At 74.1% G+C, this 113,726-nt stretch carries 111 protein-coding genes, 3 tRNA genes and 1 pseudogene (2 of these 115 cut by a window edge); 66 read left to right on the top strand and 49 right to left on the bottom strand.

The genetic code is table 11. The features are described 5' to 3' along the window. Window positions 1-802, bottom strand: the 5' portion of a protein-coding gene (locus ASG36_RS09630; RefSeq protein WP_055763196.1) for an NAD(+)/NADH kinase. It extends 80 nt beyond the left edge of the window; only the first 802 of its 882 coding nucleotides appear in the window; it begins with the start codon at window positions 800-802; its stop codon lies off the left edge, out of view. After that, window positions 799-1,806, bottom strand: a complete 1,008-nt coding sequence (locus ASG36_RS09625) for an SPFH domain-containing protein (protein ID WP_055763193.1) — start codon at window positions 1,804-1,806, stop codon at window positions 799-801. The genes ASG36_RS09630 and ASG36_RS09625 overlap by 4 nt, the downstream gene beginning before the upstream one ends. A gap of 87 nt (window positions 1,807-1,893) precedes the next feature. On the opposite strand from ASG36_RS09625, the gene ASG36_RS09620 reads away from it, so the two are divergent. Then, window positions 1,894-2,565 (top strand): NUDIX domain-containing protein, encoded by a 672-nt coding sequence (locus ASG36_RS09620; protein ID WP_055763190.1) that lies wholly within the window; start codon window positions 1,894-1,896, stop codon window positions 2,563-2,565. Between the two features lie 6 nt (window positions 2,566-2,571). On the opposite strand, the gene ASG36_RS09615 is transcribed toward ASG36_RS09620, so the two are convergent. Both ASG36_RS09615 and ASG36_RS09610 read right to left on the bottom strand, forming a co-directional pair. Continuing rightward, on the bottom strand, window positions 2,572-2,955 hold the full coding sequence (locus tag ASG36_RS09615; protein WP_055763187.1) for an MmcQ/YjbR family DNA-binding protein: 384 nt from the start codon (window positions 2,953-2,955) through the stop codon (window positions 2,572-2,574). 19 nt (window positions 2,956-2,974) lie between these two features. Beyond that, window positions 2,975-3,820, bottom strand: coding sequence for an alpha/beta hydrolase fold domain-containing protein (locus ASG36_RS09610; RefSeq protein WP_200944422.1), 846 nt, complete (start codon window positions 3,818-3,820; stop codon window positions 2,975-2,977). Between the two features lie 54 nt (window positions 3,821-3,874). Between ASG36_RS09610 and ASG36_RS09605 the strand changes: the two genes are divergently transcribed. After that, window positions 3,875-4,333: a cupin domain-containing protein gene (locus ASG36_RS09605; protein WP_055763184.1), complete on the top strand. Its 459-nt coding sequence runs from the start codon at window positions 3,875-3,877 to the stop codon at window positions 4,331-4,333. On the opposite strand, the gene ASG36_RS09600 is transcribed toward ASG36_RS09605, so the two are convergent. From ASG36_RS09600 to ASG36_RS09565, 8 genes are all read right to left on the bottom strand, one after another. After that, the gene (locus tag ASG36_RS09600) at window positions 4,317-5,024 is read right to left on the bottom strand and encodes a VOC family protein (protein WP_055764881.1); all 708 of its coding nucleotides are present in this window, start codon (window positions 5,022-5,024) and stop codon (window positions 4,317-4,319) included. The two genes, ASG36_RS09605 and ASG36_RS09600, sit on opposite strands and share 17 nt — an antisense overlap. 30 nt (window positions 5,025-5,054) lie before the next feature. Further along, entirely contained in the window at window positions 5,055-5,792 is a 738-nt protein-coding gene (locus tag ASG36_RS09595; RefSeq protein WP_082522982.1) for an aminoglycoside 3'-phosphotransferase, read from the bottom strand. Between the two features lie 43 nt (window positions 5,793-5,835). After that, window positions 5,836-7,206 (bottom strand): replicative DNA helicase, encoded by a 1,371-nt coding sequence (gene dnaB / locus ASG36_RS09590; protein ID WP_055763181.1) that lies wholly within the window; start codon window positions 7,204-7,206, stop codon window positions 5,836-5,838. A 488-nt stretch (window positions 7,207-7,694) separates the two neighbouring features. Then, window positions 7,695-8,150 (bottom strand): 50S ribosomal protein L9, encoded by a 456-nt coding sequence (gene rplI, locus ASG36_RS09585; RefSeq protein ID WP_055763179.1) that lies wholly within the window; start codon window positions 8,148-8,150, stop codon window positions 7,695-7,697. Window positions 8,151-8,152: 2 nt separating this feature from the next. Next, window positions 8,153-8,389, bottom strand: coding sequence for a 30S ribosomal protein S18 (gene rpsR, locus ASG36_RS09580; RefSeq protein ID WP_055763176.1), 237 nt, complete (start codon window positions 8,387-8,389; stop codon window positions 8,153-8,155). Window positions 8,390-8,415: 26 nt separating this feature from the next. Continuing rightward, the gene (locus ASG36_RS09575; RefSeq protein WP_055763174.1) at window positions 8,416-8,931 is read right to left on the bottom strand and encodes a single-stranded DNA-binding protein; all 516 of its coding nucleotides are present in this window, start codon (window positions 8,929-8,931) and stop codon (window positions 8,416-8,418) included. A 2-nt stretch (window positions 8,932-8,933) separates the two neighbouring features. Then, a complete protein-coding gene (rpsF, locus tag ASG36_RS09570; RefSeq protein WP_055764877.1) occupies window positions 8,934-9,221 on the bottom strand; it encodes a 30S ribosomal protein S6 in 288 nt (95 codons plus the stop codon). A 161-nt stretch (window positions 9,222-9,382) separates the two neighbouring features. Continuing rightward, a complete protein-coding gene (locus ASG36_RS09565; protein WP_162245186.1) occupies window positions 9,383-10,420 on the bottom strand; it encodes a hypothetical protein in 1,038 nt (345 codons plus the stop codon). 130 nt (window positions 10,421-10,550) lie between these two features. Between ASG36_RS09565 and ASG36_RS09560 the strand changes: the two genes are divergently transcribed. After that, window positions 10,551-11,363 (top strand): deoxyribonuclease IV, encoded by an 813-nt coding sequence (locus ASG36_RS09560; protein ID WP_082522981.1) that lies wholly within the window; start codon window positions 10,551-10,553, stop codon window positions 11,361-11,363. Between the two features lies 1 nt (window position 11,364). Here ASG36_RS09560 and ASG36_RS09555 read toward each other — a convergent pair whose 3' ends face one another. The 3 genes from ASG36_RS09555 to ASG36_RS09545 all read right to left on the bottom strand — a co-directional run bounded on the left by ASG36_RS09555 (window position 11,365) and on the right by ASG36_RS09545 (window position 15,884). Continuing rightward, complete coding sequence (locus tag ASG36_RS09555; protein ID WP_157498748.1) at window positions 11,365-12,858, bottom strand: glycosyltransferase family 87 protein; 1,494 nt, start codon at window positions 12,856-12,858, stop codon at window positions 11,365-11,367. Between the two features lie 109 nt (window positions 12,859-12,967). Next, window positions 12,968-15,343, bottom strand: coding sequence for a transglycosylase domain-containing protein (locus ASG36_RS09550; protein ID WP_055763168.1), 2,376 nt, complete (start codon window positions 15,341-15,343; stop codon window positions 12,968-12,970). A gap of 115 nt (window positions 15,344-15,458) precedes the next feature. Continuing rightward, window positions 15,459-15,884 (bottom strand): DUF5318 family protein, encoded by a 426-nt coding sequence (locus ASG36_RS09545; RefSeq protein ID WP_235494811.1) that lies wholly within the window; start codon window positions 15,882-15,884, stop codon window positions 15,459-15,461. A gap of 158 nt (window positions 15,885-16,042) precedes the next feature. Between ASG36_RS09545 and ASG36_RS09540 the strand changes: the two genes are divergently transcribed. The 3 genes from ASG36_RS09540 (at window position 16,043) to ASG36_RS09530 (ending at window position 18,616) form a co-directional block, all read left to right on the top strand. Further along, complete coding sequence (locus ASG36_RS09540; RefSeq protein ID WP_055763161.1) at window positions 16,043-16,630, top strand: PadR family transcriptional regulator; 588 nt, start codon at window positions 16,043-16,045, stop codon at window positions 16,628-16,630. A 56-nt stretch (window positions 16,631-16,686) separates the two neighbouring features. Beyond that, window positions 16,687-17,766, top strand: a complete 1,080-nt coding sequence (locus tag ASG36_RS09535; RefSeq protein WP_055763159.1) for an inositol-3-phosphate synthase — start codon at window positions 16,687-16,689, stop codon at window positions 17,764-17,766. A 70-nt stretch (window positions 17,767-17,836) separates the two neighbouring features. Further along, entirely contained in the window at window positions 17,837-18,616 is a 780-nt protein-coding gene (locus tag ASG36_RS09530) for a hypothetical protein (RefSeq protein WP_055763156.1), read from the top strand. A gap of 99 nt (window positions 18,617-18,715) precedes the next feature. Here ASG36_RS09530 and ASG36_RS09525 read toward each other — a convergent pair whose 3' ends face one another. Then, window positions 18,716-19,372: a YqgE/AlgH family protein gene (locus ASG36_RS09525; RefSeq protein ID WP_082522980.1), complete on the bottom strand. Its 657-nt coding sequence runs from the start codon at window positions 19,370-19,372 to the stop codon at window positions 18,716-18,718. Window positions 19,373-19,479: 107 nt separating this feature from the next. Here ASG36_RS09525 and ASG36_RS09520 point away from each other — a divergent pair, with 107 nt between their 5' ends. Beyond that, window positions 19,480-20,775 carry an MFS transporter gene (locus ASG36_RS09520; RefSeq protein ID WP_235494809.1) on the top strand — a complete coding sequence of 432 codons (1,296 nt, stop codon included), beginning with the start codon at window positions 19,480-19,482 and terminating at the stop codon, window positions 20,773-20,775. 61 nt (window positions 20,776-20,836) lie between these two features. Here ASG36_RS09520 and ASG36_RS09515 read toward each other — a convergent pair whose 3' ends face one another. Then, window positions 20,837-22,336, bottom strand: coding sequence for a CCA tRNA nucleotidyltransferase (locus ASG36_RS09515; protein WP_055763150.1), 1,500 nt, complete (start codon window positions 22,334-22,336; stop codon window positions 20,837-20,839). Between the two features lie 42 nt (window positions 22,337-22,378). Between ASG36_RS09515 and ASG36_RS09510 the strand changes: the two genes are divergently transcribed. The 9 genes from ASG36_RS09510 (at window position 22,379) to ASG36_RS09470 (ending at window position 34,370) form a co-directional block, all read left to right on the top strand. Then, entirely contained in the window at window positions 22,379-22,855 is a 477-nt protein-coding gene (locus tag ASG36_RS09510; protein ID WP_055763149.1) for an NUDIX hydrolase, read from the top strand. Further along, window positions 22,852-25,221: a DUF6049 family protein gene (locus tag ASG36_RS21905; RefSeq protein WP_055763146.1), complete on the top strand. Its 2,370-nt coding sequence runs from the start codon at window positions 22,852-22,854 to the stop codon at window positions 25,219-25,221. Before ASG36_RS09510 ends, ASG36_RS21905 begins: the two co-directional genes overlap by 4 nt. Continuing rightward, window positions 25,218-27,488 (top strand): murein biosynthesis integral membrane protein MurJ, encoded by a 2,271-nt coding sequence (gene murJ / locus ASG36_RS09500; RefSeq protein ID WP_235494807.1) that lies wholly within the window; start codon window positions 25,218-25,220, stop codon window positions 27,486-27,488. The genes ASG36_RS21905 and murJ overlap by 4 nt, the downstream gene beginning before the upstream one ends. A gap of 66 nt (window positions 27,489-27,554) precedes the next feature. Continuing rightward, entirely contained in the window at window positions 27,555-29,162 is a 1,608-nt protein-coding gene (locus ASG36_RS09495) for a protein kinase family protein (protein WP_055763143.1), read from the top strand. Window positions 29,163-29,212: 50 nt separating this feature from the next. Beyond that, complete coding sequence (gene trxB / locus ASG36_RS09490; protein ID WP_235494805.1) at window positions 29,213-30,229, top strand: thioredoxin-disulfide reductase; 1,017 nt, start codon at window positions 29,213-29,215, stop codon at window positions 30,227-30,229. A gap of 67 nt (window positions 30,230-30,296) precedes the next feature. Further along, a complete protein-coding gene (gene trxA, locus ASG36_RS09485; RefSeq protein ID WP_055763140.1) occupies window positions 30,297-30,623 on the top strand; it encodes a thioredoxin in 327 nt (108 codons plus the stop codon). 221 nt (window positions 30,624-30,844) lie between these two features. Further along, window positions 30,845-31,978 carry an N-acetylmuramoyl-L-alanine amidase gene (locus tag ASG36_RS09480; RefSeq protein ID WP_055764863.1) on the top strand — a complete coding sequence of 378 codons (1,134 nt, stop codon included), beginning with the start codon at window positions 30,845-30,847 and terminating at the stop codon, window positions 31,976-31,978. A 26-nt stretch (window positions 31,979-32,004) separates the two neighbouring features. Then, window positions 32,005-33,408, top strand: a complete 1,404-nt coding sequence (locus ASG36_RS09475) for a PLP-dependent aminotransferase family protein (protein ID WP_055763138.1) — start codon at window positions 32,005-32,007, stop codon at window positions 33,406-33,408. Further along, entirely contained in the window at window positions 33,405-34,370 is a 966-nt protein-coding gene (locus tag ASG36_RS09470; RefSeq protein ID WP_055763133.1) for a D-alanine--D-alanine ligase, read from the top strand. Before ASG36_RS09475 ends, ASG36_RS09470 begins: the two co-directional genes overlap by 4 nt. A gap of 46 nt (window positions 34,371-34,416) precedes the next feature. On the opposite strand, the gene ASG36_RS09465 is transcribed toward ASG36_RS09470, so the two are convergent. The 8 genes from ASG36_RS09465 to rpmH form a co-directional block, all read right to left on the bottom strand. After that, window positions 34,417-35,442 (bottom strand): ParB/RepB/Spo0J family partition protein, encoded by a 1,026-nt coding sequence (locus ASG36_RS09465; protein ID WP_055763131.1) that lies wholly within the window; start codon window positions 35,440-35,442, stop codon window positions 34,417-34,419. After that, window positions 35,439-36,503, bottom strand: a complete 1,065-nt coding sequence (locus tag ASG36_RS09460; protein WP_055763128.1) for a ParA family protein — start codon at window positions 36,501-36,503, stop codon at window positions 35,439-35,441. Before ASG36_RS09460 ends, ASG36_RS09465 begins: the two co-directional genes overlap by 4 nt. Window positions 36,504-36,661: 158 nt before the next feature. After that, on the bottom strand, window positions 36,662-37,318 hold the full coding sequence (rsmG, locus tag ASG36_RS09455) for a 16S rRNA (guanine(527)-N(7))-methyltransferase RsmG (protein ID WP_055763125.1): 657 nt from the start codon (window positions 37,316-37,318) through the stop codon (window positions 36,662-36,664). Further along, window positions 37,315-37,974 (bottom strand): R3H domain-containing nucleic acid-binding protein, encoded by a 660-nt coding sequence (locus ASG36_RS09450; RefSeq protein WP_055763122.1) that lies wholly within the window; start codon window positions 37,972-37,974, stop codon window positions 37,315-37,317. The genes rsmG and ASG36_RS09450 overlap by 4 nt, the downstream gene beginning before the upstream one ends. Window positions 37,975-38,056: 82 nt before the next feature. Further along, on the bottom strand, window positions 38,057-39,145 hold the full coding sequence (gene yidC, locus ASG36_RS09445) for a membrane protein insertase YidC (RefSeq protein ID WP_055763119.1): 1,089 nt from the start codon (window positions 39,143-39,145) through the stop codon (window positions 38,057-38,059). After that, window positions 39,138-39,512 carry a membrane protein insertion efficiency factor YidD gene (gene yidD, locus ASG36_RS21500; protein WP_082522978.1) on the bottom strand — a complete coding sequence of 125 codons (375 nt, stop codon included), beginning with the start codon at window positions 39,510-39,512 and terminating at the stop codon, window positions 39,138-39,140. The genes yidC and yidD overlap by 8 nt, the downstream gene beginning before the upstream one ends. Continuing rightward, window positions 39,509-39,880 carry a ribonuclease P protein component gene (rnpA, locus tag ASG36_RS09435; protein ID WP_055763115.1) on the bottom strand — a complete coding sequence of 124 codons (372 nt, stop codon included), beginning with the start codon at window positions 39,878-39,880 and terminating at the stop codon, window positions 39,509-39,511. Before rnpA ends, yidD begins: the two co-directional genes overlap by 4 nt. A 1-nt stretch (window position 39,881) precedes the next feature. Further along, window positions 39,882-40,019: a 50S ribosomal protein L34 gene (rpmH, locus tag ASG36_RS09430; RefSeq protein WP_040338882.1), complete on the bottom strand. Its 138-nt coding sequence runs from the start codon at window positions 40,017-40,019 to the stop codon at window positions 39,882-39,884. A gap of 705 nt (window positions 40,020-40,724) precedes the next feature. On the opposite strand from rpmH, the gene dnaA reads away from it, so the two are divergent. From dnaA to ASG36_RS09395, 7 genes and pseudogenes are all read left to right on the top strand, one after another. After that, window positions 40,725-42,581 (top strand): chromosomal replication initiator protein DnaA, encoded by a 1,857-nt coding sequence (gene dnaA / locus ASG36_RS09425; protein WP_055763113.1) that lies wholly within the window; start codon window positions 40,725-40,727, stop codon window positions 42,579-42,581. A gap of 917 nt (window positions 42,582-43,498) precedes the next feature. Further along, window positions 43,499-44,641, top strand: coding sequence for a DNA polymerase III subunit beta (gene dnaN / locus ASG36_RS09420; protein WP_055763111.1), 1,143 nt, complete (start codon window positions 43,499-43,501; stop codon window positions 44,639-44,641). Window positions 44,642-44,741: 100 nt separating this feature from the next. Then, window positions 44,742-45,671 (top strand): annotated as a pseudogene (gene gnd / locus ASG36_RS09415) (phosphogluconate dehydrogenase (NAD(+)-dependent, decarboxylating)); the annotation flags it as partial. Between the two features lie 87 nt (window positions 45,672-45,758). Continuing rightward, window positions 45,759-46,931, top strand: coding sequence for a DNA replication/repair protein RecF (gene recF, locus ASG36_RS09410; RefSeq protein ID WP_055763105.1), 1,173 nt, complete (start codon window positions 45,759-45,761; stop codon window positions 46,929-46,931). Further along, on the top strand, window positions 46,924-47,439 hold the full coding sequence (locus ASG36_RS09405; protein ID WP_235494803.1) for a DciA family protein: 516 nt from the start codon (window positions 46,924-46,926) through the stop codon (window positions 47,437-47,439). Before recF ends, ASG36_RS09405 begins: the two co-directional genes overlap by 8 nt. 49 nt (window positions 47,440-47,488) lie before the next feature. After that, the gene (locus ASG36_RS22320; protein WP_055763097.1) at window positions 47,489-48,445 is read left to right on the top strand and encodes a hypothetical protein; all 957 of its coding nucleotides are present in this window, start codon (window positions 47,489-47,491) and stop codon (window positions 48,443-48,445) included. Window positions 48,446-48,452: 7 nt separating this feature from the next. After that, window positions 48,453-50,222 carry an ABC transporter ATP-binding protein gene (locus ASG36_RS09395; protein ID WP_200944473.1) on the top strand — a complete coding sequence of 590 codons (1,770 nt, stop codon included), beginning with the start codon at window positions 48,453-48,455 and terminating at the stop codon, window positions 50,220-50,222. Here ASG36_RS09395 and ASG36_RS09390 read toward each other — a convergent pair. After that, window positions 50,207-51,127 carry an NAD(P)H-binding protein gene (locus ASG36_RS09390; protein ID WP_235494799.1) on the bottom strand — a complete coding sequence of 307 codons (921 nt, stop codon included), beginning with the start codon at window positions 51,125-51,127 and terminating at the stop codon, window positions 50,207-50,209. The two genes, ASG36_RS09395 and ASG36_RS09390, sit on opposite strands and share 16 nt — an antisense overlap. A gap of 273 nt (window positions 51,128-51,400) precedes the next feature. Here ASG36_RS09390 and gyrB point away from each other — a divergent pair, with 273 nt between their 5' ends. The 9 genes from gyrB to ASG36_RS09350 all read left to right on the top strand — a co-directional run bounded on the left by gyrB (window position 51,401) and on the right by ASG36_RS09350 (window position 59,680). Then, entirely contained in the window at window positions 51,401-53,449 is a 2,049-nt protein-coding gene (gyrB, locus tag ASG36_RS09385) for a DNA topoisomerase (ATP-hydrolyzing) subunit B (RefSeq protein WP_055763092.1), read from the top strand. Between the two features lie 47 nt (window positions 53,450-53,496). Continuing rightward, the gene (gyrA, locus tag ASG36_RS09380; RefSeq protein ID WP_055763089.1) at window positions 53,497-55,965 is read left to right on the top strand and encodes a DNA gyrase subunit A; all 2,469 of its coding nucleotides are present in this window, start codon (window positions 53,497-53,499) and stop codon (window positions 55,963-55,965) included. A 157-nt stretch (window positions 55,966-56,122) separates the two neighbouring features. After that, the gene (locus tag ASG36_RS22995; RefSeq protein WP_082522977.1) at window positions 56,123-57,094 is read left to right on the top strand and encodes a DUF3566 domain-containing protein; all 972 of its coding nucleotides are present in this window, start codon (window positions 56,123-56,125) and stop codon (window positions 57,092-57,094) included. A gap of 106 nt (window positions 57,095-57,200) precedes the next feature. Continuing rightward, window positions 57,201-57,274, top strand: a tRNA-Ile gene (locus tag ASG36_RS09370). A 92-nt stretch (window positions 57,275-57,366) separates the two neighbouring features. Further along, window positions 57,367-57,507, top strand: a complete 141-nt coding sequence (locus ASG36_RS22315; RefSeq protein WP_200944421.1) for a DLW-39 family protein — start codon at window positions 57,367-57,369, stop codon at window positions 57,505-57,507. A gap of 29 nt (window positions 57,508-57,536) precedes the next feature. Then, a tRNA-Ala gene (locus tag ASG36_RS09365) sits at window positions 57,537-57,609 on the top strand. A 52-nt stretch (window positions 57,610-57,661) separates the two neighbouring features. Further along, the gene (locus ASG36_RS09360; RefSeq protein ID WP_055763086.1) at window positions 57,662-58,228 is read left to right on the top strand and encodes a DUF2020 domain-containing protein; all 567 of its coding nucleotides are present in this window, start codon (window positions 57,662-57,664) and stop codon (window positions 58,226-58,228) included. Window positions 58,229-58,268: 40 nt separating this feature from the next. After that, window positions 58,269-58,802 (top strand): peptidylprolyl isomerase, encoded by a 534-nt coding sequence (locus ASG36_RS09355; protein ID WP_055763083.1) that lies wholly within the window; start codon window positions 58,269-58,271, stop codon window positions 58,800-58,802. Window positions 58,803-58,819: 17 nt separating this feature from the next. Further along, window positions 58,820-59,680: a rhomboid family intramembrane serine protease gene (locus tag ASG36_RS09350; protein ID WP_235494797.1), complete on the top strand. Its 861-nt coding sequence runs from the start codon at window positions 58,820-58,822 to the stop codon at window positions 59,678-59,680. Here ASG36_RS09350 and ASG36_RS09345 read toward each other — a convergent pair. Continuing rightward, window positions 59,677-60,081, bottom strand: coding sequence for a PH domain-containing protein (locus ASG36_RS09345; protein ID WP_055763080.1), 405 nt, complete (start codon window positions 60,079-60,081; stop codon window positions 59,677-59,679). The two genes, ASG36_RS09350 and ASG36_RS09345, sit on opposite strands and share 4 nt — an antisense overlap. Before the next feature lie 465 nt (window positions 60,082-60,546). On the opposite strand from ASG36_RS09345, the gene ASG36_RS09340 reads away from it, so the two are divergent. Together ASG36_RS09340 and ASG36_RS09335 are read left to right on the top strand one after the other, a co-directional pair. After that, window positions 60,547-61,491, top strand: a complete 945-nt coding sequence (locus tag ASG36_RS09340) for an NAD(P)H-binding protein (protein ID WP_055763078.1) — start codon at window positions 60,547-60,549, stop codon at window positions 61,489-61,491. Beyond that, window positions 61,488-62,279, top strand: coding sequence for a CPBP family intramembrane glutamic endopeptidase (locus ASG36_RS09335; protein WP_235494795.1), 792 nt, complete (start codon window positions 61,488-61,490; stop codon window positions 62,277-62,279). Before ASG36_RS09340 ends, ASG36_RS09335 begins: the two co-directional genes overlap by 4 nt. Window positions 62,280-62,336: 57 nt before the next feature. Here ASG36_RS09335 and crgA read toward each other — a convergent pair whose 3' ends face one another. Beyond that, the gene (crgA, locus tag ASG36_RS09330; RefSeq protein WP_055763075.1) at window positions 62,337-62,609 is read right to left on the bottom strand and encodes a cell division protein CrgA; all 273 of its coding nucleotides are present in this window, start codon (window positions 62,607-62,609) and stop codon (window positions 62,337-62,339) included. 150 nt (window positions 62,610-62,759) lie between these two features. On the opposite strand from crgA, the gene ASG36_RS09325 reads away from it, so the two are divergent. The 4 genes from ASG36_RS09325 to ASG36_RS09315 all read left to right on the top strand — a co-directional run bounded on the left by ASG36_RS09325 (window position 62,760) and on the right by ASG36_RS09315 (window position 65,386). After that, a complete protein-coding gene (locus ASG36_RS09325; protein ID WP_055763070.1) occupies window positions 62,760-63,521 on the top strand; it encodes a DUF881 domain-containing protein in 762 nt (253 codons plus the stop codon). 132 nt (window positions 63,522-63,653) lie between these two features. Next, window positions 63,654-64,565: a class E sortase gene (locus ASG36_RS09320; RefSeq protein ID WP_235494793.1), complete on the top strand. Its 912-nt coding sequence runs from the start codon at window positions 63,654-63,656 to the stop codon at window positions 64,563-64,565. Between the two features lie 3 nt (window positions 64,566-64,568). Then, entirely contained in the window at window positions 64,569-64,727 is a 159-nt protein-coding gene (locus ASG36_RS22310; RefSeq protein ID WP_200944420.1) for a hypothetical protein, read from the top strand. Then, a complete protein-coding gene (locus ASG36_RS09315) occupies window positions 64,724-65,386 on the top strand; it encodes an aminodeoxychorismate/anthranilate synthase component II (RefSeq protein ID WP_055763067.1) in 663 nt (220 codons plus the stop codon). The genes ASG36_RS22310 and ASG36_RS09315 overlap by 4 nt, the downstream gene beginning before the upstream one ends. An 18-nt stretch (window positions 65,387-65,404) precedes the next feature. On the opposite strand, the gene pknB is transcribed toward ASG36_RS09315, so the two are convergent. The 7 genes from pknB to ASG36_RS09280 all read right to left on the bottom strand — a co-directional run bounded on the left by pknB (window position 65,405) and on the right by ASG36_RS09280 (window position 74,427). Beyond that, window positions 65,405-67,180: a Stk1 family PASTA domain-containing Ser/Thr kinase gene (pknB, locus tag ASG36_RS09310; protein ID WP_055763064.1), complete on the bottom strand. Its 1,776-nt coding sequence runs from the start codon at window positions 67,178-67,180 to the stop codon at window positions 65,405-65,407. A 109-nt stretch (window positions 67,181-67,289) separates the two neighbouring features. Next, a complete protein-coding gene (locus ASG36_RS22895; RefSeq protein ID WP_055763061.1) occupies window positions 67,290-68,792 on the bottom strand; it encodes a serine/threonine-protein kinase in 1,503 nt (500 codons plus the stop codon). Then, window positions 68,792-70,243 (bottom strand): penicillin-binding protein 2, encoded by a 1,452-nt coding sequence (locus ASG36_RS09300; protein WP_055763058.1) that lies wholly within the window; start codon window positions 70,241-70,243, stop codon window positions 68,792-68,794. Before ASG36_RS09300 ends, ASG36_RS22895 begins: the two co-directional genes overlap by 1 nt. Next, the gene (locus ASG36_RS09295) at window positions 70,240-71,688 is read right to left on the bottom strand and encodes an FtsW/RodA/SpoVE family cell cycle protein (RefSeq protein ID WP_055763055.1); all 1,449 of its coding nucleotides are present in this window, start codon (window positions 71,686-71,688) and stop codon (window positions 70,240-70,242) included. Before ASG36_RS09295 ends, ASG36_RS09300 begins: the two co-directional genes overlap by 4 nt. Then, window positions 71,688-73,082: a PP2C family serine/threonine-protein phosphatase gene (locus ASG36_RS09290; protein ID WP_055763051.1), complete on the bottom strand. Its 1,395-nt coding sequence runs from the start codon at window positions 73,080-73,082 to the stop codon at window positions 71,688-71,690. The genes ASG36_RS09295 and ASG36_RS09290 overlap by 1 nt, the downstream gene beginning before the upstream one ends. Continuing rightward, a complete protein-coding gene (locus ASG36_RS09285) occupies window positions 73,079-73,543 on the bottom strand; it encodes an FHA domain-containing protein (protein WP_055763048.1) in 465 nt (154 codons plus the stop codon). The genes ASG36_RS09290 and ASG36_RS09285 overlap by 4 nt, the downstream gene beginning before the upstream one ends. Then, a complete protein-coding gene (locus tag ASG36_RS09280; protein ID WP_055763045.1) occupies window positions 73,540-74,427 on the bottom strand; it encodes a DUF3662 and FHA domain-containing protein in 888 nt (295 codons plus the stop codon). The genes ASG36_RS09285 and ASG36_RS09280 overlap by 4 nt, the downstream gene beginning before the upstream one ends. Before the next feature lie 175 nt (window positions 74,428-74,602). Here ASG36_RS09280 and ASG36_RS09275 point away from each other — a divergent pair. Then, window positions 74,603-74,688 (top strand) — tRNA-Leu (locus ASG36_RS09275). Window positions 74,689-74,740: 52 nt separating this feature from the next. Here ASG36_RS09275 and ASG36_RS09270 read toward each other — a convergent pair. Beyond that, window positions 74,741-75,145 carry a DUF1707 domain-containing protein gene (locus tag ASG36_RS09270; RefSeq protein ID WP_055764854.1) on the bottom strand — a complete coding sequence of 135 codons (405 nt, stop codon included), beginning with the start codon at window positions 75,143-75,145 and terminating at the stop codon, window positions 74,741-74,743. Window positions 75,146-75,256: 111 nt separating this feature from the next. Here ASG36_RS09270 and ASG36_RS09265 point away from each other — a divergent pair, with 111 nt between their 5' ends. The 4 genes from ASG36_RS09265 (at window position 75,257) to ASG36_RS09245 (ending at window position 78,741) form a co-directional block, all read left to right on the top strand. Next, window positions 75,257-75,889, top strand: a complete 633-nt coding sequence (locus ASG36_RS09265; protein ID WP_055763042.1) for a hypothetical protein — start codon at window positions 75,257-75,259, stop codon at window positions 75,887-75,889. Between the two features lie 67 nt (window positions 75,890-75,956). Beyond that, window positions 75,957-77,819 (top strand): alpha/beta hydrolase fold domain-containing protein, encoded by a 1,863-nt coding sequence (locus ASG36_RS22305; RefSeq protein ID WP_200944419.1) that lies wholly within the window; start codon window positions 75,957-75,959, stop codon window positions 77,817-77,819. Beyond that, window positions 77,816-78,520: an MOSC domain-containing protein gene (locus ASG36_RS09250; RefSeq protein ID WP_055764850.1), complete on the top strand. Its 705-nt coding sequence runs from the start codon at window positions 77,816-77,818 to the stop codon at window positions 78,518-78,520. The genes ASG36_RS22305 and ASG36_RS09250 overlap by 4 nt, the downstream gene beginning before the upstream one ends. A gap of 5 nt (window positions 78,521-78,525) precedes the next feature. Beyond that, window positions 78,526-78,741, top strand: a complete 216-nt coding sequence (locus ASG36_RS09245) for an RNA-binding S4 domain-containing protein (protein ID WP_055763039.1) — start codon at window positions 78,526-78,528, stop codon at window positions 78,739-78,741. A 12-nt stretch (window positions 78,742-78,753) separates the two neighbouring features. Here ASG36_RS09245 and ASG36_RS09240 read toward each other — a convergent pair whose 3' ends face one another. After that, entirely contained in the window at window positions 78,754-79,599 is an 846-nt protein-coding gene (locus ASG36_RS09240; protein WP_055763036.1) for an Fpg/Nei family DNA glycosylase, read from the bottom strand. 64 nt (window positions 79,600-79,663) lie between these two features. Here ASG36_RS09240 and ASG36_RS09235 point away from each other — a divergent pair, with 64 nt between their 5' ends. From ASG36_RS09235 to ASG36_RS09220, 4 genes are read left to right on the top strand one after another with little or no spacing between them, the layout of a single operon-like run. Then, the gene (locus ASG36_RS09235) at window positions 79,664-81,070 is read left to right on the top strand and encodes an RNB domain-containing ribonuclease (protein WP_055763033.1); all 1,407 of its coding nucleotides are present in this window, start codon (window positions 79,664-79,666) and stop codon (window positions 81,068-81,070) included. Continuing rightward, window positions 81,067-81,342 (top strand): hypothetical protein, encoded by a 276-nt coding sequence (locus ASG36_RS21895; protein ID WP_157498746.1) that lies wholly within the window; start codon window positions 81,067-81,069, stop codon window positions 81,340-81,342. The genes ASG36_RS09235 and ASG36_RS21895 overlap by 4 nt, the downstream gene beginning before the upstream one ends. After that, window positions 81,339-82,514, top strand: coding sequence for a pyridoxal phosphate-dependent aminotransferase (locus ASG36_RS09225; RefSeq protein ID WP_055763027.1), 1,176 nt, complete (start codon window positions 81,339-81,341; stop codon window positions 82,512-82,514). Before ASG36_RS21895 ends, ASG36_RS09225 begins: the two co-directional genes overlap by 4 nt. Then, a complete protein-coding gene (locus ASG36_RS09220) occupies window positions 82,511-83,320 on the top strand; it encodes a carbon-nitrogen family hydrolase (RefSeq protein WP_055763024.1) in 810 nt (269 codons plus the stop codon). The genes ASG36_RS09225 and ASG36_RS09220 overlap by 4 nt, the downstream gene beginning before the upstream one ends. Here the strand turns inward: ASG36_RS09220 and ASG36_RS09215 are convergent. Together ASG36_RS09215 and ASG36_RS09210 are read right to left on the bottom strand one after the other, a co-directional pair. Then, window positions 83,269-84,888, bottom strand: coding sequence for a Na+/H+ antiporter (locus tag ASG36_RS09215; RefSeq protein WP_055763021.1), 1,620 nt, complete (start codon window positions 84,886-84,888; stop codon window positions 83,269-83,271). The genes ASG36_RS09220 and ASG36_RS09215 overlap by 52 nt on opposite strands. 143 nt (window positions 84,889-85,031) lie before the next feature. After that, complete coding sequence (locus ASG36_RS09210; protein ID WP_055763018.1) at window positions 85,032-85,988, bottom strand: endonuclease/exonuclease/phosphatase family protein; 957 nt, start codon at window positions 85,986-85,988, stop codon at window positions 85,032-85,034. A gap of 129 nt (window positions 85,989-86,117) precedes the next feature. Between ASG36_RS09210 and ASG36_RS09205 the strand changes: the two genes are divergently transcribed. Genes ASG36_RS09205 through ASG36_RS09195 form a run of 3 tightly spaced genes read left to right on the top strand, consistent with a single transcriptional unit; the run spans window position 86,118 to window position 90,114 of the window. Then, window positions 86,118-87,992 (top strand): CYTH and CHAD domain-containing protein, encoded by a 1,875-nt coding sequence (locus ASG36_RS09205; protein WP_055763015.1) that lies wholly within the window; start codon window positions 86,118-86,120, stop codon window positions 87,990-87,992. A gap of 12 nt (window positions 87,993-88,004) precedes the next feature. Further along, window positions 88,005-88,853, top strand: a complete 849-nt coding sequence (locus ASG36_RS09200; RefSeq protein WP_055763012.1) for an amidohydrolase family protein — start codon at window positions 88,005-88,007, stop codon at window positions 88,851-88,853. Window positions 88,854-88,884: 31 nt separating this feature from the next. Further along, on the top strand, window positions 88,885-90,114 hold the full coding sequence (locus ASG36_RS09195) for a metallophosphoesterase (protein ID WP_235494791.1): 1,230 nt from the start codon (window positions 88,885-88,887) through the stop codon (window positions 90,112-90,114). Here ASG36_RS09195 and ASG36_RS09190 read toward each other — a convergent pair. Further along, window positions 90,111-90,686: a TetR/AcrR family transcriptional regulator gene (locus tag ASG36_RS09190; RefSeq protein WP_055763010.1), complete on the bottom strand. Its 576-nt coding sequence runs from the start codon at window positions 90,684-90,686 to the stop codon at window positions 90,111-90,113. The genes ASG36_RS09195 and ASG36_RS09190 overlap by 4 nt on opposite strands. Window positions 90,687-90,781: 95 nt before the next feature. Beyond that, complete coding sequence (locus ASG36_RS09185; protein WP_055763008.1) at window positions 90,782-91,372, bottom strand: TetR/AcrR family transcriptional regulator; 591 nt, start codon at window positions 91,370-91,372, stop codon at window positions 90,782-90,784. A 204-nt stretch (window positions 91,373-91,576) separates the two neighbouring features. Between ASG36_RS09185 and ASG36_RS09180 the strand changes: the two genes are divergently transcribed. From ASG36_RS09180 to ASG36_RS09165, 4 genes are all read left to right on the top strand, one after another. Continuing rightward, window positions 91,577-92,317 carry a GntR family transcriptional regulator gene (locus tag ASG36_RS09180; protein WP_055763005.1) on the top strand — a complete coding sequence of 247 codons (741 nt, stop codon included), beginning with the start codon at window positions 91,577-91,579 and terminating at the stop codon, window positions 92,315-92,317. A 121-nt stretch (window positions 92,318-92,438) separates the two neighbouring features. Next, entirely contained in the window at window positions 92,439-94,025 is a 1,587-nt protein-coding gene (locus ASG36_RS09175; protein WP_157498745.1) for an HNH endonuclease signature motif containing protein, read from the top strand. 101 nt (window positions 94,026-94,126) lie between these two features. Beyond that, window positions 94,127-94,612 carry an SRPBCC domain-containing protein gene (locus tag ASG36_RS09170; RefSeq protein ID WP_055762999.1) on the top strand — a complete coding sequence of 162 codons (486 nt, stop codon included), beginning with the start codon at window positions 94,127-94,129 and terminating at the stop codon, window positions 94,610-94,612. A gap of 77 nt (window positions 94,613-94,689) precedes the next feature. Then, the gene (locus tag ASG36_RS09165; protein WP_055762996.1) at window positions 94,690-95,799 is read left to right on the top strand and encodes a S9 family peptidase; all 1,110 of its coding nucleotides are present in this window, start codon (window positions 94,690-94,692) and stop codon (window positions 95,797-95,799) included. Window positions 95,800-95,832: 33 nt separating this feature from the next. On the opposite strand, the gene ASG36_RS09160 is transcribed toward ASG36_RS09165, so the two are convergent. Together ASG36_RS09160 and ASG36_RS09155 are read right to left on the bottom strand one after the other, a co-directional pair. Beyond that, window positions 95,833-96,105 (bottom strand): hypothetical protein, encoded by a 273-nt coding sequence (locus ASG36_RS09160; protein ID WP_055762994.1) that lies wholly within the window; start codon window positions 96,103-96,105, stop codon window positions 95,833-95,835. A 47-nt stretch (window positions 96,106-96,152) separates the two neighbouring features. Continuing rightward, window positions 96,153-96,788: an MBL fold metallo-hydrolase gene (locus ASG36_RS09155; RefSeq protein WP_055762991.1), complete on the bottom strand. Its 636-nt coding sequence runs from the start codon at window positions 96,786-96,788 to the stop codon at window positions 96,153-96,155. Between the two features lie 74 nt (window positions 96,789-96,862). Between ASG36_RS09155 and ASG36_RS09150 the strand changes: the two genes are divergently transcribed. Both ASG36_RS09150 and ASG36_RS09145 read left to right on the top strand, forming a co-directional pair. Beyond that, complete coding sequence (locus ASG36_RS09150; protein WP_055762988.1) at window positions 96,863-97,693, top strand: aldo/keto reductase; 831 nt, start codon at window positions 96,863-96,865, stop codon at window positions 97,691-97,693. 117 nt (window positions 97,694-97,810) lie between these two features. Further along, the gene (locus ASG36_RS09145) at window positions 97,811-98,020 is read left to right on the top strand and encodes a hypothetical protein (protein ID WP_055762984.1); all 210 of its coding nucleotides are present in this window, start codon (window positions 97,811-97,813) and stop codon (window positions 98,018-98,020) included. A gap of 18 nt (window positions 98,021-98,038) precedes the next feature. Here the strand turns inward: ASG36_RS09145 and ASG36_RS09140 are convergent, their stop codons facing one another. The 4 genes from ASG36_RS09140 to ASG36_RS09125 are packed head-to-tail and all read right to left on the bottom strand — an operon-like array spanning window position 98,039 to window position 101,565. Then, a complete protein-coding gene (locus ASG36_RS09140) occupies window positions 98,039-98,698 on the bottom strand; it encodes a histidine phosphatase family protein (protein ID WP_055762980.1) in 660 nt (219 codons plus the stop codon). Beyond that, window positions 98,695-99,471: an enoyl-CoA hydratase/isomerase family protein gene (locus ASG36_RS09135; RefSeq protein ID WP_055762977.1), complete on the bottom strand. Its 777-nt coding sequence runs from the start codon at window positions 99,469-99,471 to the stop codon at window positions 98,695-98,697. The genes ASG36_RS09140 and ASG36_RS09135 overlap by 4 nt, the downstream gene beginning before the upstream one ends. Window positions 99,472-99,481: 10 nt before the next feature. Further along, window positions 99,482-100,327: a 3-hydroxyacyl-CoA dehydrogenase family protein gene (locus tag ASG36_RS09130; RefSeq protein ID WP_055762975.1), complete on the bottom strand. Its 846-nt coding sequence runs from the start codon at window positions 100,325-100,327 to the stop codon at window positions 99,482-99,484. Further along, window positions 100,327-101,565: a thiolase family protein gene (locus ASG36_RS09125; protein ID WP_055762971.1), complete on the bottom strand. Its 1,239-nt coding sequence runs from the start codon at window positions 101,563-101,565 to the stop codon at window positions 100,327-100,329. Before ASG36_RS09125 ends, ASG36_RS09130 begins: the two co-directional genes overlap by 1 nt. Window positions 101,566-101,844: 279 nt before the next feature. On the opposite strand from ASG36_RS09125, the gene ASG36_RS09120 reads away from it, so the two are divergent. The 7 genes from ASG36_RS09120 (at window position 101,845) to ASG36_RS09090 (ending at window position 110,533) form a co-directional block, all read left to right on the top strand. Next, a complete protein-coding gene (locus ASG36_RS09120) occupies window positions 101,845-102,318 on the top strand; it encodes a Fur family transcriptional regulator (protein ID WP_055762968.1) in 474 nt (157 codons plus the stop codon). Window positions 102,319-102,340: 22 nt separating this feature from the next. Then, on the top strand, window positions 102,341-104,578 hold the full coding sequence (gene katG / locus ASG36_RS09115) for a catalase/peroxidase HPI (RefSeq protein ID WP_235494789.1): 2,238 nt from the start codon (window positions 102,341-102,343) through the stop codon (window positions 104,576-104,578). 157 nt (window positions 104,579-104,735) lie between these two features. After that, window positions 104,736-105,605 carry an iron uptake transporter permease EfeU gene (efeU, locus tag ASG36_RS09110; RefSeq protein WP_082523093.1) on the top strand — a complete coding sequence of 290 codons (870 nt, stop codon included), beginning with the start codon at window positions 104,736-104,738 and terminating at the stop codon, window positions 105,603-105,605. Beyond that, the gene (efeO, locus tag ASG36_RS09105) at window positions 105,586-106,743 is read left to right on the top strand and encodes an iron uptake system protein EfeO (RefSeq protein WP_157498744.1); all 1,158 of its coding nucleotides are present in this window, start codon (window positions 105,586-105,588) and stop codon (window positions 106,741-106,743) included. Before efeU ends, efeO begins: the two co-directional genes overlap by 20 nt. Before the next feature lie 12 nt (window positions 106,744-106,755). After that, window positions 106,756-108,027 (top strand): iron uptake transporter deferrochelatase/peroxidase subunit, encoded by a 1,272-nt coding sequence (gene efeB / locus ASG36_RS09100; protein WP_055762965.1) that lies wholly within the window; start codon window positions 106,756-106,758, stop codon window positions 108,025-108,027. A gap of 51 nt (window positions 108,028-108,078) precedes the next feature. Continuing rightward, a complete protein-coding gene (locus tag ASG36_RS09095) occupies window positions 108,079-109,593 on the top strand; it encodes a protein kinase (protein ID WP_055762962.1) in 1,515 nt (504 codons plus the stop codon). 16 nt (window positions 109,594-109,609) lie between these two features. Next, window positions 109,610-110,533, top strand: a complete 924-nt coding sequence (locus ASG36_RS09090; protein WP_200944418.1) for an SDR family NAD(P)-dependent oxidoreductase — start codon at window positions 109,610-109,612, stop codon at window positions 110,531-110,533. Window positions 110,534-110,535: 2 nt separating this feature from the next. Here the strand turns inward: ASG36_RS09090 and ASG36_RS09085 are convergent, their stop codons facing one another. Next, window positions 110,536-110,838, bottom strand: a complete 303-nt coding sequence (locus tag ASG36_RS09085; RefSeq protein WP_055762959.1) for a hypothetical protein — start codon at window positions 110,836-110,838, stop codon at window positions 110,536-110,538. Beyond that, window positions 110,835-111,554 (bottom strand): hypothetical protein, encoded by a 720-nt coding sequence (locus ASG36_RS09080; protein WP_055762956.1) that lies wholly within the window; start codon window positions 111,552-111,554, stop codon window positions 110,835-110,837. The genes ASG36_RS09085 and ASG36_RS09080 overlap by 4 nt, the downstream gene beginning before the upstream one ends. A gap of 89 nt (window positions 111,555-111,643) precedes the next feature. Here ASG36_RS09080 and ASG36_RS09075 point away from each other — a divergent pair, with 89 nt between their 5' ends. The 3 genes in view from ASG36_RS09075 to ASG36_RS09065 are tightly spaced (at most 52 nt apart) and all read left to right on the top strand, a layout consistent with a single transcriptional unit that may run on beyond the window. Then, window positions 111,644-112,924, top strand: a complete 1,281-nt coding sequence (locus ASG36_RS09075; protein ID WP_055762954.1) for a competence/damage-inducible protein A — start codon at window positions 111,644-111,646, stop codon at window positions 112,922-112,924. A gap of 43 nt (window positions 112,925-112,967) precedes the next feature. After that, entirely contained in the window at window positions 112,968-113,357 is a 390-nt protein-coding gene (locus tag ASG36_RS09070; protein ID WP_055762951.1) for a polyketide cyclase, read from the top strand. Between the two features lie 52 nt (window positions 113,358-113,409). Further along, on the top strand, window positions 113,410-113,726 hold the start of the coding sequence (locus tag ASG36_RS09065) for an acyl-CoA dehydrogenase family protein (protein ID WP_055762946.1). Its footprint extends 1,321 nt past the window's final position; the window shows 317 of its 1,638 coding nt (coding positions 1-317); the start codon lies at window positions 113,410-113,412; its stop codon lies off the right edge, out of view.

Genomic DNA, 113,726 nt, shown 5'->3' with positions numbered 1-113,726 from the left:
CCAGGCCGTCGCCGAACACCACCAGGCCGTCGCTCTCCACGGTCACGGTCAGCACGTCGTCGCCGTCCAGCCGGCCCTCGGTGCAGCGGGTGCCGGTGGCCGGGGAGGGCCACGCCTCCCGGACGAACCAGGCCAGCGCCGGGTCGACCGCTCCCGGCAGCACCAGCGGGATGCGCCGCTCCAGCCAGGCCGAGCGGCACCAGCCGGTGGCCCCGGTGCCGGTCGCGACCAGGACCCCCGACGACGCCTGCCGCTCGGCCGCGGCCCCCGGTGCCTGCAGCCGGTACCGGGCGGTCTGGTGGGTGGGCTGACCCAGGTAGACCTCGTTGAGCGCCAGCAGCGTCTGCCCGTCGTCCGCCGTCGCCTGCACCATGGTGAGGGACTCCGTGCGGTCGCGGTGGGCGAGCAGCCGGCCGACGTCGGCCGGGCGGTGCCGCACGAGGACGCCGGCGTTGCGGCCCGGGTCGGGGTCCACGCCGACGACGGGCTGACCGGTGAGGTACTTGGCCACGTTGGCCACCAGGCCGTCCTGCCCGACGACGAGGACGACGTCGTCGGGGGAGAACAGGAAGCGGGACAGGTCGGCCCGTTCCACGCTGCCCCGCCGCCAGTCCAGCGGCACCTGGGCCATCGCCCGGGCCACCGCGGCCTGCTGGGCGGCGTCCCGGGCGGCGACCTCCTCGACGTCCCGGCCCCGGCTCTGCAGGAAGAACGCCGCCTGGGCGCGGGTGCCGTGCCGGGCCACCAGCTCGGCGAGCTCGGTGGCCCGGTGCACGAGCACCACCCGCGGGGCGAGGCTCACTCGGTCCTCCCGGCAGCCCCCAGCTTGGCCAGCACCGGGGCCAGCAAGTCCGGGGTGAGGACCAGGCTGTCGATCTTGGGCAGGTTGGCCGCCAGGTCCTTCAGCGCCAACGCGGTGACCAGCTCGGCGTCGACGGTGGCCCAGGCGGCCAGGTCCGCCGCCGTCGTCTCGGCCTTCGCCGCGCCCTGCACCCGCACCGCCTCGGCCCGCACCTCGGCGGTGCGCCGGTCGCGGCGGGCGGCGGCCTCGGCGGCGACCTCGGCGGCGGCCGCGGCGCTCTCCGCCTCGCGCCGGGCGTTCACCCCGCGCTGGGCGAGCAGCTCCTCCTCGCGGCGGGCCAGCTCGACCTGGTTGGCCAGCTCGTTCTCCGCGATCGCCCGCTCGCGCTCCACCGCGACCGCCCGCCGGCTGTAGGTGGCCGCGTCCGCGTCGGCCTGCACCTGCTCCCGGGTCGGCGTGCGCAGTGCCCGCTCGACCTCGGGTTCGGGCCGGATCGCCACCACCCGGACGTCGATCACCACGATCCCGGTCTCGGCCAGCCGCGGGTCGGCGGCCAGCCCGGCCGCGACGGTGTCCCGGACGGTGCGCACCCCACCGGTCAGCGCGACGGTCATCGCCGCACCGGCCAGCAGGTCGATCGCGTGCTGCTGGGCCGACTCGGTGAGCAGCCCGGCGACCTGCTCCAGCGGGGTGCCCCGCCAGCGGCCGGTGTCCGGGTCGATGGAGAAGTCCACCCGGGCCGCGGTCACCGCCGGGTCGGTGAACCGGAAGGTCAGCGTCATCTGCACGGTGACGTCCTGGAAGTCCGCCGTCCGGGCGTGGAAGAGCAGCGGCAGCTCACGGTCGTCGACCGGGATCTCGCTGAGCACCGCCGACAGCGGGCGGAACCAGAAGCTGGCGCCGGTGCCTGCGTGCCGCAGCCGCCCCGCGGTGACGTGCTGGACGTGGGCGGTCGCCGAGCCGCGGAGGTGCCGGACGAGGGGGTAGCGGGCGATGTCGGCCATGACGGGGTCCTCTCGGTGGGCTTTTGTCGTCAGCTCGACGATAAGTGTCGCTAGCCCTTGTCGTCAACCTGACGCTAGGGTGCCGGCGTGGACTTCCCCCCGTTCGCGGTCACCGTCGACCTCGTGGTGCTCACCGTCCGAGGCGACGAGCTGTGCGTGCTGCTGGTGCGCCGGGGCGTCGAGCCCTTCGCCGGCCAGGACGCGCTGCCCGGCGGTTTCATACGGCCCGAGGAGGACCTCGCGGCCGCCGCTGCCCGCGAGCTGGTCGAGGAGACCGGGCTGACCGTCGGCCACCTGGAGCAGCTGGCCTCCTACGGGGCGCCGGACCGGGACCCCCGCCAGCGGGTGGTCACCGTCGCGCACCTGGCGCTCGTGCCCGACCAGCCCGCGCCCACCGCCGGCACCGACGCCGAGGCCGCCCGCTGGGCGCCGGTGGCGGGGCTGTCCGGGTTGGCCTTCGACCACGACCGGGTGCTCGCCGACGGCGTCGAGCGCGCCCGGGCCAAGCTCGAGTACTCGGCACTGGGGACGGCGTTCTGCCCGCCGTCGTTCACCGTCGCCCAGCTGCGCCGGGTCTACGAGGTGGTCTGGGGCCGCGACCTGGACCCGCGCAACTTCCACCGCAAGGTCACCGGCACCGCGGGGCTGCTGGAACCGACGGGTGAGACCACCACCCGGGACGGCGGCCGGCCGGCCCAGCTGTACCGCCGCGGTCCCGCCGACACGCTGCACCCGCCCCTGCTGCGCACCGACGCCTGAGCCGGCTCAGGTGTCCGGGTGGGCCTTCCTGGTCCGCTGCGGGGCGCGGGCGCGCCAGGCGTCGGTGACCAGCTCGGTCAGCAGGTCGACCGCCACGTCGTCCAGCCGGACCAGGACGGCGGCGTACCCGTCGAAGTGCGGGATCGTGAAGCAGACGTCGGGCTCGGCGGCGAGCAGCTCGGCCTTCTCGCCCTCGTCGGCCACCCGGACGCCCAGGACCTCGCCGTCGGGGGCCTCGTCGCCGAGGTCGGCGCGGTCCTTCTTCCCCAGCGGGCGCACCCAGACGAAGGTCGCGCCCGCCACCTTCCAGCAGCGGTTGCCCCAGGTGGTGCCCTCCTCGACCGCCGGCAGCGCGGTCGCGATGCGCTCGACGTCCGCCCAGGTGGCCATGGCGGCCACCCTGGCCCGGTCAGCCGGCCCCGGCAAGGGCCGCCCGCACCCGGTCGGCGACCTGGGCCATGGTGTCCCGCGCCCGCACCGGGTCCTCGGTGAGGAAGTAGTGGTCGACGCCGGGGGTCTCGTGGTGCCAGACGTCGACGCCGGCCTCCCGCAGCCGCTGGACGTAGCGGACCCCGTCGGGCCGCAGGGTGTCCCGCTCGGCGGTGAGCACCAGCGCCGGGGGCAGCCCGGACAGGTCGGGAGCCAGCACGGGGGAGGCGTAGGGCTCGGTGCGCGAGGCCGGGTCGGGGAAGTAGACCCGGCGGACCAGCGCCCGCAGCGACGGCGAGATCATCCCGTTCCCGGCGGGCAGCTCCGCCGCGAGGTCCAGCGCCGGGATGCCCAGCACCTGCAGCACCGGGGTGAAGGACCCCCGGTCACGCGCCTGGAGGCAGACCGAGGCTGCGTTCCCGCCGCCGGAGGAGAACCCGCCGACCGACACCCGCTCGAACCGGCCGGCCACCCACGCGGCGACGTCGTGGCACTGCTCCTGGGCGACCGGGTAGGCCACGTAGGGCCCGGTGCGGAAGTCCACGTTGTGCACCGTCGCCCCGGTGGTCGCGGCCAGGTAGCGGCACCACCAGTCGTCCATCTCGGGGTACCGCATCAGCCAGGCCCCGCCGTGGAAGTGCACGTGCGCCCCGTCGCCGGCCCCGCGGTAGACATGCACCGGCACCCGGCCGTGCCGCGTGTCCACCCGGACGACCTCGGGGTCGGGCAGGTCGGTGCCCGCGAACCGCAGCTCCTCGCCGTACCGGACCGTCCACCGGGCGGTCGCGTGCATCGTCATCGCCTGCAGCCGGTCGGAGATCCGCATGGCCGGTGTTCGTCCCCCGGGTCGGATCGGTTGCCGTCCTGGTAGGACGAGGGGGTGAGCTTCCTGCCCGACCCGGCGACGGTCTCCCGGCACACCGACCAGGAGACCGCCGGCCAGACCCGCTTCATCGCCACCGGCGCCCAGACCCGCGGTGACTTCGGCCTGTTCGAGGTCACCCTCCCGCCCGGTGGCGGCGGCCCCGGCCCGCACGTGCACCACACGTTCAGCGAGTCCTTCCACGTGCTGGAGGGCCGGCTCGCCGTGCTGGACGGCGACACCTGGACCACCGCCGGCCCCGGTGACCTGGTCTACGTGCCCCGCTCGGGGGTGCACGGCTTCCACGCCGCGTACGACGACGCCGGCTGCCGGTTCCTCATCCTGTTCACCCCGGGCGCCCCGCGGGAGGACTACTTCCGGGGGATGGCCGCGCTGCACGCCGACGGGCACGTGCCGACGACCGACGAGCTCGACGAGCTGGCGGCCCGGTACGACCAGCTCAACCTGCGGGACTGACGTCGCGCTCGTCGCGGTCCTGCCAGGTGCACACGCAGACCTCGTTGCCCTCGGCGTCGGCCAGCACCCAGAACGAGCGGGCCATGTCATCGGACAGCAGCCGACCGCCGGCGGCCAGCGCGGCGGCGACCCGGGCCTGCGCCTGGTCGTGGGCGACGGTGACGTCGAGGTGGATGCGGTTGCGCTGGGGGCGTGCGACGTCCATCTGCTGGAACCAGACCGTGGGCAGCACACCGGCCGGGTCGACCAGGGCCCCGTCGTCACCGGGCTGGGGCACGAGGTCGAGCACCGCGGCCCAGAACGGCAGCACCGCCGGGATGTCCAGGGCGTCGACGGCGATCTCCAGGGCCTGCACCGGGTGGCCACCGGCGGGCTCGACGGGCCGGTCGAGCGCCGCCGTGGCCCGGTGTGCCAGCTCGACGTCGACCCCGGTGACCAGTGCCCGGTCGCGGGTCTGTAGGCCGAACTCGACCCGGTCGCCGCGCAGGTCGATCCGCAGGTGCCCGTCGGCGGCGCCCCCCAGGGCCCCGGTCACCGCAGTCGCCACCGCCGCAGCGTCGGTCAGCGACCCCACCTCGACCGCCGTGCGCAGCTCTCCGAGCAGCAGCCGCCAGCCCAGCGCCTCGACGGCCGTGGAGGCCTCGGTGCGGGACAGGGCACGGGTCGGGTCTGCTGCCGGTTCCTCGGTCATGCCGCGCATGCTGCACCACCCCTCCGACAGTCAGGACTCCTGTTCCCACAGGGCCCGGTACCAGCGGATCCGCTCGGCGTCCGGCGCGATGCCGTAGGCGTCGAACAGCTCGCCCTGGTGACCCTCCCCGTAGTTCCAGTCCAGGCTCAGCGAGGCGACGGCGAGGTCGGCCCACCGGTCCCCGACGGTCAGGTCGCCGAGGTCGACGTGGCCCACCCAGCTGCCGTCGTCGGCGACGAGGGTGTTGGGGGCACAGGCGTCCCCGTGCACGACGACGGGGTGCTCGACCGGCGGGCGCGGGCCCAGGGCCGGCGGGGTGCGGGCCGCCCAGGCCTCGGCCACCCGGTCGGTGGGGACCACGTCGACCGGCAGCGCGTGCAGTGCCCGGAGCCCGGCCGCGATCGCCGCGACGGCCTCGGGCCGACGGGCCCGCCACCGGTCGCCCACCGCGTGGTCCCCGGCCACCGTCGCGGTGAGCAGCCACCGGGCCTCGCCGTCCGCACCGCTGCCCAGCACCCGCGGGACGGGGTGGTGACCGGCGAGCCAGCCCAGCGCGTCCCGTTCCCGCCCCAGGTCGATCCCGGCGGAGTGCGGGCTCCACTTCACGTGCGCGGTCGACCCGAGCGCGAAGGTGAGCCCACCGAGCTCGTTGCGCCAGACCAGCCGGGCCGGTCCGTGCTCGTCCGCCAGCCGGGTGACGACGTCGGGCACCGGGTCCTCGCCGAGCTGGTGAAACCGGGCGAGCTCGCTGAAGGGCCGGTCGGTCACCGGTCCATCAGCGCACGACCGACGCACCCGCGCCAGCGACTTCTCAGTTGGCCATGTCCACGAAGCGCGAGTAGTGGCCCTGGAAGGCGACGGTGACGTTGGCGGTGGGGCCGTTGCGGTGCTTGACCAGCATGATGTCGGCCTCGCCGGCCCGCGGGGACTCCTTCTCGTACATGTCCTCGCGGTGGATCATCATCACCATGTCGGCGTCCTGCTCGATCGAGCCGGACTCACGGAGGTCGGACAGCATCGGCTTCTTGTCCTGACGCTGCTCGGACCCACGGTTGAGCTGGCTCATCGCGATCACCGGGACCTCGAGCTCCTTGGCCAGCAGCTTGAGCGCACGGGAGAACTCCGAGACCTCCTGCTGACGGGACTCGACCCGCTTGCCCGACGTCATGAGCTGCAGGTAGTCGATGACCACCAGCTTGAGGTCGTTGCGCTGCTTGAGCCGCCGCGCCTTGGCCCGGATCTCCATCATCGTCATGTTGGGGGAGTCGTCGATGTAGAGCGGGGCGTCGGCCACCTCGCCCATCCGGCGGGCCAGCTTCGACCAGTCCTCGTCGCTCAGCGAGCCCGCGCGCATGTGGTGCAGCGGCACCTTCGCCTCGGCCGACAGCAGACGCATGGTGATCTCGTGCTTGCTCATCTCCAGGGAGAAGATGCAGGCCGCCTGGTGGTGCTTGACGGAGGCGTTGCGGGCGATGTCGAGCCCCAGCGTCGACTTGCCCACGCCGGGTCGGGCCGCGATGACGATCATCTGGCCGGCCTGCAGGCCGTTGGTGAGCTCGTCGAGGTCGCGGATGCCGGTGGGCACACCGCGGGCGGTGCCACCGCGGCTGGCGATGGCGTCCAGCTCGTCCATGGTGGGCTGCAGGACGTCCTCGAGGCGCGAGTAGTCCTCGCTCATCCGCTTCTCGGTGACGTCGTAGATCTCCTGCTGGGCCCGGTCGACGATGTCGTCGACGTCGCCCTTGCCGCCGGCTGCGCCGTAGCCCAGCTGCACCACGCGGGTGCCGGCCTCGACCAGACGGCGCAGCACGGCCTGCTCGGCCACGATCGCGGCGTAGTAGCCGGCGTTGGCCGCGGTGGGCGTGGACTGGATGAGGGTGTGCAGGTAGACCGCGCCGCCCATCCGGGACAGCTGGTCGGTGCGGTTGAGCTCGGCGGCGACGGTGATCGCGTCGGCGGGCTCGCCGCGGCCGTAGAGGTCCAGCACGCAGTCGAAGACGATCTGGTGGGCCGGGCGGTAGAAGTCCGCGCCGTGCAGGACCTCCACCACGTCGGCGATGGCGTCCTTGCTCAGCAGCATGCCGCCGAGCACCGACTGCTCGGCGGCGACGTCCTGAGGGGGCTGGCGGTCGTACTGGGGAGCTGCGGCCTGCGGCCTGCTGATGTCGTCGAGCACTGCCACTGAGAACTGCTCCCGTCGTTGCGCGGACCCACCACCACCGCGCCCGGACGGGGCGCTGCGACGTCGTCGTGTGTTGGTACCGCGGGGGTCCGACAGTTCCGACGTCGTCGGCCGGGGACCGCCCGCGCGGTGGGTTCGCAGGCGACGCTAGGCACCGCGGGGGGCGCCGTCCACGACCGCTGTGCACGTGGATCTGCACAACCTGTGGACAAGTCGGTGGACGAACGCAGCCTCCGTGTGGAGAGCGTCGGGGACGCGTCCCGGCCACCCGGCGGAAAGGCGCCCGTCACCTGGCAGTCCGCTGCCCGGACCCTGTGGACGGGAGAAAGTCGGCACGTTTCCGCCACACCCGGGCGCGGCGTGGCGGCATCGGGGCGTCGCCACCACGGCACCCCACCAGGCCGCGGCCCAGGGCTGGCAGATCTCGCCCGGAACGCCAGCAGGGGCGCCGGACCGGAGTCCGACGCCCCTGCTGGAGGGTGGTGCTGTTACGCGGAGACGACCTCGATGGGCAGCGCAGCGCTGACCTCGGGGTGGACGCGCACCGTGACGGTGTGCGTGCCGGTGCTCTTGATCGAGCTGGGCAGCTCGACCCGACGACGGTCCAGGGCGGGACCACCGGCAGCGGTCACCGCGGCGACGACGTCGGCCGTGGTGATCGAGCCGAACAGCCGTCCGCCGTTGCCGGCCTTGGCCGGCACGGAGACCTTCAGCGACGACAGCCGGCCGGCGACCTGCTTGGCCTCCTCCAGCGTCGCCACGTCGCGAGCCGCACGCGCACGGCGCAGGCCCTCGATCTGCTTCTCGGCACCGCGGGTGGCGATGATCGCCAGTCCACGGGGCAGGAGGTAGTTGCGGGCGTACCCGCCCTTCACCTCGACGGTGTCCCCGGCGGAACCGAGGCCGGTGACCTCCTGGGTCAGGATCAGCTTCGATGCACTCATGATCAGCGCGCCGTCGAGGTGTAGGGCAGCAGGGCCATCTCGCGGCTGTTCTTCACGGCCACGGCGACGTCACGCTGGTGCTGGGAGCAGTTGCCGCTGACGCGACGGGCACGGATCTTGCCGCGGTCGGAGATGAACTTCCGGAGCAGCGTCGTGTCCTTGTAGTCGACGTAGGTCGCCTTGTCCTTGCAGAACTGGCAGACCTTCTTCTTCGGCTTGCGGATGGGGGGCTTGGGCACAGGGTTCTCTTTCTAGGCTTACGAGATCAGAAAGGGGGCTCGTCGGACGACGACGCCGGGGTCGACCAGGGGTCGCTGGAAGCGCTGCCTCCGCCACCGCCGCCGGAGGAGCCGAAGCCGCCTCCGCCGCCGCCGGACGAGGACCCGCCACCGAAGCCGCCGCCGCCACCCTCACCGCGGTTGGCCTTGGTGACCTTCGCGGTGGCGTAACGGAGCGAGGGGCCGATCTCGTCGACCTCGAGCTCGATGACGGTGCGCTTCTCGCCCTCCTTCGTGTCGAAGGAGCGCTGCTTCAGACGGCCCGAGACGATGACCCGGGAGCCACGGGTGAGGGACTCGGCGACGTTCTCCGCCGCCTGCCGCCACACGTTGCACCGCAGGAAGAGGGCCTCGCCGTCCTTCCACTCCGACGTCTGACGGTCGAAGGTCCGCGGCGTGGAGGCCACGGTGAAGTTCGCGACGGCGGCACCGGACGGCGTGAAACGCAACTCCGGGTCGGCGGTGAGGTTGCCGATGACGGTGATGACGGTCTCGCCGGCCATGGTCAGTGAGCCTCGGGCCGCATCAGCTTGGTGCGCAGGATGGACTCGTTGAGGTTCAGCTGACGGTCCAGCTCGGCGACCGCAGCGGGCTCGGCCTCGATGTCGACGATGGCGTAGATGCCCTCGGCGTTCTTCTTGATCTCGTAGGCCATCCGACGACGGCCCCAGATCTCGGTCTTGACGGTGCCACCGGAGTTGGTGACGACCGACAGGAACCGGTCCAGGCTGGGAGCGATGGTGCGCTCCTCGAGCTCGGGGTCGAGGATGATCATCAGTTCGTAGTGACGCACGGAGAACCCCACCTCCTCTGGTCTCAGCGGCTGCAGAGTGTCTGCAGCAGGAGGGTTGTGCACGCGTCGCGCGTCGGACGGGACGACCACAGGGGGCCACCGCCAGACGCGCGTCGTTCAGGCTACCAGGGGCTGGACCAGCGGTCGGCCCGAGCGCTGCGTCAGCCGGCGGTGCGCTGGGCCCGGTGGGTGCGGACCAGGGCGGCCGTGACACCGGCCAGGGCGACGACGGCGGCCAGGGCCGGGATCGACAGCGCCGGGTCGGGCGTGCCGGCGGCGGAGTCGGCGACGGTCTCGACGTCGTCCCCGGCGCCGGAGCCCAGTGCGCCGCCACCCAGCCCGGCCAGGTCGCCGAAGACCGGGACCGAGGCGCCGTCGTAGGTGCCGGCGTTGCCGCCGCCCCCGGCGGTGGAGGCGGCGTCCCCGGTGGCGAACCGGGAGGGGTCGAACGCGGCGGCGGCCGAGGTGTCCAGCGGCGCCATCTGGCCGGCCGAGGAGACGGTGCCGTAGCTGTAGGCGGTCCCGTCGACCGGTGCCTGGGTGGCCGGTGCGGCGGCCGGGGTCTCGGCCACCGGCGCGGTCGGGCTGGTGGTGCCGCTCGGCTGCGCGGTGGGGGTGTTCGGGGTGGTGGGCACGGCCGTGGGGACGGCGACCGGGGGCAGGCTGGGCAGGTTCACCGAGGGCAGGTTCGGCAGCGGGACCAGGGTGTTCACCACGAACGGGGTGGGCGCCGGGAGCGCGGGCAGCAGCGCCGTCGCGCCGTTGACCACCTGGTCGACCAGGTTCGAGGCCAGCCCGGACTGCACGTCGATCCGGTACGTGTAGGTGATGACCCCGGCGGTGGTGCCCGGGAAGGTCTTCGTCATCGAGGCGCCGGGGGCCAGCGGCTGTGCCCCGCCGCCGAAGGCGAGGGACACGTCGGTGTGCGCGGTCGCGGCGATCCCGCCCAGCAGGGGCAGCTGCACCGTCACCGGCTTGTCGGCGATCTGGTTGACGAAGGTGACCGACCCGCCGGCGTCCACCGACACCAGCGGCGGGGTGAGGTCCCGGATGGCCACCGTGGCGGTGGGCGCCGCCTCGGCCGCCGGTGCGGCCAGCACCGAGCCGGCCACGGCCAGCAGCCACCCCAGGGTCGCCACGGCGATGCCGCGTCGAGCCGTCCGCCGGATCCGGCCGCTGTCCATCGGTGCTGCCTCCACGTCGAGGTCTGTGGTGCTGGTGGGGCTACTCGCGAGTAACCCACGTCACGGTGGAGAACGAGGGTGTGCCGCCGGGGGTACGCCCGCACCTCGAGGACTTCTGTCGGTCACCCCTCCTAGGGTCGTGCGCATGTCGTCGCAGCTCGTGGGAGTCCACGTCGGGTCCGGTCTCACCGCCGACAACCAGGTCGGGGACGGCGGGGTGCTGGCCCGGGCCGCCGAGGTCGACGCCGCCGTCGTCCAGGTGTTCCTGGCCGACCCGCAGGACTGGAAGGCCCCGAAGCCCCGCCCGGACGTCGACGAGCTCACCGCCGGCGACGTCGCCCTGGTCGTGCACGCCCCCTACGTGCTCAACGTGGCCTCCCCGAACAACCGGATCCGCATCCCCAGCCGCAAGCTGGTCGGCCAGCACGCCACGGCCGCCGCCGCGATCGGCGCCGTGGGCCTGGTCGTGCACGGCGGGCACGTGACCGGCAAGGACGACCCGGCGGCGGGCTTCGACAACTGGCGCAAGCTCTTCGAGCGGCAGGCCGGCGACGGCGGGTTCGGCGTCCCGGTGTGGATCGAGAACACCGCCGGCGGTGACCACGCGATGGCCCGCGAGCTCGAGGCGGTCGCCCGGCTCTGGGAGGCCGTCGGTGAGTTCGGCGCCGGGTTCGTCCTGGACACCTGCCACGCGTGGGCCGCGGGCTGGGACCTCGCCACGGTCGTTGACGACGTCCGCGCGATCACCGGGCGCATCGACCTGGTGCACCTGAACAACAGCCGGGACGAGGCCGGCTCGAACCGCGACCGGCACGCCCCGCTGTCGGCGGGGGAGATCCCGACCGAGCTGCTGCTGGAGGTCGCGCGCACCGCAGGCTGCCCCGTGGTCCTGGAGACCCCGGGCGACGCCGCCTCGCACGCCGCCGAGATCGCCCTGCTGCGGGAGACCCTGGGCTGACTCAGGCGGGGACGGACTCCGGTGCGGGCTCGGCCCGCCGGGTCAGCACCGGGCGCAGGCCGTCGAGCCGGAACCGGTCCGGGGCCCGGTCGAGCACCCCGCCGGCCGGGTCGTCGGTGCCGGGCCAGCTGCGCCGGACCAGGTCCCCCTCCGGCCGCCACACGTCCCGGACGACCAGGGCCACCAGCACCAGGACGGCGACGTCGCGCAGACCGACGGCCAGGAAGAACCACTGCACGTCGATGCCCTTGTTGTCCGTGCCCAGGTACCAGAGCATCCGGGGCACCCACAGCAGCGCCTCGGTGGCCTGCCACAGCAGGAGCGAGCGCCACGCCGGGCGGGCCAGCACCGCCAGCGGCAGCAGCCACAGCGAGTACTGCGGGCTCCACACCTTGTTGATCAGCAGGAAGCCGGCCACGAGCAGGAACGCCAGCTGGGCCACCCGCGGCCGGGTGGGCGCGGCCAGCGCGAGCCAGCCGACGGCCGCGGCCATCACCACCAGCAGCACCGCGATGACCGCGTTGAGCACCGCGGGGGACTCCCCGGCGGCGAGCGGGCCGTCGAAGAGCCGGTCGCCCGAGGCGGTGATCGCGATGTTCCACAGCGTGTCCGGGTCGGCCGGGCGGCTGTCGTTGAGGGCGAAGAACTCCCGCCAGTTCTCCGGTGCCAGCAGCGCGATCGGCAGGTTCACCGCCAGCCACGCCCCGGCGGCGGCCAGCGTGGCGGTCAGCCAGGGCCGCAGCTGCCACGTACGGAGGCAGAGCACCAGCAGCACCCCCAGCAGCAGCACCGGGTAGAGCTTGGCCGCCGTCCCCAGGCCGATGAGCACCCCGGCCAGTGCCGGGTGCTCCTTCGCCCAGGCCCACAGGCCCAGCGTCGCGAGCGCCACGGCGAACAGGTCCCAGTTGGTGAAGGCGTGCACGAACAGCAGCGGCGAGAGCCCGACCATGGCGGCGTCCCACGGCCGGCGGCCGCTCAGCCCGGCCACCGAGCGGGTCACCAGCAGGGCGCAGACGCTGAGCATCAGGCAGGTGACCACGTAGTAGCTCTGCACCGGCACGACCGAGGGCAGCAGCCCGACCGCGTCGGCGGCGGTGTCGTAGGCCCGGGCCAGCAGCGCGGCCAGCGCCATGAACCCCCCGGTCAGCACCGGGTACTCCAGCGGCGAGTCCAGGTAGGGGGTCAGCCCCTCCGACAGCCCGCGCAGCCCGAACAGCGGCACGGTGTCGGAGTAGCAGAGGTGGGTGTACTGCTTGGACCCCGCCCAGTTGCCGTCCGAGCACGGCGACTGCTTCGCCCACGCCAGCGCCAGCACCACGACGGTGAACAGCAGGCAGACCCGCAGCGGGGTCCAGAACAGCGCCCGTCCGGTGACGGCGTGCCGGCCCCAGGGGCCACCGAAGGCCTCGCTGGCCTGCCGCGCGACCCGGTCGGACCAGCTGGGGACGACGCGGTCGGGCCACTCGGGCGCGGCGACCTGCGGCGGCCGGCTCACCGTCGGCACAGACGGCGACACGGACGACGACACGGACGGCGCGGGCCCGTCACCCGGCTGGTCGGCCGGGGACGGGCCCGTGTCGTTCGAGGTCACGCGGTCAGTGTGCCTAAGCCGTCGGTTGAGCCGGGACGGGGCTGACCGTCGGCGCGGTCGGCTGCGTCGTCGGAGCCGGGGCCTGCGTCGTCGGCGCCGGGGCCTGGGTCGTCGTCGGCGCAGGGGCCTGCGTCGTCGGTTCGGGCTCCGGCTCGGGCGCCGGCGCCTGCGTCGTCTGCTGGGGCGCCTGCGTCGTCGGCCGGGGGGCCTGGGTGGTCTGCGGCGCCGGGACGCTGTTGCCGGTGTCCCCGCGGATGATCGCCGAGTCCGGCAGCTCCTCCACCGGGGTGCCGGCGAGGACGGCGTCCATGTACTGCTGCCAGATCGCACCCGGCAGACCGGACCCGAAGACGATCGACCCGGCCGCGTTCACGATCGGGTCGCTCGGGCTGTCGTTGCCCATCCAGACCGCGGTCGAGATGGACGGGGTGAAGCCGACCATCCAGGCGTCGGAGTTGTCGTCGCCCTGACCCTGGGTGCCGGTCTTGCTGGCCACCGGGCGGTCGCCGTCCAGCGATCGGCGGGAGTACTCCGCGACGCCCTCCATGGAGAAGGTGGTGTCGCTGGCGACGTCGGCCGGCATGGCCTGGGTGCCGGCGTCCACGACGGACTCCGGGGAGACCAGCACGCCGCCCTCGGCGTCGGTCACCGAGCTCACCATGTGCGTGGCGTGGTGCACGCCGCCGTTGGCGATCGTCGCGAAGCCGGCCGCCTGGTCGATCGGGCGCATCTCGTACTCGCCGATGCCGATCGCCGACCCGGTCTGCCGGGTCTCCGGGCTGGACAGCGTGCGCAGCGGGCCGCCCTCGATGTTGCCCAGCTGGGTGCCCTCGGGCCACACGTCGGGCATGCCGGTGGCAGCGAGCGCGACGTCGCGGACGGTGTCGCCGCCCACCTCCAGGGCGAGCCCGTAGAAGGTGGTGTTCAGCGAGCGGGTCATCGCCTGGACCAGCGTGCAGGAGCCGCACGAGGCACCGCCGGAGTTGCGCACCGGCGTCCCGCGGTCGGAGAAGGTCTGCGGCGAGCTGCCGTCGCGCCGGGCGTTGACGCTGATGCCCTGCTCGAGGGCCGCGGCCATCACGTAGGGCTTCATCGACGAGCCGGGCTGGCGCTGGGCCTGCACGTAGTCGGTGCCGGTGCTGGTGACCGGGCTGAAGTAGGTCAGCACGGCCCCGGTGCGCGGGTCGACCGAGACCAGTGCCTCGCGCAGGCCCTCGGGCTCGCCCTCCATCACGTCGGCGACGGCGGCCGCAGCGGCGTCCTGGTAGGCCTTGTTCACCGTCGAGGTGACCCGCAGGCCACCGGCGAAGATGTCCTGGTCGGTGAGCCCGTACGTGGTCTCCAGCTCCTGGACCACCTGGCGGGCGATGAAGCCCTCCGAGCCCTCCGGGTAGTTCAGGTTGGCCGTGGAGGCGGGCAGCACCTCGGGGTAGGTCGAGGCCTCCCGCTCGTCGGCGGTCAGCCAGTCCTGCTCGACCATGCCGTCGAGCACCAGGCCCCAGCGGTCCTGCGACCCCTCGGGGTTGGTGGCCGGGTCGTAGGCACTGGGGCTGCGGATCAGCACGGCCAGCACCGCGCCCTGCTGCGCGGTCAGCGCGGAGGCGTCGACGCCGAAGTAGGCCTGCGCCGCGGCCTGGATGCCGTAGGCGCCGCGGCCGAAGTAGATGGTGTTGAGGTAGCCCTCGAGGATCTCGTCCTTGGTGTAGCTGTTGTCCAGCTTCACCGCGAGGAAGAGCTCCTGGAACTTGCGGCTGAACGTCTGGTCGGCCGTGAGCAGCGTGTTCTTCACGTACTGCTGGGTGATCGTCGAGCCACCCTGGGTCGAGCCACCGGTCAGGTTGTTCCACGCCGCTCGGGCGATGCCGGTGATCGAGATGCCCGGGTCGTCGTAGAAGTTGCGGTTCTCCGCGGCCAGCACCGCCTCCCGGGCGGGCACGGAGACCTGATCCAGGGGGACGTTGATCCGGTTCTCGGTGCCGAGCCGGGCCATCTCGGTGGTGCCGTCGGAGTAGTAGATGATCGAGAGCTGGTCCTGCTGGACGTCGTCCAGGCTCGGGACGGTGGTGTTGGCGTAGACCACGCCCACGAAGACGCCGAGGAGCACGGCCACGCTGGCCACCAGCGCGGCGAGGACCTTGTAGACCCGCCGCCGCTTCTGCTTCGCCGTCCGCTTGCCCTTGCGCCTGGGCGCCGGCTTGCGGGCCTGGACGGAGGCGCCGCCACTGCGGGAGGCGGTCGTGCGGCCGCGGTCGGCGCGGGCCGGACGACGGGGGTCCGGCGGGCCGGGACGGCGACCGCCACCCCCGGACCGGGTCTCACGGACAGGGGGCGGACGGCGGAGCGAACCAGCAGGTTGCCCGACGGGGGAGGTCTCGTCGTGGGGAGGCACGGCGGTGGCCCCTCTCTCGAGTCGGTGGGCGGGCGCAGGCGTGCGCCACGCACCCAGGATGGCGGGTCGAGCTGTGAGGAACGGGGGAGCGCGGCGCTCCCGGCGGGCCGAACGCCTACTCGGTGGCTGCCCGGCGGCGGGTCTTGCGGGGCGCCCGACCGGGCAGCGGCTCTGCACCCAGGACGTAGGACGAGGCCAGGTGGTTCCAGCCGCAACCCCGGCAGACCTCGACGCTGTAGACGCTGAACTCGTCCTGCACGGCGTGCATCCGGGCCAGCTCGACCTGGGTCTTGGCCTGCCCGGCGACCGGCCCGAGGGCGTCGCCGTAGACGTAGTTGACCACGGTCAGCCGGTGGACCTGGCAGACCGGGCACGTCTGGTCGACCGTCTCGCCGTGGTGCTTGGCCGCCCGGGCGAGGTGGGGGCCGGCGTCGCAGACCTCGGACACGGTGGTCCGGCCGGCCTGGACGTCGGCCAGCAGCGAGCGGCGACGCAGGGCGTAGTCGACCACCGCCCGCCTCACCACCGCAGCTCCGGCCACCTGGCGATCGTACGCACGCAGGGCCTCGCCGTCCCCCCTCCGCGGGCATCCCCCCGCGGACACCCGGGCGTCATCCGGAGTTGCACCGCCGGCCGTGCGCCGATGTATCGTCGCGATACATCGATCAGCGGTGGACGACGACGGAGCGAGGTGGCGGGGTGCTCGAGTTCGCCATCCTCGGTCTGCTCCACCAGTCCCCGATGCACGGCTACGAGCTGCGCAAACAGCTCGCCGGCGTGCTCGGGGGGCTGCGCAGCATCTCCTACGGGTCGCTCTACCCGGCGCTCAAGCGGATGCTCGCCGCCGGCCTGGTCTCCGTCGTGGACGGCGACCCCAAGGCGCTGCTCCCCGCGGACGCACCGCCGCTCACCGGGCGGCGCGGCAAGGTCGTCTACGCCATCACCGCCGAGGGCAAGGAGCGCTTCCACGAGCTGGTCAGCCAGACCGGCCCGGAGGCCTACGACGACGAGGGGCGCTTCGGCGTCCACCTGGCGTTCTTCGGCTCCACCGCCGCCGACGTCCGGCTGCGCATCCTCGAGGGCCGCCGCCGCACCGTCGAGCAGCAGCGCGACGGGCTGCGGGCTGCCCTGGCGCGGACCCGGGAGCGGATGGACCGCTACACCCTCGAGCTCCAGCGCCACGGGCTCGACGGGGTGGACCGCGAGGTCCGGTGGCTGTCCGAGCTGATCGATCGAGAACGTGCCGACCCGGCAGCGTCGCCGGAGCCGGACAGCACCACCACCTGAGCCATCTCGTCATCGGAGCCGAGCACGCACGTGTGCTGGCACAAGGAGGAACCCCGTTGTCTTCAGTCAAGGTCGCCATCGTCGGCGTCGGCAACTGCGCCGCGTCGCTGGTGCAGGGCGTCGAGTACTACAAGGACGCCGACGCCACCCAGTCCGTCCCCGGGCTGATGCACGTCGAGTTCGGGCCGTACCACGTCCGGGACGTGCAGTTCGTCGCCGCGTTCGACGTCGACGCCAAGAAGGTCGGCCGTGACCTCTCCGAGGCCATCGTCGCCAGCGAGAACAACACGATCACCATCGCCGACGTCCCGCCGCTGGGCGTGACCGTGCAGCGCGGGCACACCCTGGACGGCCTGGGCAAGTACTACCGGGAGATCGTCGAGGAGTCCGACGAGCAGCCGGTCGACATGGTCACCGCGCTGCGCGAGTCCGGTGCCGACGTCCTGGTCTGCTACCTGCCCGTCGGGTCGCAGGAGGCCGCGGAGTTCTACGCCCAGGCCGCCATCGACGCCAAGGTCGCCTTCGTCAACGCACTGCCCGTCTTCATCGCCGGCACCCCCGCGTGGGCCCAGAAGTTCACCGATGCCGGTGTGCCGATCGTCGGTGACGACATCAAGAGCCAGGTCGGCGCCACCATCACCCACCGGGTGCTCGCCAAGCTGTTCGAGGACCGCGGCGTGCAGCTGGACCGCACGATGCAGCTCAACGTCGGCGGCAACATGGACTTCAAGAACATGCTCGAGCGCGAGCGCCTGGAGTCCAAGAAGATCTCCAAGACCCAGTCGGTGACCAGCCAGGTCGACCGCGACATGGGCAAGGGCAACGTGCACATCGGCCCGTCGGACCACGTGCCGTGGCTCTCGGACCGCAAGTGGGCCTACGTGCGCCTCGAGGGCCGTGCGTTCGGCGACGTCCCCCTGAACCTGGAGTACAAGCTCGAGGTCTGGGACTCCCCGAACTCCGCCGGCATCATCATCGACGCCGTCCGCGCCGCGAAGATCGCCCTGGACCGCGGGATCGGCGGCCCGATCCTGTCGGCCTCGTCGTACTTCATGAAGAGCCCGCCGGTGCAGTACAGCGACTCCGAGGCCCGCGACGCCGTCGAGGCGTTCATCCGCGGCGACGCCGGCGCCTGATCCACGGGGGCCCCGGACCTGCTGGTCCGGGGCCCCGAGGGCGTCCAGGGAGCCCTCCTAGGGTGGGGCCATGTCCGCCCGGCCCCGCCTGTTCGTCGTCGTCCTCGGTCTGGTGCTGGCGCTGCTCGCCGGCTGCGGGGACGACGGCGGCGCCTCGGCGACCCGCGCCCCCGGTGACCCGATCACCGCCGACGAGGCCGACGTGCTCGCCGGCCTGCTGCACCGGGACTTCGAGGCCGGCGGCGCCGACTTCACCGTCGCCGCCCCGTTCGCCGAGGGCACCGTGCTGACCCTCACCGGCGAGGTCGACTTCCGCCGCGGCGAGGGCAGCGCGCAGGCGGTCACCAGCTACAGCGACGGCCGGCCCGACGACACCCGCACGTTGTTCTTCACCGCCACCGACCTCTGGTACGGCGACGTCCCCGGGCTGACCGAGGCGGTCGCCGCCGCCGGCCGTCCCGACGTCACCTACCTGCAGCGCCCGATCTCCAGCACCCAGCCCGACGGGACGGCGTCGCTGGTCGACGTGCTGGTCCAGCTGGTGCCGCGGCTCTCGGCCCGCGCCGACGACGACCCGCGTGCCTTCCTCGAGCGGGACTACACCTGGCAGGGCCAGTCCTCGGTCAACGGCCAGCTCGCCGGGGTCTACCAGTTCGGGGCCGGCACCACCGTGGCCGTGTCCGCAGCCGACCAGCTGCTGCTGCAGTACGTCACCCGGCTCACCGACCAGACATTCGACGTCACGGTGACCCTGGCCGACCACGGGGAGCGCTCGATCACGCTGCCCGGCGAGGACGTCACCGCCCAGGCCGCGGACTACCCGGACGTGGTCGCCGAGCTCGGCTTCTGACGGGGGGCAGACAGCGCGGGAGGGACGGTCTCTTCCCCAGACCGTCCCTCCCGCAGGTCGAGTTCTACCAGAGCGCGACGTGCTGCGCGCCCGGCGCGCTCAGTTCTGCGACGGGTCCGCGGTGGCGGTGGAGAGCACGGCCCGACGACCGGTCTGCCGGCCGAGCACCGACCGCCACAGCGCGGCCCCACCGACGGTGGAGACGACGTCGTCGGGCTGCCCGGCCAGGCACGCCCAGGCGCCCTCGGCGATCTCCGCGCCGAGCTGGCCCGGCGACCACCCGGCGTACCCGGCGAACACCCGCAGCCCGGCGATGCCGTGGCCCAGCTCGTCGGGGTCGGAGTCCAGGTCGACCAGGTGCACGTCGCCGTCGACCGTCTGCAGTGCCGCGCCCGGGCGGCCGGTGGCCACCGCCAGGCACAGCGCCGTCTCGCTCTCGCACGGCCCGCCGACGTGGAAGACCCCCGGCTCGACGGCCAGGTCCGACCAGCCCGGCAGCACGTCGTGGATGGCCACCTCGCTGGGCCGGTTGAGCACCACACCGACCGTGCCGGTCGCGGAGTGGTCGAGCACGTAGACCACCGTGCCGGCGAAGGTCGGGTCGGTCAGCATCGGCATCGCGACCAGCAGGGCACCGGGTCGGACGTCGTCCAGCGTGCCGATCGAGACCGGCGGGGCGGCGACGGCGGACGGCCGGCCCGCAGCCGAGGCGGCGGGCCGACGCTCCGGGTCGGACGAGGCGGGCACCGGGTTCATCGGCTGCCAGTGTGCCCCAGGATCGGGGTCCGGCGGTGCCCTCCACACGTCCGGATGCGTCTCGCTTCCCCGGACGTAGGGTCCTGGGGGTGGCGGGACGTGCGGTGGTGGCACGTCGGCTCCTGGCCCGCGGGGACTTCCGCCGACTCCTGCTGACCCGGCTGTCCTCCCAGTTCGGGGACGGGGTCTTCCAGGCCGCGCTGGCCGGCACCGTGCTCTTCAACCCCCAGCAGGCCACCGACCCGCTCGACGTCGCCCTCGGGTTCGCCGTCCTGCTGCTGCCGTACTCGCTGATCGGGCCCTTCGTCGGCGTCTGGCTGGACCGCTGGAGCCGCCGCCAGGTGCTGCTGTGGGCCAACGTGCTGCGCGCCGGCCTGGTCGCCGTCGTCGCCACGATCACCTGGGCCGGGGTCGGTGGGCCGGCCTTCTTCCTCGCCGGGTTGAGCGTGTTCTCGGTCAACCGGTTCGTGCTCTCGGCGCTGTCGGCCGGCCTGCCGCACACCGTCGACCGCGGTGTGCTCGTGTCGGCCAACGCGCTGTCGACCACCTCGGGAGCGGTGTCCACCGTCGTCGGCGGCGGGGTGGCCGTGGGCGCCCTGGGCCTGCTCGGCGCCGGCAACGGCGGGTACGCCCTGCTGGCGCTGCTCTCCGGCGTCCCCTACCTGGTGGCCTCGGCCGTCGTCACCGGTTTCGCCCGGCCGTACCTCGGCCCCGACCACCTCACCCGGACGACGACGTCCTCGGCCCGAGACGTGCTGCACGGCCTGGCCGCCGGGGCCCGGCACGTGCTCGACCACCCCCCGGTGACGGCCGTGCTGGCCGTCATGGCGGTGCACCGGGTCTGGTACGGCCTGCTCATCCTGATGACGCTGCTGCTGTACCGGAACACCTTCACCGAGGGCAGCACCCTCTTCCCGGCCGGGCTGGGCGGCCTGGCCCAGGTGCTCGCCGCCGGCGCCGTCGGCACCCTGCTCGCTGCCTCCGTCACCCCGTGGGCCGTCCGCCGCTGGGGCAAGGTCCGGTGGACGACCGGGGCCCTGGTGCTCGGTGGCGTCGGCCAGCTCGCCCTCGGCCTGCCGTTCCTGCCGCCCACCATCGTGGCCGCCGGCTTCGTGCTCGGCTTCGTCGCCCAGGCGGTGAAGATCTGCGTGGACACCACCCTGCAGGAGTTCGTCGACGACGACTTCCGCGGCCGGGTCTTCTCCGTCTACGACACCGTCTTCAACGCGACCTTCGTGGCCGCCCTGGTGCTGGGCGCCGTCGTCCTCCCCGAGTCCGGCGTCAGCGTCCCCGTCCTCCTCGTCGTCGGCGCCGGCTACCTCCTCCTCGCCGCTGCTTACGGAGTGGGAGCGCGCGGATTCCGCGCCCCTCTCACTCCGTCAGAGGTGCAGCGCCCGGCGTAGGTCGCGTCCGCCTCGGCCCCGATGCCGAGAGGAGCGGCAGGGGCGCGACAACCGCGCCCTCTCACTCCACCGAGCGGGAGCGCCACCAGGTGAGGAGCTCGGCCTCGGCGGTGTCGGGGTCCAGCGGGCCGCGCTCGAGGCGGAGCTCCTTGAGGAAGCGCCAGGCCTCGCCGACCTCGCGGCCGGGTGGGATCTCCAGCAGCTCCATGATCCGGTTGCCGTCCAGGTCGGGGCGGACCCGCGCGAGGTCCTCGGCCTCGGACAGCTCGGCGATCCGGGTCTCCAGGGAGTCGTAGGTCGCCGAGAGCATGGCCGCGCGCCGCTTGTTGCGGGTCGTGGAGTCCGAGCGCACCAGCTTGTGCAGGCGGGTCAGCAGCTCGCCGGCGTCGGTGACGTAGCGGCGGACGGCTGAGTCGGTCCACTCGCCGGAGCCGTAGCCGTGGAAGCGCAGGTGCAGGAAGGTCAGCCGGGAGACCTGCTCCACGACCTCCTTGGGGTACTTCAGCGCCAGCAGCCGCTTGCGTACGAGCTTGGCGCCGACCACCTCGTGGTGGTGGAAGGAGACCCGGCCGCGCGGCTCGTGCCGACGGGTGGCCGGCTTGCCGATGTCGTGCAGGAGGGCCGCCAGCCGGAGCACCAGGTCGGGGGAGACGGCGTCGGGGTCGGCGAGCTCCAGGGCGATCGCCTGGTCGAGGACGGTGAGGGAGTGGGTGTAGACGTCCTTGTGCTGGTGGTGCTCGTCGATCTCCATCCGCAGCGCGGAGAGCTCGGGCAGGACGACGTCGGACAGCCCGGTGGAGACGAAGAGCTCCAGCGCCGCCCGGGGCGCGGGGTTCAGCAGCGTGCGGGAGAACTCGTGCTGCACCCGCTCGGCGGTGATCCGGGCCAGCTCGGGGGCGAGGGTGGTCATCGCCTCCACCACCTCGGGCACCGGGGTGAGGTCGAGCTGGGCGACGAACCGGACGGCGCGGAGCATCCGCAGCGGGTCGTCGGCGAAGGAGTCGGTGGCCAGGCCGGGGGTGCGCAGCCGCCGGGCGAGCAGGTCGCCGAGCCCGCCGAAGGGGTCGGTGACGGTGCGGTCGGGGCCCAGGGAGACGGCCATGGCGTTGACGGTGAAGTCCCGGCGGGCGAGGTCGTCGACCAGCGAGTCGCCCCAGGCCACCTCGGGGTTGCGCGACTCCCGGTCGTAGCGGTCGGCGCGGTAGGTGGTGATCTCCAGCCGCTCGCCGCGGACCTCGGCACCGACGGTCCCGAAGGCGATGCCGGTGTTCCACGTGGAACTGGCCCACCCGGCGAGGACGGCGAGGGTCTCCTCGGGGCGCGCCGAGGTGGTCAGGTCCAGGTCACCGAGCCGGGGCTCGCCGGCGCCGGCGGCCAGCAGCGCGTCCCGGACCGACCCGCCGACGAGGTGCACCTCGTGGCCGGCCGCGGTGAAGCGCTCGCCGAGTTCGCCCAGCACCGGAGTGAGGTCCACCAGGGCGCGGACGGTGTCCTGCACCGCCTCGGGGACGGGCTCGGGGGAGGGGTCACCCGAGGGGCGACGCGGAGGCTCGACGGACACGACCAGCCAGGCTACTGCCGCGGCCCGCGCTACCCTCCTGGCATGGCTGGGACGGGCGGGCGACGACGCCCGGGCCGTCGGCTGCGCCGGGTCGACGAGACCTCCGCCGGTGGCCTGGTGGTCGCCGACGACGACGGCACGGGGCCCCGCGCGGCCCTGATCGGCCGCACCGACCGTCGCGGCCGACTGCTCTGGTCCCTGCCCAAGGGCCACATCGAGGCCGGCGAGACCCCCGAGGACACCGCCGTCCGCGAGGTGGCAGAGGAGACCGGCATCCTCGGCGAGGTCCTCGCCCCGCTGGGGATCATCGACTTCTGGTTCGTCGCCGACGGACGCCGGGTGCACAAGACCGTGCACCACTTCCTCCTGCGGGCCGTGGGCGGCGAGCTCTCCGACGAGGACGTCGAGGTCACCGAGGTCGCCTGGGTGCCCCTGGCCGAGCTGTCGGGCCGGCTGGCCTACGCCGACGAGCGGGCTCTGGTCGAGCGCGCCCCCGGCCTGCTGGCCGACACCGCGTGAACCGGCGGGCCGCCGGCGGCGCCGGCCGCCCACCCGTCGCCGCTCGGGCCCGGTGCGCCGTGCTCGCCGCGTTCGTCGCCGGCGCGACGCTCCTGCCCGGTCTCCCGGCCTCCGCGGCGCCGGCCCGGCCCAGCAGCACGCCCGCGTCCTCGGCCCCGACCGGCAGCTCGGTCGCCGAGCGGCCGGTGGACGTCACGGTCACCCGGCTCGAGCCGCGGACGGTGACCCCGTCCGCCACCGTCCAGATGTCGGTCAGCCTGGTCAACGACGGCGACGACACCCTCACCGACCTCAGCCTCCGGCTGCAGCGCGGTGACCGGCTGACCACCCGGCAGGCGCTGACCGAGGACCTGGCCACGCCCTCGACCGGGGGCGCGGCCCAGGCGGCCTTCGCACCCGTGCCCGGGGAGCTCGAGCCCGGCGACTCGATCGCGTTCACCTACACCGCCACCGCGGCGGACCTGCAGCTCACCGAGGCCGGCGTCTACCCGGTGCTGGTCAACGTCAACGGGACCCGCGCCGGACTGGTCGAGCGGGTGGGGGAGCTGTCCACCCACCTGGTGGTCCAGCCCGACGTGCTGCAGCCCGGCCAGCCCACCAGCCGGACGACGGTGGCCTGGCTGTGGCCGCTGACCGACCGGCCGCACCGCGACGCCCAGGGCGCCTTCACCGACGACGACCTGGCGGCCGAGGTGTCCGCGGACGGCCGGCTGGACCGGATGCTCGACGTGGTCGAACAGCTGCCCGACGGTGGGACGACCGTGCCGGTCAGCCTGGCCGTCGACCCGGCGCTGGTCGAGGAGCTGGCCGCCATGCGGGGCGGGTACACGGTGGACGGCGAGACCGGCGCGGGCTCGGCCGCCGCGGCGGACTGGCTGGACCGGCTGCGCGCGCTGGCCGCCGTGCACCCGGTCATCGCGCTGCCCTACGCCGACGTGGACGCCGACGCGCTGCAGGCCGCCGGTCTGGCCGGGGCGCTGACCCGCAGCCTGCCCGGCACCCCGGAGGGCACCGCCGTCCAGCCCACCGACGCCGGGGGCGACCCCGCCGCCACCCCGACCGTCGCGCCCGACCCGGAGCCCGTGGAGCCGGCGACCACCGGCGCCGGGGCGCAGCTGCTCGCCGACGAGCTGGGGGTCACCCCCCGCACCGACCTCGCGTGGCCGGCCGAGGGCGCCGTCCGCGCCGACACGCTAGCCACCCTGCAGGCCGGCGGGGTCGACCAGCTCGTGCTGTCCGCCGACGGGTACACCGACGCCGCGGCCGCGCTGGGCGGCACCGGGGAGACCGCCGCCGCACGCGTCCCGGTCGACACCGCGTCCGGGGAGACCACGACGCTCGTCGCCGACCCCGCACTGTCCGAGGTGGTCGCCACTGCCGAGACCACCGCCGGCGGGCCCCGGGTCGCCGAGCAGCGGTACCTGGCCGAACTGGGCGTGCTCACCGACCAGCTGGCCACCGTCGACCCCGCCGTCGCGCAGACCGTGCTCGTGGTGCCCCCGCGCGACCTGGAGGCCGACCCCGACTGGGCGACGGCGATGATGGCCGACACGGTCACCCAGCCCTGGCTGGCCGCCGCGTCGGTGGAACAGCTGGCCGAGGGCCCGGTCGCCGCGGCCGGCGACCTCGTGGACCCCGCTGCCGCCGACCAGCTGTCCGGCCCCCCGCTGGCCGACCTCGCCGCCGCAGTGGGCATCCGCGAGGACGTGGCCGCCGCGGTCGTCGGGGACGCCGACACCGCACTGGCCGGCTACGACGCGGCGGTGTCGCGCGCGTCGTCCTCGGCCTGGCGCGGGGAGCCCGACGGGTTCGCGGCCGCGGCCGCCGACGTGCTGGACACGCTGACCGGGCTGCGGGGCCAGGTCAGCCTGCTCTCCCCGGCCGACGGCGCCTACAGCCTGGCCTCCAGCGACGCCCCGCTGGTGCTCACGGTGCGCAACGACCTGCCCTTCGCCGTCACGGTCCGGGTCGCGCTGACTTCGCGCGGCAACGTGGGCTTCAGCTCCGGCGAGGTGCCGGCGGCCACCGTCGAGCCCCAGTCGCGGACGACGGTCACCGTGCCCACCCAGGTGCGGCAGTCCGGTTCCTTCCAGGTCGTGGCGATGCTGACCACCCCGACCGGTGGACCGCTGGGCGAGTCGGTGCAGATGCGGGTCACCAGCACCGCCTACGGGCCGATCACCCTCGCCATCACGATCGGCGCCGCCGCCCTGCTGGGGCTGCTCTTCCTGCGCCGCCTGGTGCTCTTCGTGCTGCGCCGCCGCCGCGGGGAGCCCCGGCCGGTCGACGACGACGTCCTGGTGCCCGTGGACGGTCCCGGCCCCGCCGAGAACGGCCCCCCGCCGACCCGACGGAGCCCGGTGTGACCGGCAGCCACCGGCACGAGGCGACCCCCGAGGCCGAGGAGGCCCCCGGGTCCGCGGAGGCCACCACCGTCCAGGAGATCGTCGAGCGGACCCGCGCCGAGCAGCCGACGCCCTCACCCGGGCCGCTGCTGCCCCCGGTCCCGCCGGCGCGGCCGACGACCGGGGAACGGCCGCACGCCGCGTCGGGCCCCCGCTCGACCGAGCAGGCCAGGCCTGCGGCACCCCTGCCGCCGGCGCCCTACCGGGCGGCCCCGCCGCTGGCCTCCCCCTCGGCGGGGGCGTTCGGGAACACCGACGCCCCCCTCGGCAGGTCCGGGCGCGGCCCGGGTGCACCCCCGGCAGCGGCACCCCGGCAGGCACCCGCCGAGCGCGCTCCGGGCACCCGGGTCAGCCCGCTGGGTGCCGCGCTGCCCCCACCGGTCGCACCCCCCGTGCTGCCACCGGCCCACGACCCCCTCGCCCTGCCCCCGACCGACGCGCCCCCGGTGCAGCCCGGCCCCCGGTCGGTCGAGCAGCACGTCCCGCTGCGCGAGCGCTTCCTGCCCGCCTCCGAGGACACCCAGCTCATCCCGGTGCTCCCCCCGGTGCCGCTGGTCCGCCAGGAGGACGAGGACGAGGACACCGGCCAGGTCGAGCTCCGCGAGGGCCGCCCCGGCGGCAGTCGCGGGATCCTCCGGGCCGCCGGCACGATGGCGGTGGCCAGCCTGGTCTCCCGGATCACCGGGCTGCTGCGGACCATCGTGCTCGCCGCGGCCCTGGGCGTGCTCGCCGTCAACGACGCTTACACGACCGCCAACACGCTGCCCAACATCGTGTATGAGCTGCTCCTGGGCGGCGTCCTGACCTCCGTGGTCGTCCCCCTCCTCGTGCACGCCCAGGAACGCGACCGGGACGGCGGGGTCGCCTACGCCCAGCGACTGACCACGTTGGCCATGGCCGGGCTCACCGTGATGACGGTGCTGGCCGTGCTGCTCGCACCGCTGCTCACCCGGGCCTACGGGATCACCGACCCCGAGCAGGTGCCGCTGGCCAACTGGCTGGCCCGCATCCTGCTGGTCGAGATCGTCTTCTACGGCCTGGGTGCACTGGCCGCGGCGATCCTGAACTCGCGGGGCGTCTTCGGGTGGCCGGCATGGGCGCCGGTGCTGAACAACCTCGTCGTCATCGCCACGGCGGTCCTGTTCGTCCTCGCCGGGGGGCCGGGTGACCTCACCCCCCTGACGATCACCGACACCCAGGTGTGGCTGCTGGGCGGGGGGACGACGCTGGGCATCGCCGTGCAGGCCCTCGTGCTCCTGCCGCAGCTGCGCAAGGTCGGCATGCCGCTGCGGCCGCGCTGGGGCTTGCGGGGCACCGGGCTCCGGGAGGCCGGCGGGCTGGGTCTGTGGGTGATCGCGTACGTCGCGATCAGCCAGATCGGTGTGCTCGTGGCCACCCGCGTCGCCAACCAGGCCCGGATCGACGGCGGCCTGGGGTCCGGGGCGCTGTCCATCGCCAGCCTGCTGTTCCAGATGCCGTACGGGATCCTCGGCGTGGCCCTCCTGACGGCGCTGGTGCCGCGCATGAGCCGGGCCGCCAGCCGTCAGGACGTCCCGGGCGTCGCCGCCGACCTGTCCCTGGGCCTCCGGCTCTCGGCCACCGGGCTGTTGCCGGTCACGGCGCTGCTGGTGGTGCTCGGTCCCGCCCTCACGGTGCTGACCTTCGGCCACGGGGAGACGTCGGTGGCCGACGCCCGGTCGATCGGCACGGCACTGGCGCTGGGCGCCTTCGGGCTGCTCCCCATGGCCGTCACCCTGCTGCAGCTGCGGGTCTTCTACGCGATGAAGGACGCCCGGACCCCCACGCTGATCCAGATCGCCATGGTCGCCGTCCGGGTGCCGCTGCTGTTCGCCGTCCCGGCGGTGGTGGAACCGCGGCACGTGGTTGCCGGGCTGATGGTGGTGACCTCGCTGACGTACGTGACCGGCTGGGTGGTCGGCGACCTCGCGCTGCGCAGGCGGCTCGGTGCGCTGCGCACCGGGGACGCGGCCGCGTCGGTGCTCAAGCTGCTCGCCGTCTCCGTCGTCGCGGGGGCCCTGGGCTGGGGCGTCCTCACGCTGACCACCGGTACCGAACCCGGCACGTTCGCGGAGTCGCTGGCGACCCTCCTGATCGGTACCGTGGTCATCGGCACCGCGGTCGTCGTGGGTGTCGTGCTGGCGAAGGTCCCCGAGGTCTCGGGTCCGGTCGCGGCGATCCGGTCCCGGCTGGGTCGTGCACGGCGCTGACCCCGACCCTCGTGCCAGTCCGGCGCACCCTGTGCCGGCGGGGGACCCAGGAGGTCGGCAGCGCCCGTGACGTCGACGACCACCGGGCTGCCCGACCGGTACCGGCCCCTGGACCAGCTGGCTCCCGACGAGCCCACCAGCACCGGTGTCATCCGTTCCTGGCGGGCCCGTGACCGGGTCCTCAACCGGGACGTCGCGCTGCGCGTGCACACCCCCGGCGGCCCGGCCGCCCGCACCTGGATCACCCGCGCCCTGACCGCCGGCGGCCTGGCCACCCCGGCCCTGTCGATGGTCTACGACGCCGCCGAGGGCACCTCCGACGACACCCCCGCGGCCTACGTGGTCAACGAGTGGATCGAGGGGGAGACCCTCGCCGAGCGGCTGGCCACCGGCCCCCTGCCCGAGCGCGAGGCCCGCACCGTCGTCCGCCGGCTGGCCGAGGGCGTCGCCGAGGCGCACCGGGTCGGTCTGGCCGTGGGCGGTCTGACGCCCGAACACGTGGTGCTGCGGCCCGGTGGCCTGGTCGGCCTGCTCGCCGTCCCTGCCGCCGAGGGCACCGTCCCCGGCGACATCGCCGCCCTCGGTGCGCTCCTCGAGCTGTGCCTGACCGGGTTGCCCGGCGAGGGGCACGCCGAGCCCGTCATCGCCCAGCCCGACCTGTCCGCCCTCGTCCGCCGGGCCCGGTCGACCGAACCCGGCACCGCGCTGTCCAGCGTCGCGGCGATGGCCGCGCTGCTCGGCGAGCCGCCCCGGGGCGGGCACACCGGACCGATCCCCGCCGCGCGCCCCGACGAGGCCGACAGCGGCTGGCTCCGCCGGCTGCGGGACCGCCGCGACGAGGCCGACGCCGCCGAGGCCCAGGCCGCCGACGGCCCCGACGACGCCCCCGTGCCCGTCGACCGCGCCACCCTCCCACCCGTGCCGCGCTCCCGGGCCGCCCAGCGCGACGACCCCGACGAACGGCTGGACTGGGGCGGTGCGTTCCACGACGGCAGCCCCGAGGACCCCGACGAGGACGACGAGGTCCGGGCCGGCGGCTGGCGGCGCACCCTGCTGGTGGTCGGCCTGCCGCTGCTGGCCCTCGTGCTCGTCGTCGCCGGCGGGTACTGGCTGGGCACCAACGTCGTCTCCGCGGCCTCCAGCACCGAGGACTCGGTGGGCTCCACCCCCACCACCGAGGCCCCTGCCGAGGGCAGCGCCCCCGCCGAGGAAGCCGCACCCGCCCCCCTGGCGATCGCCTCGGCGCAGGTGTTCGACCCCTTCGGCGACGGTGAGCCCGAGAACGACGACGACGTCCCGCTCTCCTACGACGGCGACCCCGGCACCTCCTGGCCGACGCTGAACTACCGCGGCAGTGCCGAGTTCGGCAACCTCAAGCCCGGTGTCGGCGTGCTCTACGACCTGGGCACCGAGCAGGCGCTCTCCGCGGTGACCATCGGCACCGACACCCCCGGCGCCACCGTCGAGGTGCGTACCGGCTCCAGTGCCGACGGCGAGCTCGACTCCTACCCCGTGGCCGCCGAGGGCGAGCTCACCGGCACCGACGACCTGACCTTCGCCGAGCCGGTGACCACCCGCTACGTGCTGGTGTGGGTGACCGGTCTGGTGTCCCAGGACGAGGGCTTCTCCGCCGACCTGTCCGAGGTCACCCCGGTGGCAGCCGACGCCGGCTGAGCGGCCCGCACGGCCCGCGGCCCGGGAATGACACCCCTACCCTGTCCGTTGTGCCGCCTGTGACGACGAACCAGCCCACTCCCGGACCTGCTGTCTCGACGGACGGCCCCCCGGCCATCCCGCCGGCAGAGCACGACGGGGTCCGCGACCTGATCATCATCGGGTCCGGTCCGGCCGGGTACACCGCTGCGACCTACGCCGCGCGAGCCAACCTGCACCCCCTGGTGTTCGAGGGCTCCCAGTTCGGTGGCGCGCTGATGACCACCACCGAGGTGGAGAACTTCCCCGGCTTCCCCGAGGGCGTCCAGGGCCCGCAGCTCATGGACGACATGCGCACCCAGGCCGAGCGCTTCGGCGCCGAGTTGGTGCCCAGTGACGTGACCTCGGTCGACCTGACCACCACCCCCAAGACGGTGACCGTCGGCGACGAGGTGCACCGGGCCCACGCGGTGATCGTGGCGACCGGCTCCAAGTACCGGTACCTGGGCCTGGAGAACGAGGCCCGGCTGCTGGGCCACGGTGTCTCCGCCTGTGCCACCTGCGACGGGTTCTTCTTCCGCGACCAGGACATCGTGGTCGTCGGTGGTGGTGACTCCGCGATGGAGGAGGCCACCTTCCTGACCCGCTTCGCCAAGACGGTCACCGTGGTCCACCGTCGTCCCGAGCTGCGCGCCTCGAAGATCATGCAGAAGCGCGCCCAGGACAACGAGAAGATCCGCTGGGCGCTGGGCAAGCAGGTCACCGACGTGCACGGCGACACCCAGGTCCAGTCGGTCACCCTGACCGACGCCGAGACCGGCGCCACCGAGACCCTCGACGTCAGCGGCCTGTTCGTGGCCATCGGCCACGACCCGCGCAGCGAGATGTTCGCCGGGCAGCTCAAGCTCGACGACGAGGGCTACGTGCAGGTCGAGCACCCCACCACCCGCACCAACATCGACGGCGTGTTCGCCTGCGGCGACGTGGTCGACCACATCTACCGCCAGGCGATCACCTCGGCCGGCACCGGTGCCGCCGCCGCGATCGACGCCGAGCGCTGGCTCGCCGACACCTTCGACGAGCGCTGACGGCCGCCAGGCCGTCCCCTCCACCTCCCCTCACCCCGGCACCACCCCCACCGAAGGAGCCACCACCATGGCCAGCAACACCGTGAAGGTCACCGACGACAGCTTCGCTGCCGACGTCCTGGGCAGCGACAAGCCCGTGCTCGTCGACTTCTGGGCCGAGTGGTGTGGCCCGTGCAAGATGGTCGCCCCCGTGCTCGAGGAGATCGCCAGCGAGCACGGCGAGAAGCTCACCATCGCCAAGCTCAACATCGACGAGAACCCGCAGATCGCCCGCGACTACCAGGTCATGTCGATCCCGACCATGACGGTCTTCCAGGGTGGCAAGCCGGTCAAGAGCATCATCGGCGCCAAGCCCAAGGGCGCGATCCTCTCCGACCTCGCCGACTTCATCTGAAGAAGGACCTGACTGCCCCTCACGACGTGCTCTGCACGCCGCGGGACCCTGCAGCCAGGCCGTAGTCCCGACGGGGCCCGGACGCCGCACCACAGCGTCCGGGCCCCGTCGCGTCCGGCCCTCCCCGCGCGGACGCCGAGCACCCAGGTGCGCGGCCGTCCCCGGGGAGGACGACAATCGTGGGGAACCCCGCCCCCTCGACCCCCTGGAGCGACACCCGCGTGGAGATCCTGGTCCCCGGCAGCACAGGTCCGGCCGTCGCCGACGTCCGCGCCGTCCTGCACGGTCTCGGGCTGCTGCAGCCCGAGCCCACCGGAGCCACGGGCGACGCGGCCCCGGACGTGTTCGACGACGCGACCTCCCTCGCCGTCCGGCACTTCCAGCAGGTCCGCGGCCTCTCCGTCGACGGACGGGTCGGCGAGGAGACCTACCGGGCGCTGACCGAGGCCCGCTGGTCCCTTGGCGACCGGGTGCTCCGCTTCGACCCCGAGCGCCCGATGCGCGGCGACGACGTGGCGGTGCTCCAGGAACGGCTGCTCGAGCTGGGCTACGACGCCGGCCGGGCCGACGGCATCCTCGGCTCGGAGACCGAGGCCGGGCTGCGTGCCTTCCAGCGCGACTACGGCCTGACCGTGGACGGCACCTGCGGCCCGGGCACCATGCGGGCCCTCAAGCAGCTGGGACGACGGGTCACCGGCGGGCGGCCGCAGCTGCTGCGGCAGAGCGCCCACCTCGTCGACTCCGGGCCGCACCTCATCGGCCGGGTCATCGTCATCGACCCCGGGCACGGCGGGGAGGACACCGGGTACACCGCGGGGGAGACCACCGAGGCCGACCTGGTGTTCGACCTGGCCTCCCGCATCGAGGGCCGGCTGGCCGCCGCCGGCGCCACCGTCTACCTGACCCGCGGGCGCCGGGGCGGCCCGGCGCTGGCCGAGCGCACCGCGTTCGCCAACGACGCCCGAGCCGACCTGTTCGTCTCCCTGCACATGGAGGCGCACGACTCCCGGCACGCCCGCGGGGTGGCCAGCTACTACTACGGCACCGGCTCCGGGGCGTCGTCCACGGTCGGTGAGGAGTTCGCCAACCTGCTGCGCCGCGAGGTCATCGCCCGCACCGGGATGCTCGACTGCGGCTCGCACGCCAAGACCTGGGACCTGCTGCGGCTGACCCGGATGCCTTCCATCCGGATCGACTGCGGGTACCTCTCGCACCCCGTCGATCGGCTGCTGCTGCTCGACGCGCGACTGCGCAGCACCATCGCCTCCTCGGTCCTGGCCGCCGTCCAGCGGCTCTTCCTGCCCGCCGACGCCGACCCGCCCACCGGCACCTACCAGCTCCGCACCCCGGCCTGAGGCAACCCCCCGAATACACTCCGGGCATGTCCTCCTCGACGCCCGACCCCTCGGTCAGCGCGTCGGTCCCGGTCCCGGCGCGTCACCCGCGGCTGGACCCGCTGGCCGACCGCTACGCCGCCCGCACCCACGGCATGAAGAGCTCGGAGATCCGGGCCCTGTTCTCCGTGGTCAGCCGCCCCGAGGTGGTCTCGCTGGCCGGTGGCATGCCCGCCGTCACCGCCCTGCCGCTGGACGCCGTCGGGTCGATGATCGGCGAGCTGGTGTCCGGGATGGGCGCCCAGACCCTCCAGTACGGATCCGGCCAGGGCGACCCCCGGCTGCGCGAGCGGATCTGCGACGTCATGGCCCTGGAGGGCATCACCGACGCCTCGCCGTCGGAGGTGGTGGTGACCGTCGGCTCCCAGCAGGGGCTCGACCTGGTCACCCGCGTGTTCGTCGACCCGGGTGACGTGATCCTCGCCGAGGCGCCGTCCTACGTGGGTGCGCTGGGGGTCTTCCAGGCCGCGCAGGCGCGGGTCCAGCACGTCACCATGGACGACGACGGCCTGGTGCCCGAGGCCCTGGAGGACGCCCTCGTCGAGTGCCGCGCCCGGGGCGACAAGGTCAAGTTCCTGTACACGATCCCGAACTTCCACAACCCCGGCGGCGTGACGCTGACCGAGGAGCGGCGGGTCCGGATCATGGACATCGCCGACCGCTACGACCTGCTGGTCGTCGAGGACAACCCCTACGGCCTGCTCGGCTTCGAGCACGAGCCGATGCGCGCGCTGCGGGCCCGCAACTCCGAGCGGGTCGTCTACCTCGGGTCGTTCTCCAAGACGTTCTCCCCGGGACTGCGGGTGGGCTGGGTGCTCGCGCCCCTCGCCGTCCGGGAGAAGCTGGTGCTGGCCAGCGAGGCGCAGGTGCTGTGCCCGCCGTCCCTCACCCAGTACGCCGTCGCCCGGTACCTGGACACCCAGCCGTGGCAGCAGCAGATCAAGACCTTCATCGAGCTGTACCGGGAACGCCGGGACGCGTGCCTGGAGTCGTTGTCCGCGCTCATGCCCGCGGGAACCACCTGGACCAGGCCCGACGGCGGGTTCTACGTCTGGCTCAAGCTGCCGCACGGCCTGGACTCCAAGCTGATGCAGCCCCGCGCGGTGAGTGCGCACGTGGCCTACGTTCCGGGCATCGGCTTCTACGCCGACGGCCAGGGCAAGGAGTTCATGCGGCTGTCCTACTGCTACCCCGAGCCGCACCAGATCCGGGAGGGCGTCCGCCGGCTGGCCCGGGTGATCGAGGCCGAGCTGGACCTGCACTCCACCTTCGACGGCGTCGACACCGGCACCTTCCGCACCGTGGGCAGCTCGTCGAGGCGTCCGCAGACCCCCACGACGCCCAGCCTCACCGGTCCGGCGTCCTCCGACCAGATCGGGGACCAGCCGTGACCGATGCCCCGCCCGTGACCGACCTCCTGCGGGCCGTCGTGCTCGCCGGCGGACTGACGTTCGAACGCGAGGTCAGCCTCTCCTCGGGCACCCAGGTGGTCGAGGCGCTGCTGCGCGCCGGTCTGGACGCCGAACTGCGGGACGCCGACGGCGAGCTGCTGCCCGGGCTCGCCGCGGCCCCCGGGGACGCCGTCTTCATCGCCCTGCACGGAGCCACCGGCGAGGACGGTGCCGTCCGCGCCGTCCTCGACCTCGCCGGCGTGCCCTACGTCGGTTCACCGGCTGCCGCCTGCCGGCTGGCGTGGGACAAGCCGGCCGCGAAGATCGTCGTCCGCACCGCCGGGGTGGCCACCCCGGACTGGGTGGCGCTGCCGCACTCCACCTTCCGCGAGCTCGGCGCCGGTGCGGTGCTCGACCTCATCGTCGCCCGCCACGGGTTGCCACTGATGGTGAAGCCCGCGTCCGGCGGGTCGGCGCTGGGGGCGCAGAAGGTGACCCGGGTCGAGGACCTGCCGGCCGCGATGGTCAGCTGCTTCGCCTACGGCGACACCGTGCTCGTGGAGCGCTTCGTCGAGGGCATCGAGCTCGCCGTCTCGGTCATCGACCTCGGGGACGGGCCGCAGGCGCTGCCCGCGGTGGAGATCGCCCCCGAGTCGGGCGTCTTCGACTACACCTCGCGGTACACCCCGGGCCTCACCGAGTACCACACCCCGGCCCGGGTGTCCGACGAGATCGCCCGGCGTGCGGCCGAGGTGGCCGTCACCGTGCACGAGGTGCTGGGGCTGGCCGACCTGTCGCGGACCGACCTGATCGTCGACGCCGAGGGCACCGTGCACTTCCTGGAGGTCAACGTCTCCCCGGGGCTCACGGAGACCTCGATGTTCCCGATGGCCGTCGAGGCTGCCGGGTACCGGCTCGGCGACGTGCTGACCCGACTGCTGCAGCGGGCCGCCACCCGCTGAGACCTCCCCGGTTCCGTCCGTGACGGAACCGGGGACCACGACGGGGTCAGCCGGTCTGGGAGCTCCGACCGGTGATGTCGGGGGCCATCATGCCGATGATGCGCTGCAGGTCGTCGACCGAACCGAACTCGACCACCACCCGGCCCTTCGACCGGCCGATCTGGATCTTGACCTTGGTCTCGAAGACGTCGGACAGCCGACCGGCCAGCTCCTCGACCCCCGGGGCGGTGATCGAACGGCGCTTGCGGGTGGCCTCCGGCGCCGCCGCGACCGCCATCGCCACGGCCTCCTCGGTGGCCCGCACGCTCATGCCCTCGGCGACGATCCGGGTGGCCAGGGCGTCCATCGCCTCAGGGTCGGGCAGCCCCAGCAGGGCCCGGGCGTGCCCGGCCGACAGCACCCCGGCGGCCACCCGGGTCTGCACCTTCACCGGCAGCTTCATCAGCCGGATGGTGTTGGTGACCTGCGAGCGGCTGCGACCGATCTTGCTGGCCAGCTCCTCGTGGGTGGCACCGAACTCCTCGAGCAGCTGCTGGTAGGCGGCGGCCTCCTCCAGCGGGTTGAGCTGCACCCGGTGGATGTTCTCCAGCAGGGCATCGCGCAGCATCGCGTCGTCGGAGGTGTCCCGGACGATCGCCGGCACCGTCCCCAGCTCGGCGAACCGGGCCGCGCGCAGTCGGCGCTCGCCCATGATCAGCTCGTAGCCGCCCTCGGCGCGCTCCCGGACGACGATCGGCTGCAGGAGACCGAACTCCTTGACCGAGTGGGCGAGCTCCTCCAGCGCCTCGTCGTCGAAGACCAGCCGGGGCTGCTTGGGGTTGGGGACGACGTCGTCGACGGCGATCTCCCGCAGGTACGCGCCGGGCACACCCACCACACCGGCGTCGGGCAGGTCCGGCACCGGCGCCAACGGCGCCACCTGCACGTCGCTGTCCGGCTGACCCTGGGCGGCCCGCTCGGCCGCCGCCTCGACGGCCTCGGCGGCCCGGGCGGCCGGGGTGGCCGTGGGAGCCGGTGCACTGGTGGGGATGAGGGCCGCCAGGCCCCGGCCGAGTCCGCCGCGCTTGCTCATGAGCTCTCCTGGGAACGAGATCGGGTGCCCGTCCCGGAGTGACCGAGGACGAGGGCGTTCAAGGGCGGCGCCGCCGGGGGAGCGGCCGCGACGGCGGGTGCCGGAGCCACGGGCACCAGGGGCTGCAGAGCGACGCCACGCTGGGCGAGCTCGCGGGCCGCCTCCACGTAGCTGGTCGACCCGCGGGAACCGGGGTCGTAGGTCAGCACGGACTGCCCGTAGCCCGGCGCCTCGGACACCCGCACGTTGCGCGGGATGACCGAGCCGAGCACCAGCTCACCGAAGTGGTTGCGCACCTCGTCGGCGACCTGGTCGGCGAGCTTGGTGCGCCCGTCGTACATGGTCAGCAGGATGGTGCTCACCGCGATGGTCGGGTTCAGGTGCGCCCGGACCAGCTCGATGTTGCTGAGCAGCTGGCCCAGGCCCTCCAGCGCGTAGTACTCGCACTGGATCGGGATGAGCACCTCGTCCCCGGCGACCAGCGCGTTCAGCGTCAGCAGCCCGAGCGAGGGCGGGCAGTCGATGAGCACGTAGTGCGGGCGCTCCTCGGCCGGCAGCGCGTGCAGGTGCGACTCGATGGCCCGGCGCAGGCGGTGCTCGCGGGCCACGACGCTGACCAGCTCGATCTCGGCACCGGCCAGGTCGATGGTCGCCGGGATGCAGACCAGGTTCGGCGAGGCCGTGGTCGGGTGGGTGACCTCGGCGAGGGAGGAGTCCCCGACCAGGGTGTCGTAGATCGACGGCGTGCCCACCGAGTGGTCCACACCGAGGGCCGTGCTGGTGTTCCCCTGGGGGTCGAGGTCGATCACCAGCACCCGGAGACCGAACAGCGAGAGGGCCACGCCGAGGTTCACGGTGGACGTGGTCTTCCCGACCCCGCCCTTCTGGTTGGCGATCGTGATCACCCGGATCCGGCCCGGAGCCGGGAACGGGTCCTGCTCACCGGCGTGCAGCACCCGGGTCGCCCGCATGGCCTCCATCGCGATGGGGCTGTCGAACTCGGCGACCGGCTGCTGGTCGGCGGCCAGACTGCTGCGCAGCCGTTCGCCCGGATCGGTCATGCCGGCGTCCTCCTCACCCGATCGTGTTCCACGTGGAACGGCACTCGGGTTCCTGTCGTCGTTCATCGCTGGTCGCGGCCCGTTCCACGTGAAACGAGCGCGGGGCATCGTCTCGCCGGTCAGCCTACGGGTCCTCGGGGGTCGGGCGGACGTACCGCTCAGCGTCCGGTGCGGGTCATCACGACCACCGTCGTGGCGGCGGCACCCAGCGACGCCCCGACAGCGCGCACCTCGACGTCGGCCATCCCCGCCGCGGTGAACTGGGGGATCAGCTCGGGCACCTCTGCGGCTGCTTTGGCGCCCACCAGGGCGACCAGCTGCGCGCCGGGGCGCAGCAGGCCCCGGGCCCAACCCACCAGCCGGGGGAGCGGCGCGACCGCCCGCGCGGTGACGACGTCGACCGGCCCGACGGTGCGGACGACGGACTTCTCCTCCGCCCGCCCGCGTACGACCGTCCAGGGCGCACCCAGGGCCGCGACCACGTCCTCGAGGAACTCCACCCGGCGGGCCATCGGCTCGACCAGGGTCAGCGTGAGGTCCGGTCGGGCCAGGGCGAGCGGGATGCCCGGCAGGCCGGCGCCGCTGCCGATGTCGACGACCCGGGCGCCCTGCGGCACCGCCTCGGCGACCGCGGCGCTGTTGAGCACGTGACGCTCCCACAGCCGCGGCACCTCGCGCGGCCCGATGAGGCCACGGACGACGCCGTCCCCGCCGAGCAGCTCGACGTACCGGCGGACCGCCGGGAGGGCATCGCCGAAGAGCCCGGCGACCAGGTCGGGCTCGGCGGGCAGCTCGGGGGGCGGGGTCTCGCTCACGTCTCCGGCAGGACCACGACGCGGCGGTTCGGCTCCTCGCCCTCGGACTCGCTGCGCACACCGGCCGCGGCGGCGATGACGTCGTGCACGACCTTGCGCTCGAACGGGTTCATCGCGGCCAGCCGCTCGGCAGTCCCGCTGGCGGCCACCCGGGAGGCAGCGGCGCCGGCGAGCTCGGTCAGGTCGGCGCGACGCTGGGCCCGGAAGCCACCGATGTCGAGCATCAACCGGCTGCGCGTGCCGGTGGACTGGGCCACGGCGAGCCGGGTGAGCTCCTGCAGGGCCTCCAGGGTCGCGCCCTCGGGCCCGATCAGGGTGCTGAGCTGGCCACCGACCACGGCCACCGAGGCGCGGTCGCCCTCGACGTCGAGGTCGATGTCGCCGTCCACGTCGAGGATGTCGAGCAACCGCTCGAGGTAGTCCCCGGCGACGTCGCCCTCCTGCACGAGCAGGTCGTCGCCGTCCTCGTCGCCGTCCTCGTCGTCGTCCTCGTCGTCACCGTCGGTGGTCTCCACGACCTCGGCGGACTCGACCACGGCGTCGGCGGAGGCCGCGTCGGCGTCGGGCAGTGCGGTCTCGCCGGTGTCGGTGGCGGTGACCGCGTCCTCGGACGTTGCTTCGGCGGTCGTCTCGGTGGTGCTCTGCGGTGCGGTCACGGTTCCTCCTGGGGCGTGCAGGCGGCCGGGGTGTCCCGGTGGTGTGGGGGCTCCGGTGGGCCGGAGCGGGGGCGCCGGTGGGTCAGCGGCGCTTGCGTCTGCCGCGGTTGGCCGGCCCGGCCGATCCTCCGGAGGAGCCCGACCGGGGCCGGGCGGAGCCACCGGAGACGCGGTTCTCCCCGGTGCCCGGCCCGGAGGACGCTGCCGTCGAGCCGGTGCCGTCCGCCACCGGGGCCTCGGCGTCGGTCACGTCCTCAGCGGGAGTCGTCGCAGCCGGCAAGGCCGTGGACTTTCCGTTCTTGGGGCGGACCGGCTTGGCACCCGGCTTGGGGGCCAGCAGCTTCGGGTCGATCCTGGGCTTGTCGGCCTCGGCCTTGGCCAGCGCACCCGGGGACCCGGGCGGCGGCAGCTTCTTGAGGATGTAGAACTGCTGGCCCAGGGTCCACAGGTTGTTGGTGAACCAGTACAGCAGCACCAGGATCGGGAAGAAGAAACCGGAGACGAAGAGGCTGATCGGCATGCCGTAGAGCAGCAGCTTCTGGATCGTGGCGGCCTGGCCCTCGACCGGGCCGGAGCGCTTCTGGATCTGCTTCTGGGTGTAGAAGGTCGTGAAGCACATGATCACGATCAGGATGAAGGCAACGATCCGGATGTTCGTGTAGCTGCCGTCGGTGAGCGCGAGGATCGCGCCCTGCTTGGGCTCCTGCATGTTGAACGAGGCGGCGATGGGTGCCCCGAACAGCTTGGCGTTGGCCGCCTGGTTCGTGAGGGTGTCGTCCCAGCTGTACAGACCCCGCGCATCCGGGGCGATGCGGCGCAGCACGTGGAACAGGCCGATGAAGATCGGGATCTGCGGCAGGATCGGCAGACAGCCGGCCAGCGGGTTGACCCCGCGCTCCTTCTGCATGGCCATCATGGCCTGGCTGAAGCCCTGCTTGTCACTGCCGTACTGCTTGCGCAGCTTCTGGATCTCCGGCTGGATCTCCTGCATCGCCCGCTGGCTCTTCACCTGCTTGACGAACAGACGGAACAGCAGCACGCGGATGGTCACCACCAGCATGACCACCGACAGCGCCCAGGCGATGCCGCTCGCGGGGTCGAGGAACGTGGAGAACAGTGCGTGCCACTGCTTCATCACCCACGCGATCGCGGTGTACAGCCAGTCAAGCAACGCGTGCCTCCTGCGGCGGGGTCCGGCCAACGGTGGGCCGGGGAGCGACGGCGGAGCGGTCGGCTGCTGCCGGGCCCGCCCCCGTGTCCGACGAGTGGGGGTGCTGTGCGGTTCCTCGCGTCCGGCTGTGGCCGGGCTCGGGGACCAGGTCGATGCCACCACGGTGCCACGGCGCGCACTTCGCGATCCGCCGGGCGGCCAGCCAGCTGCCGCGCCCGGCGCCGTGCACCGAGACCGCCTCGAGGGCGTACTCGCTGCAGGTGGGGGTGAAGCGGCAGCGCGGGCCCAGCAGCGGGCTGATGCCCTGCCGGTAGAAGCCGATCAGACCCAGCAGCGCACGGGCCGGGAGGCCGGGGCGCTCCCTCACCGTCGGTCCAGCACGCGGTCGAGACCGCGACCGAGGTCGCGGCGCAGGGTCGCGGCGTCGGCACCGGCCGCCTCCGGGCGGGCCCGGACGACGAGGTCGGCGGTCGCCGGGAGGCGGTGGAGCTCGTCGCGGACCAGGTGCCGGAGCTGGCGGGTCACCCGGTGCCGGCAGACGGAGTTGCCGACGGACTTGCCCACCACGAAACCGGCCCGCGGTCCGACCTGCGGGTCCTGGGGACCCGGGGCCTGGACGACGGGCCGTTCGGGGAGGTAGTGCAGCACCATGGTCGGACGCCCGGCACGCCGGCCGGAGCGGACGACCACGGTGAACTCCGGACGCCGGCGCAGGCGTGCCTGCGTCGGCAACACCTCAGGCGGAGAGCTTCTCGCGGCCCTTGCGCCGGCGACCGGCGAGGATCGCGCGGCCCGCACGGGTGCGCATCCGGAGCCGGAAGCCGTGGGTCTTGGACCGACGACGGTTGTTCGGCTGGAACGTGCGCTTGCTCACGAGGTACTCCCACTGACGACGTCGAGGCGGTGGCCGGCCAGTCGGGCCGACCACGCGGGGTGCCGGCGCGGGCCGGCGTCTGCCGTCCCCACGCCCACACCGAGGCTGGTCTGCTGCGGTCACGCACGGACGAGCACGCGTTGAACACACGAGCGAGCCGTCCGCTGTCCACAGACCCGGTCAGCATAGCCGAGACGGACGGCGTACCGGCGGACGGGCGGAGAGCGGACCCGTCATGCTGCACCACGGCCGGTCCGCCCCACCCGCGACGCGCCGGGCGCGACACGACCGGGGGCGCACAAGGCGGCCCTCGGCTCGTTGCCCGCCTGTGGATGGGGCTGTTAGCGTCGCCTCGCTCCAGACCCGCCGCCGGACGCCTGCAGGCAGGACCGTCCGGCGCGGGCCGCCCGACCGGCGGATGCACCGGTCCCGCCCGCCGTGCGCGCCCGTGACCAGGGTGTACCGATCGGGACCGGGGCCGGTCCACCGGGCCCGCACGACAGCCCTGCCCGCGAGCCCCTCCGGTGTCCACAGTCTGTGGACACGGGTGTGGAACCCGCACCGGCGCGGGTCCCCACCTGGGGACGGACCGGGGGACGACGGAGCGCGGCGACCGGGACGGACCGGTCCCGACACACCCTCACGACACACGGACCACCCGCCGCTGCGCGGCACACCACGGGGACGCAGGAAGGGACACAGCCGATGCCGGATCCGATCGACCTCGCCACGGTCTGGGAGGGCATCCGCCACCGGCTGGCCGGGAGCCTGACCCCGCAGCAGACCGCGATGCTCAACCTCACCCGCCCCCTGGGCCTGGTGGAGGACGTGGCGGTGCTGGCCGCCCCCAACGAGTTCACCCAGACCGTGCTGGAGTCCCGCATGCGGGCCGCGCTCAACGAGGCGCTGTCGGCGGAGTTCGGCCGGGAGATCAAGGTCGCCGTCCAGCTCGAGGACGGGCCCACCCCGCCGCCGCCCCGCGAGGACCGCGAGCAGGCGTGGCCGGCCGAGCCCGCCCGTCGTCCGGAGTGGGAGCGCGCCGACCGACGCGACGCCGAGGACCGGGCCCGTGAGGACCGGTCGAGGGACGAGCGCACCAGGGACGACCGCAACCGCGACGACCGCAACCGGGAGGACCGGGACCGCGACGACCGTGACCGCGACGACGAGGACCGTGCCGCCCGCGCCCAGCTCGACGACGGCCGCAGCGCGTTCGGGGTGCGCACCGACGCCCCCCGCCGGGACGCCTGGCTGCCCGAGTCCGGGGACGGTCGGGACTGGTCCCGCGGCACCGGCTACGACCGCGAGGCCCGCGAGGACCGGGCCCCTGCCTGGGACCGCCCCCGCGCCGACCCGCGTCGTCCGGCCCCCTGGGACCAGGACGACGCCGCCGGCGACCCGGGCTCGGCGACGGCCGGGTCCGAGGACGGCCGCCCGTCCGACGGCGACCACGGGATCGGGCGGGACCCGGGTCAGGCCGGTGCCGCCGGCCGAGGTGGGTACGGCGACCGTCGCTCCCCGGGCAGCGACCTGGGTCTGAACCCCAAGTACGTCTTCGACAGCTTCGTCATCGGCAACAGCAACCGGTTCGCCCACGCCGCGGCCGTCGCCGTCGCCGAGGCGCCGGCCCGGGCCTACAACCCGCTCTTCGTCTACGGCGACTCCGGGCTCGGCAAGACCCACCTGCTGCACGCGATCGGGCACTACGCGGCGCGGATGTTCCCCAACGTCCGGGTCCGCTACGTCTCGACCGAGGAGTTCACCAACGAGTTCATCAACCTGGTGCACTCCGGGCGGGCCGAGGACTTCCGCCGTCGCTACCGGGACATCGACTTCCTGCTGATCGACGACATCCAGTTCCTGGAGCGTGCCGAGCGCACCCAGGAGGAGTTCTTCCACACCTTCAACACGCTGCACAACGCCAGCAAGCAGATCGTGATCACCTCCGACCGCCCGCCCAAGAAGCTGACGACGCTGGAGGACCGGCTGCGCACCCGCTTCGAGTGGGGTCTGATCACCGACGTCCAGGCGCCGGACCTGGAGACCCGGATCGCGATCCTGCGCAAGAAGGCGTGGGGGGAGCGGCTGCAGGCCCCCGACGCGGTGCTGGAGTTCATCGCCAGCAAGGTGCAGACCAACATCCGCGAGCTCGAGGGCGCCCTGATCCGGGTGACCGCCTTCGCCAGCCTGAACAAGCAGCCCGTGGACTTGGCGCTGGCCGAGCTGGTGCTCAAGGACCTGATCAGCGACGAGCAGGGCCCGCAGATCACCGCGGCGATCATCATGGCCGCCACCGCCGAGTACTTCTCCGTGACGATGGAGGAGCTGCAGGGCGCCAACCGCTCGCGCACCCTGGTCAACGCCCGGCAGATCGCGATGTACCTGTGCCGCGAGCTGACCGAGCTGTCCCTGCCCCGCATCGGGGCGTCCTTCGGCGGCAAGGACCACACCACGGTCATGCACGCGGTCAAGAAGATCACCGGGCTGATGAGCGAGCGCCGCGCCACTTACACCCAGGTCACCGAGCTCACCGCCCGCATCAAGAGCCGCGCCCGCCAGTGAGGCCCCGGGTGCCCCTGCACCCGCACCGTTGCGAGAAGCGCCCTTCTCGTCAGGACTCCTGACGAGAAGGGCGCTTCTCGTCGTGGGGGACGTCGAAGAGGGCGCTTCTCGTCGGTGGGGGTGGTGACCGGCCGGGTGACCGGGCTCGAGGGTCGACTCGGCGACCGGCTCGCCTCACCCGTCCTGGTGACTCTGCGCAGTCGCCTGAGCACCGGGCTGCCCCACGGGTCTCGTTGTCCCCAGCTCTGTGCACAGCCTGGGGAGATCGCGTGTGCACCGCTCCACCCAGGGTCACCACGGTCGGTCACGCTGCGTCCGCGCAGGTCACGTCGCTGCACCCGGACGAGGGTCGGTGACCGTCCCGTAGGACCCGCTGACCGGCCCTCGCCGTCCACACCGTGTCCCCATGTCGACCCCCCTCCACCCCCAGCCCGTCCCGAGGTGCTCCCCAGCGCCGTCCCCCCTGCGGGGGGTGACGTGCGCCCTGGGGACCGACGGGGGGATCAGGCGGGAGAGCGGGTGGACCAGGGGTGGAGGAGGACGGTCACCGGTGGACGCGGGCTCCTGTGTCCCCAAGTCGACCCCAGGGAGACGGTCACCGGCCCACAGCGGGCCAACAGGGGCACTCACGGCCTGACCTGGGCGGAAGGGCTCGGTCCCCAGTACCCACACCTGTGATGACGGTGATGAGTGATGTCCCTCGAGGAGTCCTTGAACCACACACTGGGTGTGCACGTGCCGGTCGACGAGTCGACACGGACGAGCAGCACCGACCCAGGGGGCTCCGCGCAGGGGCAGGTCGACGCCGGGGTCGATCGCAGGGGAGGATGACGCGGCACCGGCAGCGGGACCGCTGGGTCGCGCAGGACCGAGACAGCAGCACCAGACCGAGCAGGACGAGCAGGGGTGGACACGACATGAAGTTCCGGGTGGCACGTGAGGTGCTCGCCGACGCGGTGGCGTGGACGGCGCGCAGCCTCCCCCCGCGACCGTCGGTGCCGGTCCTCGCCGGGATCCTGCTCGAGGTCGAGGGCAACCAGCTGTCGGTCTCCGGCTTCGACTACGAGGTCTCCGCGCGGTCCGAGGTGGACGTGCAGTCCAGCGAGAGCGGTCGCGCCCTGGTCCCCGGCCGACTGCTGGCCGAGATCACCCGGGCCCTGCCCCCGCAGGCCGTCGACGTCGTCGCCGAGGGCGCCCGGTTGTCCATCAGCTGCGGCAACGCCAAGTTCTCGCTGCCCACGCTCCCGGTCGAGGACTACCCGTCGCTGCCCTCGATGCCCTCGACCGCGGGGGTCGTGGACAGCGACGCCTTCGCCGAGGCCGTCGGCCAGGTCGCCGTGGCCGCCGGCCGCGACGACACGCTGCCGATGCTCACCGGCGTCCGGCTGGAGATCGAGGGCGACCTGGTCACCCTGGCCGCCACCGACCGCTACCGGCTCGCCGTCCGCGAGTTCGCGTGGCGCCCGGAGACCCCGGGTCTCTCGGCCGCGGTCCTCGTGCCCGCGCGCACGCTCGCCGACGCGGCCAAGACGCTGACCAGCGGACCCGAGGTCGTGCTGTCGCTGTCCTCGGGCGGCTCCGGCGAGGGCATCCTCGGCATGAGCGGCAAGGACCGGCAGACCACCACCCGGCTGCTGGACGCCGAGTTCGTCAAGTACCGGGCGATCATGCCGAACGAGTCGGCCTCCTACGCCACGCTGCCGGTCGGGCTGTTCACCGACGCCGCGAAGCGCGTGGCCCTGGTCGCCGAGCGCGGCACGCCGCTGCGCTGCGAGTTCACCCCCGGGCAGGTCACCCTGCGCGCCGGTGGCACCGACGACGAGGGCCAGGCCGAGGAACGCTGCGACGTCGAGTTCGACGGCGACCCGCTGACCATCGGCTTCAACCCGACGTTCCTGCTCGACGGCCTCGCCGCCGTGCACACCGAGCGGGCCCGGATGGACTTCACCAGCGCGCTCAAGCCCGCGGTGCTGTCCGGCCACGAGGAGCCCAGCGAGGACGGCGCGGTCCGGCCCGGCTCCTACCGCTACCTGATCATGCCCGTCCGCCTGCCGGGCTGAGGAAGGACCCCGTCGCCCCCCACGACTCGCGAGCTCGCCGTGGGACCCTGCGACGGGGCCGGGGGGCAACGACCTCCGGCGACCACATCGAACGAGGAGACACGACGTGCAGCTGGGCCTGATCGGACTGGGCAAGATGGGCGGCAACATGCGCGAGCGGCTGCGCCGCGCCGGGCACGAGGTCGTCGGCTACGACCGCTCGCCCGAGCTGCAGGACGTCGACAGCCTGGAGTCGCTGGTCGGTGCCCTGAGCGCACCCCGCGTCGTCTGGGTGATGGTCCCGGCCGGTGACCCGACCCGGGAGACCGTCGAGGCGCTGGGGAACCTGCTGGAGGCCGGTGACGTCGTCGTCGACGGCGGGAACTCGAAGTTCACCGACGACAAGGTGCACGCCGACCTCCTGGCCACCAAGGGCATCGGCTACGTCGACGCCGGCGTCTCCGGCGGTGTCTGGGGCCTGGAGAACGGCTACGCGCTGATGGTCGGCGGGACGAAGGAGGACGTGGCCAAGGTCCAGCCGGTCTTCGACGCCCTCAAGCCGCCGGTCTCCACCGAGACCGACTCCCCGGCCGGTGAGGGCGCGGGCTTCGTGCACGCCGGTCCCGTGGGCGCCGGGCACTTCTCGAAGATGGTCCACAACGGCATCGAGTACGCGATGATGCAGGCCTACGGCGAGGGCTACGAGCTGCTGGCCGCGGTCGACCTCGTCGAGGACGTCCCCGGCGTCATCGCCTCCTGGACCCATGGCACCGTCATCCGCTCCTGGCTGCTGGACCTGCTGGTCCGCGCGCTGCAGGAGGACCCGGGCCTGGACGACATCACCGGCTGGGCCGCCGACTCCGGAGAGGGCCGCTGGACCGTGGAGCAGGCCATCGAGCACGCGGTGCCGATGCCGGCGATCTCGGCCTCGCTGTTCGCCCGGTTCTCCTCCCGGCAGGACGACAGCCCGACGATGAAGGCCGTCGCCGCGCTGCGGAACCAGTTCGGCGGCCACGCGGTCAAGGCCCGCGAGGTCGAAGACCCCGCCTAGCAGCAGCGTCGAAGACTCCGAACTGATCGGCCCCCTCGCAGGGGCCCGGACCGAGCCTGCGAGGTTCGGGGGGCGAGGGGGTCCTTCATGTACGTGAGACACCTGCAGCTGGGGTCCTTCCGCAGCTGGGAGGCCGTCGACCTGCCGCTGACGCCGGGTCCGACGGTCTTCGTCGGGCGCAACGGCCAGGGCAAGACCAACCTGGTCGAGGCGATCGGCTACCTGGCGACGCTGGGCAGCCACCGGGTGTCTTCCGACGCACCGCTGGTCCGGCACGGCGCCGAGCAGGCCGTCGTCCGGGCGGCGTTGCGCAAGGACGACCGGGAGCTGCTGGTCGAGGTCGAGATCAACCCCGGCCGGGCCAACCGGGTGCGGGTCAACCGCTCCCCGCTGCCCCGGCCGCGGGAGCTCCTCGGCCTGGTCAAGACGGTGCTGTTCGCCCCCGAGGACCTCGCCCTGGTGCGTGGTGACCCGACCGAGCGCCGCCGCTTCCTCGACGAGCTCCTGGCCAGCCGCACCCCGCGGCTGGCCGGGGTCCGGTCGGACTACGACCGGGTGCTCAAGCAGCGCAACGCCCTGCTGAAGACGGCGAAGCTGGCCCGCGGGAACGCGCTGGCCACCCTCGAGGTGTGGGACGGCCACCTCGCCGACCTGGGCGGTCAGCTCCTGGCCGCCCGCCTGCAGCTGGCCACCGACCTGGCCCCGCACGTGACCGAGGCCTACGCCGGGGTCGCCGGGGACGGCGCCGACCGGGCGAGCCTCGGGTACACGAGCACGGTCCCGCTGGCCGGGGACGGGACGGCGTTCCTGCCCGGCTGGGGTCTCCCGACGGCGGCCGAGCTGACCGCGGCGCTGGCCCGGCGGATCGAGGAGCGGCGCAAGGACGAGGTGGACCGCGGGGTCACCCTGGTGGGCCCGCACCGCGACGACCTGGTGCTGCACCTGGGCCCGGCGCAGGCCAAGGGCTACGCCAGCCACGGCGAGTCCTGGTCGTTCGCGCTGGCGCTGAAGCTCGCCTGCTTCCAGCTCCTGCGGGCCGACGGTGAGGAGCCGGTGCTGGTGCTCGACGACGTCTTCGCCGAGCTCGACGCCGGCCGGCGCACCGCGTTGGCCGAGGTCGCGCGCACCGCCGAGCAGACGTTGATCACCGCCGCCGTGGCCGAGGACGTGCCGGCGGCGCTCCGCGGCACCCGGGTCGAGGTCGTGGGTGGAGAAGCGCACGTGCTCGCCGATCCGGAGGATGCTGGGACGCGTGACTGAGCCCGGACGCCCCGCCCGGCCCAGCGACATCGCCCGCGCCGCCCTGGACGCCGCCCGGGCCGCCTCGGCGGCCCGGCCCAAGCCCACCCGGCGCCGGGTCGCCGGACCGCGGAGGTCCTGGACCGGGGCGCACCCCGGCGCCGACGATCCGCAGACGCTGGGGGCGCTGGTCGACTCCCTGGTCAGCCACCAGGACTGGAGCGAGCGGACGAAGGTCGGCTCGGTCTTCGGCCGGTGGGACGCCCTGGTCGGGGCCGACATCGCCGCGCACTGCAGCCCGCAGTCGCTGAGCGAGGGCGAGCTGACCGTGGTCGCGGAGTCCACCGCCTGGGCGACCCAGCTGCGGATGATGGCCCCGACGATCCTGGCCAAGCTGCACGGGGGGTTGGGCGGCGGCGTCGGTGGGGACGTCGTGACCCGGTTGCGCGTTGTCGGTCCGACGGCGCCCAGCTGGAAGAAGGGCCCGCGGACCGTGCGTGGCCGCGGCCCGCGCGACACCTACGGCTGAGCACCCGCCCACCCGATCCGCAGCACCGACCCCGAGAGCGAGCCAGGCGATGACGACCCCCCGCGACGGTTCCGACCGACCCGAGGACCAGCCGGCCGACGGCGACCAGTCCCGGGCCTGGGAGCCGCCGGGCTGGTCGCTCCCGCCGGCCGAGCCCGACCGCAGCCAGCAGCCGGCCACCCCGCCGGCCCAGCAGCCGGCGCCCCCGGAGCAGGACTGGGAGGCCACCCCGCCCCCGCCGCAGCAGCCCGCGGCCTGGGACCAGCCGCAGCAGCCCGACCCGTGGGACCAGCCGCAGCAGCCCCCCGTGCAGGAGGAGCCGCGCCGCGGGGGCCTGTTCGGCGGGCTCTTCGGCGGCGGCCGCAACCGCCCGCCGGTGACCCGCCCGCCGCGCAAGCCCACCGCGCTGGAGGAGGTCTACCGCCCGCGCGAGGCCGGCACCTGGATGGACACCCAGGCCTGGGGTGCCGCCCACGGCTGGACCCCCAGCGACGGCACCGGCCCGCAGGATGCCCCGCTCGTCGCCCTGACCCGCAGCGCCCCGGTCCGCCCGGCCAAGAGCGAGGTCCCCAGCAACGTGCTGCGCGGCCGGGACGCCGGCCTGGACCTGGTCGCCTTCGACATCGTCTCCCCGGTCGGCCAGGCGTGGGTGGCCACCCACGCCGTCACCGCGGCTCCCGTGCTCGGCGGTGCGCCGGCCTTCCGGCTGACCCCCGCCCGCTTCTGGCGCCACGGCACCGGCGGCCAGCTGCAGATCCCCAGCGGTGACCCCGAGTTCGATCAGCGCTGGGTGCTGCTGGTGCCCGAGGACGGCCCGCAGGTGCGCCGGCTGGTCGAGGACCCGGTGGTCCGGCAGGCCCTGCTGGGCTCCGACGACGGCGACGAGCTGTGGTCGGCCGAGGGCTTCGTGGCCGCCGTCCGGCCCGACGGCAACCGCCCGCTGCTCATCCAGCACCACGCCCGGATCCTGGCCGCGGTCACCGCCGCGCTGGCCAGCGCGTACTGAGCCCGCCCTGACCACGACCGACCAGCCCGAGTCACCCACCGCGGGGCTGCGCGAGCTGCTGCCCCTGCTGCGCCCGCACCGGCGGGCGCTGATCGCGGCCGCCCTGCTCTCGCTGGTGTCGGCGGCGGCCGCGCTCACCCAGCCGCTGCTGGTGTCGCGGGTGATCACCGCGGTGGGGGCGCAGACGCCCCTGCTGCCGGTGGTGGCGACCCTGGTCGTCGTCCTGGTCGCGGCCGCGGTGCTCGGTGCCGGCCAGCAGTACCTGCTGCAGCGCACCGCCGAGGGCGTCGTCCTCACCACCCGGCGGACGCTGGCCGACCGGTTGCTGCGGCTGCCGGTCGCCGAGTACGACCGGCGGCGCACCGGAGACCTGATGAGCCGGGTCGGCTCGGACACCACCCTGCTGCGTTCGGCGGTGACCAGCGGTGTGGTGGAGATCGGCGGCTCGCTGGTCGTCGGCATCGGTGCGCTGATCGCGATGGCGCTGGTCGACGGCCTGTTGCTGCTGGTCACCCTGGCCAGCGTCAGCATCGGCGTGGGGGTGGCCATCGCCGCTGCCCGCCGGGTACGGGTGCTCTCCCGCCAGGCCCAGGAGCAGGTCGGCGCGATGAGCGCCGCGGTGGAGCGGTCGCTGTCGGCGGTGCGCACCATCCGGGCCAGCGGGGCCACCGGCCGCGAGGTGGCCACCGTGGGGTCCTCGGCGGAGAAGGCGTTCTCCGCCGGCGTCGCCGTCGCCCGGCTGCAGGCGCTGGTGTCCCCGGCCAGCGGCATCGCCGTGCAGGGCGCGTTCCTGGCGGTGCTCGGCCTGGGCGGCTACCGGGTGGCCACCGGCGCGATCGAGGTCGCCGACCTGGTTGCGTTCATCCTCTACCTGTTCCTGCTGGTCATGCCGTTGGGTCAGGTCATCCGGGCCTACACCGAGCTGCAGACCGGGCTCGGCGCGCTCGCCCGCGTGCAGGAGGTGCTGTCGCTGACCCCCGAGCGGGACGACGTCGCCGAGCGGCCCGGCACCACCACGTCCCCGCGGCTGCCGGCGGCCGGTGACCCGGTCCCCCTGCTGGAGCTCCGCGACGTCGACTTCGGCTACCCGGACGGCACCCGGGTGCTCTCCGGGGTCTCCTTCGCCGTCCCGGCTGGCACCCGCACGGCGCTGGTCGGGCCCTCGGGCGCGGGCAAGTCCACCCTCCTGGCGCTGATCGAGGGCTTCTACCCGATCAGCGGCGGGTCGGTCCGCTGGGCGGGCACCGACGTGCGGGAGCTGCCGCGCGCCCAGCTGCGGGCCGCGATCGGCTACGTCGAGCAGGAGGCCCCGGTGCTGGCCGGCACCATCCGGGAGAACCTGCTGCTCGCCGCCCCGGACACCCCGGAGCCCGCGCTCTGGGCGGCGTTGGCCGACGTCGGCCTGACCCCGGTGGTCACCCGGTCACCCCTGGGCCTGGACGTGGCGGTCGGCGACGACGGCGTGCTGCTCTCCGGCGGGGAGCGGCAGCGGCTGGCGATCGCCCGCTCGCTGCTGGCCCGCCCGGCGCTGCTGCTGCTCGACGAGCCGACGGCCAGCCTGGACGCCCGCAACGAGATGCTGCTGCGGCAGACCCTGGCCACCGCCGCCCAGGACCGGGCCCTGCTCGTCGTGGCCCACCGCCTGTCCACGGTGCGGGACTCCGACCAGATCGTGGTGCTCGACGGGGGCCGGGTGGTCGCCGTCGGCACGCACGACGAGCTGGTCGAGACCGACCCGCTCTACCGCGAGCTGGCCACGGCTCAGCTGCTGGTCTGACCTGCCAGCGCGGCCCGGACGGCGTCCTCGAAGCCCAGCCGGGGCGGGGCGTCGAGGACCGACCAGACCTCGTCGTCCGCGGCGACGACGGTGTTGGGCAGCGACTCGACCAGCGAGCGGGCCAGCTCCCGGGACACCGGGGTGAGTGCGGCGACGCCCCAGGCGGCCAGAGCCGGGCCGGCGTCCGGCACCCGCAGGAAGCGCCGGCGCCCGAGCCCGGCGACCGCGGCGTAGCGCTGCACCAGCTCGGCGTAGGTCATCACGTCCGGGCCGGCGAGGGCGAACGCACCGTGCACCTCGGCCGGCAGGGTCGCGCAGCCGACCAGGGCGGTGACGACGTCGCGCAGGGCGACCGGCTGCACCCGGGTGTCCACCCACCCGGGGGCGGGGAGGACGGGCAGCCGTTCCGTCACGTGCCGCAGCATCTCGAAGCTCGCCGAGCCCGGGCCGACCACCATCGCCGCGCGCAGCACGACGGTGGGCACCCCGGACTCCAGCAGCAGCGCACCCACCTCCTCGCGGGAGAGCAGGTGCGCCGAGAGCGCCTCGTCGGCCGGTCGGGGTCCGCCCAGGTAGACCAGCCGGCGCACCCCGGCGCCCCGGGCCGCGCGGGCGACCACCCGGGCCGTCGCGCGGTCGGCCGCGGCGAACCCGGGTCCGGTGTCCAGGGCGTGCACCAGCCAGTGGACGACGTCGACCCCGGCGCAGGCCCGGGCCACCAGGTCGGCGTCGGCGGCGTCCCCGACGACCACCTCGACGTCGTCCAGCCAGGGCCGCCCGGCCAGCCGGTCGGCGTCCCGGGTGAGCACCCGGACGCGGTGCCCGGCGCCCAGCAGCGCCGGGACCAGCGCCCCCCCGACGTGTCCGGAGGCACCGGTCACCAGGCACACGGGGTCGTGGGTCACCCGGCCGAGTCTGGCCTGGTCCCGCCCCATCCGCCTCACCCGTCCGTGGAGGGCGCGGGAGGGGCGGGGACGGGAGGGGTGGTGGACGGCCTCACGATCAAGGCTCACGGACGACGTCAGGGCGTGGACGGCGCATCCTGGTGGCAGGGACCCGGTACGATCGAGGGGTCACACCGCCAGCAGCCCGCCGTGTGCCTCCCTGAGCCCCTGCCGCACCGCCGCGGCCGGTCACCACGGGGGCCCGTGCGGCGTCGCGCGAGAGAAGGGCCCCACGTGGTCGCTCGACCCAGCACTGAGTCCCAGGAGCAGCAGAACGCCTACTCCGGCAGCTCGATCACCGTCCTCGAGGGGCTCGAGGCGGTCCGCAAGCGCCCCGGCATGTACATCGGCTCCACCGGCATCCGCGGCCTGCACCACATGGTGCAGGAGGTCGTGGACAACGCCGTGGACGAGGCGCTGGCCGGCTTCTGCGACACCGTCGAGGTCACCCTGCTCGACGACGGCGGCGTGCGGGTCGTGGACAACGGCCGTGGCATCCCGGTCGACATCCACCCGGTGGAGAAGCGGCCCACCGTCGAGGTCGTCATGACGATCCTGCACGCCGGCGGCAAGTTCGACGGCAAGTCCTACGGCGTCTCCGGCGGTCTGCACGGCGTCGGCGTCACCGTGGTCAACGCACTGTCCACCGAGGTGGACGTGACCATCTGGCGCAACGGCATGGAGTACCACCAGCGCTACCGCGACACCGTGCCCGGCCCGCTCGAGGAGGTCGGCCCCACCGAGCGGCGCGGCACCTCGATCACCTTCTGGTCCGACGGGTCGATCTTCGAGACCACGGTCTACGACTACGACACGATCCGCCGTCGGCTGCAGGAGATGGCGTTCCTGAACAAGGGCCTGACCATCAAGCTGCGCGACGAGCGCCGCACGCAGGTCGAGGCCGAGGCCGCCGCCGAGGACATCCTGACCCTGGCCGCCGAGCCCGCTGTCGAGGACGGCAAGCCCTTCGAGCCGACCGAGGTGACCTACAAGTACGACGGTGGCCTGGCCGACTACGTGGCGCACCTGAACGCCAAGAAGGACGCCATCCACAAGTCCATCGTCAGCTTCGGCGCCGAGGGCGTCGGCAAGAACGACATGGCCATGAGCGTCGACGTCGCGATGCAGTGGTCCAGCGCGTACTCCGAGTCGGTGCACACGTTCGCCAACGTGATCAACACCCACGAGGGCGGCACCCACGAGGAGGGCTTCCGCGCGGCGCTGACCTCGATCGTCAACCGCTACGCGGTGGACAAGAAGATCCTCAAGGACAAGCCCGAGGACAAGCTGACCGGTGAGGACATCCGCGAGGGCCTGGCCGCGATCGTCTCGGTGAAGCTCGGCGACCCGCAGTTCGAGGGCCAGACCAAGACCAAGCTGGGCAACACCGAGGTCAAGGGCTTCGTGCAGAAGACCTGCAACGAGCAGATCAGCCACTGGTTCGAGGCCAACCCCGGCGAGGCCAAGACCATCATCACCAAGGCCAGCTCGGCCGCCCGCGCCCGCCGCGCCGCGCAGGACGCCCGCAAGCTGGCCCGCAAGAGCCCGCTGAACTCCACCGGCCTGCCGGGCAAGCTCGCCGACTGCCGCTCCACCGACCCGCGCAACTCCGAGGTCTACATCGTGGAGGGCGACTCGGCCGGCGGTTCGGCCAAGTCCGGCCGCGACTCGATGTACCAGGCGATCCTGCCCATCCGCGGCAAGATCATCAACGTCGAGAAGGCGCGCATCGACCGGGTGCTGAAGAACACCGAGGTCCAGGCGATGATCACCGCCTTCGGCACCGGCATCCACGACGAGTTCGACATCGCCAAGCTCCGCTACCACAAGATCATCCTGATGGCGGACGCCGACGTCGACGGCCAGCACATCCGGACGCTGCTGCTGACCCTGCTGTTCCGCTTCATGCGCCCGCTGGTCGAGGCCGGCTACGTCTACCTGGCCAACCCGCCGCTGTACAAGATCAAGTGGGGCGCCAAGCTCGGCGACGAGTACGTCTACACCGACGCCGAGCGCGACGCCCTGCTCAAGGCCCGGGCCGCCGAGGGCCGCAAGCTGCCCAAGGAGGACGCGATCCAGCGCTTCAAGGGCCTGGGCGAGATGGACGCCAAGGAGCTGTGGGAGACCACGATGAACCCGGAGTCCCGGATCCTCTCGCTGGTCACCCTGGACGACGCGGCCGCCGCCGACGAGCTCTTCAGCATCCTGATGGGCGAGGACGTCGAGGCACGGCGGTCCTTCATCACCCGCAACGCCAAGGACGTCCGCTTCCTCGACGTGTGACCTGGCGTTTGTCCCCCGCTGTGCATCGACTTGTGGAGAACTGAACCGTGACGGAGACCCCCAGCCGCGACCGCATTGAGCCGGTCGACCTGCAGGAGGAGATGCAGCGCAGCTACATCGACTACGCGATGAGCGTCATCGTCGGTCGAGCGCTGCCCGAGGTGCGTGACGGGCTCAAGCCCGTGCACCGCCGCGTCCTCTTCGCGATGTACGACCAGGGCTTCCGCCCCGACCGGGCCACCGTCAAGTGCGCCCGCGTCGTCGGTGAGGTGATGGGCAACTACCACCCGCACGGGGACTCGTCGATCTACGACGCCCTCGTGCGGCTGGCCCAGCCGTGGTCGATGCGGTACCCGCTGATCGACGGCCAGGGCAACTTCGGCTCCCCGGGCAACGACCCGGCCGCCGCGATGCGCTACACCGAGGCCCGGCTGACGCCGCTGGCGATGGAGATGCTCGCCGACATCGGCGAGGACACCGTCGACTTCCAGCCCAACTACGACGGCAAGAACATGGAGCCCCTGGTCCTGCCGGGGCGCATCCCGAACCTGCTGGTCAACGGCTCGGCCGGGATCGCGGTCGGGATGGCGACCAACATGCCCCCGCACAACCTGCGCGAGGTGGCGGACGCCGTCTACTGGATGCTGGACAACCCCACGGCCCCGGCCGAGGAGGCCCTGGCCGCGTGCATGGCCGTGGTCAAGGGCCCGGACTTCCCGACCCACGGCCTCATCGTAGGCCGGGACGGCATCGAGGACGCCTACCGGACCGGTCGCGGCTCGGTGCGCATGCGCGCCGTCGTCGCCGTGGAGGAGGACAGCCGGGGCCGGGTGCAGCTGGTCGTCACCGAGCTGCCCTACCAGGTCAACCCCGACAACCTGGCCGAGTCCATCGCCGAGGGCGTGCGCGACGGCCGGCTGCAGGGGATCTCCGAGATCGCCGACGAGTCCTCCGACCGGGTGGGTCGCCGGCTGGTCATCACCCTGCGCCGCGACGCCGTCGCCAAGGTCGTGCTGAACAACCTCTACAAGCACACCCAGCTGCAGACGACGTTCGGCTGCAACATGCTCTCCATCGTCGACGGGGTGCCCCGCACGCTGCGGCTGGACGAGCTGATCCGCTACTGGGTCGCCCACCAGGTCGAGGTCATCCAGCGGCGCACCCGCTACCGGCTGCGCAAGGCCGAGGAGCGCGCGCACATCCTGCGCGGCTGGGCCAAGGCGCTGGACCAGCTCGACGCGGTGATCGCCCTCATCCGGGCCAGCGAGTCCGCCGAGACCGCCCGCACCGGTCTGATGGACCTGCTCGACGTCGACGAGGTCCAGGCGCTGAGCATCCTGGACCTGCAGCTGCGCCGCCTGGCCGCCCTGGAGCGCCAGCGGATCATCGACGAGCTGGCCGAGATCGAGGCCCGCATCGCCGAGCTGCAGGCGATCCTGGACTCCCCCGAGCGTCAGCGGCAGATCGTCCGCGACGAGCTCAAGGAGATCGTCGACAAGTACGGCGACGACCGGCGGACCAACTTCATCGCCCACGACGGCGACGTGTCCATGGAGGACCTCATCGCCGAGGAGCAGGTGGTCGTCACGATCACCCGCACCGGCTACGCCAAGCGCACCAAGGCCGACCTGTACCGGTCCCAGCGCCGCGGCGGCAAGGGCGTCATGGGCGCCACGCTGAAGCAGGACGACCTGATCCAGCAGTTCTTCGTGGGCTCCACCCACGACTGGATCCTGTTCTTCACCAACAAGGGCCGGGTCTACCGGGCCAAGGCCTACGAGCTGCCCGAGGCCGCCCGGACCGCGCGCGGTGCCCACGTGGCCAACATCCTGGCCTTCCAGCCCGACGAGAAGATCGCCCAGGTCATCCAGATCAAGGACTACGCGGTCGCGCCGTACCTGGTGCTGGCCACGGCGAACGGCCAGGTGAAGAAGACCCGGCTGGCCGACTTCGACTCCCCGCGCAGCGGCGGCGTCATCGCGATCAACCTGCGCGACGGCGACGAGCTGGTCGGGGCCTCGCTGATCGACCCGGAGCAGAACCTGCTGCTGGTCACCAGCCGGGCGATGAGCATCTGCTTCAAGGCCGACGACGCCCAGCTGCGGCCGATGGGCCGGGCCACCGAGGGCGTGCGCGGCATCTCGCTGTCCGACGACGACCGGCTGCTGTCGATGATCGTGGTGACCGAGGGCGTCGACGTCCTGGTGGCCACCGAGGGCGGCTACGCCAAGCGCACCGGGATCGAGAACTACCCCGAGCAGAACCGCGGCGGCAAGGGCGTGCTCACCGCCGACCCCAAGTCCCGCAAGGGCGTGCTGGTCGGGGCCCTGTCGGTGGTGCTCGGCGACGAGCTCTACGCCATCACCTCCACCGGCGGCGTCATCCGCACCCCGGTCAACGGGGTCCGGCACAACAAGGACCGCGCGACCATGGGCGTCAAGCTCATGAACTTGCCGGAGGACGTGACGATCGTGGCGATCGCCCGCACGACGGACAACGACGAGCCCGACGCCTAGGCTGAGGCGTGATGCCAGACCCGGGGCCGGACTCACCAGTCCGGCCCCGGCCTGTCTGGAGCGCGCACGGGACTGACCGATGCACCGACGCCCTCCCGCCCGGGAGCGTGTCGAGTGCGAGGGGGCGACGAGAGTCGCCCGGGGACGGGAGTACGGCATGAGCGACCGGACACAGGGCTCGGTCCGCGACGACGCCGGACGGCCGTCGCAGGGACCGGGCACGCAGGCGACGCCGGCGAACGGGGCGGCCCCCGCGGCCCCGACCGGTTCCTCGGCCGCGGGCAGGCCGTCGGCCCCCACGACCGCCCCCGGCTGGGGCGGTGCCACCCCGGCCCGTCCCGCCGACCAGGGTGGGACGACGAAGGCCGCCACCCTCCCCGCGCCGGCGCCCCAGCCGGCCACGGCCCAGCAGCCGGCGGTCACGCCCCCCGCCGCGCCGCCGGCGCCCAAGGCGACCCCGCCCAAGCAGGCCCCCCCGAAGCAGCCCGCCGCCCGGGCCGCAGCCGCTGGTGCCGCTGGTGCCGCCGTCGGCGCAGCCGCCACCCGGACCTCCTCCGCGCAGGGCGGCCGCGCCCCGGCCGCCGAGCGCCCCGCGGCAGCCCGGGTCACCCCGGCCGCAGCCGCCCCGGCCACCGGCACCGGTGGTGGCGGGGGCACCGGCCCGGGCGGTCCCGGACGACCCACCGGTGGGTCCGGCAACAGCGGTTCCGGGAGCTCCGGCGAGTCCTCGGGCACCACCAAGACCAAGGGCGGCCGCGGACCCCGCCGGGCCCGGCTGCAGCTGCGGCACATCGACGTGTGGTCGGCGCTGAAGATCTCGCTGGTCCTGGCGATCGCGCTGTTCTTCGTCTGGATGGTCGCCGTCGGCGTGCTCTACGGCGTGCTCAACGGCCTGGGTGTCTTCACCACCGTCAACGACCTCATCGGCCAGCTCGGCTCCACCGCCGGGGTGACCGACGGCGCACCCGCCGACGTCATCACCCCCGGCATCGTCTTCGGTGGCGCCGCGGTCATCGGCGCGGTCAACATCGTGCTGTTCACCGCGCTGTGCACCGTCGGGACGTTCATCTACAACCTGTGCTCCGACCTCGTCGGTGGCCTGGAGGTCACGCTCTCCGAGCGCGACTGAGGAAGGACCCCCTCGCCCCCCGACCCACGCTCCGCGCGGGCCGGGACCCTGCGAGGGGGCCGTTCCATCCCGTCGAGGGGCGTCACGTATGCTTTCCGAGGTTCACGGGCCTGTAGCTCAGACGGTTAGAGCGCATCCCTGATAAGGATGAGGCCGGAGGTTCAAGTCCTCCCAGGCCCACCCGTGCACCGCCGTGGGGCCCTCCCGGCGCCGCGACGGACACCGGTCACCCCGCAGCCGCGGGAGCCGACTCGTCGAGGAGGTCCCCACCCGTGCTGAAGACCCTCGCCGGCGCAGCGCTGGCCGTCGCGGCCCTGGTCGCGGTCCGCAAGCGCTCCGCCGCCCGCGGCGACACCGGCCTCTGGGCCGAGGCCACCAGCGGGCCCGAGGCGGTCAGCACACCCACCCGCTAGACCCATCGCGGTACCGTGCGCACCGCACCGGGGACGTAGCTCAATTGGTAGAGCACCGCCTTTGCAAGGCGGGGGTCAGGGGTTCGATTCCCCTCGTCTCCACCCACCGCACCACCTCCCGCCGGCCCTGCCCGGGATGAGCCAGACTCACCGCGTGCGCACCCTCCACCGCGCGGCCCCGGCCGCGATCGCCGTCGCGCTGTCCGTCGTCCTCACCGGCTGCGGCAGCGCCGAGGAGCCGGTCGCCGCCCCCACCAGCGCGTCGACGGCCGCCCCGGGGTCGGCGACGACCACGGCGGCCGCGCCGACGACGACCGTCGCGCCCACCCCGGAGACCGTCGAGCAGGACTGCCCCTACCTGGACACCGCCACCGTCCAGGACACCGTCGGCCAGCAGACCCCCACGGTCACCACCACCGGCGTCCCCGGTGGTCCCCCGCCCACCTGCACCTTCCTCAAGCCCAACGACGAGGCCGCGGCGACCGTCGAGGTCAGCCAGGTCACCGACGCGATCGCCGCGCAGACCGCCGCGGTGCAGCGGGTCGCGGGCATCGGCGGCACCGCGGTCGACGACATCGCCGACGGCGGCGGGATCGCCAGCACCGACGGCGGGACCGTGCTGGCGGTGGCCGACGGGACCCTGGTCGTCGTGGTCACCATCAACCAGGCGTCCAGCCTGCAGGCCCGGGAGCTGGCCCAGGCCGTCGTCGCCGTCCTCTGACCGGGTCGTCGGCGCCGCCGGGAGGTGGGACGATGGGCGGGTGACCGAATCGACTCCTGCACGGCGCGCAGTCCTGCACACCAACCACGGCGACATCACCGTGGACCTGTTCCCGGACCACGCCCCCAAGACCGTCGCCAACTTCGCCGAGCTCGCCGAGGGCAGCCGCGAGTGGGTCGACCCCCGATCCCGGGCCAAGACCACCGAGAAGCTCTACGACGGCACGATCTTCCACCGCGTCATCGACGGCTTCATGATCCAGGGCGGCGACCCGCTCGGTCAGGGCACCGGTGGCCCCGGCTACCGCTTCGGCGACGAGTTCCACCCCGACCTGCAGTTCTCCAAGCCCTACCTGCTCGCCATGGCCAACGCCGGCCCGGGCACCAACGGCTCGCAGTTCTTCATCACCACCACGAACACCCCGCACCTGAACAACAAGCACACGATCTTCGGCGAGGTGGCCGACGACGCGTCCCGCAAGGTCGTCGACACCATCGGCAAGGTCCCGACCGCGCGTGGCGACAAGCCCCTCGAGGACGTCGTGATCACCTCGGTCGAGGTGCAGCGCAGCTGAGCACGCCCGACGGCCCGGTGGGCGCCGGCGGCGAGCAGCCGCCGGCGCCCCCGGCCACCACCTGTTACCGGCACCCCGACCGGCCGACCCGGATCTCCTGCGTCCGCTGCGGCCGGCCGATCTGCCCCGAGTGCATGCACCCCGCCTCGGTGGGCTTCCAGTGCCCCGAGGAGATCGCCGACGCCCGGCGCACCGTCCGGCAGCCCAAGCGCACCACCGGCCTGCAGATCGCCGGTCGCCGCTGGGGAACCGTCACCGTCACCCTCGTCGCGCTCAACGTCGCGGTGGCCGTCGCGACCGCCGTCTCGGCGATCAGCGTCGGCAACAGCCCGCTGCGCACCTTCTCCTCCCCGTTGCAGTCCGCGCTGCTCACCGCCCCGGTGCTGGTCGACGACGGCCAGTGGTGGCGGGTGGTCACCAGCGCGTTCACCCACGCCAGCCTGGTGCACCTCGCGCTGAACATGCTCGCCCTCCTGCTGTTCGGCTCCGAGCTCGAACGCATGATGGGCAAGGCGCGCTACCTGACCGTCTACCTGGTCGCCGCACTCGGCGGAGCCGCCGCGCTGCAGCTGTTCGGCGCCTACCTCGGCGGTGTCGTCGGGGCCTCCGGAGCCATCTACGGGCTGCTCGGCGCCTTCGGCGTGGTCCTCGTCCGGCAGAAGCAGGACCTGCGCGGCCTGCTCACCCTGCTCGCCATCAACCTGGTGATCAGCTTCCTGCCCGGGGTCTCCCTGCTCGGGCACCTCGGCGGTCTGGTCACCGGTGCCGCGACGGCCGCGATCCTGCTGTGGGCCCGGCGACGCACCGCACTGGCCGTCGGCGGGACCGCCGTGCTGGTCGCGGTCCTCCTGGTGCTCGTCTTCGGCGGACTCCGCTAGCTCCCGGCCGGGCGCAGCCGCAGCAGCTCGGCACCGACCCGCTCCGGGTCGATGCCGAGGTCGCGCCGGCCGAGCACCAGCAGCACGGTGTCCTCGGCGGTGTCCTCCAGCTCCAGCGTCGTGGTGCGCATGCCCAGCCGACGGGTCGTCCGCACCCGCGTCCGCAGCCGGGCCCACGGCACCGTCGTCGTGCCCGCGGTCGTGCGGACGACGACACCGGCCTCGTCGGCCGACAGCCGGGGGGCGCGCACCACGTCCCGGACGGCGACGGCGAGCAGCAGCAGCGCCGCACCCCCCACCAGGACGGCGCCGACCGGGTCGACGACCAGGGCGGCCGCTCCGAGCACGGCCGCCACGACGACGGCGCCGACGGTCTCCCCGAGACGTGTGGACCACTGCACGGCCCCATGGTCGCAAGCGGTTCGTCCACAGGGCCGGGACGCTCACCGCCGAGACGGGTGGGACGACGGTGACCCGCGGGACGAACTGCCGGTTCACCAGCGGCGCGTCCGGGTAGACGAGCTGCGGGTGACCGTTCTCGCACCGTGGTCACCGCACCGGTCGAGTCGACTTCTCCACACCCGTGTGCACAGGTGGGGACAGAAGAACAGACGTGTAGTTACGCCGTTGCGTCGTGCGCCCCGTGCGTCACACGGTCCGCATCGATGCAGGTCAGCGGCCCGGGGGAGGCAGCCCGGGATCCACACTCGGTGGACAACCCTGGGGGTGACGGTCCCGGCACGCTGTGGACTCCCGTGTCGACCTGTGCACAGCGGTGCACACCCGGGTCGGGCCGCCGGGCCGGTCGTCGAGTCGACCCCACGCCTCGCCTGGCAGAGCGGGCGCACAACCGCGACGCTGGGCCGATGCAGGTCTTGGTGACGGGTGCGTCGGGTTTCGTGGGCGGTCGACTCACGTCGGCCCTGGTCGAGGAAGGCCACCGGGTGCGGGCCATGACCCGGCGTCCCGATGCCTACGAGGGCGCCGGTGAGGCCGTGGCCGGGGACGTGACCGACGAGGGCTCGTTGCGCCGGGCGATGGAGGGCTGCGAGGCGGCCTACTACCTGGTGCACAGCCTGGACGCCGCCGACTTCCAGGACCGGGACGCCGCGGCCGCGCGCACCTTCGGCCGGGCGGCCGCCGACGCCGGGATCCGCCGGATCGTCTACCTGGGCGGCCTCGGGGACGACGCCGACGACCTGTCGGCGCACCTGCGCAGCCGCCGCGAGGTCGAGCGCCTGCTGGGCGGTGCCGGCGTGCCGGTGACCGTGCTGCGGGCCGGCATCGTCGTCGGCCACGGCGGCGTCTCCTGGGAGATGACCCGCCAGCTGGTGGCCCACCTGCCGGCGATGGTGACCCCGCGCTGGGTGCACACCCGGACCCAGCCGATCGCCGTCGCCGACGTCGTCCGCTACCTGGTGGGCGTGCTGGAGGCGCCCGAGGCCGAGGGTCGGGTCTTCGAGGTCGGCGGGCCCGACGTGCTGGAGTACCTGGAGATGCTCACCCGGGTGGCCGACATCCAGGGCCGGCACCTGTTCGTGCTCCCGGTGCCGTTGCTGAGCCCGCAGCTGTCCTCCCGCTGGCTGGCGCTGGTGACCGACGTCGACGTGCAGACCGGCCGCTCGCTCATCGACTCGATGACCAACGAGGTGGTCGTGAAGGACGACGCCATCCGGAAGGTCGTGCCCTTCGAGCCGATGGACTACGACCAGGCGGTGCTGGTCGCCCTCGGTGAGCGCGCCGCCGACCGGCGCCGGACGTCGGGTCCGGGCAAGCGGCTGGGGCTGCTCGCCCGCGGTGCCCGCTCGTGAGTCGCGCCTCGGTGCCCGACCGGATCTGGGGTCAGGTGACCTCCCGCGCCCCGGCGTGGCTGATCGACCCGGTGCCCCGCGACCACCGGGAGTCCGACCGGGCCTTCCGCCGCCGCCGGCGGGTCACCGCGGCCGTCTCGGTGGTGGGCGCCGGCCTGCTGGGCACCTCGTTGTCCCAGAAGCCGGACTCCAAGGCGTTCTACGGCCTCACGATGGCCGTGGCGGGCACGTGGGTGGCCGGGGGCATCGCCTCCGGGCCGCTGCACCGGGGGTGGATGCGATCCTCCCGCGAGGTGCTGCACCGCCCGGTGATCACCCCCGTCGTGACCGGCGTGGGCGTGTTCGGGCTGTTCTACAGCGCCGCCCTGGTCGCCCGGCGGATCCCGGTGCTCAACGCCGCCGTCACCCGGGTGCTGCGCTACGCCCACCAGGGCAACCCCGCGCTGGTGGCGACGACGACGCTGGCCAACGGGGCCGCCGAGGAGGTCTTCTTCCGCGGGGCGCTCTACGCCGCGGCCGGGACCACCCACCCGGTGCTGAAGTCCACCGCGGTCTACGGGCTGGCCACCACGGCCACCCGCAACCCGGCGCTGGTGCTGGCCTCGGTCGTCATGGGCGTGCTGTTCGGCTGGCAGCGCAAGGTCACCGGCGGCATCCAGGCCCCGATGCTCACCCACCTGGTCTGGTCCACGCTCATGCTGCGGTACCTGCCGGCGTTGTTCGACGACCAGCCCGGCATCAACGCCCCGGTGCCCGCCGACGAGGGCCCCGCGGGCACCACCGCCTGAGACGACGACGGCCCCCTCCCGCGGGGGAGGGGGCCGACGGACGGCGGTGCGGGGGCCTCAGCGCCAGCGCATCGACATGACCAGCCCGGCGACCATCGCGCCGAAGCCGATCGCGAAGTTCCAGGCGCCCAGGGACACCATCACCGGGATCTGGTCACCGGCGACGTAGTAGACGACGATCCACACCAGGCCGAGCACCATCAGCGCGACCATCACCCCGGCGTACCACCGCGGGCTGGGCTGGGCTGCGCGGGCGCGGGCGGCACTGGCCGGCAGCACCCCCTCGGGCGGGGTGTAGACCGACTTCTTGCGCACCTTGGACTTGGGCACTGCGCGGACTCCTCGGGCTTCGCTTCCACGTGCAGGGGTGTCCGGGCACGAGCTCCACCGGCCACGACGTCCACCCAGCCTAAGCTGACGGCCACGGGCCGGGGTGCTACGGCCCGCCCGGGAGTGCGAGGACGTTGCCGAGGAGGTGCCGTGACGCGAGCCGAGACCCGTCGTCGCGGGCGTCCCCCGCGCACCGTGTGGACGGCGCTGGTGCCGGTGGTTGCGTTGGCGGCCGGGCTGCTGTTCGCCACCTCCGGTCAGACGGCGCGCGGCACCGACCTGCGGGCCGGGGACGTGTCCCAGCTCGGCGGGCTGATCCAGCAGCTGCAGGCGGCGGCTGACCGGCAGGAGGCCGAGCTGTCCACCCTGCAGGCCCGCAGCGAGGCGCTGACGGACGAGGTGGCCGGTCGGGACTCCGAGGTGGCTGCGCTGCAGGCCGCTGGCGACGCCGGGCTGCAGTCGGCCGGTCTCACCGCTCTCTCCGGCTCCGGCGTGGAGATCGTGCTCGACGACGCTCCGGCCACCGCCGACGGCACGCTGCCCCGCGGCGCCGAGCCCGACGACCTGGTCATCCACCAGTCCGACGTGCAGGGCGTGGTGAACGCGCTGTGGGCGGCAGGCGCCGACGGCGTGACGATCATGGGCCAGCGGCTGATCGGCACCAGCGCCGTCCGCTGCGTCGGCAACACCCTGCTGCTGCAGGGCCGCACCTACTCCCCGCCCTTCGTGGTGACCGCCGTCGGCGACGCCGACGCGATGCGCGAGGAGCTCCGCGGGTCCTACGAGGTGCGGTTGCTGCAGGCCGCGGTCGACCGGTTCGGCCTCACCTACCGGGTGACGGACGCCCGCGACGTGGCGCTGCCCGCCTACGATGGCGCACTGGACCTGCAGCACGCCACACCCGTGGGCTGATCCCAGCTCCGTCCGGGCGGTGTCGGCGCAGGTCAGACCGACGGCCCCGGGGGGACCACAGTGGACGGCGAGAGCACCAGCGGCGGGGACCGTCGCGGACGACACTCCCACCGCGCCGACCCGACGCCCCCCGTGGACGGCGACACGCCCGCCGAGCGAGACGAGAACGACCGGAACGACGACGCCACGGCCTGGCAGCCGCTGGTCCCCGGTGTGCCCGGTGTGCCCGCACCCCGGGCCGACGACGCCGTCGACACCGCCGACGCGGATGCCCCCGCCGAGTCCGACGGGTCCCCGGCCGCCGTGCGCCGGCCCGAGCGCACCCGCGGCGACCTGGTGCGCACCGGCGTCCGCGGCGTGGGGCAGCTCCTGGTCACCGCCGGCCTCGTTGTCCTGCTGTTCGTCGTCTACGAGGTCTGGGTGACCGACCTGTTCAGCGACCGGAAGCAGACCGAGCTGAGCCAGGAGCTGCGCGAGGACTGGACCGAGGACCCGACGGTGCCCACGCTGCCCGACGGCGGGATCTCCGAGGTGCCGCTCGGGCAGGGGTTCGCGTTCATCCGGATCCCCGCGTTCGGCGAGGACTACGTGAAGGTGGTGCTCGAGGGCACCGACGAGGAGGAGCTCGTCGAGGGCCCGGGGCACTACGTGGACTCCGCGATGCCCGGCGAGCAGGGCAACTTCGCCCTGGCCGGGCACCGGGTCGGCAAGGGGTCGCCGTTCCTCGACCTGGACCAGCTCGAGCCCGGCGACCCGATCGTCATCGAGACCGCCGACACCTGGTTCACCTACCGGGTGGTCGGTCCCGACGACCCCAACGGCATCCCGTCCCAGCAGATCGTGCTGCCCAGCGACGTCTCGGTCATCGCCCCCACCCCGAACGGACCGCTGGACGGGCCGGCGTCGGGCGCCTACCTGACGCTGACGACCTGCCACCCCAAGTTCTCCGCCCGTGAGCGGCTCATCGTGCACGCGGTGCTGGACGGCGAACCGGTCAGCAAGACCGACGCCCCGGACGGCCCCCCGGCCCTGACGGAGAGCTGAGCCGTGTACACCTGGATCTGGCGGCACCTCCCCGGCAGCACCGGACTCAAGGCGGTCCAGGCACTCGTCCTGGTCCTCGCGGTCTGCGCGCTGCTGCTGTTCGTGGTGTTCCCGGCGATCGAGCCCTCGCTGCCCTTCAACGACGTGACGGTGGACCAGTGACCGAACCGACCGGACGACCCGTCCTCGTCGTCGACAACTTCGACAGCTTCGTCTACAACCTCGTGCAGTACCTGGGTCAGCTCGGCGTGCCCAGCATCGTGCGGCGCAACGACGCGGTGACCACCGCCGAGCTCGCCGACCTCGACGTCGCCGGGGTGCTGCTGTCCCCGGGCCCCGGCACGCCCGTCGACGCCGGCGTGACCGTCCCGATGGTGCGTGCGGCCGCCGAGGCCGGGGTGCCCGTGCTGGGCGTCTGCCTGGGCCACCAGGCGATCGCCGAGGCCTTCGGCGGGGACGTCGTCCGGGCCCCGGAGCTGCTGCACGGCAAGACCAGCCAGGTCGTGCACGACGGCGCCGGCGTCCTCGCCGGGCTCCCCTCGCCCTTCACCGCCACCCGGTACCACTCGCTGGCGGTGGAGTCCTCGACGTTCCCCGCCGAGCTCGAGGTCACCGGCCGGACGCCGTCGGGCATCGTGATGGCCCTGCGGCACCGCGACCTGCCGATCGAGGGCGTGCAGTTCCACCCCGAGTCGGTGCTGACCGAGGGCGGCCACCAGCTGTTGGCCACCTGGCTGGAGAGCTGCGGCCTGGCGCCCGACCCCGCCCTGGTGGAGTCCGCCAGCGCCTCGGCCAAGCGCCTGCTCACCGCCGTCGGCTGACGAGGAGCGCCCTCCTCGTCAGTCCTGGGGCTGGCCGGGGATGGGGATGACGCCCGTCGGGGTCGCGGTCGGCGTCCCGGTGGGCGCCGTCGTCTCCGTCGGGGTCGGGGTGGGGACGGCGATCAGGACCGTGATCTCTGTGTCCGCGGTGACCTGGGTGTTGGCGCCGGGCTCGGTGCTCACCACGGTGCCGGCGGCGACGTCGTCGCGTTCGACGTTCTGCGGGGTGATGACCGTGAGCCCGGCCGTGCGCAGGGTGGTCTCGGCGGTCGCCTGGTCCTGACCGGCCACGTCGGGCAGCGCGATGGTCCCGGTGGAGATCTGCAGCGTGATCGAGGTGTCGGGGGCGACCTGCTGACCCGCGGCCGGGTCCACCGAGACCACGGTGCCCTCGTCCTGCAACGACTCCACCTGCTGGCTGTTGATGCTGCCGGTGAAGCCCTGGCTCTCCAGGTTGGCCCGGGCGTCGTCCTCGGTGAGGCCGACCACGCGGGGCACGGTGATGGGGTTGGGTCCGGCCGAGACCACCAGCGCAACGGCGGACCCCTCGTCCAGGGTCTCCCCGGCGGCGGGGTCGGTGCGGATGACCTGGCCGGTCTCGACGGTGTCGTCGGGCTCGCTGGTCACGGCACCCACGGTGAGGCCCTCGGCCTGCAGGGCGGCCGTGGCCGCGGCCTGGTCCTGCCCGACCACGTCGGGCACGGCGACGGTGACGACGGTGGGCGCCGCCGGGGTGTCGTCGTCCCCGCCGCCGCTGTTGAGCGCGATGAGCAGGGCGACCAGGCCGACGAGCACGAGGACGCCGGCGACGACGAGGGCGATGATGCCGCGGCGGCGGCGCTTGGCGTGCGCCTCGTCGTCGGCGTCCCACTGGTCGTCGTGGCCGGGGTAGCCGCCGGCCCCGATGAACGAGGTGCGCTCGGCGTCGCCCATCACCGGGGTGGCCTCGACCCGCTGGCCGGCGACGGCGCGGAGCAGGTCGGCGCGCATCTCGGCGGCGGACTGGTAGCGGTTGGCCGGGTTCTTGCTCATCGCCTTGAGCAGGATGGCGTCGAGCTCCGGCGGGACCTCGGGGTTGATCGAGGACGGCGTCCGGGGGTCCTCGCGCACGTGCTGGTAGGCCACCGCCACCGGGGAGTCACCGGTGAACGGCGGGGCCCCGGTGACGAGCTCGTAGAGCAGGCAGCCGGCGGAGTAGACGTCCGAGCGGGCGTCGACACCCTCGCCGCGGGCCTGCTCGGGGGAGAGGTACTGCGCGGTCCCGATGACGGCGGCGGTGGACGTCATGGTGGCCGCGGAGTCCGAGACGGCCCGGGCGATGCCGAAGTCCATCACCTTGACGGTGCCCTGCGGGGTGATCATCACGTTCCCGGGCTTCACGTCCCGGTGCACGATCCCGTTGCGGTGCGAGAAGTCCAGCGCCGCGGAGATGTCGGCGGTGAGGCTCATGGCCCGCTCGGGGGAGAGCCGGCCCTCGCGGCGCAGCACGTCGCGCAGCGTCTCGCCCTCGACGTACTCCATGACGATGTAGGGCGTCGCGCCCGTGGTGGTGCGGTCCTCGCCGGTGTCGTAGACCGCGACGATCGCCGGGTGGTTCAGCGACGCCGAGGCCTGCGCCTCGCGACGGAAGCGGACCTGGAACGAGGGGTCGCGGGCGAGGTCGTGCCGGAGCACCTTGACCGCCACCTCGCGGCCCAGCCGCAGGTCACGGCCGCGGTGCACCTCCGCCATCCCGCCACGGCCGAGGACGCCACCGATCTCGTAGCGCTCACCGAGCACCTGCGGGGTGGTCATCGGAGGTCCTCTCGGGCGGCTCGGGCATGCGGTCCCGGGAGCGTGGCGGTGGTCGGGCGGAGCGTAAGCGATCGGGGCGTCGTGGCCCGGGCGGCGCGGGGGAGCGCGGTCACGGCTGCGTCACGGGGGGCCCAGGGGTGCCGTTGCCGTTGCCCGGGTCGACCGGTGTGCCGGTGTCGACCGGGGGCGTCGTCGTCGTGGTCGCTGTCGTCGTCGCCGACGGCCGGGAGGTCGTCGTCGCTGGCGGCCGCGTCGTCGTCGGCGCCTGGGTGGTGGTCGCCGGCGGGGGTGCCTCGGTGGTCTCCTCCTCGGTCTCCTCCGGCGGCGGGGCCTCGGTGGTCTCCTCGGCGGTGGTCTCGGGTGCCGAGGTGGTGGTGGCCGGGGCGGAGGTCGTGGTCGCCGGGGCGGTGGTGCTCGGGCCCGGGTCGGTGTCCTCGCCGGTGTCGTTGCCGCTGAGCAGGGTGAAGGCCACGACGGCGCCGATCACGAAGAGCACCACGGCCACCGCGATCACCCAGGGCCACGGGGAGCGCCGGCGCCGGGGCTCGTCGTCCCGGTAGGCGTACGGGTCCTCGCCGACGGGCGGGCCCTGGAGGGGCGGCATGGTGCGCGGGGCGGTGTCCGGGCCCCGGGAGGCCCGGGCCGCGGCGGCACCGGCGATCGCCCCGGCGCCGAGGCCGGCGGCACCCGCGGCACCGATGGCCCGGGTGCGGCCGTCCGCGTCGTCCTCGACCGCGGGGATCATCTGGGTGGTCGCGGCAGCGGTGGCCGGTCCGGGACCCCCGGCAGCGACGGCCCGCGCGGCGTCGGCCAGGTCCCCGCCGTCGACGAAGCGGGCGGCGGCGTCCTTGGCCAGTGCCTTCTCGATCAGCGCCCGCACCGGGGCCGGCACGGAGTCCGGCAGCGGGGGCGGGGGGCGGTTGATCTGGGCCAGGGCGATCGCGACCTGCGACTCGCCGTCGAAGGGGCGGTTGCCGACCAGGCACTCGTAGCCCAGCACGCCCAGGGAGTAGACGTCGGACGCCGAGGTGACCCCGAAGCCCTGCGCCTGCTCGGGGGAGAGGTACTGCGCGGTGCCCACGACCATGCCGGTGCGGGTGAGCGGGGCGGCGTCGCGGGCCCAGGCGATCCCGAAGTCGGTCAGCTTGACCACGCCGTCGGGCCGCACCATCAGGTTGCCCGGCTTGATGTCGCGGTGCACCACGCCGGCCCGGTGCGCGGCCGACAACCCGTCACCGGCCTGGGCGAGCACGTCGAGGGTGCGCTGGGGGGTGAGCGTGTGCTCGCGGTCGAGGATGCTCACCAGCGGCTCGCCCTCGACGAACTCCATCACCAGGAACGCCAGCGCGCGGCCGTCGTCGTCGGTGGTCTCGCCGTAGTCGTAGACCGAGGCGATGTTGGGGTGGGTGAGCGCGGCGGTGTGCCGGGCCTCGTTGCGGAAGCGCTCGAGGAAGGCCGGGTCGCCGGTGTACTCGCTCTTGAGCACCTTGGCGGCCACCGTGCGGCCAAGGGTGCGGTCGGTGGCCTTCCAGACCTCGCCCATGCCGCCGGTGGCGACCGGGGCGGTGATCTCGTACCGGTCGGCGAGCAGGCTGCCCACGCGCAGTGCCATCAGTTGCCACCCTGTCCGGCGAGGTAGGCGCTCATGACCTGCTGGGCCACGGGCGCGGAGAGGTCGCCGCCGGTGCCCTGACCGCCCTGCACGAAGACCGCGACGGCGATCGAGGGGTCGCCGTCTGGGCCGGCGAAGCCCACGAACCACTGGTTGTCGTCGCCGTCGGCGGTGGTCTGCGCGGTGCCGGTCTTCCCGCCCACGGTGACCCCGTCGATCTGGGCCCGCCGGCCGGAGCCGTTCTTCACGACGCTGACCATCATCTCCTGGAGCTGGCTCGCGACGTCGGAGGAGACCGCCTCGCTGAGGACCTCCGGCTCGGTCTGGTCGATGACGGTGAGGTCCGGTGCCTGCACCTGGTCCACCAGGTAGGGCTGCATGAGGTCCCCGTCGTTGGCGATCGCAGCGGCGATCATCGCCCCCTGGAGCGGGGTGATCTGCACGTTCTGCTGACCGATCGAGGCCACCGCGAGCTGGGCGTCGCCCTCGATGTCGCCGACCGTGCTCTCCGCGACGGCCAGCGGCATCTCGAAGCCGCCGGTGTCCAGGCCGAAGGACTCGGCGGTCTCCCGGATCCGGTCCTCGCCGAGCTCGACGCCGAGCTGGGCGAAGGCGGTGTTGCAGGAGATGGTGAGGGCGTCGATGAGCGGCTGCTCGCCGGTGCCCGAGCACGCCTCGCCGCCGAAGTTGTTCAGCGGCCGGCTGGTGCCCGGCAGGGTGTACTGCTGCGGGGCCGGGACGACGGTGTCGGGGGTGTACCCGTCCTCCAGCGCCGCGGCCGAGGTGATCAGCTTGAACACCGACCCGGGTGAGTAGCGCTCGGCGATGGTGGTGTTCACCCGGGGGTCGGGGTCTAGCTGGTCCAGGCTGGCCGAGTACGCCCGGATGGCCTCGGGGTCGTGGCTGGACAGCTGGGCCGGGTCGTAGCCGGGGCTGCTGACCATGGCCAGCACGGCGCCGGTCTGCGGGTCCAGGGCGACGACGGCGCCGTCCACCCCGTCCAGGCCGGTGACCGCGGCCTGCTGGGCGGCCGGGTCGAGGGTGAGCTCGATGTTGCCGCCGGCCGGGTCGCGGCCGGTGAACAGGTCGGCGAGCCGGCGGAAGGTCAGCCGGGCGTCGGAGCCGGAGAGGATCTCGTTCTCCGCGCGCTCGAGCCCGGTGTTGCCGTACACCAGCGAGTACGCCCCGGTGACCGTCGAGTACAGCTCGGACTGGGGGTACTGGCGCAGGTAGGTGAGGGTGTCGTCGGTCTCGACGGACTCGGCGACCAGGTTGCCGTCGACCACGATCGAGCCGCGCTCCCGGTCGTACTCCTCGGCCAGGATCCGGGTGTTGCGCGGGTTGTCGCGCAGCTCGGAGGACCGGACGACCTGGATGTAGTTGGCGTTGAGGATCAGCAGGGTGAACAGCACCAGCACGCTGATCGCGACCTTGCGCAGCGGGGCGTTCACCGCTTCACCACCTCGGTGGGTGCCTCGCCCAGCTTGGGCGGGGCGGGTGCGGCGGCCGTCGGGGGACGCCGCGCGGCGTCGCTGATCCGCACCAGCAGTGCGACCAGGCCGAAGTTCGCCACCAGCGACGAGCCGCCGTAGGCGACGAAGGGCGTGGTCAGGCCGGTGAGGGGCAGCAGCCCGGTCACCCCGCCGAGGACGACGAAGACCTGCCAGGCGACGGCGAAGGCCAGCCCGGCGGCCAGCAGCTTCCCGAACGCGTCCCGGACGACGAGGGAGGTGCGCAGCCCGCGCTCGACCAGCACCAGGTAGACCACGACGACGGCGACCAGGCCGAACAGGCCCAGCTCCTCACCGAGGGCCGCGGCGATGAAGTCGCTCTTGGCCACCGGGACCTGGTCCGGGCGCCCGCCGCCGAGGCCGGCGCCGAAGATGCCGCCGGTGCCGAGGCCGAACAGCGACTGGACGATCTGGTACCCGCCGGTGTCGGCGTAGGCGAAGGGGTCCAGCCAGGTGTCGACCCGGACCCGGACGTGGCCGAAGAGCTGGTAGGCCAGGCTCGACCCGGCGGCGAACAGCAGCACGCCGATGACCAGCCAGGACGCGCGCTCTGTGGCCACGTAGAGCATCACCACGAAGATGCCGAACAGCAGCAGCGAGCTGCCCAGGTCGCGCTCGAAGACCAGCACCAGGATCGACAGGCCCCAGGCCAGCAGCACCGGGCCCAGGTCGCGGGCCCGGGGGATCTCCAGGCCGAGCACCCGGCGGCTGGCCAGCGCGAGCACGTCGCGCTTGTCGACCAGGTAGGCGGCGAAGAAGACGATCAGGCAGATCTTGGCGAACTCACCGGGCTGGATGGAGAAGCCGGCGACCCGGATCCAGATCTTGGCGCCGTTGACCTCGCTCATCGAGGCGGGCAGCAGCGCGGGGATCGCCAGCAGCACCATGCCGACCAGGCCGATCGTGTACGCCAGCCGGGAGAGCACCCGGTGGTCGCGGACGACCAGCAGCACGGCCACGAACAACACCAGGCCGACGGTGGCCCACAGCAGCTGGGTCGGGGCGTCCTCGCGGGTGGTGACGGCCTCGCCGAGGGCGTTGGCGGCGATGTCCAGCCGGTGGATCATCACCAGGCCCAGCCCGGTGAGCAGGGCGATGCAGGGCAGCAGCAGCGGGTCGGCGTAGGGCGCGAACTTCCGGACGACGAGGTGCGCGGCCACCCAGATGCCGGTGAACCAGCCGCCGAAGGTGGCCAGCTCGGGGCTGATGGCGCCGGTGACGGTGATGTCGACGATGCACTGCGCGGCCAGCGTGATCAGCACCGCGAAGCCCAGCATGGCCAGCTCGGTGTTGCGGCGCTTGGGCGGGACGGCGATGCCCGGGGCGGCCTGCTTCGGGTCGGTGCCCGGTCCCTGCGCGGGTCCCTGGGCAGCGGAGGCGGCCATCAGCCCGCCACCCGGCAGTCCACTCCCGGCTCCTGCGTCCGGGCGGACGTCGACGGGCTGGTCGTGGTGCTGGGTGCCGCGGTCGTCGTCGGGACGGCGCTCGCGCTGGGGTCCACGGGGGTGCCCGTCGGCGCGGGCGTCGTCGTCGGCGCGGCGCTGGTGGTGGCCGGGGTGCTCTCGGGGGTGCTCTCCGGGGTGCTGCAGACCGGCAGCCGCTGCTCGAGCAGGTTGGCCAGGATCCGGTCGGCGTCCTCGCGGTCCCCGGCCTCGATCCCGTCGACTACCCGGCTGCGGGCGGCCTGGGTGAGGTCGGTCAGGGACAGCTCGGTGGGGGTGTCCAGCCGGTAGAGGTCCAGGCCCAGCAGCGAGGCGTTGACCCCGCGGTAGACCGCGACGTCGCCCTCGTCGACCGACCGGACGAACCAGTGGCTCATCACGAACAGGAAGGCACCGACCGAGGCCGCGGCCAGCACCAGCACGGTGCCCAGGGCGATGAGCGCGGTGCGCAGCGGCCGGCGGCGCTGCACCGGGGCCGAGGTGGTGGCGGTCGCCGTGGGGGTCGCCGGTCGGGGGTCGGCCAGCGCGGCCCGGCCGGCGGCCGAGCGGGGATCGACCTCGCGCTGGCCGCGGTTGTCCCCGGCGGCGCCGTCGACGACGGGGTCCATCCGGGAGCTGCCGTCGTCGTCGACGACGTCGGCCACGATCACGGTGATGTTGTCCGGGCCGCCGCTGCGCAGCGCCAGCTCGATCAGGCGGTCGGCGGTGGCCTGCGGGTCGGGGTCGTGCAGCGCGTCGGCCATGGTCTCGTGGCTGACCACGCCGGACAGGCCGTCGGAGCAGATGAGGTAGCGGTCGCCGGCGCGGGCCTCGCGCATGGAGAGGTCGGGTTCGACGTCCTGCCCGTTGAGGGCACGCAGCAGCAGCGAGCGCTGCGGGTGGCTGTTGGCCTCGTCGGCGGTGATCCGGCCGTCGTCGATCAGGGTCTGCACGAACGTGTCGTCGTGGGTGATCTGGTTCAGCTGGCCGTCGCGCACCAGGTAGGCGCGGGAGTCACCGACGTGGCACAGCGCGAGCCGGCCGCCGGCGAAGAGCACCGCGGTGAGGGTGGTGCCCATGCCCTCCAGCTGGGGGGACTCCCGGATGACCTCGCGCAGGTGCTCGCTGCCGTCGAAGACCGCCCCGCGCAGCAGCTGCAGCATGTCCCCGGAGGGGGCGTCGTCGTCCAGGTGCTCCAGCGCCGCGATGACGACCTTGCTGGCGACGTCGCCGGCCGCGTGCCCGCCCATCCCGTCGGCGACGGCCAGCAGCCGGGGCCCGGCGTACACCGAGTCCTGGTTGCTGCCGCGGATCAGCCCGCGGTCCGACCGCGCCGCGTAGCGCAGCGCGAGGGTCATGAACGGAGCTCCAGCACGGTCTGTCCGATCCGGATCGGTTGTCCCGGGGCCACCAGCAGCGGACCCTGCACGCGCTGCTGGTCCAGGTAGGTGCCGTTGGTGGAGCCGAGGTCCTCGACGTACCACTGGCCGCCGCGGTTGGTCAGCCGCGCGTGCCGGGAGCTGGCGAAGTCGTCGGTGAGGACCAGGGTGGAGTCGTCGGCACGGCCGATCAGGATGGCCTGCTCACCCAGGGTGATCTTGGTGCCGGAGAGCGGGCCGGCGGTCACGAAGAGCGTCTTGAGCGCGCGCGGGCCACCACGCTTCTTGCCGGCCTGCGCCCGCGGGGGGACCGAGGCGACCCGGCCGGTGCGCCCGCCGAACAGGTCGGCGCGCACGACCCGGAAGGCGGCGAAGACGAAGAGCCAGAGCAGCAGCAGGAACCCGAACCGGAAGGCCTGCAGCACGATCTCCGCGGTCATGCGCCGTCCTGCCGGTAGACCAGCACCGAGTGTCCGATCCGGATGACGTCGCCGTCGGCCAGCGGCTGGCGGCCGACCCGGCGGCCGTTGACCAGGGTGCCGTTGGTCGAACCGAGGTCCTGGACGGCGGCGACCGGGCCCTCGAGGACGACGTCGACGTGCTTGCGGCTGACCCCGGTGTCGGGCAGCCGGACGTCGGCCTCCGTGCCGCGGCCGATCACGTTGCTGCCCGGGGTGAGCACGTGCCGGGTGCCCGGGCCGTCGACGACCAGGACGTGGGTGACGCCGGGGCGCTGGCCCGAGCGGCCGATCACCGAGGGCGCCGCGCCGGTGTCGGGGGTGCGCCCGCGCAGCGGCGGGAGCGGGGGCAACGGCGGCCGGCCGGGCACCGGGGGCGCGCCGGGGGCCGCGGCGGGTGCGGGGGCGCCGTGGCCGGGCACCGGGCCGCCCCAGTCGTCGGAGAGCCCCGCGGAGACCGCCGAGGCGCGGGCCTGCGACCGGGCCGGGCGGGACGGGTCGGCCACGCTGGAGGCGACCTCGAAGACCCCGGTGTGCAGCTCCTCGTCGAGCTCCAGGGAGACCTGGATGTCGCCGAAGGTCTGGAAGCCCTCGTCGGCCACGTGCTCGGCGACCATGTCGGCGAGCTCGGCGGCCAGCTGCTCGGACCACTCGGAGAGGTTGTCGTAGTCGGTGCGGCCCAGCCGGACGGCGTAGACGTTGGGCACCAGGACCCGGCCCTCGCCCATCACCTTGCGCTGCTCGGTGGCCTCGCGCTGGAGGGCCTTGGCGATCTCGGCGGGGTGGACCTTGCCCTTGAAGACCCGGGCGAAGGCCAGCCCGACCATGCCCTCGAGACGTCGCTCGAAGCGCTGCAGCACGCCCACAGTCGCTCCCTACGCTCGGTTGACCTCCCACTGACTGGTGGCCGATCGTAACCGGGGACGGTGGCCGAGTCCGGTCGGTGAGCCTGCGACTCCCCGGTGTTCTCGGTGGACCCGGCAGGTCCCGAACCCACCCGGCGGAGCACCGCGGAGCCCCGTGTAGTGTCCTCCCTCGCCAGGGCAAGTGGCGGAATGGCAGACGCGCACGGTTCAGGTCCGTGTGTCCGAGAGGACGTGGGGGTTCAACTCCCCCCTTGCCCACCAGCACGAGAGCCCCCACCCGGGTCGGGTGGGGGCTCTCGTCGTCTCCGGGGGGTCAGACCGTGCGGCGCCGGGTGGTGACCGTGCGGGCCAGCAGGGCCACCCCCCACGGGCCCACCACCCACACCGGCCACGGGTAGAGCAGCTGACCGGTGCCGATCGTGGTGGCCAGGTACACCGTCCAGACGATCGCCGCGACGGTGATCCACCCGCGCCAGGCGTTGCGCAGGTCCACCGGGTCGTCGTCCGGGGCGTCCTGCGGGGCCGGCGGTGTCGGGCGGGCTGCGGGGAGGTCGGCGGTCAGCGCGGCCAGCTCGCCGTGGGTGCGGGCGGCGTAGGCGGCGGTCAGCCGCTCGTCGTACTCCTCGACCTGCAGGCGGCCCTCGTGCAGGGCGGTCCCGAGGACCTCGGCGACCGACGCGCGGTCGGCGTCGGCGGCACGCAGCTGGGGTTCGGACACGGTGACCTCCCTGGTGGGCATGGTCACGAGTCTTCGCCGCGCACCCCCTCCGGCACCACTGACGTCTGTCACCGATGTGCCCTGCCCGCCGTCACCGGGTAGCGAGCCCCCATGACCGATCGCGACACCGCCGCCCGGGTGCTCGAGCTGCACGGCACCGGCTACGCCGAGGAGGCCGGCATCCGGCTGGCCGACACCCCCGCCCCGCTGTTCCAGCTCCTGGTGCTCGCCGAGCTGCTGTCGGCCCGGATCTCCGCCGACATCGCCGTCGCCGCGACCCGGGAGCTGCTGGCCGCGGGGGAGACGACCCCGGCGCACACCCTGGAGGCGAGCTGGCAGGACCGGGTCGACGCGCTGGGCCGGGGCCACTACCGCCGCTACGACGAGCGCACCGCCCGCCAGCTCGGCGAGCTCGCCGGGCAGGTGCAGGAGCGGTGGCACGGCGACCTGCGCGGGCTCGCGGCCGAGGCCGACGGGGACGTCGACGCCGCGGCCGCCCTGCTCCAGGACTTCCCCGGCATCGGCCCGACCGGCGCCTCGGTGTTCCTGCGCGAGGTGCAGCAGGTGTGGCCGTGGGTGCGCCCGTACCTCGACGAGCGCGCCACCCGCGGTGCCGAGCGGGTCGGGCTGCCGACCGAGGCAGCCGCGCTGGCCGGTCTGGTGGACGGCGACGAGCTGGCCCGGTTCGCCGCCGCCCTCGTCCGGGTCTCCCTGCTGCCGGCCGCGGAGGACCCGTTGGCCTGAGCGTTCGCCGCGCGGGTCGGCCCGTGGTGAGCTGACCGCAGGCCACACCACCCCTGGGAGTCCGACCGTGCCGCTCGACCCGCACTTCCCCCCGTTCCTCGAGCGTCTGGTCGAGGGCGGCTGGACGCCCCTGGTGACCGGGGACGCCGTCGCCGACCGGGACCGCTACCGGCGGCTCTCGCTGGTCCGACGTGGCGACGGGTACCGGCCCGAGCCGGTCGCCGACGTCGAGGACCGCACGATCACCGGCCCCGGAGGCGACCTGGCGCTGCGGGTCTACCGCTCGGGGCTGGGCCGGGTGCAGGGCGGCGCGGCGCGGCCGGTCGTCGTCTGGCTGCACGGGGGTGGCTGGGCGGTCGGCGACCTCGACACCCACGACCCGGTCTGCCGGGCGGTGGCCAACCGGCTGGGCGCCACCGTCGTCGCGGTGGACTACCGGCTGGCCCCCGAGCACCCGCACCCCGCGCCGTTGGACGACTGCTACGCCGCCGTCGAGTGGGCCGCCCGCCGCTGGCCGACCGCGCCGCTGGTGGTGGGCGGCGACAGCGCCGGGGGCGGGCTGGCCGCCGGGGTCGCCATCCGGGCCCGGGACGCCGGCGGCCCGGTGCTGGCCGCCCAGCTGCTCGCCTACCCCGGCCTGGACCCCGCCCAGTCGATGCCCTCGGTGGAGGAGAACGGCAGCGGGCTCTTCCTCGAGCGCGGGGACATGCGCACCTTTTACGACTGGTACGTCCCCGGTGACCTGGCCACCGACCCGCTCGTGTCCCCGCTGGGCAGCGACCTGACCGGGCTGCCGCCGGCCGTCGTCGCCACCGCCGAGTTCGACCCGCTGCGCGACGAGGGCGACACCTACGCCGTCGAGCTCGCCGCCGCCGGCGTCCCCGTCGTCCACCTGCCCGGCCCCGGCCTGGTGCACGGCTACTTCGGGCTCACCGAGGTCGCCCCGGCCGCCGCGGTGCGCCGGGCGGAGGTGCTCGACGTCGTGGCCGACCTGCTGGGGACGCCGGGGGCCACCCCGGACGCCGAGCCGTGGCCGACCACCGAACCCCTCGGCGCCTGGCTGGAGCGCGGGGACGCCCGGGTCGCGGTCGACCTGCGCGGTGGCGGGCTGCGCCGGCTCGCCGTCGGCGACTGGGACGTCCTGGACGGCTACCCCACCGGCGTCGTCCCGAAGGGCCGGCGTGGCGGGCTGCTGCTGCCCTGGCCGAACCGGCTGCGCGACGGGCGCTGGAGCTGGGAGGGCGCCGACCTGCAGCTGGACACCGCCGGGCCGGGCGGGCACGCCATGCACGGCCTGCTGTCCTGGCAGCCCTTCGACGTGCTGTCCCGCACCCAGGACACCGTCACCGTCGGCACCGTGCTGGAGCCCCGCTCGGGCTACCCGTTCCGGCTGGCCGTCGCGCTGGACTACCGGCTGGACCCCGACCGGCTGTCGGTCACCGTCCGGGTGCGCAACGTGGGCACGCACGACGCCCCGTTCGGGGTCGGCATGCACCCCTACCTGCACGTGGGCGCCGAGGCCGACGGGGACATCGGGCTGGGCGTGCTCGACGTCCCCGCGCGCACGTCCCTGGACGTCGACGGCGGCCTGCCGACCGGGGGCCGCAGTCCGTTCGACGGCGCGGTCGGCCGGATCGCCGACACCGAGCTGGACATCCCGCTGACCGACCTGGTCCGCGACGACGACGGGTGGGCGCGGGTGCGGCTGTCGGGTCCGGCCGGGGCCCTGGAGCTAGCGGTGGACCAGCAGTGGCCGTGGCTGCAGGTGTACAGCGGCGACACCCTGCCCGAGGGGCAGCGCCGGCGCAGCCTGGCCGTGGAGCCGATGACCTGCCCGCCGAACGCGCTGGCCGACGACGCCGACCTCGTGGTGCTCCCCGCGGGTCAGTCGTGGGCGGGCACCTGGACGCTGATCTGGCGGCCCGCGTGAGGGTGCTCGAGATCTGGCGCTACCCGGTCAAGTCGCTGCAGGGCGAGCGGCTGACCCAGGCGGAGGTCGGGGTGGAGGGCATCGCCGGCGACCGCGGCTGGGCGCTGTTCGACAGGGCGACCGGCTTCGGGCTCACCGCCCGGCGGGTGCCCGACCTGCTGTTCGCCTCCGCCCGGCTGGTGGGCGACCGCCCCGAGGTGGTGCTGCCCGACGGCACGGTCACCGACGACGACGCCGTCCTCTCGTCCTGGGTCGGGCGCCCGGTGCAGCTGCGACCGGCCTCCTTCAGCGGCGAGCGGCACTACGAGAACCCGGCCGACCTGGAGACCGAGTCGCGCTGGGACCCCTTCGCCGGCGCGGACGGCGCGTTCCACGACAACGCCGGCGCCCGGGTCACTCTGCTGTCCACCGGCTCCACCCGGGACTGGGCACCCCGCCGGTTCCGGGCCAACGTGCTGCTGGACGGGTCGGGGGAGGACGCGCTGGTCGGCAGCCGGGTGCGGCTGGGCACCACGGTGCTCGACGTCGGGATGCACGTGGACCGCTGCGTGATGACCACCCGCCCGCAGCCCGGCGGGATCGGCCGGGACACCGGGGTGCTGAAGACCATCCACCGCGAGCACGACGGCACGCTGTCGGTCGGCGCGGTGCCCGTCACCCCGGGCCGGATCGCCGCCGGCGACGAGCTGCGGGGAGACTGACCCCCGTGCAGACCGTCGAGCTCCGCCCCGGTGAGGACGTCATCCGGCTGGGCCAGCTGCTGAAGCTGGTCGACGCCGTCCCCACCGGTGCGCAGGTGAAGGACGTGCTGACCAGCGGCGACGTGTCGGTCAACGGCGAGGCCGAGGAACGCCGGGGCCGTCAGCTCCGCAGCGGCGACGTCGTCACCGTCGAGGGCCTGGGCGACTTCCGCATCGCCTGACGAAGGACCCCGTCAGCGGGGCTGGCACACGGGGCACCACCAGACCTTGCGGGTGCCCATCTCGGCGACACGGATCTCGGTGCCGCAGCGCAGGCAGGGCTCGCCGTCCCGGCGGAAGACGTAGAACGCGTCGTCCCGGGAGACGTGGCCGTCGGTCTCCGGGCGGTCGGCCGGGTCGGTGGTGACCTCCTTCCCGCCCCGTTCCACGGCGGCCTGCATCACCCGGCGCATCTGCGTCCACATCGTCGTGAACTCGTCCTCGGTGACGTCGACCCCGGGGCGGTGCGGGTCGACCCCGGCCAGGAACGGCACCTCGGCCCGCCAGATGAGCCCCGCGCCGGCGGTCACGCCCTGGTCCAGGAGCAGCCCGCCGATCGGCTTCTTCGACTTCCGCACCTTGGCCCAGGCGACGTCGGGGTCGGCGTCCTCGCGCAGCGGGTCGGGGCCGAGCTTGGCGACCGCGCGGTCCACGCCCTCCTCGTCGACCAGCGTGCAGGTGATCGCCCCGCGCAGCTCGGCCGAGCGCTCCGCCGTCCCCCGCCCCGAGCGCAGCCGCAGCCGCACGTTGCTGGAGTCGGCGTTGACCACCGGGCGACCGGAGAGCTGCTGGTGGTCGTGGTCCCACCAGGTCCAGCCGCCGATCAGGCCCAGGTGCACGTGCAGGAACTGCGGGGAGTCGCCGGAGAACCGCAGGAACAGGTTCTTGCCGAAGGCCTCGGTGCTCCTGAGCGTGCGGCCGTCGAGCGCGGCGGCGCCCTCGGCGAAGCGGCCCTGCGGGCTGTCGGTGTGCACCACGTGGCCGCCCATCGCCTCGTCGAACCGACGGGCGTCGACGTGGATCATGTGTCCCTCGGGCATGCGCCCTGTCTACCCGGCGCGGTTCCACGTGGAACCGGGGCGGGCCCTGTGCCACGGTGGCCGCATGGCCGTGCGTCGTGTGCTGAGGGTCCCCGGCCGGTTCGACTCCGCGGCGATCGCGGCGGAGTTCGGCGTCCCCGACGCGTTCCCGGCCGAGGTGCTGGCCGAGGCCGACCGGGTGGCCGCGGACCCGCCCGGCGGTCGAGGCGACGACCGGTACGTCGACGCCGCCGACCTGCCGCTGGTCACCATCGACCCGCCCGGCGCGAAGGACCTGGACCAGGCCGTGCACCTGGCCCGGTCCGGCGCCGGCTACCGGGTGAGCTACGCGATCGCCGACGTCGGCGCCTTCGTGCCGCTGGGCAGCGCGATCGACGCCGAGGCCCGCCGCCGCGGCCAGACCCTCTACCTCCCCGACGGGCGGGTCCCGCTGCACCCGCCGCAGTTGTCCGAGGGCGCGGCCAGCCTGCTGCCCGACCAGCTCCGCCCGGCCGCGCTGTGGACCATCGACCTGGACGCCGACGGCGAGGTCACCGCGGTCGACCTGCACCGCGCCCGGGTGCGCAGCCGCGAGCAGCTGGACTACGCGACCGTCGGGACGCAGGTGCCGCCGTCGCTGGAGCTGCTGCCCGAGATCGGCCGGTTGCTGCAGGCCCGGGCCCGGGAGCGGGGCGCGATCGAGCTCGGCACGCCGTCCCAGGAGGTCGAGGCGCTGCCCGACGGCACGTGGCGGGTGGAGTTCCGCGGCCAGTCCGACGTCGAGGGCTGGAACGCGCAGATCTCGTTGCTCACCGGCCGGTGTGCGGCCCGGCTGGTGCTCGACGGGGGGATCGGGGTGCTCCGCACGCTGCCCCCGGCCGCCGAGCGGGACGTCGCCGCGCTGCGGCGGCTGGCCCCGGGTCTGGGGGTGACCTGGCCCGAGGGTGCCGGCCCCGGCGACGTGATCGCCACGCTGGACCCGGGCCGGCCCCAGCACGCCGCGTTCCTGGACGCCGCGGCGTCCCTGCTGCGCGGCGCGGCCTACACCGCGTTCGACGGCGAGCCGCCCGCGGAGCCCGGCCACGGCGGGGTCGGCGGCCCCTACGCCCACGTCACCGCCCCGCTGCGCCGGCTGGTCGACCGGTTCGGCACCGAGGTGTGCCTGGCGCTGGCGGCCGGCCGACGTCCGGGTGACGAGCTGCGCGCGGTCCTGCCCGAGCTGCCGGGCCTCATGGCGGCCTCGGACCGGCGGACCCGGGACGTCGAACGGGCCGTGGTGGACGCCACCGAGGCGACGCTGCTGGCCGGCCGGGTGGGCGAGGTGTTCGACGCGGTGGTGCTGGACTCCGACGGCAAGCGCTCCACCGTCGTGCTGCCCGACCTCGCCGTGCAGGCCCGCTGCGACGGCGCACTGACCCCCGGTGAGGTGGCGCGGGTGCGGCTCACCGCTGCCGACCCGGCCACCCGCACGGTGCGCTTCGAGGCCGCGTGAGCCCGGCCCGCCCCCGCAAGAAGGTTCCGGCCCCGGTGGCCGCGCCGTTCACCGACTACCGCGACGAGCCGATCGCCGTCGGGGACCGGGTCCGCATCGCCCCGACCCGCACCCGCCGGGGGGTGCCCGCCTACCTCGGCGGCGAGGTCGGCGTGATCGCCTCGCTGGGCCGCTCGAAGGTCACCGTCGTGCTCGACCGCTACCCCGACCGGCCCTGGGTGGTGCCCCCGGACGTGCTCGGCAAGGTGCGGCTGGGAGGCTCCCCGGCATGAGCACCCCGCACCTGGCCGCCCGGCTGCAGGGCTTCGGGACGACGGTCTTCGCCGAGATGAGCGCACTGGCCGTGGCCACCGGCTCGGTGAACCTGGGCCAGGGCTTCCCGGACACCCCCGGCCCGCCGGAGGTGCTCGACGTCGCCCGCGCCGCGATCGGCACCGGCCTGGACCAGTACCCGCCGGGCCCGGGCCTGCTGGTGCTGCGCGAGGCGATCGCCGCCCACGTGCAGCGCTTCCGGGGCCTCGCCTACGACGCCGACACCGAGGTGCTGGTCACCGCCGGGGCCACCGAGGCCCTGGCCGGGGCGATGCTGGGGCTGCTGGACCCCGGTGACGAGGTGGTCGTCTTCGAGCCGGTCTACGACAGCTACGCCGCCGGGATCGCGATGGCCGGGGGCGTCCTCGTGCCCGTCCCGCTCCGCCCGCCGGCGGTGGTCGACGGGGTCAGCACCGAGCCGTGGACCTTCGACGAGGCCGAGCTGCGCGCCGCGGTCGGCCCGCGCACGAGGCTGCTGCTGCTCAACACCCCGCACAACCCGACCGGCAAGGTGTTCGACCGCACCGAGCTGCAGCTGGTCGCCGACCTCGCGGTCGAGCACGACCTGGTCGTGGTCTGCGACGAGGTCTACGAGCACCTGGTCTTCGCCGGCAGCGAGCACGTCTCCCTGGCCACCCTGCCCGGGATGCGCGAGCGCACCCTGCTGGTCTCCAGCGGCGGCAAGACCTTCTCCACCACCGGTTGGAAGGTCGGCTGGGTGTGTGGCCCGGCCGAGCTCGTCACCTGCGTGCGGACGGCGAAGCAGTTCCTCACCTACGTCAACGCCGGCCCGTTCCAGCCGGCCATCGCCGCCGGGCTCGGGCTGCCCGACGCGTTCTTCACCGCGCTGGCCGCCGACCTCGAGGGCAAGCGGGACCTCCTGGTCGCCGGGCTCGCCGCGGCCGGCCTGCCGGTGGTGAGTCCGCAGGCCACCTACTTCGCCACCGTCCGGGTCCCCGGCGACGGGCTGGAGTTCTGCCGGGAGCTCCCGCACCGGGTGGGGGTGGTCGCCGTCCCCAGCTCGGCGTTCTACACCCGCGAGCACGCCGACCTGGGCCGGCACCTGGTCCGGTTCGCGTTCTGCAAGCGCGACGAGGTCCTCCTCGAGGCCAGCCGGAGGTTGACCGCATGAGGATCGCCGCCGTCCAGCACGACGTCGTCTGGGAGGACCGGGAGGCCAACCACGCCCGGCTCGCCCCGCAGGTCGCGCACGCCGTCGGGGCCGGGGCCGACCTGGTGCTGCTGAGCGAGACGTTCTCCACCGGGTTCTCCATGACCCCGGGCATCGGGGAGCCCGAGGGCGGCTCGTCGGCGCAGTGGCTGCAGGCGCAGGCCGCCGAGCACGGCGTGTGGGTCGGCGGCTCGTGCGCGGAGGTCGCCGAGGACGACCCGCGGCCGTTCAACTCCTTCGTCCTGGCCGGCCCGGACGGCGAGGTGCACCGCTACCGCAAGCTGCACCCGTTCACCTTCGCGGGCGAGCACGAGCGCTACCGGGCCGGTGCGGAGCCGGTCACCGTGACGGTCGGCGGCCTGCGGATCAGCCTGTTCGTCTGCTACGACCTGCGCTTCGCCGACGAGTTCTGGGCGCTGGCGCCGGACACCGACGTCTACCTGGTGCCGGCCAACTGGCCCGCCGCCCGCCGGCTGCACTGGCAGACGCTGCTGCAGGCCCGGGCGATCGAGAACCAGGCCTACGTGGTCGGCTGCAACCGCGTGGGGACGGCGGGCGACGGCACCGAGCACGTCGGGGACAGCCGGATCGTCAGCCCGCTGGGGGAGCTGCTGGCCACCGCCGCCGAGGGCGAGACGGTCCTGCTCGCCGACGTCGACGCCGCCGAGGTCGCCCGGGTGCGCGACCGGTTCCGGTTCATGGCCGACCGGCGGCCTCAGTCGTCGGCCTCGACCCCGAGCAACCGGACCTCCTCCACGTCCAGCTGAGCCATCACCCGGCGCATGACGACGTCGTCGATGGCGTGCTCGTCACGCAGCCGGACGACGGCCTCCCGCTTGTCGTGCAGCAGGGCCAGCCGCAGCTGCTGCTCCACGGCCAGCTCGTCGAGCACCCGGCGCTTGGCCGCCCGGTGGTCGGGGTCGGTCACCCGGCCGTCGGCCAGCACCTCCTCCAGGTGCTGCTGGCGCATCCGCGTCTCGTAGGCCTCCCGCACCCGGTCCACCACCGCCGGCGGGACGCCCAGCTCGGCCGCCCGGGCGTCCAGCGCCTCGGCGCCGGCCCGGGTCGCCTCCCGCTCGGCGAGCGACCGCTCCTCCTCCTCGGCCGGGTCCTGCTGCAGCCGGGAGAAGCGGATGACCGCCGGCAGCGTCAGCCCCTGCACGACCAGCAGGACGACGATGACCCCGAAGGTCACCAGCAGCACCAGGTCGCGGCCCTCCAGCGGCTCGCCCGACGCCGTCGTCGTCGGCACCGCGAGCGCCGCGGCCAGGGACACCGCGCCGCGGAACCCGGCCCACTGACCTGGCAGCCGGCCGCGGAACCCGACCCGGCGCAGGCGCTGCGCGGGGCGGCGGTCGAGCAGCCGGATCAGGTAGGGCGTGGTGTTGCCCCAGACCAGCCGGGTGCCGACGACGGTCAGCGCGATCCACAGGGTGGCGACCACTCCGGTCCACACCTCGTCGGCCGAGCGGTCCTGCACCACGGCGTGCAGCTCCAGCCCGACCAGCACGAACAGCGACCCGTTGAGCAGGAACGTGGTCAGCGTCCAGAACCCGGCCGACTGCACCCGGGTGCGCGCCGAGACCACCCGGGAGGCGATCTGGGTCAGGGTCAGCCCGCAGGTGACCACGGCGACGACCCCGGAGGCGTGCAGCAGCTCGGCCGGCAGGTAGGCCAGGAACGGGGTGAGCACGCTCATCACGTTCTCCAGCCGGGTGTCGTGCAGCCGGCGGCGCACCTCGACGACCAGGAACGCCAGCGCCAGGCCGACCGCGATGCCCCCGGCGTAGGAGCCGACCAGCCGCCAGGCCACCCCGAGCGGGCCGACGTCCAGCGTGCCCACCGCGACCCCGACGGCGACGCCGAAGACCACCAGCGCGGTGCCGTCGTTGACCAGGCTCTCCGCGCGCAGCATCGTGCGGGCCCGGCGGGGGAGCAGCGAGGCCACCGTGGCCACCGCGGTGGCGTCGGTCGGGGCCAGCACCGCACCGAGCACGAACGCCATCGGCCAGGACAGCCCGAGGGCGTGCGCGACGACGGCGACGGTGCCCGCCGTGGCCAGCACCAACCCGATGGACAGCAGCGTGATCGCTCGCAGGTTCGCCCGGATCTCCCGCAGCGAGATGGTCAGCGACTCCCAGTAGAGGAGTGCCGGGAGGAAGAGGAACAGCACGACGTCCGGCGGCATCTCCACCCCGCCGACCCCGGGCAGGAACCCGACGACGGTGCCCAGGGCGAGCAGCACCAGCGGCGGGGGCAGCCGCACCCGGCGGGCCAGCACCGAGCCGGCGAGCACCAGCACGCCGACGACGACGACCACCTCGAGTGCACGCACGACCGGTGATCCTCCCCCTCCGGACGCCCCTGGGACGAGAGTTCACCCAGACGCAACACCGATCAGGTGCAGGAGGGACGGTCGCGGGGCAGTGCAGGGGTGCCCGGGCGGCGGTGGCCAGCCCCGCCGCCCGGGGCTCCCGCTCAGCGGGGCGGCAGCGACAGCTCCGCGACGACGGCCCGGTGGTCGCTGCCGGCCACCCGGTGCACCCGCACCGCGCGCACCCCGACCCGGCGGTCGACCAGCACGTGGTCGATCACGAGCCGCGGGTGCGGCAGGCGCTGCGGCGTCCAGGTGGTGGTCAGCGCCTGCCCGGCCGCGCGGGCCGCGTCGACGTACCCGCGGGCGAGCAGCCGGCGGAACCCGGCGTGGTCGAGGGTGGCGTTGTAGTCCCCGGCCAGCACGCGCACGACGTCGGCGCCGGGAGCGGGCAGCGCCTCGAGGTCGGCCACCCACCCGGCGACGTCGGCGGGGGAGCCCGCCGGTGGCTGGCTGTGCACCGCCGTGAGGTCCACGCCGAGTGCGCCGGGCACCTCGATCACCGCCCGGGGCTGGTCGAACCGGCCCGGCACCGTGGTCCGGTCCGTCAGCGGCGTCCGGGAGAAGACGGCCCCGCCGGCGCCGGGCGGGTTGCCCGGCCGGGCGTGCACCACGTGGTCGTGCGGCAGCAGGTCGCCGATCCCCGCCGCCCGCAGACCCGCCTCGGCCTCGGGGGTGACCTCCTGCAGCGCCAGGGCGTCCAGCCGCTCCCGGCGGACGAGCGCCACCAGCCCGGCGGGGTCGGCCCGCCCGTGCAGCAGGTTGACCGTGCCCAGCCGGAAGGGCACCGCCCCCTCCGGGGTGGGTCGGGTGCCCCGTCGTCCGAGCACGGCGGTGGTCAGTGCGCCGGTCGCCACCCCGGCCAGCAGGGCCGCGGGCGCCGACCGGCGGGCCACCGCGAACCCCAGCGGCAGCACCGAGGTGAGCGCCGCGTAGGGCGTGAACGACAGGGCCGGCACCAGCGGGAAGCCCCGCTCGGTGCCGGTGGCGCGCAGCGTCGCCCACACCGCCCACGGGGTCGCGGCGGCCAGCGGGAGGAGGTCGCGCGGGGTCGAGGCCATCGACGGCCACGGTAGGCGGGCCCTCCCCAAGATCCACTCCGAGGTGTGCCGTTCACCTGGTTGCGGTAACAACTGCGCTGACCACCTCGTTCGGGCGTGGTCGGACGACCGAGCAGGAGTGGGTGCCCCGTGGCCAGCCAGCACACCGAGATCGAGCGGAAGTTCGACGTCGAGGAGACGTTCGCGCTGCCCGACCTCAGCGCGGTGCCCGGGGTCGCCTCGGTCGGCGCCCCCGTGGTGCACGAGCTCGCCGCGAGCTACTACGACACCAGCGACCTGCGCCTGGCGCACGCCAAGATCACCCTGCGTCGGCGCACCGGTGGCACCGACGCCGGGTGGCACGTGAAGCTGCCGGCCTCGGCCGGGGCGCGCCTGGAGCTGCAGTCCCCGCTGGGCCGGGCGCTCAAGGCCCCGCCGCGTGCGGTGCTGGCGCCGGTCGTCGGCATCGTGCGCCGGGCCATCCCCGCCCAGGTGGCCACGCTGCACACCCGCCGGACCGTGGTCACGCTGCTCGCCGAGGACGGCCGGGTGCTGGCCGAGGTCGCCGACGACCAGGTCACCGGCACCGCCCTGCCCGCCCGCGCCGGCGAGGCCGCCGTCGTCACCACCTGGCGTGAGGTCGAGGTCGAGCTCGTGGACGGCGACGAGGAGCTGCTCGGTGCCGTCGGCGCCGAGCTCGAGCTCTCCGGCGCCCGCCCCTCGGACTCCCCGGCCAAGCTCACCCGGGTGCTCGCCGACCGGCTCGCCCCGCCGCCCGCGCCTGCCGCCGACGACGCGGACACCGACGTCGACGAGGACGGCGCCGAGCCCCCGGCCAGCGAGGACGAGCCCGAGGACCTCCCGACGCCGGAGCCGGTGGACGAGGAGCCCCTGCCGGAGGGCAAGAAGGCCCGCGCCAAGGAGACCGCCCGCCGCGAGGCGGCCGCGAAGGCCGCGGCGAAGGCGGCGGAGAAGGCAGCGAAGGAGCACGCGAAGCGGGTCGCCGCCGAGGCGAAGGCCGCGAAGAAGGCCGCGAAGGCCCGGGCCGCGGCCGCCGCCGAGCAGGCCCGGCTGGACGCGATCCCCAAGGCCGGGGACGTCGTCGTCGACGCCCTGGCCGCCCAGCTCGCCGCACTGCAGCGGGCCGACGTGATGGTCCGCACCGACACCGCGGACGGCGTGCACCAGGTCCGGGTGGCCTGCCGCCGGCTGCGCAGCATCCTGGCCGCCTACCGGCCGGTGCTGGACCGGGAGCGCACCGACCCGGTCCGCGCCGAGCTGCAGTGGCTGGGCCAGGAGCTGTCGGGCACCCGGGACGCCGAGGTGAGCCTCGAGCACCTGCGGGCGCTGGTCGCCGCGCAGCCCCCCGAGCTGGTGCTCGGCCCGGTGGCCGCCCGGCTGCAGCAGGCCGAGCTGCAGGGCGAGACCGGCGGTGCCGACCGGGCCCTGCAGGTGCTGGGCACCGCCCGCTACCTCACCCTGCTGGACACCCTGTTCGACCTGGTCCAGCACCCGCCGCTCACCGAGCGCGCCGGCGAGCAGGCCGCCGACCTGGTCGCCGAGGTGCTGCGCCGCACGGTGAAGCGGCTGCGCGGCCACGTCGAGGACGCCGAGGTCGCCGAGCGCGGCGACGCCCCGCTCGGCTCGCCGCCCCAGCACCAGGACGAGTCCACCGGCACCGCCGAGACGCCCTACGAGCTGGCGCTGCACGAGGTGCGCAAGGCCGGCAAGCGGGTCCGGTACACCGCCGAGGTCGCGGCCCCCGTGCTGGGCGGGTCGGCGATGGGCGTGGTCGACGCGATGAAGCAGCTGCAGGACGTGCTGGGCGACCGGCAGGACACCGTGGTCACCCGGGAGCAGTGCCGTCAGCTGGGCATCGCCGCCTTCGGTGCCGGGGAGAACGCCTGGACCTACGGCCGGCTGCACGCCCTGGAGGAGGCCCGCGCCCAGCGCGCGGAGCACGACTTCTGGGCGCTGTGGCCCTCGCTGGCGCCGGTGCTCAACGCCGTCGGTGCGAAGAAGTAGGCGACCACCCCGGTGATCGACGGGCACCGGCTGGTCGACGCGCACGTGCACGCCGCCCGGCTGCCCACGCTCAAGCAGGCCTGGCACGACTGGGCGGCCCGATTCGGTGACGCCGAGGTGCTCGGCCGCGTCTACGACGAGGCAGGCTCCGTGCGCCCGGCCGAGCTGGACGCGCTGTTCGCCGAGCAGGGCGTCGACGTCGCGCTGCTGTTCACCGAGTACAGCCCCAAGGCCACCGGCATCCAGCCGGTGGAGGACGTGCTGCCGGTGGTCGAGCACGCCCCCGAGCGCTTCCGGCTGGTCGCCAACGTCAACCCGCACCTGCACTTCCCGCTCGGCGAGGAGGTCGAGCGCCAGCTGGACCTGGGTGCCGTGGCGGTGAAGCTGCACCCGGTGCACGCCGGGTTCGCCTGCAACGACCGCGCGCTCTACCCCGCCTACGAGGTCTGCCGGGCCCGCGGCGTGCCGGTGGTCGTGCACGTGGGCACCAGCTCGTTCCCCGGCTCGATGAACCGGTTCGCCGACCCGGTGCTGCTCGACGAGGTGGTGGGGGACTTCCCCACCATGGACGTCGTCCTCGCCCACGGCGGGCGCGGCTGGTGGTACGACGCGGCCGCCTTCATGGCGCTGGCCCGGCCGAACGTGTGGCTGGAGCTCTCCGGGCTGCCCCCGCACAAGCTGCGCGACTACTACGCCCGGCACGACTGGACCCGGCTCACCCGGCGGATGGTGTTCGGCACAGACTGGCCCGGCGTGCCCGGCACCGCGGCCAACGCCCGTGCGGTCGCCGCCCTCCTGCCCGACGACGAGACGGTCGGGCTGGTGCTCGGCGGGAACGCAGCGCGGGTCTTCGGCGTCTGACTGCTGATCCCCCTCTGACTGGAGTCCCGGCTTGTCCCTGATCGGCCTGCTCGGCGCGGCGGCCATCGCCACCACCGCGATGTTGCTGCTGCACCTGCTCCCGTGGGCCCGCCTGGTCCGCGGAACCACCCGTCCGGGTCGGGTCCGCCGCCGGCTCACCGTGCTCGCCGTCGTCCTGGCCCTGCTCCCGGTCCTCGCCCTGACCGTGCGCTTCTCCCGGCTGGAGCTCCCCGGGGTGGTCCAGGTGCCGCTGGACTGGCTGGGCTTCACCTGGCTGGGTGTCGCCTTCTACCTCTTCCTGGCCGTGCTGGTGCTGGAGCCGGTCCGCTGGGTGCTGCGGGCGGTGCAGCGCCGGCGGACCCCGGCCGCCGTCCCCACGCCCGTCGAGGAGCCCGCCCCCGAGCCGGCGCCGGAGCCCACCGACGTCACCCGACGGCTGTTCCTGGCCCGCTCGCTCGCGGTGACCGCGGGCGTGGCCGCCGTGAGCACCGCCGGCTACGGCGCGTGGGCCGCGAACTCCGCCCCGCTGGTGCGCCGGGTGCCGATCACCATCCCGGGGCTGGCCCCCGAGCTCGCCGGCTACCGGATCGTCACCTTCTCCGACGGCCACCTGTCCACGACGTACGGCGGCCGGCGCTTCGAACGGCTGGTGGAGACGGTCAACGCCCAGGACGCCGACGTGGTCGCCATCGTCGGCGACCTGGTGGACGGCGAGGTGTCCGAGCTGCGCGAGGACGCCGCCCCGCTGGGCGACCTGGTCAGCCGGGAGGGCGCGTTCTTCGTCACCGGCAACCACGAGTACTTCGTGGACACCAACGCCTGGCTGACCCACCTCGGCGGCCTGGGCATCGACGTGCTGCGCAACGAGCGGGTGGCGCTGGGCCGCGGCGGGACGACGTTCGACCTGGCCGGCATCGACGACCGCACCGCGGCGGACTCCGGGCTGCCCGGGCACGGCGCGGACCTGGACGCCGCGCTCGACGGTCGGGACGAGTCGACCCCGGTCGTGCTGCTGGCCCACCAGCCGGTGCAGGTCGAGCAGGCCCGCCGGGCCGGGGTGGACCTGCAGCTGTCCGGGCACACCCACGGTGGGCAGCTGTGGCCCTTCGACTACGCGGTGCTGTTGGACCAGCCGGCCGTGGAGGGGCTGTCCCGGCAGGGCGACACCCAGCTGTACGTCACCTCGGGTGCGGGGTACTGGGGCCCGCCGATGCGCGTCGGCGCCCGACCGGAGGTCACCGTGATCGAGCTGGTGCCCTAGATCGAGCGGAGTGCCTCGAAGGCCTCGTCGACGAACTGGGCCAGCGAGCGCTCGCCGTCCCCGGCCGCCCAGCGCAGGAACGAGGTGGTCGAGGCGTTCATGCAGGCCGCGACCACGACGGTGTCGGCAGCGCCGTCCGAGCTCGTCGGGTCGACGTCCAGGTGGTCCAGCAGCACCTGGACCGAGGCCATCTCCCGCTCCATGCTCCGGCGCCGGAGCACCGGGACGGTGAGCACGAGCCGCCACCGGCGCAGCAGCTCGGCGTGGCGCTCCGGGGGGAGGGCGGCGATCATCGACTGCAGGCCGAGCCGGATGCGCTCGGGCAGCGGCTGGTCGGCGGGGGTGCTCTCGAGCAGGGCGACGATCCAGCCCTGGTCCTGCGGCGGCAGGACGACGTGCTCCTTGTCGGCGAAGTACTTGTAGAACGTCGGCACCGAGACGCCCGCGTGGGCCGCGACGTCGCTGACCGGGGTGGCGTCGTAGCCACGGTCCTCGAACAGCTCGAAGGCGGCGTCGGAGAGCCGTTGCCGGGTGGCGTCCCGCTTGCGTTCCCGCCAGTCACCCCCGGTCATCCGTGCATCCTCCCAGGCCAGGGGCCTGGGAGCGACCCGGGTCGGCCACGACGGGGCGCCAGCACCGAGACCGCTCAGTCGGATCGCCCTGGGCGTCAGCTGTGCAGGTGGGGGCGGACGACGGCGTCCAGGAGCTCTTCGACGAGGGTGTCGTCGACCGGACCCATCTGCATCAGGAACCGCTCGGTGAGCAGGGCCGCAGCCGCCCGCAGCGCCAGCTCGGGGAAGCCACCCGGCGCCACCTCGCCCCGCTCCTCGGCCCGCCGGACGACGGCGGCCGTGGCGACGTCCCAGGCCCGGGCCCGGCCGTCGCGCAGCACCTCGACCAGCTCCGGGTGCCGGGGCAGGTCGGGGGTCAGCTGCCGGGTGGCCCTGGCCAGCGGCGTGCCCAGCGCCGCGCGCAGCCCCTCCAGGTGGGCCCGGGCGTCCGCGACGAGGCTGCCCCGGTCGCCCTCGGGGACGGGCAGGGTCGTGGCGTTGCGGAAGGCGTCGAGGACCAACGCCTCCTTGCTGGGCCAGCGCCGGTAGATCGTCGCCTTGCCCACCCCGGCGCGGCGGGCCACCTCGTCGAGGGCACAGGCGTCGAGGCCGCCCTCGGCGAGGAGCTCGATCGCGGCGGCCCGGATCGCCACGTCCAGACCGGGGTCGCGCGGTCGACCGGCCGAGCGGGGCTGCTGGGGGTCCATCGGGGCGTCCTGTCGGTGCCGGGGGGCGGGTCGGGGGCTGAGGGTAGACCGGTGTCCTGGCGTCCCGGCAAGGGTCTGGGATCGATCCCAGATGCATTGCGGACGATCCTGTTGCGCATCGTCGGGTCGGGCGAGTCGTTCGTCGTCATGACGTCTAGACGTCTGCTCGTGCTAGACGTCTCGTCGTGGCGTAGGTTCGCCGTCGTGGCGAGCCCGGAGGCAGGTCCGAAGTACCTCGCCGTCCGGGAGCACCTCCGGCGCCGGGTCGCCGGGCTCCCCGAGCACACGCTGCTGCCGCCGGAGCCGGTGTTGTGCGAGGAGTACGGGGTCAGCCGGATCACGCTGCGGCGGGCCGTGGACGGTCTGGTCGCCGACGGCCACCTGGTGCGTGAGCAGGGTCGTGGCACCTACGTCACCCGCCCGGGCATCCGGCACGAGTACCGCGAGAGCTTCGTGCACCGCATCGCCGGCTTCCGGTCGGCGATGACCGAGGGTGGTGCGCAGGTCGGCACCACGGTGGTCACCCAGCACGTCGCCCCGGTGCCGCCGTCGGTGGCCGCGGAGCTGGGTCTGGACCCGGCCGACGAGGTGGTGGAGCTCGTGCGGCTGCGGTCGGTGGACGGGCTGCCCAACCACGTCGTGCACTCCTACCTGCACGCCGAGACCTACCCCAAGGTCGCCACCGAGGACTTCGGGCACGGCTCGCTGTACGAGTTCCTGCGCACCGAGTACCAGGCCGAGCTCGCCCAGGCCCGGATCAAGGTGGACGTGGCCACCGCCGGGGCCGCGGAGGCCGAGCTGCTCCAGGTCAGCGCGGGGTCACCGCTGCTGGTGGTGCGGACGACGGTGCACGACCCCGCCGGTCACCCCCTCGTGCACTCCTTCGCCCGGCTGCGTCCCGACGTCAGCCAGGTCGAGTTCGAGGTGTCGGTCAGCGGCCACTGAGGCCCAGCGGTCCCGGACGGCCTGGGTCACCCTCCGTGGTGGTGTGGTCGCGGAGAAAAGTGCTGCTGAGGGCCCTGTTCGGGGCCCGTTTCTGTCAGACCCCCTGGCTACCGTCAGCTGCATGGAGACGGGGCCGCGGTGGCAGGTGGGGGTGTCGGCCTCGCTGGCCGTGCCCGACTGCGGGCCGGACGAGGACCTGCCTCCTGGGGTGACCCGTCGACGGACCCGTCTGTCGGAGATCGTGGACGTCTCCCACTGGGACGACGCAGCCTGCGCTTCCGCCCTGCAGGCCCTCGCCGACGCGGACTCCCAGCTGGCGGCCTTCCGGGCCGACGTTGTGAAGCGGTTCGCCGACGTGCGCCCGGACCTGTGGGACCTCAACCCCGACGACCCCGCCGCCAAGGCCGAGGGCTGGGGGTCCGGGCGCACGTTCAACGGGGTCACCGAGTTCTTCACCGACGAGCTCGCCAGCGTCCTGGGCACGTCGCGGATGCGGGCGGACACCCTGGCCAACTTCTCCCTGGTGCTGCGTGAGCAGCTCATCGACACCTGGCATGCCCTCGCTGAGGGCCGCATAGACGAGCCGCGGGCGTACGCCCTGGTGAAGGCCCTGGGGTGGCAGGCACCGGCGGTGGACGCCGAGATCGTGGCCGCCGTCGATCGGGAGGCGTTGCAGTGGGCGGTCGCCGGGGAGGGCCCCTACCGGCTGCGGGAGCGGGCGGCGGCTTTGTTGCTGCAGTACGACGCCGAGGCCTCCGATCGGCGGCGCAAGGCCGCCAAGAAGCTCACCGACGTTGTGGTCCGCAACCCGGCGGACGGGTTCGCCGACTTCGTCGTGCGCATGCCCACCGAGGTCGCGGCCGCGTCGTGGGACACCTGCGACACCTACGCCCGCCTACGCAAGGCCGAAGGCGACACCCGGCCCATCGGCGAACTCCGCGCTCTGGTCGCGACCGACCTGATCCTGCGGCCGTGGGACACCTCCCGGGAGCCGGTCACGGCGCACCTGACCTTGTTCGCGACGCTGCCGGACCCGCCGGAGGGGTCAGGACTCCAGGACGGACGGGTCGGCAACCAGCCCATCACCGCAGCTCACCTGTGCGAGCTGCTGACCCAACTGGGGTTCTGCACCGCCATCGGCCTCGAGGTCCCACCGGGCGGGACCGCCGAGGTGGCGCTCACCGACCCCGGGACCGGGGCGCTGCGGGCGGTGGTGACCCCGCACCAGCTCAGACACCTGGCCCGCAGGGGTTGCCCTGAGCACGAGAGGACGGCCCTGCCCTGCGACTGCCCGGTGTTGGACGCGCCACCACCGACCGACGCCTACCGGCCGACCGCCGAGCAGAACCGGTTCATCGACGCCCGTGACCGCACCTGCCGCCACCCTGGCTGCCAGAGACCGGCCCGGTTCACCGACGCCGACCACGTCGTCGCCTTCCACGACGGCGGACCGACGTCCTGCGACAACCTCTGCAACCTGTGTCGACGCCACCACCGGCTCAAGACCCACGCACCCGGCTGGCGCTACTCCATGACCCCGGACGGACGACTGTCGGTCACCACACCGTCCGGGGTCACGAGGACGAGCGCACCCCCGGGCACCCACCACCGACTCCGACCCGACGACCTGCTCCACCCACTGGAGACCGCGGTCCCCGAGCTGCCCGCACCCGTGGTGAACCCCGCGGACGACCCGCCGCCGTTCTGAGCTCCCCGGTCGAGGTGGCGGCACGGACGCTGGGGCCCCAGGTCGCGCGGTTACCGTCAGGGGCGCACCAGGACCCCCGTCCGCACCACCTCAGGAGCTGCATGACCACCGCGACCGGCACCCGAACGGTCCCGCAGAGCCGGGCCGAGGTCTGGCGCGCCCTGGCCGTGCTCGAGCCCTACTGCGCGGTCTGCGACGTCTCCTACGTCGTCACCGGCACGGCCGGCCTGGGGACCACGTTCGTGTGCGTCCCGGGCCGCATCGAGGTCGACCGGCCACCGGCGGCCACGGCACCGCGCGGGGAGATCGTCGAGTGGGAACCGCAGAAGACGGTCGCCACCCGGCTGGAGCTCACCCCGGAGACCTGGACCACCCGCATCGAGCTGGCCGACGCCGTCGACGAGGCGGGCACCGCGGTCACCATCACCGTCACCCACCAGCCCAAGGGCGGCTCCAAGCTGGTCCGGTTCGTGCAGAAGGGCGCCACCACGCGCTTGGTGCAGCACACCGTCGACTCCGAGCTCGCCAAGTTGCCCGAACACCTCGCCCAGGTGAACTCTCCGGACGCTGCCGACACCGGGAACTGACCCGGGCGCGGAACCCGTGCACCGCACCTACCGTTGACGAAGACGGACCCCCGCCGCTCGACCTCTGGAGCACTGCTGTGAGCGCTGCTGCGCACGCCCTCGAGTGGCAGGCCGCCGCCGCCGCGTTGATCCGCGCCATGCCCCGGCACCGGATGGTCGGCAACGGCATGCAGGCCACCGACGCCGACGAGCTGCACGCCGGGGTCTCCGCCGGCGCCGCCTGGTCGGAGGTGGCCGCCCGGCTCGCCCGCCGGCAGACCCGGCTGGCCGTCGAGGCGATGGCGGTCGGTGACCCGGTGACGGCCCGGGAGAAGTTCCTCCGCGCCGCCGCCTGCTGGTCCTTCGGGCAGATCCCGCTGGAGGACGGCCCGGCCAAGCAGGCCCACTACCGCAGCCTGGTCGAGGCCTTCGGTCGCGCCGGCGCCCTGCTCGACCCCCCGGCCGAGCACATCGAGGTGCCGTGGGCCGGGAAGAGCCTGCGTGGCTGGCTGCTCCGACCGCACGGCGTCGTCCGCCCGCCCGTGGTGATGGTGCTCGGCGGGATGGACGCCTGGCGCGAGGAGTACGCCGCCGGTGCCGAGCTCGTCCGCGACCGCGGCGTCGCGCTGTTCCTGCTCGACGCCCCCGGCCAGGGCGAGACCCGCGTCCTGGGCGGGCTGCACCTGGACCGCGACGTGCGGCTGGCGCTGTCCGCGGCCGTCGACCACGTGCTCGCCGACGACCGCCTCGGCGACCGGGTCGCCGTCTGGGGCAACAGCATGGGCGGACACCTGGCCGCCCTGCTCGCTGCGCAGGACCCGCGGATCGCCGCCTGCGTCGTCACCGGGGGCACGGTGACCCCGTCGGAGACCCACACCCGCTTCCCGCGCTTCATCGGCAAGGTCCAGGCGATGCTCGGCCTGCAGCACGACGAGGACGCCGCGCGCAGCCTGATGGACGGCCTCGCCCTGGACGCCGAGACGCTGTCCGGCCTCACCTGCCCACTGCTGGTGCAGCACGGCAAGCGGGACGCCGTCTTCAAGATCGCGAACGCGCGGCCGATCCACGACCTCGCCGCCTCCACGGACAAGACCTGGCAGGAGTGGGCGGACGGCGACCACTGCGTCGACAACCACGCCGACGAGAAGTACCTCGAGGTCGCCCGCTGGCTGGCCCCCCGGCTGACCGGGGCACCCGTCCCCGCCTGAGAGCAGCGGGGCCGGGTTCCACGTGGAACGCGGTCAGCCGGTGACGGCGTCCTCGTAGTCGTCGTAGGTCGCCAGCACGTCCTCGATGTCGATGATGTCGGGGAAGTCGGCGACGTCCTGGTGCTTCTTCAGGAAGTCGATCGTCGTCACGATGAAGTCCGGCTCGTCGTCGTCGGACACGCCCAGGCGGTCCAGCACGGCGGGGGAGAGCTTGAACCAGACCTCGACGGTCTCGCCCTGCTCGTTCAGCCGGACGACGTACTCGTGGTCGCCCTGCTCCTCGATGTCGTAGTCCTCAGCAGGCATGGCCGCCGCCTACCCGGGCCCGCGGGAGCCCGAACGTGACCCCGGTGTCACAGCTGGACCGACTCCCCGGGGGCCAGCCGGTGGTAGGTCGACGGCGAGCCGGGACCCTTCTCCCCGACCATCCCGCCGATCGCCTGCAGCCCGATGTCGTTGAGCAGCCCGTCGTGCACGGCGTAGGCCTGCGGGGCGGCCACCTCGCGCAGGTAGTCGACCAGCTCGGAGACCTTCGACCAGGGCGCGTGCAGGGGCAGCAGCAGGGTGGGGACGGCGACGCCGGGCGCGGTGAGCGCGTCACCGGGGTGGAAGACCTGCCCGTCGACGAGGAACCCGGTGTTGAGGATGGTCGGGACGTCGGGGTGGATGACCGCGTGGTGCTCGCCGTGCGCGGTGACCTCGAAGCCGGCCGCGGTGAAGGCGTCGCCGTCGCCTACGACGTGCACCCGGGAGCCGCCGTCGAGCTGCTCGGCGACCGAGCGGTTGGTCCACACCTCCAACGCCGGGTCCTCGGCCAGGGCCTGCTTCGTGCGGCCGACGTCGAGGTGGTCGAAGTGCTCGTGGGTGACAAGCACCGCCGAGGCGCCGGTCCAGGCGCTCTCCTCGGTCAGCGAACCGGGGTCGAGGACCAGGCGGCGGTCGCCGTCGGACAGGACGACGCAGGCATGTCCGTGCTTGGTGAGCTGCATGCGCCCGACGCTATGTCCAGGACGGGTGGAGCGCAGCGTGTTCGGCCGGCCGGTGTGCGGGGCAGGAGCCGGGCATGGAACACGTGAGGCTGAACAACGGCGTCGAGATCCCGCAGCTGGGCCTGGGCACCGCCCGGGTGGAGGACGAGGAGATCCGGCGCATCGTGCGGGAGGGCCTCGAGGTCGGCTACCGGATGGTCGACACCGCGGCCAAGTACGAGAACGAGGTCGGTGTCGGGCAGGGGCTGGTCGACTCCGGGCTCGCCCGGGACGACGTCTTCGTGACCACGAAGCTGCGCGGCGCCGACCAGGGCGGCGAGTCGGCGAAGCAGGCGCTCACCGACAGCCTGCGCCGGCTGGGCCTGGACCACGTCGACCTCTACCTCGTGCACTGGCCGCTGCCGCAGCAGGACCGCTACCTCGAGTCGTGGCAGGCCCTGCAGGAGCTCACCGCGCAGGGCCTGACCCGGGCGATCGGCGTCTCCAACTTCCAGCCCGAGCACCTGGACCGGCTGGCCGCCGAGACCAGCACCGTCCCGGCGGTGAACCAGATCGAGTGCCACCCGCGCTTCCCACAGGTCGCCCAGCGCGACGACGACGCCCGCCGGGGCATCGTCACCCAGTCCTGGTCGCCGCTGGCCAACGGCGGGGACCTGCTGGGCGACGACGTCGTGACCCGGATCGCCGCCGAGCACGACGTCACCCCCGCGCAGGTGGTGCTCCGCTGGCACGTGCAGCAGGGCCTGGTCACCATCCCGAAGGCCAGCTCGCGTGAGCGCCTGGTGGCCAACCTGGACGTGTTCGGCTTCGCCCTCACCGACGCCGACCTGGCCGCGATGACCGCCCTGGACACCGGTGAGCGCACCGATCCGCGCCAGGACCCCGCCACCTGGGAGGAGTTCTGACACGCAGGGCGAACAGCGGGTTCCCGACCTGGAGGGCGAGAAGGTGACCAACCCGGACGGGTGAGTTCGTCAGCGACGCAACTGCACACCACACCCGCGGCGGCCGACGGTGGGGACATGAGCAGCGAACTGGTCCTCACCCTCGCCGCGGCCCAGGGCCGCAGCACCGGCATCTGGCACGCCGTCGAGCTGCACCGCAGCCCGTCGGAGGTGGACGGCGCCTGCGAGGTCGCCGTCTGCGGCGCCCTGGCCCGCGTCGACGTCGAGCAGCGCTGGGACGGCGCGGACGACGAGTCCTGCGAGGCCTGCGCCGACCTCCTGTACTGAGCCCCCGTACCGAGCCCCTCAGACCGGGGGCGCCACCGGCGCGTCCTCGTCGGGCACCTCTAAGGGCGCCAGGTGCGCCCCGAACCGCTCGCACACCCAGCCGCCCTCGACCGGGGCCAGCACGGCGAACTCGGTGTTCGCCAGGTGCGTGGTCATCGCGAAGGTCGCCGGCAGGTCCGACACCGACGTCGCCACCCAGCGGATCGCCGCCCCGTGGCTGACCACGACCACCGAGCGCTCCGGATCGGCCTCGAGCAGGCGACGGACGTCCTCGACCACCGGCAGGTAGCGGGCCAGCACGTCGTGCCCGCTCTCCCCGCCCGGGGGCGCCACCTCAGGTGAGCCGGCGAACCACTGCCCGTAGGCGCGGTCGTACTCCTCCAGCACCGGCCAGCCCGCCTGCCCCTCCAGGTCACCGACGAAGGTCTCCTGCAGCCCGTCGCGGACGTCGACGTCCAGCCCCAGCCCGGCCGCCAGCGGGGCCGCGGTCTGCTGCGCCCGCAGCGCGCGGGAGGCCAGCACCGCCGCGACGGGGATGCCGCGCAGGGTGTCGACGAGCGCGCGGGCCTGTGCCTGCCCGTCCTCGGTCAGCGGGGCGCCCGGCGGCAGCGAGTCCAGCCGCATCGCCACGTTGGCCTCGGACTGGCCGTGCCGCACCAGCAGCAGTCGGCCGTTCACTCGCCGGTGAAGACCGGCGGACGCTTGGCCAGGAACGCCTCGACGGCCTCGGTGTGGTCGTGCGTCTGGCCCAGTGCCTTCTGCAGCCGACCCTCCAGCGCGAGGGTGTCGGCCAGGGAGTCCGTCGCCGCCGTCGCGAGCACCTCCTTGATGGCCCGGTAGGCCGCGGTCGGGCCGGCGGCGAGCCGGCCGGCCAGCTGCTGCGCGGTCACCAGGACCTCCTCGGCGGGGACGACGTGGTGCACCAGGCCCCACTCACCGGCCTGCTCGGCGGTGAACGTGTCGGAGAAGAGGAGCAGCTGGGTGGCCCGGGAGCCGCCCACCGAGTGCACCAGCGCGGAGGCCAGGGCGGAGTCGCTGCCCAGCCCGATGCCGGCGAACGCGGTGCCGAACTTCGCGCCCGCCGCGGCCACCCGCAGGTCACCGCGCAGGGCGAGCCCCAGCCCGGCCCCGACGCAGGCGCCGTTGACCGCCACCACGGTGGGCACCCGCAGCCCGGCGAAGGCCAGCACCATCGGGTTGTAGGAGTCGGCGACGACGTCCAGGGAGGTGCTCGCGTCCCCGTGCAGCGCCTGCACGTGCTCGGCGAGGTCCTGCCCGACGCAGAACGCCCGGCCGGAGCCGGTGAGCACCACGGCGCGCACCGACCGGTCGCCCGCCACGCCCTCGATGGCCGCGGTCAGGTCGGCGCGGGACTGCCGCGACAGCCCCGGGACCAGCAGGGTCAGCGTGGCGACGCCGTCGGCGTCCGTACGAGTGACGGTGTCGGACATCGTCGTCCCCTCAGCTGTAGTCGTGGAAGCCGCGACCGGTCTTGCGACCCAGGTCACCGGCGGCCACCTTGTCACGCAGCAGCTGGGGGGCGGCGAACCGGTCGCCCAGGGTCCCGGCCAAGTAGTCGGCGATGGCCAGCCGGACGTCGAGACCGACCAGGTCCGTGGAGCGCAGCGGGCCCATCGGGTGCCGGTAGCCCAGCTCCATGGCGGTGTCGATCGCCTCGGCGTCGGCCACGCCCTCCTCGAGCATCCGGATCGCCTCCAGGCCGAGCAGCACGCCCAGCCGGGACGACGCGAAGCCGGGGGAGTCCTTCACCACGACGTCGGTCTTGCCCAGCTCGCGCACCCACGCCCGAGCGGTCTCGACGACGTCCGCAGCGGTCTCCGGGGCGACGACCACCTCGACCAGCTTCGACGCCGGCACGGGGTTGAAGAAGTGCATCCCGAGGAAGCGGGCCGGCCGGTCCAGTGCCGCGGCCAGTTCGGTCACCGACAGGGAGCTGGTGTTGGTGGCCAGCACCGCGTCCGGGCCGATCGCGGCCTCGGCGGCCCGCAGCACCGCGATCTTCAGCGCCGGCACCTCGGGCACGGCCTCGACCACGAGCACGGTGTCACCGGGCAGCTCGGCGGCGGAGTCCACCATCGTCAGGCGGGCGGCCACCTCGGCGACGGACCCGGTCAGCTTCCCGCGGCGGTCGGCCTCCTCGAGTCCGGCGACGATCCGGTCGTGGGCGGCCTGCGCGGCGTCGTCCCCGGCCTCGACCACGTGCACCTGCGCGCCGGTGCCCAGCAGCGCCTGGGCGATCCCGCCGCCCATCCGCCCGCCGCCGACGACGCCGACCGGGCGGGCCATCAGACCCGCTCCACCAGCATCGACACGCCCTGGCCGACACCGACGCACAGCGTGGCCAGCCCGCGGCGGCCGCCCTCGCGCTCCAGGCGGCCGAGCAGGGTGACCAGCAGCCGGGCGCCGGAGCAGCCCAGCGGGTGGCCCAGGGCGATCGCGCCGCCGTCGGCGTTGACGATCTCCTCGTCGATGCCCAGCCGGCGCAGCACCCCGAGGGACTGGGCGGCGAAGGCCTCGTTCAGCTCGACGGCGTCGAGGTCGGCGGTGCTCCAGCCGGCCTTGGCCAGCGCCTTCTCCGTCGAGGGCACCGGACCCAGGCCCATCACGTTGGGGGCCACGCCGGCCGAGGCGGAGACGACGACGCGGGCCCGGGGGGTGAGCCCGTGCCGCTCGACGGCCTCGCCGCTGGCCAGCACCAGCGCGGCCGCGCCGTCCGAGAGCGGGGAGCTGTTCCCGGCGGTCACGATGCCGCCCTTCCGGAAGACCGGCTTGAGCTTGCCGAGGGACTCCAGCGAGGAACCGGGGCGGGGGCCCTCGTCCCGGGTGACGGTGACGGTCTCCTTCTTGCCGACGACCTCGACCGGGACGATCTCGGCGTCGAACCGGCCGGCCTCCTGCGCGGCGACGGCCCGGGCGTGGCTGCGGACGGCGAAGGCGTCGCACTCGTCGCGGGTGAGCCCGTCCAGCGCGGCGATCTCCTCGGCGGTCTCGCCCATGGTGAGGGTGATCTTGCGGGTGCTGGGGTCCTCGGGGTGCTCGACGGCGCGGTCGTGCGCGGCGAAGGTCGGGTTGGTGAAGCGCCAGCCCAGCGAGGTGTCCACGACCTCGCCCGGGCGCGCCCACGGGGTGCCGGGCTTGGCCATGACCCAGGGGGCGCGGGTCATCGACTCGACCCCGCCGGCGATGGCCAGGTCGATCTCCCCGGCCCGGATGGAGGCCGCGGCCGAGGCGGTGGCGGTCAGCCCCGACGCGCACAGCCGGTTGGTGGTGTACCCGGGCACGGTGTCGGGGAGGCCGGCCAGCAGCACGGCCATCCGGGCCACGTCGCGGTTGTCCTCCCCGGACTGGTTGGCCGCACCGAGCACGACCTCCTCGACGAACTCGGCCCCGGCACCCGAGCGGCGCAGCGCCTCACCGACGACGAGGGCGGCCAGGTCGTCGGGCCGGACCCCGGCCAGGGCCCCGCCGTACTTGCCCTGGGGCGTGCGGGCCCCGCTGACCAGGTAGACCTCGGTGGACGGCATCGTCGCTCCTCGCAGCTGGGACGTCCGGTGAAACTGACCGGACGGTCAGGAAAGCCTGTCGCCACCTTCGTGCACGCCGATGGGCAGGGCAAGTCCCCGCTCCCGACCAGCGGGAGCGGGGACGGCGGGCGCGCCGGTGACCTGCCCCGTCACCGGCGGACCCCGGTCGGGTGCCCCGTGGGCGACACGGTGGTCAGGGGCACCGGTCGTGTCAACGGCCGTGCAACGTTCGCCGGTCCTTTACTTGACTCGTTCCAGAACAGCCCGCATGCTCGGGGGGTGACCACGCCGCCGGACCTCGAGCAGGAGCTGCGCTCGGCAGCCCTGCGCGTGACCCGGCCGCGGCTGGCCGTCCTCGGCGTCGTCCGCGCCCACCCGCACGCCACCACCGACACGGTGCTGCGGCTGGTCCGCGAGCAGCTGCCCGAGGTCTCGCACCAGGCCGTCTACGACGTGCTCCGGGCGCTGACGTCGTCCGGGCTGGTGCGGCGGATCGAGCCCTCGGGTTCGGTCGCGCGGTACGAGTCCCGGGTCGGCGACAACCACCACCACCTGGTCTGCCGGTCCTGCGGGGTGATCGTCGACGTCGACTGCGCCATCGGCGAGGCCCCCTGCCTGACCCCGTCGGCCGACCGCGGCTTCGTCGTCGACGAGGCCGAGGTCATCTACTGGGGGCGCTGCGCCGCGTGCGTCGCCGCCCCCGCGACACCGCACCCCGTTCCACAGCTCCCCGTTCCTCAGCTCCACGCCTGATCCCCGTCCGGAAGGAAGTCACGTGAGCGACGAGAACCTGCCCATCGACACCCAGACCGTCGAGCGCAACATGAACGACGAGGTCGACGGCGGCTGCCCCATGGGCGACCGCTTCAAGCACCCGACCGAGGGTGGGGGCAACCAGGACTGGTGGCCCAACTCGCTCAACCTCAAGGTGCTGCGCAAGCACCCGGCCGTGGCCAACCCGCTCGACGCCGACTTCGACTACGCCGCCGCGGTGGCGACGATCGACGTCGAGGAGCTCACCCGCGACGTCGACGCGATCATGACCGACTCCAAGGACTGGTGGCCCGCCGACTTCGGCCACTACGGCGGCCTCTTCATCCGGATGGCCTGGCACAGCGCCGGCACCTACCGGGTCAGCGACGGCCGCGGCGGCGCCGGGGCCGGCATGCAGCGCTTCGCCCCGCTGAACAGCTGGCCGGACAACGCGAGCCTGGACAAGGCCCGTCGGCTGCTCTGGCCGGTCAAGCAGAAGTACGGCCAGAAGCTCTCCTGGGCCGACCTGATCGTCTTCACCGGCAACCGCGCGCTGGAGACCATGGGCTTCCAGACCTTCGGCTTCGCCTTCGGCCGCCCCGACGTGTGGGAGCCCGACGAGGACGTCTACTGGGGCCCTGAGCAGACCTGGCTGGGTCGCGAGCGCTACGGCGCCGACGACAAGCTGCAGGGTCCGCTGGCCGCCGTCCAGATGGGCCTGATCTACGTCAACCCCGAGGGCCCGGCCGGCAACCCCGACCCGATGGGCTCCGCCCGGGACATCCGCGAGACCTTCGGCCGGATGGCCATGAACGACGAGGAGACCGTCGCCCTCATCGCCGGTGGGCACACCTTCGGCAAGACCCACGGTGCCGCCGACCCCGAGCCGCACGTCGGCCCCGAGCCCGAGGCCGCCCCGCTCGAGGCGCAGGGCTTCGGCTGGGCCAACTCCTTCGGCTCCGGCAAGGGCCGCGACGCCATCACCTCCGGCCTGGAGGTCACCTGGACCTCGACCCCCACCCGCTGGGGCATGGGCTACCTGGAGAACCTCTACGCCTACGAGTGGGAGCTCGAGAAGAGCCCGGCCGGTGCGCACCAGTGGCGCCCGGTGGACGGCGGGGGCGCGAACACCATCCCCGACCCCGAGTCCGGTGAGATGAACCGCTACCCGACCATGCTCACCAGCGACATCGCGCTGCGCGTGGACCCGGTGTACGAGGAGATCACCCGCCGCTTCCTGGCGAACCCCGACGACTACGCCGACGCCTTCGCCCGCGCCTGGTTCAAGCTCACCCACCGCGACATGGGCCCGATCCAGCGCTACCTCGGCCCGCTCGTGCCGCAGGAGGAGCTGGTCTGGCAGGACCGCGTGCCGGCCGTGGACCACCCGCTGGTCACCGACGCCGACGTCGCCGTCCTCAAGGAGAAGGTGCTCGCCTCCGGTCTCACCGTGGGCCAGCTGGTCAACACCGCGTGGGCCGCGGCCGCGACCTTCCGGATCAGCGACAAGCGCGGTGGCGCCAACGGCGGGCGCATCCGGCTCCAGCCGCAGGCGAGCTGGGACATCAACCAGCCCGACGAGCTCGCCGGGATCATCGGCGTCCTCGAGGGGATCAAGGCCGACTTCGACGCCTCGGCGGCGGACGGTCGCAAGGTCTCCTTCGCCGACCTGGTGGTCATCGCCGGCAACGCCGGGGTCGAGAAGGCCGCCGCCGACGCCGGGACGCAGCTGACGGTGCCCTTCACCCCGGGCCGCACCGACGCCACCCAGGAGCAGACCGACGAGGACTCCTTCTCCTGGATGGAGCTGCGCACCGACGGCTTCCGCAACGTCACCGGCAAGGGCGAGATGCTGCCCGCCGAGTACCTGCTGGTCGACCGGGCGAACCTGCTCGGCCTGTCCGCGCCGGAGATGACCGTGCTCGTCGGTGGCCTCCGGGTGCTGGGTGCCAACAACGGCGGCTCGGCGCAGGGCGTGCTCACCAGCCGTCCGCACACCCTGACCAACGACTTCTTCGTGAACCTCCTGGACATGGAGAACACCTGGAAGCCGGTCGGGGACGGCAGCTACGAGGCCCGCGACACCGCCGGCCAGGTCGTGTGGACCGGCAGCCGGATCGACCTGCTCTTCGGGTCGAACTCCGAGCTGCGGGCCGTCGCGGAGGTCTACGCCCAGGGCGACTCGGCGGAGAAGTTCACCCGCGACTTCGTCGCCGCCTGGACCAAGGTCATGGAGCTGGACCGCTACGACGTGAAGTGACGTAGCAGCCAGGAGGCCCCCGTGCGTGTGCACGGGGGCCTCCTGCGTGTCTGGGAACTCCCTGGGGGGGCCTCGACGTTCTCGTGCACCGCGTCTAAGGTCAGCCTGCCCTTGGTCGACCGACCCCGCGGCAGTGACGTGCCAGGAGGTGTCCGCCGTGGGCCAGGTCTTCTTCCCCAGCTACCTGATCGGCCTGCGCGAGGGCCTCGAGATGGTGCTCATCGTCAGCGTCCTGGTCGCCTACCTGGTCAAGACCGACCGCCGCCGCCACCTGCTGCCGGTCTGGGGCGGGGTCGCCGCCGCCGTCGTGCTGTCGGTCGGGTTCGGCGCCGCGCTGTCCTACGTGTCCACCACCGTGCTGGGCGGCCCCGGCCAGGAGCTCTTCGACGCGATCACCTCGGTGATCGCCGTCGCCCTGGTCACCTGGATGGTCTTCTGGATGCGGCGCACCGCCCGCAAGCTGTCCGGTGAGCTGCGCGGCAGGCTCGATGACGCCGTGGGCCTCGGGCTGGGCGCCGTCGTCGGCATCGCCTTCGCCTCCGTCGTCCGCGAGGGCCTGGAGACGACGCTGCTCTTCTTCGCCTCCGCCCAGGGTGCGGTGAGCGCGACCCCGCTGGTCGGGCTGCTGGCCGGGCTGGCCACCGCCGTCGTCCTCGGGTTCGCGCTGTACGCCGGCGCCGTCCGCATCGACCTGTCGCGGTTCTTCACCGTCTCCGGGGTCCTGCTGATCTTCATCGCCGCCGGGATCTTCAAGTACGGCGTGCACGACTTCCAGGAGGCCGGCGTGCTGCCCGGCCTGACCACGTACGCCTACGACGCGTCGGGCTGGCTGGACCCCGGCAGCTGGTACGGCGCGGTCCTCGACGGCGTCTTCCACGTCTCGGCGCAGCCCACGGTGCTGGAGATGGTCGCCTACGTGGCCTACCTCGTGCCGGTGCTCGCCCTCTTCCTGCTGCCCGGCCGCTCGGCAAGGCAGACCCCCCGCACCACCACCACGGAGCCCCAGCATGTCGACGCCACTGCGTAAGTCCCTCGGCAACGCCCTCGCCGCGACCTCCCTCGCCGCGGTCACCCTGCTCGCGGCCTGCGGCGGCGCCACCGACTCCTCGGCGGGCGGCGCGGGCGAGGCCTCCGACGACATCGCGGTCGCCGCCAGCGACGACACCTGCGACGTCGCGGCCAGTGAGCTCGAGGCCGGCACCCACCAGTTCACGGTGACCAACTCCGGCAGCAAGGTCACCGAGTTCTACGTCTACGCCGAGGGCGACCGGGTGATGGCCGAGGTCGAGAACATCGCCCCCGGGGTGGCCCGCGACCTGCTCGTCGAGCTCCCGGCCGGGGACTACGAGACCGTCTGCAAGCCCGGCATGGTCGGCGACGGCATCCGCAACGACCTGGTCGTCTCCGGCGAGGCCGTCACGCTGTCCGAGGACGAGAACCTGCAGCAGGCCGGGGTGGACTACCAGCGCTACGTGCAGAGCCAGACCGGGGCGCTGCTGGAGCAGACCACGGCCTTCACCGACGCCGTCAAGGCCGGGGACGTCGCGACCGCGCAGGCGCTGTTCCCGGTCGCCCGCACCTACTGGGAGCGGATCGAGCCGGTCGCGGAGAGCTTCGGCGACCTGGACCCGCTGATCGACGGCCGCGAGGGCGACCAGGCCGAGGGCGAGGACTTCACCGGGTTCCACCGCATCGAGCAGGCGCTGTGGGAGACCGGCGACGTCTCGGACATGGGCCCCTACGCCGACGACCTGCTGGCCAACGTGCAGGAGATCGTCGCCCGGGCCAACGAGGTCACCCTCGACCCGCTGCAGCTGGCCAACGGCGCCAAGGCCCTGCTCGACGAGATCGCCACCGGCAAGATCACCGGCGAGGAGGACCGCTACTCGCACACCGACCTGTGGGACTTCGCCGCCAACCTCGAGGGCTCCGAGGCCGCCGTGCAGGCGCTGCGCCCGTTCCTCGAGGAGGCCGACCCCGACCTGGTGGCCGAGATCGACGCCCGCTTCGCCGCCACCGAGGCCGAGCTCGAGCAGTACCGTGTGGGGGACGGATGGGCCCTGCACGACACGCTCACCGAGGACCAGCTGCGCGGCCTCAGCGACAGCATCACCGCGCTGAGCGAGTCGGTGAGCCAGGTGGCCGCCGTCGTCGCCGACCAGTAGGGAGTCCCGGAGTTGGGTGCCGAGCAGGGCGGGCTGTCCCGCCGACGCTTCTTCGGCCTGGCCGGGGCCGGCACCGCCGGGGTGCTGGCCGCCGGGGCCGCCGGCGGGGTGATCGGCCGGGCCACGGCTGAGGAGCCGACGTCGAGCGGGCCCAGCGCCAGCGACGCCGTGGACTTCGAGGGCACCCACCAGGCCGGGATCGTCACCCCCGCGCAGGACCGGCTGCACTTCGTCGCCTTCGACGTGACCACCGACGACCGCGACGCCCTGGTCGAGGTGCTGCAGGCCTGGACGGCGGCCGCCCGGCGGATGACGGCCGGTCAGGACGCCGGCCCGGTGGGCGCGGTCGCCGGCAGCGAGTACGCCCCGCCGGACGACACAGGCGAGGCCATCGACCTGCCCCCGGCCGGGCTGACCATCACCGTCGGGTTCGGCCCGACGCTGTTCACCACCGCCGACGGCGTCGACCGCTTCGGGCTCGCCGACCGCCGTCCCGACGCCCTGACCGAGCTGCCCTCCTTCCCCGGCGACGCCCTGGACCCTGCCCGCAGCGGCGGGGACCTGTGCGTGCAGGCCTGCGCGAACGACCCGCAGGTCGCCGTGCACGCCGTCCGCAACCTGTCCCGGCTGGGCGCCGGGGTGCTCAGCGTCCGGTGGTCCCAGCTCGGTTTCGGTCGGACGTCGTCCACCTCGTCGGGGCAGAGCACCCCCCGCAACCTCTTCGGGTTCAAGGACGGCACCGACAACCTCAAGGCCGAGCAGCCCGAGACCCTCGACCGGTTCGTCTGGGTGTCGGGCACCGACAGCTGGATGGACGGCGGCTCCTACCTGGTCAGCCGGCGCATCCGGATGCGGATCGAGCCGTGGGACACCTCCACGGTCGTCGAGCAGGAGCAGACCATCGGCCGGGCCAAGGGCAGCGGGGCGCCGCTGGGCCAGCGCGACGAGTTCGACCCGGTCGACTTCACCAAGCAGGTGGACGGCGAGTTCGCCGTCCCCGAGACCTCGCACGTGTTCCTGGCCCACCCCACCAACTCGGGGACGGCGATCCTGCGCCGCGGCTACAGCTTCGTCGACGGCTCGGACGGGCTGGGTCGGCTGGACGCCGGGCTGTTCTTCCTCTGCTACCAGTCGGACCCTGCGACCGGGTTCACCCAGGTGCAGCGCAACCTGCGGCTGGACAAGATGAACGAGTACGTCCAGCACACGTCCTCGGCGGTCTTCGCCTGCCCGCCCGGGATCACCGGCCCCGACGACTGGTTCGGCCGGGCGCTGTTCAGCTGAGGCTGGCGGGGCGGCTGGTCCGTGGCGGCCGTCCCGGGTGAGGATGGGGGAGTGGAACCGGCTGCCCGCACCCTCGGTGGGCGCTACGAGCTCCGCTCGCTGATCGCCTCGGGCGGCATGGGCCAGGTGTGGCGGGCCCACGACCAGCTGCTCGGCCGGGCCGTCGCGGTGAAGGTGCTGCGCAGCGAGTACGCCGGCGACCCCGCGTTCCTGGGGCGCTTCCGGGCCGAGGCCCGGCACACCGCGCTGCTGCACCACCCCGCCGTCACCTCCGTCTTCGACTACGGCGAGACCGACGCGTCCTCCGGGGAGCACCTGGCCTACCTGGTGATGGAGCTGGTCGAGGGCGAGTCGCTGGCCGACCTGGTGCGCCGCGAGGGCGCGCTGGACCCGGCCCGGGCGCTGGAGGTGCTCCGGGCGACCGCCTCGGGACTCGCCGCTGCGCACGAGGTGGGCGTCGTGCACCGCGACGTGAAGCCCGGCAACGTGCTGGTGGGCTGGGACGGCGCGGTGTCGGTCACCGACTTCGGCATCGCCTGGTCGGCCTCCAGCGTCTCCCTCACCGACACCGGCCAGGTCATCGGGACCGCGCACTACCTCTCCCCGGAGCAGGCCGAGGGCCGCCCGGCCACCCCGGCCAGCGACGTCTACGCCCTGGGCATGGTCGGCTACGAGCTGCTCAGCGGCCGCAAGGCGTTCCAGGGCGAGAGCTCGGTCGCGGTGGCGCTCAGCCAGATCCGCGAGGAGCCCCCACCGCTGCCGGCCACCGTCCCGGCACCCGTGCAGGCGCTGATCGCGGCCATGACCACGAAGGACCCCCGGGCCCGGCTCGCCGACGGCGACGCGGTGGTCGCGGCGATCGACCGGCTGCCGGCCGCGGTGCGCGAGGACCCCACGCTGCTCCTGCCCACGACCGCCTCGGTCCCCGTCGCCGACGAGCCCGGGTCCCGACGTCGCCGCCCGCTCGTGCTGGCCCTGCTGGCCGGCGCGGTGCTGCTGGCCGGGGTGGGCGTCGCCGTCCTGCTCGGGGTCGGCGGCACCGAGGCCACCGCGGACGCCGGGCCCGCCCCCTCGGCCGCGTCCACCACGACGGCTGCTGCGCCCACCACCGCGGCCGACGTCGTGCTGACCGCCGGTGACCTCCTGGGCCGCCCGGCCGACGAGGTGGTCGCCGAGCTGACGGCGCTCGGGCTCGCGGTCACCCGCGCGGAGACCGCCAGCGCCCAACAGGCCGCGGGGACCGTCCTGGCCGTCGACCCCACCGGCACCCCGCTGGCCCCGGGATCGGCGGTCACGGTGACCGCCGCCGTGGCCCCGCCGACCGAGTCGCCGGGGTTGACCACCGTCGGCGGCACCACGGGATCCGGGGCCGAGGGCGTGCCCGTCGTCCCCACCGCGGAGCCCGCGCCCACGACCGCAGCCCCGGCGCCCGCCCCCGGGCCGGGCAACGGGAACGGCAACGACAACGGGAACGGACCGGGGAACGGGAACGGGAACGGCCCGGGCGGCGGCGGGCCGGGGAACGGGAACGGTCCCGGCGGCGGACGGGACGACGAGGACGACTGACCCCGATGATGGGCCGGTGCCCCTGCTGCGTCCCACCCCGCCCGTCCTGCCCGACCTGAGCGACCGCACGGTGCTGGTCACCGGGGCCAACGCGGGGCTCGGCCGCTGGGCGGTGGAGCAGCTGGCCGGGGCCGGCGCCCGGGTGCTCATGGCCTGCCGGTCGGCGCAGCGGGCGGCCCGGGCCGCCGACGACGTCCGCGCGCGGGTGCCCGGGGCCCGGCTGGAGCTGCTGACCCTCGACGTCGCCGACCTGGCCTCGGTCGCGGCCTGCGCGCGGGCGGTGGACACCGAGCTGGACGCGGTGCTGTGCAACGCCGGGGTGACCGAGACCCGGGGCCGACAGGAGACCGCCGACGGCCTCGAGCTGATGATGGGCGGCAACACCTTCGGCCACGTCGCGCTGGTCGCGCAGCTGGCCGACCGGATCGCCCCCGGTGGGCGGGTGGTCACGGTGGGCTCGATCGCGCACCGCTGGTCGCCGCTGGACCCGACGGACCTGCAGGCGGAGCGGTCCTTCGCCTCGTTCCGGCAGTACGGCCGATCGAAGACCGCGTCGATGGCGTTCGCGTTCGAGCTGGACCGGCGGTGGCGGGCCGTCGGCCGGGACGCGGTCGCGGTGACCGCGCACCCCGGGTTCGCACTGGACTCGCTGTCCCCGGCCCGTCGGGGCGACGGCGTGCCCGCGGCGCTGCGCGCGGTGGCGGCGCCGGCCCGGGCGTTCAGCCAGGGCAAGGACGAGGGTGCCTGGCCGCTGGTGCACGCCTGCGTCGCCGACGGGGTGCGGGGCGGGGAGTACTGGGGTCCCGGCGGCTGGCAGGAGATGACGGGCCGGCCCGCGCTCTCCCGGGCCCGCGACCACGCCCGGGACCCGCTGACCGGCGCCCGGTTGTGGGCCGCGGTGGAGCGGGCGACCGGGGTGTCGTTCCCGATCGCCCCCTGAGCTCAGGCGGGGGCTGCCGTCCTCGTCGCACGGTGGGCGGCGAGCAGGGCGGCCGCTGCGCCCAGCAGCGCGAGCCGGCCCGGGCTGGCGTCCAGGCCGCCGAGGACCACCCCGACCCCGGCGGCGGCCGCCGCGGCCAGCAGCAGCCCGTCCCGGCCGGTGCGCACCGCCACCAGCGCGCACGCCAGGGCCACCACGACCGCGACCCGTGCCGGCTGCGCCCAGCCGGGTCCGGCACCCCAGGAGAGCCCGAGGGCCAGGAGCCCGAGCACCCCTCCGAGGGCGGCCAGCGACCGCGGGGTCACGGGGTGGCGGTGCGACCGGGGGTCAGCCACAGCGCGGCGCCCGCCAGCCCGAGGGCCGCGGTGAGCAGGAAGCCCTGGTCGCTGGCCACCAGCGGCAGCACGACCAGCACCCAGAACAGCGCCAGCCCGCCGACGCCGGCCGCGCCGACCCGCCACGCCTGCCGGCGGCTCAGCCCGCCACCGGGCACGAAGGGCACCAGGGCGACGAGGGCGGCCACCGTGGCGAACGCCGACCAGGTGGGCACGGCCGACCACAGCGAGGTCAGCCCGAACGACAGCGCCAGGCCGAGCTGGAGGACGACGAGGGCCAGCACGCCGAGCACCGTCGCGGTGAGCCTGGCCCGGTCGGCGGTGCCGCGGTTGCGCGGTGAGACCTGGGGGGCCCGACCGGTGTCGTGCTGCCCGGGGGGCCCGGCCTGCGGCGGCGGGCGGTCGCCCGGGAAGCCGGGGACCCAGTCCATCGGGCCGGTCGGCGCGGCCGGGTAGGCCGGGTCGTAGCCGGTGGGCACCCGGTACTCCTGCGGTCCGGTGGGCTGTCCGGGAGGCGGGCCGACGGGCTGGGAGTACTGCGGCTGACGCTGCACCGGCTGCGAGTGCTGCTGGGCGACCGGCTGCTCGCCGGTGGGCTGCGCGGGGATCTGCGCGGTCCGGGGCGCCCTGGGGTTCTCGGAGGGGTCGTCGGCCGGCGGGTGGGGCGGGTACGGCGGCTGGCTCACCGGCCCACCGTATCGGCGGCCGGGGGTGCGACCGGGGACCCGACGCCGACGGGCGGCGCGGCCCGGTCATCCCGCCTACGGTCGCAGGCGTGGCAGTCCGTGCAGGCATCGTGGTCACCGGCACCGAGGTCCTCACCGGGCGGGTGACCGACCGGAACGGCCCCTGGCTGGCCGAGGCGTTGCGCGCCCGCGGCGTGGACGTCGGGCAGGTGGTCGTCGTGGGCGACCGGCCGGAGGACCTGCGCTCGGCGCTGGCGTTCCTGTCGGCCGGCAACGACCTGGTCATCACCTCCGGTGGGCTCGGGCCCACCGCCGACGACCTCACCGCCGAGGTGGTCGGGGACGTGCAGGGCCGGCCCAGCGCCGTCGACGAGGAGCTGGCCACCCGGATCGGCGCGATCGTCGAGCGGTTGATGAGCCGCCGCGGCTGGAGGGTCGACCCGGAGGCGACGCTGGCCGGCACCCGCAAGCAGGCCCGGGTCCCGGCCGGGGCCCTGGTGCTCGACCCGGTGGGCACCGCGCCGGGTCTCGTCGTCCCCCCTGCCGAGGGTGACGGGCCGCCGGTCGTCGTCCTCCCCGGGCCGCCGCCGGAGCTGCAGGGCATGTGGCCGGCCGCGCTGGCCGCCGCCCCCGTGCAGGCGGTGCTCGCCCGGGCCACCGAGCTGCGCCAGGACACGCTGCGGCTCTGGGGCACCCCCGAGTCCGAGCTCGCGGCCACCCTGCGCCGGGTCGACGACCAGCTCGCGGGGCTGGAGATCACCACCTGCCTGCGCGACGGCGAGCTGGAGATCGTCACCCGCTACGCCCCCGACGCCGTGGACGCCTACGGCCGCCTCACCGACGCCGTCCGCGGCGACTTCGGCTCAACCCTGTTCAGCGAGGGCGACGACGTCGACACCCTGGTCGCGGGCGGCCTCGTCGACCGGGGCTGGACCGTCGCCACCGCGGAGTCCTGCACCGGCGGGCTGCTCGCCGCCCGGCTCACCGACCGGGCCGGCGCCTCGGCGTCGGTGCTGGGCGGGGTCGTGGCCTACGCGAACAGCGCCAAGGAGCAGCTGCTCGACGTGCCGGTGGCGACGCTGGAGGTGCACGGCGCGGTCAGCGCCGAGGTCGCCCGGGCGCTCGCCGAGGGCGCCCGCGCCCGGTTCGGCTCCGACGTCGGCATCGGGGTCACCGGCATCGCCGGGCCCGGTGGCGGGACGGCGGACAAGCCCGTGGGCACCGTCCACCTGGTCGCGGTCGGCCCGGACGGGGCGTCGGCGAGCCGGTCCCTCGTCGTCCCCGGCGACCGGGCGGCGTTCCGGAAGCGGACCGTCACCGTCGGGCTGCACGTGCTGCGCGAGCTGCTGCTGGGCGGGCCGCCCGCCTGAGCCCCACGGTTCCACGGGGGACGGATCGGGCAGGGTGGAGGGCATGACCTCTGTGCGCCTGCACGCCACCGGTCCGGTCCACCCCGACGAGGCCTGGGACCGGTACCTCCACCCCGCCCGCTGGTCGGACTGGTCACCGCAGATCCGCGGGGTGCTGACCGACGCGGTGCGGATCGACCCCGGGGTGACCGGTCGGGTGCAGGGTCCGCTGGGGGTCTCGGTGCCCTTCGTCGTCGACGCGGTGGACGACGAGGCCCGCGAGTGGACCTGGTCGGTGGACATCGGCCCGGGCACGTTGGTGCTCGTGCACTGGGTGCGCCCCGGCCCCGGCGGGGGGACGACCACCGGCCTGCGGGTGTCCGGGCCGCTGCCGCTGGTCGTCGGCTACCTGGCGCTGGCACAGGTGGCACTGCAGCGGCTCGTGCGTCGCTGATCTCCCCTCCGGGTCCCCGGGGACGGGCCTGCACCTCCGTAACGTCGGGGGCATGAGCTCCACGCACGAGGTGACCAACCAGGTGCCCCCGCTGGTCGGTCACGACCCCATCGCCGGTGACACCGCGCTGGTCGAGGCCTGTCTGCGGCACGCCGACGAGCTGACCCTGGACTCCCTGGAGGAGCTCGGCGCGCTGGCTGGCAGCGAGCAGGCCGCGGAGTGGGGGCGGCTGGCCAACGAGAACCCGCCGCGGCTGCGCACCCACGACCGCACCGGGCACCGGGTCGACGAGGTCGAGTTCCACCCGGCGTGGCACGAGCTTATGGGCGCCGCGGTCGGCCACGGGCTGGCCGGGGCGCCGTGGGCACT

It is taken from the genome of Geodermatophilus sp. Leaf369 (genome assembly GCF_001424455.1).
Classification (GTDB): domain Bacteria; phylum Actinomycetota; class Actinomycetes; order Mycobacteriales; family Geodermatophilaceae; genus Klenkia.
The sequence above is the reverse complement of the archived record's forward strand: the minus strand, read 5'-3'. Positions and strand labels throughout refer to the sequence as shown.

What these genes read in the sequence shown, in the direction of transcription:
- ASG36_RS22895 (WP_055763061.1), bottom strand. Translation starts at nt 68,792, where the DNA reads ATGGCACTGCGCGTGGGCAGCCTGCTCGCCGACCGGTACGAGATCACC.
- ASG36_RS09175 (WP_157498745.1), top strand. Translation starts at nt 92,439, where the DNA reads ATGGAGACGGGGCCGCGGTGGCAGGTGGGGGTGTCGGCCTCGCTGGCC.
- trxA (WP_055763140.1), top strand. Translation starts at nt 30,297, where the DNA reads ATGGCCAGCAACACCGTGAAGGTCACCGACGACAGCTTCGCTGCCGAC.
- ASG36_RS09160 (WP_055762994.1), bottom strand. Translation starts at nt 96,105, where the DNA reads ATGCCTGCTGAGGACTACGACATCGAGGAGCAGGGCGACCACGAGTAC.
- ASG36_RS22320 (WP_055763097.1), top strand. Translation starts at nt 47,489, where the DNA reads ATGACGACCCCCCGCGACGGTTCCGACCGACCCGAGGACCAGCCGGCC.
- rplI (WP_055763179.1), bottom strand. Translation starts at nt 8,150, where the DNA reads ATGAGTGCATCGAAGCTGATCCTGACCCAGGAGGTCACCGGCCTCGGT.
- ASG36_RS09190 (WP_055763010.1), bottom strand. Translation starts at nt 90,686, where the DNA reads ATGACCGGGGGTGACTGGCGGGAACGCAAGCGGGACGCCACCCGGCAA.
- ASG36_RS09560 (WP_082522981.1), top strand. Translation starts at nt 10,551, where the DNA reads ATGTCGTCGCAGCTCGTGGGAGTCCACGTCGGGTCCGGTCTCACCGCC.
- ASG36_RS09240 (WP_055763036.1), bottom strand. Translation starts at nt 79,599, where the DNA reads ATGCCCGAGGGACACATGATCCACGTCGACGCCCGTCGGTTCGACGAG.
- dnaN (WP_055763111.1), top strand. Translation starts at nt 43,499, where the DNA reads ATGAAGTTCCGGGTGGCACGTGAGGTGCTCGCCGACGCGGTGGCGTGG.
- ASG36_RS09340 (WP_055763078.1), top strand. Translation starts at nt 60,547, where the DNA reads ATGCAGGTCTTGGTGACGGGTGCGTCGGGTTTCGTGGGCGGTCGACTC.
- ASG36_RS09285 (WP_055763048.1), bottom strand. Translation starts at nt 73,543, where the DNA reads ATGACCGCGGAGATCGTGCTGCAGGCCTTCCGGTTCGGGTTCCTGCTG.
- efeO (WP_157498744.1), top strand. Translation starts at nt 105,586, where the DNA reads ATGTCGACGCCACTGCGTAAGTCCCTCGGCAACGCCCTCGCCGCGACC.
- ASG36_RS09220 (WP_055763024.1), top strand. Translation starts at nt 82,511, where the DNA reads ATGAGGATCGCCGCCGTCCAGCACGACGTCGTCTGGGAGGACCGGGAG.
- ASG36_RS09295 (WP_055763055.1), bottom strand. Translation starts at nt 71,688, where the DNA reads ATGGCCGCCTCCGCTGCCCAGGGACCCGCGCAGGGACCGGGCACCGAC.
- ASG36_RS09070 (WP_055762951.1), top strand. Translation starts at nt 112,968, where the DNA reads ATGACCTCTGTGCGCCTGCACGCCACCGGTCCGGTCCACCCCGACGAG.
- ASG36_RS09290 (WP_055763051.1), bottom strand. Translation starts at nt 73,082, where the DNA reads ATGACCCTCGCGCTGCGCTACGCGGCGCGGTCGGACCGCGGGCTGATC.
- ASG36_RS09615 (WP_055763187.1), bottom strand. Translation starts at nt 2,955, where the DNA reads ATGGCCACCTGGGCGGACGTCGAGCGCATCGCGACCGCGCTGCCGGCG.
- recF (WP_055763105.1), top strand. Translation starts at nt 45,759, where the DNA reads ATGTACGTGAGACACCTGCAGCTGGGGTCCTTCCGCAGCTGGGAGGCC.
- ASG36_RS09170 (WP_055762999.1), top strand. Translation starts at nt 94,127, where the DNA reads ATGACCACCGCGACCGGCACCCGAACGGTCCCGCAGAGCCGGGCCGAG.
- ASG36_RS09600 (WP_055764881.1), bottom strand. Translation starts at nt 5,024, where the DNA reads ATGACCGAGGAACCGGCAGCAGACCCGACCCGTGCCCTGTCCCGCACC.
- ASG36_RS09530 (WP_055763156.1), top strand. Translation starts at nt 17,837, where the DNA reads ATGTCCGCCCGGCCCCGCCTGTTCGTCGTCGTCCTCGGTCTGGTGCTG.
- ASG36_RS09465 (WP_055763131.1), bottom strand. Translation starts at nt 35,442, where the DNA reads ATGAGCAAGCGCGGCGGACTCGGCCGGGGCCTGGCGGCCCTCATCCCC.
- ASG36_RS22995 (WP_082522977.1), top strand. Translation starts at nt 56,123, where the DNA reads ATGAGCGACCGGACACAGGGCTCGGTCCGCGACGACGCCGGACGGCCG.
- dnaA (WP_055763113.1), top strand. Translation starts at nt 40,725, where the DNA reads ATGCCGGATCCGATCGACCTCGCCACGGTCTGGGAGGGCATCCGCCAC.
- ASG36_RS09150 (WP_055762988.1), top strand. Translation starts at nt 96,863, where the DNA reads ATGGAACACGTGAGGCTGAACAACGGCGTCGAGATCCCGCAGCTGGGC.
- ASG36_RS09610 (WP_200944422.1), bottom strand. Translation starts at nt 3,820, where the DNA reads ATGCGGATCTCCGACCGGCTGCAGGCGATGACGATGCACGCGACCGCC.
- ASG36_RS09235 (WP_055763033.1), top strand. Translation starts at nt 79,664, where the DNA reads ATGGCCGTGCGTCGTGTGCTGAGGGTCCCCGGCCGGTTCGACTCCGCG.
- ASG36_RS09185 (WP_055763008.1), bottom strand. Translation starts at nt 91,372, where the DNA reads ATGGACCCCCAGCAGCCCCGCTCGGCCGGTCGACCGCGCGACCCCGGT.
- ASG36_RS09575 (WP_055763174.1), bottom strand. Translation starts at nt 8,931, where the DNA reads ATGGCCGGCGAGACCGTCATCACCGTCATCGGCAACCTCACCGCCGAC.
- ASG36_RS09125 (WP_055762971.1), bottom strand. Translation starts at nt 101,565, where the DNA reads ATGCCGTCCACCGAGGTCTACCTGGTCAGCGGGGCCCGCACGCCCCAG.
- ASG36_RS09130 (WP_055762975.1), bottom strand. Translation starts at nt 100,327, where the DNA reads ATGGCCCGCCCGGTCGGCGTCGTCGGCGGCGGGCGGATGGGCGGCGGG.
- ASG36_RS09625 (WP_055763193.1), bottom strand. Translation starts at nt 1,806, where the DNA reads ATGGCCGACATCGCCCGCTACCCCCTCGTCCGGCACCTCCGCGGCTCG.
- ASG36_RS09510 (WP_055763149.1), top strand. Translation starts at nt 22,379, where the DNA reads ATGGCTGGGACGGGCGGGCGACGACGCCCGGGCCGTCGGCTGCGCCGG.
- ASG36_RS09225 (WP_055763027.1), top strand. Translation starts at nt 81,339, where the DNA reads ATGAGCACCCCGCACCTGGCCGCCCGGCTGCAGGGCTTCGGGACGACG.
- ASG36_RS09145 (WP_055762984.1), top strand. Translation starts at nt 97,811, where the DNA reads ATGAGCAGCGAACTGGTCCTCACCCTCGCCGCGGCCCAGGGCCGCAGC.
- ASG36_RS09460 (WP_055763128.1), bottom strand. Translation starts at nt 36,503, where the DNA reads ATGACCGATCCGGGCGAACGGCTGCGCAGCAGTCTGGCCGCCGACCAG.
- pknB (WP_055763064.1), bottom strand. Translation starts at nt 67,180, where the DNA reads ATGACCACCCCGCAGGTGCTCGGTGAGCGCTACGAGATCGGTGGCGTC.
- ASG36_RS09265 (WP_055763042.1), top strand. Translation starts at nt 75,257, where the DNA reads ATGACCGATCGCGACACCGCCGCCCGGGTGCTCGAGCTGCACGGCACC.
- ASG36_RS09135 (WP_055762977.1), bottom strand. Translation starts at nt 99,471, where the DNA reads ATGTCCGACACCGTCACTCGTACGGACGCCGACGGCGTCGCCACGCTG.
- ASG36_RS09210 (WP_055763018.1), bottom strand. Translation starts at nt 85,988, where the DNA reads ATGGCCTCGACCCCGCGCGACCTCCTCCCGCTGGCCGCCGCGACCCCG.
- ASG36_RS09155 (WP_055762991.1), bottom strand. Translation starts at nt 96,788, where the DNA reads ATGCAGCTCACCAAGCACGGACATGCCTGCGTCGTCCTGTCCGACGGC.
- ASG36_RS09475 (WP_055763138.1), top strand. Translation starts at nt 32,005, where the DNA reads ATGTCCTCCTCGACGCCCGACCCCTCGGTCAGCGCGTCGGTCCCGGTC.
- ASG36_RS09525 (WP_082522980.1), bottom strand. Translation starts at nt 19,372, where the DNA reads ATGAACCCGGTGCCCGCCTCGTCCGACCCGGAGCGTCGGCCCGCCGCC.